General features: G+C 48.0%; 92 protein-coding genes, 3 tRNA genes and 1 pseudogene (1 of these 96 running past the window's edge). 54 read left to right on the top strand and 42 right to left on the bottom strand.

What is annotated here, in order from left to right; translation table 11 throughout:
• From JMX98_RS02200 to potA, 4 genes are all read right to left on the bottom strand, one after another.
• On the bottom strand, window positions 1-241 hold the 5' portion of the coding sequence (locus tag JMX98_RS02200; RefSeq protein ID WP_201584283.1) for a LysR family transcriptional regulator. 650 nt of this gene lie to the left of the window's left edge; the window shows 241 of its 891 coding nt (coding positions 1-241); the start codon lies at window positions 239-241; its stop codon lies off the left edge, out of view.
• Window positions 242-348: 107 nt separating this feature from the next.
• Entirely contained in the window at window positions 349-1149 is an 801-nt protein-coding gene (gene potC, locus JMX98_RS02195; RefSeq protein WP_201584280.1) for a spermidine/putrescine ABC transporter permease PotC, read from the bottom strand.
• Window positions 1149-2027, bottom strand: coding sequence for a spermidine/putrescine ABC transporter permease PotB (potB, locus tag JMX98_RS02190; RefSeq protein WP_201584277.1), 879 nt, complete (start codon window positions 2025-2027; stop codon window positions 1149-1151). The genes potC and potB overlap by 1 nt, the downstream gene beginning before the upstream one ends.
• Entirely contained in the window at window positions 2027-3334 is a 1308-nt protein-coding gene (gene potA, locus JMX98_RS02185; RefSeq protein WP_201584273.1) for a spermidine/putrescine ABC transporter ATP-binding protein PotA, read from the bottom strand. The genes potB and potA overlap by 1 nt, the downstream gene beginning before the upstream one ends.
• A 652-nt stretch (window positions 3335-3986) precedes the next feature.
• Here potA and JMX98_RS02180 point away from each other — a divergent pair.
• The 3 genes from JMX98_RS02180 to JMX98_RS02170 all read left to right on the top strand — a co-directional run bounded on the left by JMX98_RS02180 (window position 3987) and on the right by JMX98_RS02170 (window position 6428).
• Window positions 3987-4625 carry a carbonic anhydrase gene (locus JMX98_RS02180; RefSeq protein WP_201584269.1) on the top strand — a complete coding sequence of 213 codons (639 nt, stop codon included), beginning with the start codon at window positions 3987-3989 and terminating at the stop codon, window positions 4623-4625.
• Between the two features lie 190 nt (window positions 4626-4815).
• A complete protein-coding gene (gloA, locus tag JMX98_RS02175) occupies window positions 4816-5394 on the top strand; it encodes a lactoylglutathione lyase (RefSeq protein WP_201584266.1) in 579 nt (192 codons plus the stop codon).
• A 77-nt stretch (window positions 5395-5471) separates the two neighbouring features.
• Complete coding sequence (locus JMX98_RS02170) at window positions 5472-6428, top strand: mechanosensitive ion channel family protein (protein WP_201584263.1); 957 nt, start codon at window positions 5472-5474, stop codon at window positions 6426-6428.
• A gap of 118 nt (window positions 6429-6546) precedes the next feature.
• Here the strand turns inward: JMX98_RS02170 and JMX98_RS02165 are convergent, their stop codons facing one another.
• The 3 genes from JMX98_RS02165 to ribA all read right to left on the bottom strand — a co-directional run bounded on the left by JMX98_RS02165 (window position 6547) and on the right by ribA (window position 9138).
• Window positions 6547-7017, bottom strand: coding sequence for a c-type cytochrome (locus JMX98_RS02165; protein WP_201584260.1), 471 nt, complete (start codon window positions 7015-7017; stop codon window positions 6547-6549).
• 392 nt (window positions 7018-7409) lie between these two features.
• A complete protein-coding gene (gene hemF, locus JMX98_RS02160) occupies window positions 7410-8444 on the bottom strand; it encodes an oxygen-dependent coproporphyrinogen oxidase (RefSeq protein ID WP_201584257.1) in 1035 nt (344 codons plus the stop codon).
• 7 nt (window positions 8445-8451) lie between these two features.
• Window positions 8452-9138 carry a GTP cyclohydrolase II gene (gene ribA / locus JMX98_RS02155; RefSeq protein ID WP_201584254.1) on the bottom strand — a complete coding sequence of 229 codons (687 nt, stop codon included), beginning with the start codon at window positions 9136-9138 and terminating at the stop codon, window positions 8452-8454.
• Between the two features lie 465 nt (window positions 9139-9603).
• Here ribA and dxs point away from each other — a divergent pair, with 465 nt between their 5' ends.
• Window positions 9604-11637: a 1-deoxy-D-xylulose-5-phosphate synthase gene (gene dxs / locus JMX98_RS02150; protein WP_201584251.1), complete on the top strand. Its 2034-nt coding sequence runs from the start codon at window positions 9604-9606 to the stop codon at window positions 11635-11637.
• Window positions 11638-11906: 269 nt separating this feature from the next.
• A complete protein-coding gene (locus JMX98_RS02145; RefSeq protein WP_075101811.1) occupies window positions 11907-12734 on the top strand; it encodes an inositol monophosphatase family protein in 828 nt (275 codons plus the stop codon).
• Between the two features lie 37 nt (window positions 12735-12771).
• Here JMX98_RS02145 and JMX98_RS02140 read toward each other — a convergent pair whose 3' ends face one another.
• A complete protein-coding gene (locus JMX98_RS02140; RefSeq protein WP_105244704.1) occupies window positions 12772-14211 on the bottom strand; it encodes a WS/DGAT/MGAT family O-acyltransferase in 1440 nt (479 codons plus the stop codon).
• A 98-nt stretch (window positions 14212-14309) separates the two neighbouring features.
• Window positions 14310-15128, bottom strand: a complete 819-nt coding sequence (locus tag JMX98_RS02135) for a thiazole synthase (protein ID WP_105244705.1) — start codon at window positions 15126-15128, stop codon at window positions 14310-14312.
• A 429-nt stretch (window positions 15129-15557) separates the two neighbouring features.
• On the opposite strand from JMX98_RS02135, the gene gspE reads away from it, so the two are divergent.
• Complete coding sequence (gene gspE, locus JMX98_RS02130) at window positions 15558-17105, top strand: type II secretion system ATPase GspE (RefSeq protein WP_201584248.1); 1548 nt, start codon at window positions 15558-15560, stop codon at window positions 17103-17105.
• A gap of 143 nt (window positions 17106-17248) precedes the next feature.
• Here the strand turns inward: gspE and JMX98_RS02125 are convergent, their stop codons facing one another.
• Complete coding sequence (locus JMX98_RS02125) at window positions 17249-17743, bottom strand: RidA family protein (RefSeq protein WP_201584245.1); 495 nt, start codon at window positions 17741-17743, stop codon at window positions 17249-17251.
• Window positions 17744-17785: 42 nt separating this feature from the next.
• Window positions 17786-18568, bottom strand: a complete 783-nt coding sequence (locus JMX98_RS02120) for a DUF4442 domain-containing protein (RefSeq protein ID WP_201584243.1) — start codon at window positions 18566-18568, stop codon at window positions 17786-17788.
• Between the two features lie 280 nt (window positions 18569-18848).
• On the opposite strand from JMX98_RS02120, the gene JMX98_RS02115 reads away from it, so the two are divergent.
• The 23 genes and pseudogenes from JMX98_RS02115 (at window position 18849) to JMX98_RS02005 (ending at window position 43618) form a co-directional block, all read left to right on the top strand.
• Window positions 18849-20321 carry an McrB family protein gene (locus JMX98_RS02115; protein WP_201584240.1) on the top strand — a complete coding sequence of 491 codons (1473 nt, stop codon included), beginning with the start codon at window positions 18849-18851 and terminating at the stop codon, window positions 20319-20321.
• The gene (locus JMX98_RS02110) at window positions 20321-21856 is read left to right on the top strand and encodes an McrC family protein (RefSeq protein ID WP_201584238.1); all 1536 of its coding nucleotides are present in this window, start codon (window positions 20321-20323) and stop codon (window positions 21854-21856) included. Before JMX98_RS02115 ends, JMX98_RS02110 begins: the two co-directional genes overlap by 1 nt.
• A gap of 259 nt (window positions 21857-22115) precedes the next feature.
• A tRNA-Pro gene (locus JMX98_RS02105) sits at window positions 22116-22192 on the top strand.
• Window positions 22193-22296: 104 nt separating this feature from the next.
• A tRNA-Arg gene (locus tag JMX98_RS02100) sits at window positions 22297-22373 on the top strand.
• A 38-nt stretch (window positions 22374-22411) separates the two neighbouring features.
• A tRNA-His gene (locus JMX98_RS02095) sits at window positions 22412-22487 on the top strand.
• 403 nt (window positions 22488-22890) lie between these two features.
• Window positions 22891-23814, top strand: coding sequence for an AraC family transcriptional regulator (locus tag JMX98_RS02090; protein ID WP_201584236.1), 924 nt, complete (start codon window positions 22891-22893; stop codon window positions 23812-23814).
• 238 nt (window positions 23815-24052) lie between these two features.
• A complete protein-coding gene (locus tag JMX98_RS02085) occupies window positions 24053-25093 on the top strand; it encodes a hypothetical protein (protein ID WP_201584234.1) in 1041 nt (346 codons plus the stop codon).
• 78 nt (window positions 25094-25171) lie between these two features.
• Window positions 25172-26374 carry a type II secretion system inner membrane protein GspF gene (gene gspF, locus JMX98_RS02080; RefSeq protein WP_192994451.1) on the top strand — a complete coding sequence of 401 codons (1203 nt, stop codon included), beginning with the start codon at window positions 25172-25174 and terminating at the stop codon, window positions 26372-26374.
• Window positions 26375-26882: 508 nt separating this feature from the next.
• Window positions 26883-27344, top strand: coding sequence for a type II secretion system major pseudopilin GspG (gspG, locus tag JMX98_RS02075; protein ID WP_201584539.1), 462 nt, complete (start codon window positions 26883-26885; stop codon window positions 27342-27344).
• Between the two features lie 439 nt (window positions 27345-27783).
• On the top strand, window positions 27784-28323 hold the full coding sequence (locus tag JMX98_RS02070; protein WP_201584231.1) for a protein-disulfide reductase DsbD domain-containing protein: 540 nt from the start codon (window positions 27784-27786) through the stop codon (window positions 28321-28323).
• Window positions 28324-28374: 51 nt separating this feature from the next.
• Complete coding sequence (dsbD, locus tag JMX98_RS02065) at window positions 28375-30594, top strand: protein-disulfide reductase DsbD (protein ID WP_201584229.1); 2220 nt, start codon at window positions 28375-28377, stop codon at window positions 30592-30594.
• A 524-nt stretch (window positions 30595-31118) separates the two neighbouring features.
• Window positions 31119-32603, top strand: a complete 1485-nt coding sequence (locus JMX98_RS02060) for a phospholipase A (RefSeq protein ID WP_201584227.1) — start codon at window positions 31119-31121, stop codon at window positions 32601-32603.
• Between the two features lie 46 nt (window positions 32604-32649).
• The gene (locus tag JMX98_RS02055; protein ID WP_227679967.1) at window positions 32650-33474 is read left to right on the top strand and encodes a ComF family protein; all 825 of its coding nucleotides are present in this window, start codon (window positions 32650-32652) and stop codon (window positions 33472-33474) included.
• Between the two features lie 388 nt (window positions 33475-33862).
• Complete coding sequence (locus JMX98_RS02050) at window positions 33863-34327, top strand: GspH/FimT family pseudopilin (protein WP_201584535.1); 465 nt, start codon at window positions 33863-33865, stop codon at window positions 34325-34327.
• Window positions 34327-34920 (top strand): type IV pilus modification protein PilV, encoded by a 594-nt coding sequence (gene pilV, locus JMX98_RS02045; protein WP_201584225.1) that lies wholly within the window; start codon window positions 34327-34329, stop codon window positions 34918-34920. Before JMX98_RS02050 ends, pilV begins: the two co-directional genes overlap by 1 nt.
• A 1-nt stretch (window position 34921) precedes the next feature.
• Window positions 34922-36019 (top strand): PilW family protein, encoded by a 1098-nt coding sequence (locus JMX98_RS02040; protein ID WP_413786501.1) that lies wholly within the window; start codon window positions 34922-34924, stop codon window positions 36017-36019.
• On the top strand, window positions 36016-36804 hold the full coding sequence (locus JMX98_RS02035; protein WP_413786500.1) for a PilX N-terminal domain-containing pilus assembly protein: 789 nt from the start codon (window positions 36016-36018) through the stop codon (window positions 36802-36804). The genes JMX98_RS02040 and JMX98_RS02035 overlap by 4 nt, the downstream gene beginning before the upstream one ends.
• Window positions 36805-36948: 144 nt before the next feature.
• Complete coding sequence (locus JMX98_RS02030; protein WP_201584217.1) at window positions 36949-40629, top strand: hypothetical protein; 3681 nt, start codon at window positions 36949-36951, stop codon at window positions 40627-40629.
• Window position 40630: 1 nt separating this feature from the next.
• Window positions 40631-41137 (top strand): type IV pilin protein, encoded by a 507-nt coding sequence (locus JMX98_RS02025; protein ID WP_201584214.1) that lies wholly within the window; start codon window positions 40631-40633, stop codon window positions 41135-41137.
• Window positions 41131-41643: a type IV pilin protein gene (locus tag JMX98_RS02020; RefSeq protein ID WP_201584212.1), complete on the top strand. Its 513-nt coding sequence runs from the start codon at window positions 41131-41133 to the stop codon at window positions 41641-41643. The genes JMX98_RS02025 and JMX98_RS02020 overlap by 7 nt, the downstream gene beginning before the upstream one ends.
• Window positions 41644-41814: 171 nt before the next feature.
• Window positions 41815-42696 (top strand): IS982 family transposase, encoded by an 882-nt coding sequence (locus JMX98_RS02015; RefSeq protein ID WP_201584209.1) that lies wholly within the window; start codon window positions 41815-41817, stop codon window positions 42694-42696.
• A 43-nt stretch (window positions 42697-42739) separates the two neighbouring features.
• Window positions 42740-43255 (top strand): annotated as a pseudogene (locus JMX98_RS02010) (hypothetical protein); the annotation flags it as partial.
• Between the two features lie 3 nt (window positions 43256-43258).
• Window positions 43259-43618, top strand: coding sequence for a hypothetical protein (locus JMX98_RS02005; protein ID WP_201584207.1), 360 nt, complete (start codon window positions 43259-43261; stop codon window positions 43616-43618).
• Window positions 43619-43689: 71 nt separating this feature from the next.
• Here the strand turns inward: JMX98_RS02005 and tfpZ are convergent, their stop codons facing one another.
• The 4 genes from tfpZ to JMX98_RS14045 form a co-directional block, all read right to left on the bottom strand.
• On the bottom strand, window positions 43690-44421 hold the full coding sequence (gene tfpZ, locus JMX98_RS02000; RefSeq protein ID WP_201584205.1) for a TfpX/TfpZ family type IV pilin accessory protein: 732 nt from the start codon (window positions 44419-44421) through the stop codon (window positions 43690-43692).
• A 91-nt stretch (window positions 44422-44512) separates the two neighbouring features.
• A complete protein-coding gene (locus JMX98_RS01995; RefSeq protein WP_201584204.1) occupies window positions 44513-45070 on the bottom strand; it encodes a pilin in 558 nt (185 codons plus the stop codon).
• 403 nt (window positions 45071-45473) lie between these two features.
• Entirely contained in the window at window positions 45474-45689 is a 216-nt protein-coding gene (locus JMX98_RS01990) for a type II toxin-antitoxin system Phd/YefM family antitoxin (RefSeq protein WP_201584201.1), read from the bottom strand.
• A 33-nt stretch (window positions 45690-45722) separates the two neighbouring features.
• Window positions 45723-45812 carry a hypothetical protein gene (locus JMX98_RS14045; protein WP_265089347.1) on the bottom strand — a complete coding sequence of 30 codons (90 nt, stop codon included), beginning with the start codon at window positions 45810-45812 and terminating at the stop codon, window positions 45723-45725.
• Window positions 45813-46289: 477 nt separating this feature from the next.
• On the opposite strand from JMX98_RS14045, the gene JMX98_RS01980 reads away from it, so the two are divergent.
• Complete coding sequence (locus JMX98_RS01980) at window positions 46290-46544, top strand: pilin (RefSeq protein ID WP_201584199.1); 255 nt, start codon at window positions 46290-46292, stop codon at window positions 46542-46544.
• A gap of 90 nt (window positions 46545-46634) precedes the next feature.
• On the opposite strand, the gene fdxA is transcribed toward JMX98_RS01980, so the two are convergent.
• The gene (fdxA, locus tag JMX98_RS01975; RefSeq protein WP_011279554.1) at window positions 46635-46958 is read right to left on the bottom strand and encodes a ferredoxin FdxA; all 324 of its coding nucleotides are present in this window, start codon (window positions 46956-46958) and stop codon (window positions 46635-46637) included.
• A 204-nt stretch (window positions 46959-47162) separates the two neighbouring features.
• Window positions 47163-50360: a DNA mismatch repair protein MutS gene (gene mutS, locus JMX98_RS01970; RefSeq protein WP_201584196.1), complete on the bottom strand. Its 3198-nt coding sequence runs from the start codon at window positions 50358-50360 to the stop codon at window positions 47163-47165.
• A gap of 387 nt (window positions 50361-50747) precedes the next feature.
• Between mutS and secA the strand changes: the two genes are divergently transcribed.
• Both secA and JMX98_RS01960 read left to right on the top strand, forming a co-directional pair.
• Window positions 50748-53549 carry a preprotein translocase subunit SecA gene (secA, locus tag JMX98_RS01965; RefSeq protein ID WP_100748830.1) on the top strand — a complete coding sequence of 934 codons (2802 nt, stop codon included), beginning with the start codon at window positions 50748-50750 and terminating at the stop codon, window positions 53547-53549.
• Window positions 53550-53785: 236 nt separating this feature from the next.
• Window positions 53786-54337 carry a hypothetical protein gene (locus JMX98_RS01960; protein ID WP_105244729.1) on the top strand — a complete coding sequence of 184 codons (552 nt, stop codon included), beginning with the start codon at window positions 53786-53788 and terminating at the stop codon, window positions 54335-54337.
• Between the two features lie 281 nt (window positions 54338-54618).
• Here JMX98_RS01960 and JMX98_RS01955 read toward each other — a convergent pair whose 3' ends face one another.
• From JMX98_RS01955 to JMX98_RS01935, 5 genes are all read right to left on the bottom strand, one after another.
• Window positions 54619-55260 (bottom strand): YsnF/AvaK domain-containing protein, encoded by a 642-nt coding sequence (locus JMX98_RS01955; RefSeq protein WP_201584194.1) that lies wholly within the window; start codon window positions 55258-55260, stop codon window positions 54619-54621.
• Between the two features lie 238 nt (window positions 55261-55498).
• Window positions 55499-56347, bottom strand: coding sequence for a DUF2382 domain-containing protein (locus tag JMX98_RS01950; protein ID WP_201584192.1), 849 nt, complete (start codon window positions 56345-56347; stop codon window positions 55499-55501).
• A 404-nt stretch (window positions 56348-56751) separates the two neighbouring features.
• Window positions 56752-57933, bottom strand: coding sequence for a thiolase family protein (locus JMX98_RS01945; RefSeq protein ID WP_201584190.1), 1182 nt, complete (start codon window positions 57931-57933; stop codon window positions 56752-56754).
• 90 nt (window positions 57934-58023) lie between these two features.
• On the bottom strand, window positions 58024-59367 hold the full coding sequence (locus JMX98_RS01940; RefSeq protein WP_201584188.1) for a homoserine dehydrogenase: 1344 nt from the start codon (window positions 59365-59367) through the stop codon (window positions 58024-58026).
• Window positions 59368-59639: 272 nt separating this feature from the next.
• Window positions 59640-60491, bottom strand: a complete 852-nt coding sequence (locus JMX98_RS01935; protein WP_201584186.1) for a DsbC family protein — start codon at window positions 60489-60491, stop codon at window positions 59640-59642.
• Window positions 60492-60834: 343 nt separating this feature from the next.
• Between JMX98_RS01935 and JMX98_RS01930 the strand changes: the two genes are divergently transcribed.
• Complete coding sequence (locus JMX98_RS01930) at window positions 60835-61911, top strand: RNA-guided endonuclease InsQ/TnpB family protein (RefSeq protein WP_201584184.1); 1077 nt, start codon at window positions 60835-60837, stop codon at window positions 61909-61911.
• 76 nt (window positions 61912-61987) lie between these two features.
• The gene (locus JMX98_RS01925) at window positions 61988-62914 is read left to right on the top strand and encodes a DUF808 domain-containing protein (protein ID WP_201584182.1); all 927 of its coding nucleotides are present in this window, start codon (window positions 61988-61990) and stop codon (window positions 62912-62914) included.
• Between the two features lie 150 nt (window positions 62915-63064).
• Here JMX98_RS01925 and JMX98_RS01920 read toward each other — a convergent pair whose 3' ends face one another.
• Window positions 63065-67207, bottom strand: coding sequence for an Rne/Rng family ribonuclease (locus JMX98_RS01920; protein ID WP_201584179.1), 4143 nt, complete (start codon window positions 67205-67207; stop codon window positions 63065-63067).
• Between the two features lie 513 nt (window positions 67208-67720).
• Here JMX98_RS01920 and JMX98_RS01915 point away from each other — a divergent pair.
• The 3 genes from JMX98_RS01915 to JMX98_RS01905 all read left to right on the top strand — a co-directional run bounded on the left by JMX98_RS01915 (window position 67721) and on the right by JMX98_RS01905 (window position 70403).
• Window positions 67721-67981, top strand: a complete 261-nt coding sequence (locus JMX98_RS01915; protein ID WP_201584176.1) for a hypothetical protein — start codon at window positions 67721-67723, stop codon at window positions 67979-67981.
• Between the two features lie 377 nt (window positions 67982-68358).
• The gene (locus JMX98_RS01910; RefSeq protein WP_075101779.1) at window positions 68359-69384 is read left to right on the top strand and encodes an RluA family pseudouridine synthase; all 1026 of its coding nucleotides are present in this window, start codon (window positions 68359-68361) and stop codon (window positions 69382-69384) included.
• A 278-nt stretch (window positions 69385-69662) separates the two neighbouring features.
• The gene (locus JMX98_RS01905) at window positions 69663-70403 is read left to right on the top strand and encodes an HAD family hydrolase (RefSeq protein WP_201584173.1); all 741 of its coding nucleotides are present in this window, start codon (window positions 69663-69665) and stop codon (window positions 70401-70403) included.
• Window positions 70404-70726: 323 nt separating this feature from the next.
• Here the strand turns inward: JMX98_RS01905 and yihA are convergent, their stop codons facing one another.
• Complete coding sequence (yihA, locus tag JMX98_RS01900) at window positions 70727-71491, bottom strand: ribosome biogenesis GTP-binding protein YihA/YsxC (protein ID WP_227679963.1); 765 nt, start codon at window positions 71489-71491, stop codon at window positions 70727-70729.
• A gap of 386 nt (window positions 71492-71877) precedes the next feature.
• Between yihA and JMX98_RS01895 the strand changes: the two genes are divergently transcribed.
• The 4 genes from JMX98_RS01895 to JMX98_RS01880 all read left to right on the top strand — a co-directional run bounded on the left by JMX98_RS01895 (window position 71878) and on the right by JMX98_RS01880 (window position 75086).
• The gene (locus JMX98_RS01895) at window positions 71878-72210 is read left to right on the top strand and encodes a c-type cytochrome (RefSeq protein ID WP_105244740.1); all 333 of its coding nucleotides are present in this window, start codon (window positions 71878-71880) and stop codon (window positions 72208-72210) included.
• Window positions 72211-72527: 317 nt separating this feature from the next.
• The gene (locus tag JMX98_RS01890) at window positions 72528-73196 is read left to right on the top strand and encodes a c-type cytochrome (RefSeq protein WP_201584170.1); all 669 of its coding nucleotides are present in this window, start codon (window positions 72528-72530) and stop codon (window positions 73194-73196) included.
• A gap of 427 nt (window positions 73197-73623) precedes the next feature.
• Window positions 73624-74766 carry a hypothetical protein gene (locus tag JMX98_RS01885; protein WP_201584167.1) on the top strand — a complete coding sequence of 381 codons (1143 nt, stop codon included), beginning with the start codon at window positions 73624-73626 and terminating at the stop codon, window positions 74764-74766.
• On the top strand, window positions 74754-75086 hold the full coding sequence (locus JMX98_RS01880) for an RnfH family protein (protein ID WP_227679961.1): 333 nt from the start codon (window positions 74754-74756) through the stop codon (window positions 75084-75086). Before JMX98_RS01885 ends, JMX98_RS01880 begins: the two co-directional genes overlap by 13 nt.
• A gap of 19 nt (window positions 75087-75105) precedes the next feature.
• On the opposite strand, the gene JMX98_RS01875 is transcribed toward JMX98_RS01880, so the two are convergent.
• Complete coding sequence (locus tag JMX98_RS01875; RefSeq protein ID WP_201584164.1) at window positions 75106-75525, bottom strand: outer membrane protein assembly factor BamE; 420 nt, start codon at window positions 75523-75525, stop codon at window positions 75106-75108.
• 362 nt (window positions 75526-75887) lie between these two features.
• On the opposite strand from JMX98_RS01875, the gene fur reads away from it, so the two are divergent.
• Window positions 75888-76322, top strand: coding sequence for a ferric iron uptake transcriptional regulator (gene fur, locus JMX98_RS01870; RefSeq protein ID WP_105244744.1), 435 nt, complete (start codon window positions 75888-75890; stop codon window positions 76320-76322).
• Window positions 76323-76478: 156 nt separating this feature from the next.
• Here the strand turns inward: fur and JMX98_RS01865 are convergent, their stop codons facing one another.
• Complete coding sequence (locus JMX98_RS01865) at window positions 76479-77600, bottom strand: PilT/PilU family type 4a pilus ATPase (protein WP_201584162.1); 1122 nt, start codon at window positions 77598-77600, stop codon at window positions 76479-76481.
• Window positions 77601-77724: 124 nt separating this feature from the next.
• Window positions 77725-78780: a type IV pilus twitching motility protein PilT gene (locus tag JMX98_RS01860; RefSeq protein WP_192995874.1), complete on the bottom strand. Its 1056-nt coding sequence runs from the start codon at window positions 78778-78780 to the stop codon at window positions 77725-77727.
• A gap of 351 nt (window positions 78781-79131) precedes the next feature.
• On the opposite strand from JMX98_RS01860, the gene JMX98_RS01855 reads away from it, so the two are divergent.
• Complete coding sequence (locus tag JMX98_RS01855; RefSeq protein ID WP_201584159.1) at window positions 79132-79827, top strand: YggS family pyridoxal phosphate-dependent enzyme; 696 nt, start codon at window positions 79132-79134, stop codon at window positions 79825-79827.
• A gap of 34 nt (window positions 79828-79861) precedes the next feature.
• On the opposite strand, the gene JMX98_RS01850 is transcribed toward JMX98_RS01855, so the two are convergent.
• Window positions 79862-81136, bottom strand: coding sequence for a hemolysin family protein (locus tag JMX98_RS01850; RefSeq protein WP_192995872.1), 1275 nt, complete (start codon window positions 81134-81136; stop codon window positions 79862-79864).
• Window positions 81137-81355: 219 nt separating this feature from the next.
• A complete protein-coding gene (locus JMX98_RS01845; protein WP_227679958.1) occupies window positions 81356-83047 on the bottom strand; it encodes an NAD+ synthase in 1692 nt (563 codons plus the stop codon).
• Window positions 83048-83882: 835 nt separating this feature from the next.
• On the opposite strand from JMX98_RS01845, the gene JMX98_RS01840 reads away from it, so the two are divergent.
• Genes JMX98_RS01840 through epmA form a run of 3 tightly spaced genes read left to right on the top strand, consistent with a single transcriptional unit; the run spans window position 83883 to window position 87309 of the window.
• Window positions 83883-85010 (top strand): AI-2E family transporter, encoded by a 1128-nt coding sequence (locus JMX98_RS01840; RefSeq protein ID WP_105244748.1) that lies wholly within the window; start codon window positions 83883-83885, stop codon window positions 85008-85010.
• Window positions 85011-85049: 39 nt separating this feature from the next.
• The gene (locus JMX98_RS01835; protein ID WP_201584156.1) at window positions 85050-86207 is read left to right on the top strand and encodes a 4-phosphoerythronate dehydrogenase; all 1158 of its coding nucleotides are present in this window, start codon (window positions 85050-85052) and stop codon (window positions 86205-86207) included.
• Between the two features lie 43 nt (window positions 86208-86250).
• Window positions 86251-87309: an EF-P lysine aminoacylase EpmA gene (epmA, locus tag JMX98_RS01830; RefSeq protein WP_201584153.1), complete on the top strand. Its 1059-nt coding sequence runs from the start codon at window positions 86251-86253 to the stop codon at window positions 87307-87309.
• Between the two features lie 181 nt (window positions 87310-87490).
• Here the strand turns inward: epmA and JMX98_RS01825 are convergent, their stop codons facing one another.
• The 6 genes from JMX98_RS01825 to JMX98_RS01800 form a co-directional block, all read right to left on the bottom strand.
• Window positions 87491-88129, bottom strand: coding sequence for an NAD(P)H-binding protein (locus JMX98_RS01825; protein WP_201584150.1), 639 nt, complete (start codon window positions 88127-88129; stop codon window positions 87491-87493).
• 428 nt (window positions 88130-88557) lie between these two features.
• A complete protein-coding gene (locus JMX98_RS01820) occupies window positions 88558-89007 on the bottom strand; it encodes a YaiI/YqxD family protein (protein ID WP_201584148.1) in 450 nt (149 codons plus the stop codon).
• Window positions 89007-90374, bottom strand: a complete 1368-nt coding sequence (locus JMX98_RS01815; protein WP_201584146.1) for a 5-(carboxyamino)imidazole ribonucleotide synthase — start codon at window positions 90372-90374, stop codon at window positions 89007-89009. Before JMX98_RS01815 ends, JMX98_RS01820 begins: the two co-directional genes overlap by 1 nt.
• Before the next feature lie 212 nt (window positions 90375-90586).
• On the bottom strand, window positions 90587-91141 hold the full coding sequence (purE, locus tag JMX98_RS01810) for a 5-(carboxyamino)imidazole ribonucleotide mutase (RefSeq protein ID WP_201584144.1): 555 nt from the start codon (window positions 91139-91141) through the stop codon (window positions 90587-90589).
• 149 nt (window positions 91142-91290) lie between these two features.
• A complete protein-coding gene (locus JMX98_RS01805) occupies window positions 91291-92241 on the bottom strand; it encodes a metallophosphoesterase (RefSeq protein ID WP_201584142.1) in 951 nt (316 codons plus the stop codon).
• A 108-nt stretch (window positions 92242-92349) separates the two neighbouring features.
• The gene (locus tag JMX98_RS01800; protein ID WP_075101761.1) at window positions 92350-92958 is read right to left on the bottom strand and encodes a rhomboid family intramembrane serine protease; all 609 of its coding nucleotides are present in this window, start codon (window positions 92956-92958) and stop codon (window positions 92350-92352) included.
• A gap of 570 nt (window positions 92959-93528) precedes the next feature.
• On the opposite strand from JMX98_RS01800, the gene JMX98_RS01795 reads away from it, so the two are divergent.
• A complete protein-coding gene (locus JMX98_RS01795; RefSeq protein WP_201584140.1) occupies window positions 93529-95061 on the top strand; it encodes a hypothetical protein in 1533 nt (510 codons plus the stop codon).
• Window positions 95062-95381: 320 nt separating this feature from the next.
• Window positions 95382-96980 carry an OmpA family protein gene (locus JMX98_RS01790; protein WP_201584138.1) on the top strand — a complete coding sequence of 533 codons (1599 nt, stop codon included), beginning with the start codon at window positions 95382-95384 and terminating at the stop codon, window positions 96978-96980.
• A 136-nt stretch (window positions 96981-97116) separates the two neighbouring features.
• Here the strand turns inward: JMX98_RS01790 and nagZ are convergent, their stop codons facing one another.
• Window positions 97117-98199, bottom strand: coding sequence for a beta-N-acetylhexosaminidase (nagZ, locus tag JMX98_RS01785; RefSeq protein WP_201584136.1), 1083 nt, complete (start codon window positions 98197-98199; stop codon window positions 97117-97119).
• A gap of 620 nt (window positions 98200-98819) precedes the next feature.
• Here nagZ and JMX98_RS01780 point away from each other — a divergent pair.
• Entirely contained in the window at window positions 98820-101036 is a 2217-nt protein-coding gene (locus tag JMX98_RS01780) for a carboxy terminal-processing peptidase (protein ID WP_201584133.1), read from the top strand.
• Between the two features lie 541 nt (window positions 101037-101577).
• On the opposite strand, the gene JMX98_RS01775 is transcribed toward JMX98_RS01780, so the two are convergent.
• A complete protein-coding gene (locus JMX98_RS01775; RefSeq protein ID WP_075101756.1) occupies window positions 101578-102063 on the bottom strand; it encodes an FKBP-type peptidyl-prolyl cis-trans isomerase in 486 nt (161 codons plus the stop codon).
• 345 nt (window positions 102064-102408) lie between these two features.
• Here JMX98_RS01775 and JMX98_RS01770 point away from each other — a divergent pair, with 345 nt between their 5' ends.
• The gene (locus tag JMX98_RS01770) at window positions 102409-104421 is read left to right on the top strand and encodes a M61 family metallopeptidase (RefSeq protein WP_201584130.1); all 2013 of its coding nucleotides are present in this window, start codon (window positions 102409-102411) and stop codon (window positions 104419-104421) included.
• A gap of 114 nt (window positions 104422-104535) precedes the next feature.
• Here the strand turns inward: JMX98_RS01770 and JMX98_RS01765 are convergent, their stop codons facing one another.
• Together JMX98_RS01765 and JMX98_RS01760 are read right to left on the bottom strand one after the other, a co-directional pair.
• Window positions 104536-105405 carry a DUF305 domain-containing protein gene (locus tag JMX98_RS01765; protein WP_201584127.1) on the bottom strand — a complete coding sequence of 290 codons (870 nt, stop codon included), beginning with the start codon at window positions 105403-105405 and terminating at the stop codon, window positions 104536-104538.
• A gap of 110 nt (window positions 105406-105515) precedes the next feature.
• Window positions 105516-106148 (bottom strand): pseudouridine synthase, encoded by a 633-nt coding sequence (locus JMX98_RS01760; protein ID WP_201584124.1) that lies wholly within the window; start codon window positions 106146-106148, stop codon window positions 105516-105518.
• Between the two features lie 507 nt (window positions 106149-106655).
• On the opposite strand from JMX98_RS01760, the gene icd reads away from it, so the two are divergent.
• Window positions 106656-107915 carry an NADP-dependent isocitrate dehydrogenase gene (gene icd, locus JMX98_RS01755; RefSeq protein ID WP_201584122.1) on the top strand — a complete coding sequence of 420 codons (1260 nt, stop codon included), beginning with the start codon at window positions 106656-106658 and terminating at the stop codon, window positions 107913-107915.
• Window positions 107916-108096: 181 nt separating this feature from the next.
• Here the strand turns inward: icd and JMX98_RS01750 are convergent, their stop codons facing one another.
• The gene (locus JMX98_RS01750; protein WP_201584120.1) at window positions 108097-110316 is read right to left on the bottom strand and encodes an NADP-dependent isocitrate dehydrogenase; all 2220 of its coding nucleotides are present in this window, start codon (window positions 110314-110316) and stop codon (window positions 108097-108099) included.
• A 969-nt stretch (window positions 110317-111285) separates the two neighbouring features.
• Here JMX98_RS01750 and JMX98_RS01745 point away from each other — a divergent pair.
• The 3 genes from JMX98_RS01745 to glyA all read left to right on the top strand — a co-directional run bounded on the left by JMX98_RS01745 (window position 111286) and on the right by glyA (window position 114808).
• The gene (locus JMX98_RS01745) at window positions 111286-112665 is read left to right on the top strand and encodes a GNAT family N-acetyltransferase (RefSeq protein WP_201584531.1); all 1380 of its coding nucleotides are present in this window, start codon (window positions 111286-111288) and stop codon (window positions 112663-112665) included.
• A gap of 56 nt (window positions 112666-112721) precedes the next feature.
• On the top strand, window positions 112722-113243 hold the full coding sequence (locus JMX98_RS01740) for a chorismate--pyruvate lyase family protein (protein ID WP_201584118.1): 522 nt from the start codon (window positions 112722-112724) through the stop codon (window positions 113241-113243).
• 308 nt (window positions 113244-113551) lie between these two features.
• Complete coding sequence (glyA, locus tag JMX98_RS01735) at window positions 113552-114808, top strand: serine hydroxymethyltransferase (protein WP_075101749.1); 1257 nt, start codon at window positions 113552-113554, stop codon at window positions 114806-114808.
• A gap of 120 nt (window positions 114809-114928) precedes the next feature.
• On the opposite strand, the gene JMX98_RS01730 is transcribed toward glyA, so the two are convergent.
• A complete protein-coding gene (locus tag JMX98_RS01730; RefSeq protein WP_201584117.1) occupies window positions 114929-115111 on the bottom strand; it encodes a hypothetical protein in 183 nt (60 codons plus the stop codon).
• A gap of 4 nt (window positions 115112-115115) precedes the next feature.
• Window positions 115116-115343, bottom strand: a 228-nt coding sequence (locus JMX98_RS01725; protein WP_201584116.1) for a transposase, incomplete at its 5' end; no start/stop codon positions are given.

Raw genomic sequence — 115343 nt, 5'->3', positions numbered from 1 at the left:
ATTTGGTGCGGGTGACTTGCGGTAGGATGCTGTCGGCCAGTGCCAGCACTATCTTACCTGCTGGGGTAAAGCTCAGCGGGCGGGTGCGGCGATTAACGAGGCTGATATCGTAGTAGTTTTCTAGCTCTTTGAGTTGATGAGATACCGCAGAGGCGGTGACATGTAGCTCATCGGCGGCCGCAGCCAGCGAGCCATGCGCGCGCAGTGCCGTCAGTGTATTGAGATGACGAAGCTCTAACATAAGATAACCTAAGCACTTGGGTGAGAAAAATTCATTATAAACAATCTATCGGTGAATTCCACTCAAATATTTTTATCAAATGCCTGTCATTAGCTAGCCTTCAACGCCTAGCGTCGCCGCAATAATAACTGTGAGATGACGACCAGTACCAAAGAGGCCGCCAGTAGCAACGTGCCGATGGCGTTGACCTCAGGTTTGAGGCCGACGCGTACCATCGAATAAATCCGCAGCGGCAAAATCTCATAGCTAGGGCCAGTCACAAAGGTCGACACCACCACATCATCGAGTGATAAAGTAAAGGCAAGCAACCAACCTGCCATTACCGCTGGCATAATCACCGGAATCAGTACCGTACGTATCATCGTCGACTCAGATGCGCCCAAATCGCGCGCTGCCTCCATTAGCCGCTCATCTAAGCTGCTCAAACGCGCAAACACGGTGATAACCACAAAGGGCAGGCAAAAAGTGATATGCGCTATCAGTAAAGAGACAAAACCTAGCTGTAATCCTATCAATAAAAATAGTGCCAGTAGTGAGATAGCCAAGACAATCTCAGGCGACATCATTAGTACAAACAATAGGCCATTTAATAGCCCTTTACCGCGAAAATCATAGCGATGTAGCGCCATAGCGGTCAAAGTACCAATCAAAGTAGAGACAGTCGCTGCGATGAGTCCTAAGACGATAGAGTGCCAAAAAGCATCGAGCATCGCTTGGTTGTTGAATAGCGACTCATACCATTTGAGGCTAAAGCCGCCCCAGTTGTAGCCGATTTTTGATTTATTAAATGACATCACCACCAAGACGATGATGGGCAGATATAGCAAAGCATAAATCAGGCCAAGATAGCCTTTGGCCGCGATACTGCCGAGGCTTGGCGGTTTGATGTGGCGTTGGTTATCAGGCATTAGGCCACCTCATTAAAATCAGTCTTACCAATGCGGCGGCTACTGGCACGATAAGCCAGCAATAGCACGGCCATCGCCAGTGTCAATAGCACGCTTGCTGCCGCCCCAAAGGGCCAATCACGCGCGTCCAAAAACTGGTTTTTGATGATATTGCCAACGAGCAGGTTACGCGAGCCGCCCAGCACGTCTGCCACATAAAACATCCCCATCGCAGGCAGCAGCACCAGGAGCACGCCTGAGATAATCCCAGGCGTGGTCAGTGGCAGCACCACGTGCCAAAAAGTCTGGGTTTTAGACGCACCCAAATCTTGCGAGGCCAGCAGCATATCATGACGCAAATCGGTAAAGACCGCATATAGTGGCAGTACCATAAACGGGAATAGTAAATACGTCAGGCCTGCTATCACCGCGCCTTGCGTGTACAAAATATCGATAGGCGCGTCGATGATACCGATGGCAAGTAGTGCCTTATTAATAAGGCCATTCGTCGCTAGTAGCAACTTGAGCGCATAGACCCGCACTAAGGAGTTGGTCCAAAACGGTAATATCAGCAGCAGCATAAGCAAAGGCTGCCAGCGCAGATGAACACGAGAGACCAGCCAAGCAAACGGATAACCGAGTAATAAGCACAGCACAGTAGTAATACCCGCCATCCATAACGAATGGGCAAACACCTCAAAATACAGCGGGTCAAGCAAGCGTAGATAGCTGTCAATAGTGACAGGTAAGCTGATAAAATTGCTCGTATCGCGTGTCAAAAAACTGACCGCAATGACTAAGATATTGGGCAGTAGCGCAAATATCAGCAGCCAGCCCCATATCAGCCATAAGGTAACCGTGCGAAAAGCGCCTTTACTAGTCAAGCTACTACCCGCCATTAGTCCATATCCTTTTGCATAGCGTTAGAGCCTCTCATAGTATCGGCGGTCACCGCTTCAGCGGCTGCATGATTGAAAGCCGCGTCATCAGCCGTACCATCGCTAGTAGAGGTGTCATTTGGTAATAGCCACTCCCAACCATCGACCCAAGACACTTTTACCGCCTCATGCATTTTGTAATCAAAGCTTGGATCTTCTTCATCGAAGAACTCTGAGGCTTTAATGATATGACCGTTTTCAAGCTCAATGATCGAATCAAGCGTGCTACCTTTATAATTGCTTTCAATCACACGGCCTAGTAAGCCTGTATGCGTCTCATCTTTAGGATCATAAATCCGCAGATCCTCAGGTCGTAGTAGGAGGTTGACCCTATCACCGACTTGCACGGCATTGGCAAAATCAGGACGGCGCAGATTGCGTAGATGAGGGGCATCAGTTGTATGATCCTGCGCTTCACAGACCTCAACTTCGATACGGCCATTGGTGATCTGGCCATTGCGATCAGGCTGATCAGGATAGACGCCGTGTACTTTTGCTTCAAAGAGATTGGCCTCGCCGATGAACTTGGCGGTGAATAAATTGGCAGGGGTTTCATAGATCTCGATTGGCGTGCCGATTTGTTGGAATCTACCGTCTTTCATCACCGCGATACGATCCGACATAGACAGCGCCTCTTCTTGATCATGAGTCACAAACACAAAGGTGATGCCAAGCTCGCGCTGCAGGCGTTTGAGCTCTGATTGCATCTGCAAGCGCAGTTTGTGATCGAGGGCGGAGAGTGGTTCATCAAGTAATAATAGTTTAGGGCGATTGATAACGGCGCGGGCAATAGCGACGCGCTGTTGCTGGCCACCAGACAGATCTTGCGGACGGCGATTGGCTAGATGCTCCATCTGCACCATAGCTAACATCTCACGCACGCGGGTTTGTATCTCCGCCTTAGGCACTTTTTTAATCTTTAGGCCATAAGCGACGTTTTGCGCAACTGTCATATGCAGAAATAAAGCGTACTGCTGAAATACAGTATTGACCGGACGTTTATCAGCGGGCAAACCTGCCATTTGCATACCATCGAGTTGAATCTTACCAACGCTTGGTTGCTCAAACCCTGCAATCAGACGCAGCAAGGTAGTTTTGCCGCAACCAGACGGCCCAAGCAGGGTCAAAAACTCACCATGCTGGATATCAAGGTTGATGTCTTTTAAGACCTCAGTTTGATCGTAGGTTTTTTGTAGGCCAGTCAGTTGTAGCAGTACATTGTCTGGTGACGCAGGGTTGGTATGTGTGTTTGCTAAAGATTGGGTCATAAATCTGTTTCCTAAGCTTCTTACCTGTCCGTACCTTTTTTAATATCCGTACTTTTTTAGTATAAGACACGACAAGGGCTGGCATGAGCATGGTCTGGTTGCTGCGTATTATAACAAACCCTTACTATAAATCAGTGCAACTTCGTTATCAGTTACGCGAGTCATACCCGCAAGCCAAATCGGATGGCGCGAATGGCGCGGATGGCGATAGCGCTCGGTATATGGTTTTTGCGGTAGTATAATAGTAAGGCGTTTATGTGCTTGGGCATTTTTCTTTTGAGCAGATTGTATTATCCTAAGCGCGGCTTTTGTGTGGTTAATCTACTGAAACTAGGTGCCGTCCTGCTGGCATAAAGCATGTTGATATACAACGTGCCAGTTTTATGTCGAATGGGTTGTATTTCACCATGAGCATAAGGGCCTTTGGGATAGTGGTCGTGGCGTTTTTAGCGATATTAACGACATTAAAACAAAAGTTTTTAGCATTTTTTTGTCGGTGTTCCTATACAATCATGTCATGGCTGACACCGAAATGCGCGGCATGACCTCGTTGCCATTGGCCGTCTTTTGGTCTATATATCCAGCATCTTCTTTATCCGCGATATATGAGCAGCCATCTATCATTTAACATTCGAAAAAAAAAGGATTTCTCATGCCTAACGACATACGCCCCAAAACCGGTCAAGAAGCGCTTGAGCTTTTAAAAGAAGGTAACGCCCGTTACGTTGACAGCCTCACCAACCCAGATCCTGCGATGCAGAGGCGTCCAGAGCTTATCAGTGATCAAGACCCGTTGGCGATTATCTTGGGCTGCTCAGATGCGCGCGTACCGGTTGAGATTGTCTTTGACCAAGGGTTAGGGGATTTGTTTGTGATTCGGGTGGCAGGAAATGTCGTCGCACCGTCACAGATTGGCTCGATTGAGTTTGCTGCCGAAAAATTTGGTACCAAGCTGGTGGTGGTGCTCGGCCACTCACACTGCGGCGCGGTGACCGCTTGCGTAGAAGCGCTCATCAACCCTGAGCAAAACTACACGCCAAACCTACAGTCTATCGTCGATCGTATTCGTCCAAGTGTTTACAATTTGCACGAGCTGGCGACTGCCAATGGTCAAGACGTCGATGCCGATGAGCTGCTAGATCGCTCTATCAGTGCCAACGTGCGTATGTCTGTCAGTCAGCTCAAACATGGCTCCCGAGCCCTAGAGGACTTGACGACGAGTGGTAAGCTGCTCATCGTTGGGGCAGAGTACGACTTAGAAACCGGTAAGGTACGGTTTTTAGAAGACTGATCTGTGCTTGGGGTTTTGTACTCACTTGACGAAAGCGGCCCTCACACCAGAGCGGTGCGCTTTTTGTTTACAAAACCCTATCATAGATTGGTGCATTTTTGATTATCATAAAAGTAGCAAGCGCATCGCCATGCTGTGATTCGCTTGCTGATTCATTTGTTTTTTATATTAATTTTATATTAGGATTGTTATGTCTCATTCAGCGTCTAGCTCAACCTCTCTTGATGATGCAGCGACCATCGCACAGCCTGCGAGCAGTATCAGTGCAGATGGTGTGCAGTCAATCTCTACGCAAACGACAGGTTTTACGTTTAACCACACCATGCTACGCGTCAAAGATCCTGCCAAGTCATTGGCGTTTTATACTGGCGTGTTGGGTATGACGTTGTTGGCGGTCAAAAAATTCCCTGATATGGAATTTGATCTGTACTTCTTGGCGAAGCTAACTGAGAGTGAGCGCGACAACTTGCCAGCTGGTGATGACTTAGAAATTTTTGCTTTCCGTCAGCGCGGTATCTTAGAGCTGACCCATAATTATGGCACTGAGACAAAAGCTGACTTTAGCTATCATGATGGCAACCAAGACCCTCAAGGCTTTGGACACATTTGTTTTAGTGTGCCAAATTTGACAGACGCGGTTGCTTGGTTTGACAAAAACAATGTCGAATTTAAAAAACGTCCGGAAGATGGCAGTATGAAGAACATTGCCTTTATCAAAGATGTTGATGGCTACTGGATTGAAATCGTACAAGCTGATTTGATGTCATAACTGGCAAAACAGTAGTGAGATGTTCATTTATTTATTCATTTAAACACGCGCTAAGACAGCAATAGGAGCAACCCTTTATGCCCACCCCTGACGTGAGCCGCCTATCGAACACGCTAACCGATGGTGTGACCGTCTATCAACAAGTGGTCTATACCACGCAAGACTTAGCAAGTGGCTTTATTGAGCGCATTCCATATTTTGTGGCGGCGCTCATTGTGTTGGGGATTTTTTGGCTGTTGTCGATTATTTTCAAAAAAGTCGTGCATAAAACCTTAGGCGCGCGCGTGCGTCATCAAAACTTGGTGAAGGTGTTTCAGCGCATAGGTGGGGCGCTTATTCTGTTTATTGGCTTTATGATCGCTATGGTTGTTGCTATTCCAGGATTTACACCAGCCAAATTAATCGGCGCGCTGGGTATTGGTTCGGTGGCGATTGGTTTTGCCTTCAAAGACATCTTCCAAAACTTATTATCTGGTATTTTATTGCTGATCTCAGAACCGTTTCGTATCGGTGATCAAATCGTCTCAGGGGACTACGAAGGCACCGTTGAAGACATTAAGATTCGTGCAACGACGATTAGAACCTATGATGGCCGGCAAGTGGTCATTCCCAACTCAGACCTTTACACCTCGGCGTTGACGGTCAATACTGCCTATAAGCAGCGCCGCTTGCAGGTAGAGGTCGGTATCGGCTATAAGGATGATATTGAAGAAGCCAAAGCGGAGATTTTACGTGCGTTAGATAAGGCCGATAGCGTCTCGACGAAAGCGCAGCCTAGCGTGATTGCCACTGGATTTGGCGGCTCGTCTATCGATCTGACGGTACGCTGGTTTATCGAAGAGGGCACGCAGGCCAATAAAGTCGCTTCCATTCATCAAGTCATCGTCGAGATCAAGACAGCACTGGATGCGGCAGGGGTCAATATTCCGTTCCCAATACGTACCATAGATTTAAGCGACCCGTCTGTCAGTGCTATTGTGGATAAAATGCAGGTGCAGCAAGCCCCTGCTACCGATCAGCAAGCGGCAAAGTAAGCCGATTGCTACTTTTATATATAGCAACCAAAAAACCTATAGCAAACAAAAAAACCGCCAAATCAGCAGATAAGGCAGTTTTTTGTGTCAGGTGGTTTTGACGGATGTTGCTCTGGACTTAGTCGTTTTTGACTCTAAAGTCAGTGTGGCAAGATTTGCAGCTTTGGCCCACTTGACCAAACGCTGGCATGACATCATCTATGCTAGTAGCGGTTTGGGCGGCAGCATTTAGCTCAGATGTTGCTTGTTGGAATTTTTCTGCTTCTGCGCGAAAGCCGTCGGCATTTGACCATACCGCTTCAGTTGCGTTACCTGCGGCTTCTTGGTTTTCAAAATGGCTCCAAGGCGTGGCGGCATCTTCTGCCAAAAACGCAGCCTGCTCTTTAAAGATCTCTGCATCAAAGGTGTCAGGGGCTTCAGCCATATCGCCCATGATGCCCATCGCATCGCCCCAGCTTTTCATGCTGTCTTGACGTGCTTTGACATCAGGGTCCACAGAGGTGCTACAAGCAGTTAGGCCTAGAGCAGCAGACATCAAAGCGATGCCAAAGATAGATTTTATTGGGGTTTTGCGGTGAAGGGATAGCATATGCAAACTTCCTTATTTAATGGCTATTAAGTTAGGCGCATTATCTCATGCTTTGCCTAAATAGTGGCTGTTGTTAAAGGGTGATTCTCAACTAAAAAGTAGTACAAATTAAAAGTATGATAAAAGCACCCTTATTTTTTTATACTTATTGCCCTAAATATATAGGGTGCAGCGATGAGTTGTGTAGAGTATTTGTGTAATTGATCGGTGATAAAGGGTCTGTAACGATAAAGGTCAGCTATAAAAGCTGACCTAAAAGTGAGTCTTCACGTATAGCGGACGATATTGCTGATTACCATATCTACTGTCAATAGCATCGCGCTATAAACTGTACCATAAGTAGTGTATAAAACACTTGTCGGTAAAAGTAGCGTTCATTGTATCGTCAAAAGCTATAAAGTCAACCAATCACGCGGCTTCAAATAATAATCTGTCAGCTCAAACTCAGGCGAGCCAGGCTCTGGCTCAAAGCGGTAATGCCAGCTGGCAAGCGGCGGCATACTCACTAAGATAGACTCGATGCGGCCATTACTTTGTAGCCCAAAGAGAGTGCCGCGATCATAGACGAGGTTGTACTCGACATAGCGGCCGCGCCGATACAGCTGAAACTGACGCTGCTCGTCGGTATAAGGGGCGGCTTTACGCTGCTCAAAAATAGGCAAAATACCATCAAGATAGCCATTGCCTACTGCTTTCATAAAGTCAAAACACGTCTCAAAGTCCCAGCCGCGGCTCTCGGTATTGACATCGTCATAAAACAACCCGCCAATGCCGCGCTGCTCATTGCGATGACGCAGATGAAAATACTCATCGCACCACTGTTTGAAGTCAGGATAAACGCTGTCGCCAAACGGCGCGCACAAATCATGGCAGACCTGATGCCAGTGGACGCAGTCCGCTAGCACAGGATAAAACGGTGTCAAATCAAATCCGCCACCAAACCACCAAATCGGCGCTTCGCCTTCTGCTTCGGCGACGAATAAGCGCACGTTTGCATGGCTGGTAGGGACGTTTGGGTTTTTGGGATGAACGACGAGGGACACGCCCATGGCTTGTGCACGGCGACCAGCAATATTAGGATGGCGCGCGGTCGCTGAGGCTGGCAGGTTGTGCACGTGAATGTGGCTAAACATCACGCCTGCTTTTTCGATCACCTCACCGTCCGCTAAGACACAAGAGCGGCCGCCGCCGCCTTCTGGGCGCTGCCAATCATCGGGGACAAAGGTGGCATTACCGCCGCCGTCACGCTCTTGTACTTCGAGCGCTTGGCAAATACGTGCTTGCAAATCGACCAAAAACGCGCGGACGCGAGCGACGTCGTTATCGTTTGGTATGGCAGGGTTTACCGCATCTGCTTGTGCCTGAGCGCCGTTTTTGTCTATGACGTTTTGGTCTATATTGGTATTAGCTGTATCTGGAATACTCATAACATATCTATTTATTTAGGTGTATGGCAGTATTAAAGTCTTTGTCGAGCAAATGCCCCATGCGGTCGCGTTTGGTGGCGAGGTAATCCGCATTCATATCGTTGACACCCACCAGCAGAGGCACACGCTCCACCACATTGACACCGTGTTCGGTCAAATAGGCGACTTTATCTGGGTTGTTGGTGATGAGCCGTACCGCATCGACGCCGACATGGGCGAGCATGGGGCCACACATATCATAAATGCGCGCATCAGCAGGTAAGCCTAACATTAAATTGGCATCTAGCGTATCATGGCCCTGGTCTTGTAGGGCATAGGCGCGGATTTTGTTGGTCAGGCCAATACCGCGGCCCTCTTGGCGCAAGTACAAAATAGCGCCGCAGCCTGCCTCTTGGATGGCTTGCATGGCGGTATTGAGCTGCGGGCCACAGTCACATTTTAGTGAGCTAAAGGCATCGCCAGTAAGGCATTCAGAATGGATACGTACCAAGGGCACCGGCGGCTCTGAGGCTGCATGCGCTGTGCTCGGCACGTGGGTGTTGTCTGCCGTCTCATCAGCCGCTACTTGCTCACACGCAGCCAGACCAACGGTCAGCATCACATGCTCTTGGCCGTCGTCGTTTTCAAAAACATGAATATCAAACTCGCCATGACGAGTCGGTAGTTTGGCACTGGTAATAAATTGATATGACATTACTGTCCTGCATAAGCCGGTGGTGGTGGCAGTAGAGTCTGTAAAAACGCGATCACCTGCTCATGACGATAGCATGGTTTTGCGCTTTATGGTAAAAACACACAAAGTTCACAGACGGCGCACGATGATTAAAGCGACAATTAAAAAAAAATGCTATTATGCCATACTATTTTGACGGATACAGTGACAAGTCTTTACCCTTACATTACTATGTCGTCACGAACATTCGGTATTGATGTCTGATAATAAGGCATAATACTCATCCCAAGCCGCGCCGCGCTATATATTATGCTCGCGTGCTTGCTGTGAGACGCCGCATGATGAACTTTATGCCGGCGTTACATAAATAACTATATGGCTTGTTACATCAATAATGATGTAGATATTATTGACGTCGCTTGGCTATCTTTTTTTTTATACCCTAAAGCACGTTTTGTCAGCAGATTGGTAGGTATCGTACGGTTTATGCAGCAGTCACCTTATTCCCCACAGTCTCAGTCCGTATCTGCGTCAGCCACTACGTCTGCGGTTCAGCTGCCCAGTCTGCAGCAGACTTATACGGCGATCCCACGTGTGCGCCCGCAGACGCCGCTGCTCGATAGTATCGATACGCCTGCTGATTTAAATGCCTTTAGTAGCGCTCAGCTGATTGCGTTAGCCGATGAGCTGCGCCTTTTTTTGTTGTATTCGGCCGGTCAAAGTGGCGGACACTTTGGTGCCAACCTAGGCGTGGTCGAGCTGACCATTGTCCTGCATTACTTGCTAGATGCGCCGCACGATCAAATCGTTTGGGATGTGGGGCATCAAGCCTACGCTCATAAAGTGCTGACGGGTCGCCGCGATCAGCTGGGCAGTATCCGTGCAAAAGATGGGTTGACCGCGTTTCCTGAGCGCGCTGAGTCTGTGTACGATACCTTTGGTGTTGGTCATTCATCGACCTCCATCTCAGCGGGTCTCGGCATGAGTCTGGCGCTGCGGTATCAGGGGCTGCCGCAGACAGTCGCTTGTATCATCGGCGATGGGGCGATGACAGGCGGCATGGCGTTTGAAGCCATGAACGACGCGGTGCAGCAAGATGCCGACTTGTTGGTGATTTTAAATGACAATGACATGTCGATATCTTGCTCGATTGGCGGGTTTTCGCGGCATTTGGCCATGCTATGGGAGTCGGGGTATCAAGTAGATATTTCTGATACCGGCCAGCCTATCGTCTGTCAGCGCCCTGACATGCAGGGGTTTGATCGGCGCAAACGCCACAAAGAGATGCGCGATGTGCCGCAGCTCGAGGACAATTTATTCAAAGCCATTGGCTTTACCTACTTTGGCCCCTTTGATGGTCACAATATACCTGAGCTACTGCGCGTCTTGTCATTAGCAAAACAAGTCAAAGGCCCCGTGCTGGTACATGTCTATACCACGAAAGGCAAAGGCTTTGCGCCTGCAGAGCTAGACCCAGTTGGCTATCATGCCATTGGTAAGCTATTAGATGAGCAGCCGCATGATACGCCGCCTGCTGCTAAAAAATCGCAGCCTGCGCTAAAGTACTCGCAAGTATTTGGCCAGTTTTTGTGTGACAAAGCGCATGAAGATGACAAATTGCTCGCCATTACGCCAGCGATGGAAGAAGGCTCAGGCATGACCGACTTTGCCCGTCAGTTCCCAGAGCGGTTTTTTGATGTGGCGATTGCTGAGCAGCATGCCGTCACACTGGCTGCTGGTATGGCAACGCAAGGCGTCAAACCCATCGTGGCGATATACTCGACGTTTTTGCAGCGCGGCTACGATCAGTTGATTCATGATGTGGCTTTGCAAGATCTTGATGTCACGTTTGCCATCGATCGCGCAGGATTGGTGGGCGAGGACGGCGCGACCCATGCGGGGGTGTTTGATTTTGCTTTTTTACGCTGCGTACCCAACATGCTAATCGCTGCGCCAAAAGATGAAAACGAGTGCTACCATTTATTAAATACTTGCTATGAGTATCAAGGCTGTACGGCTGTTCGTTATCCGCGCGGCGTCGGTACAGGTGCTGCCATCGAGCGCCCCGCGCAGACCTATTACATCGGTAAGGCGATGATTGAGTCGGTAGTAGGACGAGATGACGCCCCCCTCAAGCTGGCGCTACTGGCGTTTGGTAGCATGGTCGCCGCCGCTGATTCGGCCGCCCAAGATATCGCTCAGCAGTTGCACTGTCAGGTACATGTGGTCAATATGCGCTGGGTGAAGCCACTAGATACCGTATTGTTAGAAGAGATACTGGCAAACGGCATCACCCATATCGCCACCCTAGAGGAGCACATGCTGATGGGCGGCGCGGGCAGTGCAGTCAATGAATACTTGCTCAATGAGTCGGCGACCTTTAAGCACCATCGCCCAGCCATTTGCAATATCGGTATTCCGGATCGTTTTATCGCGCACGGCGCACCCGCAGAGCAAATGGCCGACTGTGGTCTGGATGTTGCAGGTGTGGTCAGTCAGCTCAAGCAACTGCTAAAATAAAACCCTATCATTCATAAAAAATTGCTAAAATAGCAGAGTAAAAAATAAAGCTTATAGGTTTTTTGCTTAAACCTCGCCTACTTGCCGTAGGTGTGAATTATTTGACAACTTGGGCGGTGCAACGACTAGCAATCATTTATTTGGTTTGCTTGGCGGCTAGGGTTTTTGTTAGGTTGATAGGACTTAGTTTTAAGTCGGCTTTATTTTTTGTACATTTTATCAGTGTTATCTCTTAAGTAGTATTCATTCATCAAGCAAATAGGTTATCTATGGAACCCATGGTCGTCATCGCAGCACGTGCTGCTGAAAAAGTCGGTAAAGAGATTTTATACGCGCATCAAAACCGTCACAAAATCGAGCTAGATATCGAGTCAAAAGGGCTTGATGGACTGGTCACCCGTATTGATCGTTTTAGTGAAGAGCTGACGATTGAGACACTAAAAGCCAGCTACCCAAACCATTCGTTTTTGGGTGAAGAGTTTGGTATGCAAGAAGGCCGCGGCGAAGATGCCGACTGGTGCTGGATTATCGATCCACTGGACGGCACCAAAAACTTTGTCCATGGCGTGCCGCAGTTTTGTGTCTCTATTGCCGTGCAGTATAAAGGTGTGACCGAGCACGGCGTGATTTATGATCCTGTGCGTGACGAGATGTTTTCTGCCAGCCGCGGCAAAGGCGCGCGTCTCAACCAACGCCGTATCAATGTCAGTGAGCGTAAAGTCATCGACGGTGGGCTGTTTACCACCGGTCATCCGCTTGAGCGCAAACGCAATGGCGAAGTCATCTCTTATGCCAAGCAGCACTTTGAAAGCCTACAAAAAATCTCTGAAGCTGGCGGACAAGTTCGCCGTTTAGGTTCAGCTGCGCTGGATCTGTGCTATGTGGCGGCAGGTCGTTTTGATGGTTATTTTGAGATGTCTATCAAGCCGTGGGATATTGCTGCTGGTGAGCTGATTGTCACCGAAGCACGCGGCGTGGTCGTCGATCATACTGGCGCGCACAACTCGATGACATCAGGCTCTATCTTTGCTTGTAACGTCAAGCTGCTCAAGCCATTGATGCAAGTGGTGGTACCGACTTGGGGCGATGTGTTTTAAGCCGCCGTCAACGATCAAATCTTAAAAGCTGGTACCATTATGGTGCCAGCTTTTTTATGTGCTTAGGGTTTTGGTCATCACGCTTGTCCTTGACCGTGATGCCTTGAAACTCAAGCTCTTTGCTGGTAGCCTCTAGCAAATCCAGCTCTTCTTCGATCAGTATCAGCATATCTTGTATATGCGGTAGCGCCTTACTACAGGCAGTGATGCCAAACTCAATTCTATCGAGATAGCTGGCGAGCGTGATGTTCATCGCTTGACCATTAAAGACGATAGAGGCAGGGTATAGCGACTGTAGCTTTGCGCCATTCCAGTATAAGGGTTTGGTTGAGCCGGGCACATTGGAGATAATCAGGTTAAAGGCTTGTTTTTTGGGGAATAAGCCCGTTGCCAGATTGATGCCTTCCCACGCATACGCAATCACGCTGTAATTGATCACTTGGGCTTGATTCATACGGCGAAAGCGGCGTTTGCCGTTATTCATGCTGCGGTGAATAAGCTCGATGCGGCGTAGTGGGTCATCAAGATGCGTGCCGAGGTTTGCTAGGACAAACGATAGCTGATTACCTGAGACGCTATTATCAGTACGTAGCGACATCGGGACAAAAGCGATCAATGGCTTGCTGGGTAGGGCATCCATGGCGAGCAAATAACGACGAATGGCCCCTGAACAGACGGCAAGTACCACATCGTTTTTGCTGATTTTTAGGCGGGCGGCGATATCGTTAAAGCGTTCGATATCATAAGACTGCGCAGCGATACGACGAGAGGCGGAGATACGTTTGTTTAAGATGCTCATCGGTGCATCAAAGGTGCCGACATAGCCTTCGTCGCCATGGTTTTTGAGGTTGTCCAGCAGCTCAGTAAACACCGGCTTGATGGTAGAGATTTGCTCTTTGATAATGCGCCGCACGGAGCGCTCTTTGGGCAGTATGGCGTTGACTTGGTTGCGGTGGCGCGCCATCAGTGACCACACAGGTAGGGTGACAGGCTCGGTGGCGGACTGCGATAGGGATTTTTGTACCAAACGCATGGCTGCAATACCATCGACCAATGAGTGATGGATTTTAAAATACAGCGCAAATCGCTCAGCACCGCCCTCAGTTTCGGGCTGGATGCCTTCTATCACGTGGCATTCCCATAGCGGCATGGCGCGATCTAGCAGCCGTCCGTGCTCCCTTGACACATACATCAGCAACTCGCGAATCCGCGCAGGGTTTGGCAGCGCGACATGATGCAGATGATGCTCCACATCGAAGTTTTTGTCTTTTTTCCAGAAGATCAGATGCTCTAGCACTTGGTTAAAAGGAAAGCTTGGCGGCACGTCGGATTCTTGCATTTGTTTTACCAACTGATAGACAAAATCGCTATCCGCCGCTTTTGGTAATTCAAATAAAAATAAGCCGCCAACGTGCATGGGCTGTTTACGCGACTCAAGAAGTAAAAATAATTGATCGACTGCGGTGAGAAGTCGCATAATAAATCCTTTTATGATGTTGGAAAAAAGACCCATGATGGTGGCGTCGTATCTGGCGCCACACGATCAGGTGTCCGCTGAGCTACTAGCAAAAGCGCTTACTGAAAAAAGTAGCCTGTCTGCGGCGAGCTGGCGGCTGCCATTTTGCGCATCGGCATACGGCCCGCCAAAAACGCCTCACGCCCAGCCCAGATAGCGTGCTTCATGGCTTGTGCCATCAAGACTGGGTTTTGCGCATTGGCAATGGCAGAGTTCATCAAGACCCCATCGCAGCCAAGCTCCATGGCAATCGCTGCATCCGAAGCGGTGCCGACGCCTGCATCGACCAAGACGGGTACGTTGGCGTTTTCGATGATTAGGCTGAGGGTATGGCGATTGAGCAGGCCAAGTCCAGAGCCAATCAAGCTACCGAGCGGCATAATCGCCACGCAGCCCATACTCTCAAGCTCTTGGGCGACGATAGGATCATCAGATGTATATACCATCACCTCAAACCCATCGTCTATCAAGACTTTGGCCGCTTTTAACGTTTCCATGACGTTAGGGTAGAGGGTTTTTTCATCGCCCAACACCTCAAGCTTGACCAGATTGTGCCCGCCGAGCAGCTCGCGAGCAAGCTTACAGGTACGAACCGCCGTTTCGGCATCAAAACAACCAGCAGTATTTGGCAAAATAGTATATTTGTCTGGAGAGATGACGTCGAGCAAATTGGGCTCATCGTTATTTTGCCCAATATTGGTACGGCGAATGGCGACGGTGACAATCTCTGCCTCCGACGCGCCGATGGCCTCACCTGTCTGCGCCATGTCTTTATATTTCCCCGTCCCGACCAATAACCGAGAAGAAAAGGTACGACTACCGACGTTAAAGGTGTCTGATAGTAGCGGCGTGGGAGTGGGATGGGCGTTTTCTGACATAACTCAAATCCTAATAACGGGCGGAAAGATGGCCTAATAAATAGACATCAAATATGAAAGGGTGTGTCTTAGTGCAAACGTGCACCGCTTATCAGACAAGTCTCAAACTGATAATAGCGCACTATCGACAAAATAAAAATCCTCTGTGTACTTGGCGCGTTAGATGGCGCAATTGACACCAAGCGATAGGGGCGCGCGTCTTGCAGATAAACTAATACGCATCTGACACAAAATGCTATTATACCAAACTCATGCAGGTTTACAGTCAGTCTTTTTGGACTAAGGCGGTGCGGCGCTGAGCCGCGCTATCGCGCTATGCTATATAGTCAAGAGAGCTATGCCATTTTAGAGAGAGTCGATTTACCCATACCTCTGCTGTCATCATCTGCTGCTCATACCGCAGTTATTCTTAGTTATCAGGTCGTTTTTATGATGCAATTGCCTTATAGTTTTGCCAAACGCCATCAGGTTTTGGTCATCCTTGCGATAGACCCTGAGCTGCCGGCGACGCTGGTACTGACCAAGGCCACACCGCTATCGGCGATTAATGAAGCGGTGCGGTTTTTACACCAGCAAGGTGTACGCGGTGTGCCAACCTATGACAGTGTCAGCGCCGATGAGTTTGAAAAACGCCTAAACGCCGCTTATGCAGGCAATACGGGCGAGTCACAGCACATTGCTGCAGGACTTGAAGACCATCCGGATCTCGATAGCTTGGCAGATAGCGTGCCTGAGACAGAAGACCTGATGGATCAGCAAGACGATGCCCCCATCATCCGCCTGATTAACGCGCTACTGTCCGAGGCCATCCGTCTCAATGCGTCTGATATTCATATCGAAACCTTTGAAAAACGCTTGGTCGTGCGTTTTCGCGTCGATGGCGAGCTAAAAGAAATCATTAGCCCAAAACGTCAGTTAGCGCCGCTCTTGGTCTCGCGTATTAAGGTGATGGCCAAACTCGATATAGCCGAAAAACGCGTACCACAGGATGGCCGTATCAGCTTGCGTCTAGCAGGGCGTGAGGTCGATGTGCGGGTGTCGACGCTGCCCTCTAGTTTTGGCGAGCGGGTGGTGATGCGACTGCTCGATAAGCAAGCAGGCCGCTTAAACATGACCTATCTGGGTTTGTCTGACAGCGACTATAGTGAGCTTAAGCGCCTTATCCATCGCCCGCACGGTATCATCTTGGTGACTGGGCCGACAGGGTCTGGTAAGACCACTACTTTATACTCGGCATTGACTGACCTAAATGATCAGACTCGCAATATCTTGACCGCTGAGGACCCGATAGAATTTCAGCTCGATGGCATCGGCCAGACGCAGGTGAATAATAAAGTCGATATGACCTTTGCCAAGAGTCTGCGCGCGATGTTACGACAAGATCCAGACGTGGTGATGGTCGGTGAGATTCGCGATTTAGAAACCGCAGAAATTGCTGTACAGGCATCGCTTACCGGACATTTGGTATTATCGACGCTACATACCAACACCGCTATAGGGGCTGTCACCCGCTTACAAGACATGGGGGTTGAGCCATTTTTATTATCGTCATCACTGATAGGGGTCGTCGCCCAGCGTTTGGTGCGCACCTTGTGCCCGCACTGTCATGGCTGGCAAGCTGCAGATAGTGAGCAGGCCAAGCTATTTACCGAGATTGATCTGACATCGGGGCCATCAGGCGCACAAGCGACAGACACCTTTATCAAACTCCCCAAACCCGTCGGCTGCGACAAATGTAACCAGACAGGCTTTAAAGGTCGTACTGCCATATATGAGGTGGTGCCCATCGATGATACGCTGCGCCGTATGATTCATAGCAACACCGCTGAGTATGAGCTAGAAGCCTACGCTCGCCAAAAAACATCGTCGATTCGCGCTGATGGACTGCACAAAGTGATAGCAGGTCGGACGACGTTAGAGGAAGTGCTGCGCGTGACCAAAGAAAGCGCGCTAAATGATGAACCGCTTTTAAATTGATAGGCGGTTTATAAGGATGCCTAGCATATAAACGGCAAAAAAATAACTGACTATCAAAGCCAGTTATTTGGTCGTGCTCTATTGGTAATGACTGGTATGCAGTGGCACATTGATAGTGAATACCGCAATAGTGAACACCGCGATTATTTGACAGCGATACATTCAACCTCGACGCTTGCGCCCGCCGCCAGCTCTGAGACGCCAAAGGCTGAGCGCACCGGATAAGGCTTGGCCATCGTGGCTTTGTAGACGTCATTAAAGTCAGCAAAGTCATCCATGTCGGTCAGCATCGCCATGCATTTGACCACATCTGACTTTTGGTAGCCATACTTTAGGAGCGTGGCGTGAATGTTGTCTAGCGCTTGCTTGGTTTCGGCTTTGACGCCGCCTTTGACCAGCTTGCCGTCTTTAAAGCCGATCTGGCCTGACATATATAGTGTATCGCCGACCCGCACCGCTTCAGAAAAAGGATAGCTGCCACCTTCTCCCAAAAATACAGGGCTGGATTTGCTAAGTGTGGCATGTTGGCTGGCATTTGCTGGAGCGGCCGTGGCTGTCATGCTAAGCCCCAACGCGCAGGCGCTGGCTAGTAGTACCTTAGATAAAGGGGCTGTCAATGTATGGATAAGTTTGGACATCATTGTCTCCTTGTTGTTGGTTTTTTGATTTGATCACGCAATCTATGTGCTTTTGGCCATATCTGTAGTGGCGGCAGACAAGTCTTGTGCAGAGGGTGTATCGTTTAGTTGTGAAGCGGGTTGAGCGTCATTGGTCTGGTCGTCAAGCGCACCTGCCAATGCTGCGTCATCACCTGCTGCTGTTTGCGCATTCGCTTTGCCTTGACGTCTGGCTTCTAGCTCTGACTTGGGTATCCAAGCCCATCTCATCTCGACCACGATAGGGTCGCGCTCGCTATCAGACTCGCGATCATGAATGACGCAAGGGATGACCATCTCGCCTTTTGGGGTATTGAGGATGGTCAAGCGCTGCTCATCCGACAAGGTGGCGATAGCGGCGATCTGACCTTTTTTGATGGGGCGATAAAAATCTACCGAGTAAGATTTAATCAGCAGGATACGGTCAGAGGGCAGGTTCAGACCCAAAATAAACCCCGTGGCTGTTTCGGCCAGTAGGGTGATGGCAACGGCGTGGATAGAGCCGATATGGTTTTGCACGGCTTTGGTGTTGTTTAAGCTGACCGCCACTTGGTTTGGCTCAACCGTCTCATAGTAGACGCCCGTGGTGCCGACATAGGGCACTACTTTACCAAAAGCCTTGGATAAAATACTGGAGCGGGCGCTGGCCGGTAAGTATTTGGTCACTGACAATAGCTTGGTAAATTGGTTACTGACGGGCTTGAGCGTGCTGTTTGGTGGTTCGACTGGCGATCTTGTGCTGTCAGCTACTTTGGCTGGCAATTTATTGGTCAGCTTGGTAGGGAGTTTTTTTAATAATCCTGACATACAAAAATCCTTTATATAGTATATAGATAGGTTAAAGGTGACATTGCGTATGATGAAACCTCATCAATAACGACGAAGCGCCTATTAGCTGCCAAGTCGTCACCACTACTATGGTACATTAACCGCGTTCTGCCTACTATTATTAGCATGAACTGCTGCGCTTACAAAATGATAGTAAGGTAACGAGCAGACCGCCCTAACGTCGCCATTTTCCTTGTTATAATCAGCCCGCCTATTGCTTGTTTCATGTTTATACACTTTTGCTCTGCTGGATAATGTTATGTCTGATGTCTTGCTCACTCAACCAAGCCGCTCTCACCAACCAGTCAATATCATCTACACGGGCGTCGCTGGTACCGGTAAGACTTATCGATTGCTACAAATCGCCCAGCAATACACCGACGATCTGCCCACCGCAGATGATGAGGCGCTATTGGCCCAGCTGTTACAGAAATTGAGCTGGCGCGAGGTGCTGTGCTTGATATTTTTGCAGATGCGCAAGTCGCAGCAGGACTTACTAAAAGTACCAGAGATTGTCGCCCATCCTTTTTTTGTGGTAAAGGCGGCCAAAAATGCCCGCGACAAAAACTTAAGCAGCACCGCTTGGTTGGCGCTGCGTCGCCACAGTCCTGCTGACTCGCGGACGGTCAGCTGTGATAACCGCGCTAGTCAAGCGTATTTTGATAAGGATGAGAGCGGTGCGTGGTATTTGCTGCCTGATAGCATCGACTTGCTAGAGGGTTTATCACAGCAGCTAGCCGAATTTGAGCAAGCGCAGCACGACAATAGCGCGCGCCAGCAAGCCTTTAGCCAGCAGCGCTTTAGTATGGTGAGCTTTCACCAAGCCTACGGCTATGAAGAGTTTGTCGAAGGGATTCGCCCCGTTATGACATCTGCCAATACTGCCACCAATGCCGAAGGCCGACAGATGCAGTATGGCATTCAAGATGGCGCGTTTTTGTTGTTGTGTCAGCGCGCCGCTCGCGACCCCAAACAGCGCTATGCTATGCTGATCGATGAGATCAACCGTGCCAACGTATCACGGGTCTTTGGTGAGCTGCTAAGCTTAATTGAGCCAGATAAACGCACTGGCATGGCCAATGCGATGACGGTAAAGCTGGCGTATTCTGGCCGTACTTTTAGTATTCCGGCCAATGTCGATATTTATGCCACCATGAACACGCAAGATCATTCTTTAGCCCCGCTAGATATGGCGCTGCGTCGGCGCTTCCGATTTGTCGATTGTCCGCCACAGCCTGAGCTGCTACCAAGTATCGAGACAGGCCACAGCGCAGACCGCGCTGAGTCTGCTGCCACGATAGCGCTCGGCAAACTACTCAGCGGCCTCAATCAGCGCATCACGCAAACGCTTGGCAGCGAAGCGCAGTTGGGCCATGCGTTTTTATGGGCGATAGAGAGTCTGGAGCACTTACAACGCGCACTGGCCGAGCAAATCATTCCACAATTAGCGCAAGCTGCAGGTGGGCAAGTGGCGGTGCTACAATATATCTTTCAAGATGACGAGCAGCCGCTAGCGATGCAGTTTATACAAGACAGCCAAGCGCTGCTGGCAGGTAGCCGGCCTACACAGACGGCGACTCAAAACGACAGCGCTGCTGGCTATTTGGGCCATGATTCGTTTTTTGGTCAGCCGCACTCGGCTCTAGGGGCAGGGCGCTATAGGATAAATGCAGATCTTATAGCAGGTGCAGGCGCGTTTGCGCAGGCGGCTATCTATCAGCGGTTATACTGATGACTGTGCTCCATAACGATAGCAACCTTCATACCGCTGGTAATCCTGAGCTGCGGCGGCCAGCTGCTTCTCAGACAGGCATTATGACAGTGTTTGAGCATCAGCGGCTGACCGCGCGCGACTTTGCGTACGTGACTGATTTTGAGTGGCTACTGGCGCAAGAGTTTGCGGTATTTGGCATCAAGCGCAAGCGGGGCCAGTGGCAGCTTCAGGTTGGTCACTATATCGGTATTATGCACCTGCCAAGTAGCATGGTGCTTGAGATATTACCCAAACGGATGGCAGCGACAAATACACCGCCTCAGCGTCAGTCGCCATCAGAGCAGAAAAGCGCTATCAGCCGCACTCGGCTTTGGGTGCAGGGGATGCTGGCAGATTTGATCGCCAGCAACGACTCATCACCGCAGACACTGCCAAATAGCAAACACCTTGGGCAGTTTGGTCGCCACGCTGCACCCTTACCGATCAACGCTTTGCCATTGTCAGATTGGCTCATTCAGCAGTTTTTGCAAGGACTGACGCAGCACTCACCCACCAAGCACTATCAAACACAAATCGATAACCAAACCTCATTGCAAGGTCGCCTCGTGATAAAAGAGCAACTGCAGCGCAACCTGCTGCAGCCTCATAAGTTCGTGTGTGAGCGCAGTGTGCTCAGCCAAGAGATGCTAGCCAATCGGCTGATCAAAAGTGCTTTAGAGCAACTTGGCCCATTACTACAGACCTCCGTGCGTTTTCGTCGCATCGGCGCTCAGTTGTCGACGACATGGCAGCGGGTCTCGGCGCTACATGCTCATGAGCTGACGCAGTTGGCGACGGTCTATCAGCAAGCCAAACGCCAGCTTGCTATGCAACCACTGCGCGTGGCCGCCGTGCAAGGTGCGCAGCAGCTATTAGAGATGGCGTATTGGCTACTGCGCCAGTCGAGTGTCGCTGGGGCAAATGGTATCGCGCCACCTGTAACAACACAGCGGCCATCATCACTACGTTTGTGCCTGCTGCTAGATATGAACCAAGCCTTTGAGCAGTGGGCCAGCTTACGTATTGCCGCCCTGTTTCGGCGCGTCAGTACGAGATATCAGCCGCTGTTTCAGGCGCAGCGGGTTTGGTTAAATGACGAGGAGGGGCGAGCTTGTTTGTCTATCCGCCCTGATTTGTTGATCTATCAAACGCCGCCTGACAATGATAATGACAATGACAACTCAATTCATACGCATCACAAGGCAAAGACGGTCACTAACACGGCACGCTGCTATAGTCATGTAATCGATATCAAATGGAAAGCGCTAGCAAATGCTGCTGCTATCAGCCCCAGCGATGCTTATCAATTGGCCAGCTATGCGCAGGCTTATCAAGCGCCGCAGGCTTGGCTGGTGTATCCTGTACAAGATGACACGCGGCAACCGACGAGGCTTCGCCAGCTGCCTATCACAGAAGCGCTCGCCAGCAAGGTGCCAGATCATGCCACGCTATGGCTAATACCCTTTAACGTCAACACAGGCACGATAAATAAGGGCAGTGACTTGTTTCCTTGAGAAAATATAGTATAATGCCCCTGTCGATGAGTAGGTATTATCGATATTAACGGATATTAAGGCGTTGATTGTGGCCTTTTTTATAAAAACATGCGTTTTTGCGGTAATTTAATAATTCTTTTAAATTTATCAAAAATAGGTGTTGACACAATCGGCTTTACCCCTTAATATGTGCACCTCGATAGCGATGAACATTAACAAGTTAGCGGCCTTGCCAACGACAAGTTACTTGACAAAACTATCGTAAAAATAGAAATATCGGAGTGTGGCGCAGTTTGGTAGCGCATCTGGTTTGGGACCAGAGGGTCGTAGGTTCGAATCCTATCACTCCGACCATCTATTTATTTAAGAGCCTTACAGGCTTTTTTTTATGTATAATGATTGAGTTTATACTACAATAGTATTGTAATCTTAATCAGATATATAAAAAGCCCTTAAGAGCGCCTGTAGCTCAGTTGGATAGAGCACCTGCCTTCTAAGTAGGTGGTCGCAGGTTCGAATCCTGCCAGGCGCGCCATTTAGCCTGCACATCTTGCCTTCCTTGGCCATATTATGGCGGTTGTAGCTCAGTTGGTAGAGCCCCGGGTTGTGATCTCGGTTGTCGTGGGTTCGAGTCCCATCAGTCGCCCCAATTTTTCTTTTCCTCTCTTTATCTGTCAGCATCCGCTTTGGCTCTATTGCTGCACCTTTTTTCTGTTTCTTTATCAGACTTCCCTGTCGTCACTCTTTATATTTATCTTTTGATGCTCATAAATAATGACACTGGTTTTGGCCGGCGTTTTTTTGTGCCTGCGTGTTTATACCGCGATCTGATGCTTGGCGCTCACATTTGTCATTCTATCGTTTGATTTAGGTGCCATTTGCCAAACACATAAGTGCGGGCAGTACTGGCGCGCCTCGAGTTTGGTCTATGTGTCTAACGTATGTATATTTTTAACCAGAGTCCACGAGCGGATATTTGACTTGTGTCATCTCTATGAGATAGTTTATTTTGCTAGGTTTGGACACTGCTCATAATCACTGAGGAACGACAGATGGACGCTCTAAGCGTATTGCTACAAAATGTGCATTTGTTTGAAACCAAATACTATCGGCTAAATTGCGTCGGTAATTGGTCTTATTCATTGACGAGAAAAGACACTATTTTATTTTACTTGGTGATGTCTGGCAGTTTTTGTATCGATGTTGGCAATGATCGACGAGAGGTACATGCAGGCGATATTATCATGATTCCCAATACCCATCAGCACACAAGCTATGCGCTAGCGTATGATGGTGATGCCGCCCAGCCGCTAGATGAGATGCTCAATAGCTGCAAAGCGCAGACGCTAGATGTCAAAGGTGACGGCGAGTCTCATTCGTCTCTGATTTTGATTGAGTGTAAGTATGACAAAGAGATGATACGGCCTTTATTGTCTGTCCTGCCATCGATTTTGCCCGAAATCAATGAAGAGTCCGATGGCAGGTTTGAGGTCATTGATGTGGAGATTAAGCTGCTGACCTTGGAAGCTGAGCGCGAGCGTATGGGTAAGACTGCAGTCATCAATCACTGGGCGAGTATCATGATGATTGAGTGTTTGCGCGTCTATATCGAAAGCCTGCCTGAAGCCACTGAGAATTGGCTAAAGGCCATGAAAGATCCGTTTTTGACCAAAGCCTTGGCCGCCATGCATGAAGCTCCAAGCAAAAGCTGGACGATACATAAGCTGGCAGAGGTCGCGGGGATGTCGCGCTCAAGCTTTGCGCAGCGCTTTAAAGACATAGTCGGTATGCCGCCGCTAACGTATCTGATTGATTATCGCTTGCGTTTGGCAGCGCGCTACTTGCGGTTGCAACAAAACAGCATCAGCCGTATCAGTGAGCTGGTCGGCTATGCGTCGGATTCGACCTTTAGCCAAGCATTCAAGCGCGTTTACGGCGTCTCGCCCAAAGCCTATCGCCAGCAGTATCACGGTTAGCGCATGACGTGATTCCGCGTTTATCTGGCTAGGTATTTTGTTTAGTCTAGGTATTTTAAGCCGCGTGCGGCGGTGGGTATTTTGCTGATGGACGGCTGACAATACGTCGATGTTCAGGTACTATGGAACATTGAGTCATCTGGACGCCAGCGCTTGTGACAAGCGTGCTATATTTCCTTATAAAGCAGGCATATAGTCAGATCTAGGTGATGTTTCATTTTGCTGCAGATGGTATGTTATGACTGAACCAACCGCAAAGCCAAACGCCCAAGCCGGTAGCCAATCCGCTATCGAAGCCAATGGCAACAAACCAAGTAATGCGCCTCAAGGCACTGTCAGTGATGCGCAATATTCCATGACAGACACTCAGGAGGATGACAGCGCTGTGGTCTTTGATAAGGCGGCACTGTTGGCCTTGTTTACGGTTGATAGCGCTGTGGACACGGCGCATACAGTCACACCACAGGTGCAAACTGATGCTTCTACCGATAAGGACAGCGTTGCCGTCCAGCGTCTGGCCTTGTACCGTGCTCAGCATGAGCGTACACGGCTCTTGTATATGGCTCCTGCCAATACCCGTCCGACTTATTTGGTACAAACGCTCAAATCACAGTTTGTAGAATACCAGCAATATTTACTGGCGCAGCAGCTTGATAAACGCGGGCTGATGGATACCAATGGGCTTGAGCGCCTTTGGCAGCAGCTACATGTGGTCGACGACATCATCGCTGATATCGTCCGCCACATGCCCGCGCAGCAGCCAGCAGGGTGGCAGCTGACCACTCAAGATGGCCGTAATCCGTTGTGCTATGCCACGATCGGTAAGCTCAAAAACACCAAGCCTATCTTTGATCAAGGCAGCCTCAATAGCTATGTGCTTGGGCACTTTGGGGTGAGTAGTTTTACTTACGATAGAGGCTATTATATCGGCCATGTAGTCGGCTATTTATTTAGTTGTTATTTTTGCGCGCATCTGTCCATTAGCTATAGCGTCACGGCGCTTGCGCCCGAGGTGGTGGCGGATTATGAATACGCCAGTTTAGAGACACCGCATATGGTGCGGCTGCTACAAGGGCTAGACGGCTATTGCAAAAAACGCATTTATCAATTGGCCGTCATCTGTGCACGGCTGAGCGTGTTTGCCAGTGACAAACGCATCGAGAGAATGCTGATCGCTGAGGTCAATGACTTTGATAAAAAGCTTCAACAGCAGCATTTAGATGTCTTGCTCCTCCAAGGGCTGATGCCGGATAGCAACGACTCCACACCGCTGTTTTAGGCGACAAAGCCATACCCTAAGGTTTTGAGCGCTATTTTATCACTCACTCTATTTGATCTTCTTAGGATATCTGCTGCTATGCCAGCCTATCATTTTAAAGCGCTTGATGAGCGCGGCAGTATGCAAAAAGGCCTGCTCGAGGGCGATTCGGCGCGGCAGATACGCCAGCAGCTGCGTGATAAGCAGTGGACGCCCGTGGAAGTCAGTGCCGTTAATGACAGACAAGCTAAGCATAAAAACCGCTATAAAAAGCCCTCCGCTTATGAGCTGGCGCTCTTAACCCGTCAGCTGTCTGTCTTGCTGGCAGCAGGTATTCCATTAGAAGAAACCCTAGCCGCCGTCGCCAAACAATCACCAAAGACGCATATCAAATCTCTCATGCTTGCCGTGCGCTCGCATGTGTTAGAAGGCTTGAGTCTTGCGCGCGCACTACAGCAAGCAGCCAGCTTTCCGCCGCTATATATCGCCACCATTGCCGCAGGCGAGAAATCTGGTCATTTGGATTTGATCCTCAACCAATTGGCAGATTACACCGAAAACCGTTTTGCTTTACAAAAGAAAATCCAAGGAGCAATGGTCTATCCGATTGTGCTGATGGTGATGGCGGTCGGAGTAATCATGGGCTTGATGAGTTTTGTGGTGCCAAAAATCGTCAAGGTCTTTGAGCAATCAGAGCAAGCGCTACCGCTGATTACCCAAATCGTACTCACACTGTCCAATTTTATCACTCAGTGGTGGTGGCTGATGCTGTTGGTATTGGCTGCGCTGGCATTTTTGTGTTATCGCTTTGCCCAAACGCAAGCGGGCAAGCTGGCCATTGACAGTCTGGTACTCAAGCTACCGATATTGGCGCGCTTGTCTAAGGGACTCAATGCCGCGCGCTTTGCCAGTACTTTGGCGATATTGGTGCGCTCAGGGGTGCCGCTGATTGAAGCCCTACATATCGGTGCGGCGGTGACGACCAACTTACATATCAAACAAACCATTGTGAGTGCAGCCGATCGAGTCACAGAAGGCGCCAGCCTCTCTACGCAGTTAGAAAAATCCTCCTATTTTCCGCCGATGATGGTGCAGATGATCAAAAGCGGCGAAAACTCAGGCGAGCTGGAAAACATGCTCAGTCGAGCGGCCAATATGCAAGAGGCCGAAGCCACCAACTTTATCAGTACGTTACTGTCATTACTTGAGCCGTTGATGCTGGTATTGATGGGCGTGGTGGTGATGATTATCGTCATGGCAGTGATGCTACCGATTGTCAATATGAATGATTTGGCCGGTTAAACGCTATGTAATTTAAGGTGAATCGACGATATAGACTTGTTTTAAGCGGACTGTATGGGCGATTAGGTAACAGTGAGCCGTGGGTCTATCTTGCTTAAACGCCCGCCAGCTTGCTCAAGCTTTACTTACTGTTGTACATTATTGACTGCGAGTAAGATAAACTTCTGCCAACCCCCATAGTAAGCTATAGTAACCAGCGTCAGTTTCTCTACAGCCTGCCCGATGGTTTAGAAAACCAAAAAAGATACAAAGCCAAAAAAGATAAATTCATAAGACAAGTCATCTGGCGGCGCTGGATAAAAATAAAATCATGGTCTATAGTGACCATGGTGCCTATATCGATAGATAACGGCAAATAAATCAAATCAGGTAATCATGCGCCAAGGAGCGCCAAGTAGCGCCAAGCATTAAACGCCATTTAAGCACCCTGATAACTGACACAACTGCGATGATAAAAGTGATGATAATGACTGACAAAACCCAAGCCGCCCCCCGAGCACAGATGATGATGGACAATACAGGTAGCAGCCCGATAAATACCACTCATGCGAAGCGGAGTGGCCAGTCCGGCTTTACCTTGATCGAGATTATGGTGGTGATTGTCATTTTGGCCATCCTAGCAGGCCTTGTGGTACCCAAAGTGGTGGGGCAAAGCGATAGAGCCCGTATCAAAACCACTGAAACCGCGCTGGCCACTGTCTCAAACGCGCTTGATATGTATAAAGTAGACAACTCGCGTTATCCCACCACCGCGCAAGGATTAGAGGCACTGACCACACCGCCTGCTGATGCCAAAAACTATCCTGAAGGTGGCTATATCAAAGGCGGCTATCCGACAGATGGCTGGGAAAATGAGCTTCAATATGTGTCGCCAGGTAGTGAAGGTCGTCCTTATGACTTATTTTCACTAGGGGCGGATGGGCAGCAAGGCGGTGAAGGGCAAGATGCGGATATTTACGCGCAGCTATAGTCCATAATAGCAAGGCAAGCAATGTATCTCGGCGTAGAATAAGAATAAAGGCAGTCCAAAATGACGTCAATATGCCGATATTACCCATGCTACTGCTATAAATTTACCTGCGGACTGTTCTCCTAGAGGCTACGAAAAACTCATTCCAGTAGCACTGTACCAGTTCTAGAAAGAAGCAGGCTCAAGCTTTGCAGTTTTTTATAATGATCAGATATCAACCAATAACAGCTTATTGGTTGATATTTTTTATTAGTGACAGAAATTATGATTTTTGTTAACCACTCTTTGTTGAATGCGTTTTGCTATAGACTGTTTCGGTATATGTATTAATATTATAATTATTTTTAATGTATGTTGCGCGGCATAAGCGGCTTGCTGCCTTGAGCATGATTTAATCTGCATTATCAAGTTTGACATCAGTTATTAAGAGGTATCATTTATGGGTATATCGACATCTACGACAAAATACGAGTCAGCGTGTATGCGTACGGCGGCCATCATTCTTGCTAGTAGCTCACTGATAGCAGGGGGAACCATAAGCGCTCAGGCAGCCAGCCTTAGCGGTTTGTTTAACAGCAGCAATAACGGGTCGTCAAAGTTTTTATCAGTTGAGCAAGCGTTTAGCGTGGATAGCAGCAGCAAGGCCACCAAAAAAGGCACGCAGCTGTCGATTACGTTTGATATCACCCCTGAGCATTACGTTTATAAAAACCAGCTGAAACTGCGCTTCCCTAAAGGCATCAATGCCACGCCATTTACCTTTAACCAAAAGCCTGTGACCATTGATGATCCGACCTTTGGCAAGGTGCCTGTATTTACCCAAAAAAGTGTCACCGCTACCACTACCTTAACCACTGCCAATGGCAAGGGCGCAAAAAATGTTCCTGTGGTTATTCATTGGCAGGGCTGTGCTAAGGCAGGACTATGCTATCCACCAGAAAAGATGGCGACCAAAGTTGATATCGCAGTGCCACGCTAAGCCGTTGCTGACATTTTGATTAGATTCTGAGTAATAAATAGGTAGCCTTTCATGCCCGCACATATAGCAACACCGCCGCCGACCACGACTACCCGTGAAACCATCGCTCCTAAACAAGCCAAGCATGCGCCCTATTACAGTGTAAAAAACCGCCCCTATCTATCGGCACTTGTGCTAAGTGCCAGCGCTCTGCTAGCAGGGCTAAGCGCGCCGATGCCCGCGCACGCAGCAGGATTGGGCGATTTGTTTGGTGGTAGCAGTGACAGTCGTGCACAAAAAAAGTTTTTATCCGTTGATGAAGCTTTTGATGTCAGCAGTAGCAGCAGCCCTGCCAAAGCTGGCACGCGCTTGTCGATCCATTTTGATATCACCCCTGAGCACTATGTTTATCAAAATCAGCTCAAGCTGACACTGCCTGATGGGGTAAAGGCCGCGCCGTTTATCTTTAATCAGCAGCCCGTTTCTATCGACGATCCGACCTTTGGCCGCGTGCCAGTGTTTGATCAGGCCAATGTAGTGGCGAGCACCACGCTGAGTACGACAGATGGCAAGCCTCTAGACAATGCTGCGATTACGATTGGCTGGCAGGGCTGCGCCAAAGCAGGATTATGCTATCCACCAGAGAAGATAAAAACCACAGTCAGTATCGCCGCTGCACCCTCCCAGAGCCGCGCTAATAATGCATCAGCGACTGGCCAAGACGCGACAGCTAAAAGCACTGCGGCCAATGCTGATGCTCATACCGTAGATACTGACGCTGGAGATGAGGCGACCATCAGTGAGCCGCTAACCACATCATCGGCTGCTGCGTCGCCAGAGAGTGCCAGCGGCCTTGCTGGTGAGCGGATGGATGATGAAGTCGTCGACTATGATTTGATAGACGATGTGTCATTGGAAGGTGAGATTGCCGGTGCAGCTGTGCCCATAGCAGACACCCAGCAGTCTTCTGATCGAGCCTCAAGTAGTAGTGAGACTGCCGCTATCGGCGCGATGGATAGAGACCCTTTTGGCCTAGCGTCTCATCCATGGTTGGCATTGGCTTTGCTGTTTTTAGCAGGTTTGGGCTTGGCATTGACGCCTTGCGTCCTGCCCATGCTACCCATTGTGGCCAATATCGTCGCCCGTGAAGACAATCCCACGGTCAAACGTGGTGTGCTTTTGACAAGCAGCTACGCCATTGGGGTGGCCACCGCTTATGGGATTTTAGGTGCGGTTATTGCGGTGTTTGGTGAGTCTTTGGGCATCATCGGTTGGCTACAAAACCCGATTATCTTAATCAGCTTTGCCATTGTGTTTGTACTTTTGGCGTTATATATGCTGGGTGTTTTTAGTATTCGTTTGCCCAATGCCATCAGTAGTAAGATGCAGCGCTTGAGTCAAGCAGGAGATAGCAAGCTTGGTAGTGCGGGCGGCAGCCTAATCGCTGGTTTTTTATCTGCGCTGGTGGTGTCACCCTGTGTCTCAGCGCCGTTATTTGGCGCGCTGCTGGCGGTGTCTACCATTGGCAGTCCGCTGCTTGGGTTTGTCGCTTTATTTATGCTGGGTTTCGGTCTGTCCGCGCCGCTGATCCTAATCGGTGCTACTCAAGGCAAAATCATGCCAAAAGCTGGCGCGTGGATGAACTGGGTCAAGCAAGGTTTTGCGTTGCTGCTTTTTGCTGTGGCGCTGCTGCTGATTGAGCGCGTCTTTATCTCGCCTGTCATGCTGGTCGTATGGGCACTTTGGTTTATGGTGCTGGCGACATGGGCATGGAGCTGGCTTGGTAAAGGTCGTATCTTAACCCAAGCACTGGGCTTAATCGCTGGGATTTGGGCGGCTTGTCTGATGGTGGGTGCCGCTTTGGGTAACGATGACAGTCTGCATCCGCTGGCCTCTTTAAGCGCCGCGCCTATGATGATGACATCTGCAAACGGTGTATCAGGTGCGAGCAAGAGCGCCAATGACGCGCACATCACCACCCTTGCTGAGCTAGATGCTATTTTGGCTGACAATCCGAAAGTCATTGTCGATCTGACAGCAGAGTGGTGTGTTGAGTGCCGTATTATGGACAAAAACTTATTTCACAATCGTCCTGCTCAGATGCAAGACTGGCTGCTGGTCAGACTCGATATCACAGAGACGACAGAGAACTCAAAAGCCATCTTAGCGCGTTATCAACTATTTGGACCGCCAGCATTGCTCTATTATCAAGACGGGCAGTTGGTCAATCAGCAGGTAGGGGAAATCGGGCGTTCGGCATTTGAGCAGACTTTAGAGGCGCTCAATCGCTAATCACCTACATGGATGAATAATAGCTAAAAGGGTGAATGTCTCACCTTCAAACACCCGCCTGACATAACAGCTAATGCCGTATATTTTGCCAATCAAAAGCCAAGCGCCTACTATGTTAGGAGCTTGGCTTTTTTGGTAAGGTGTCTTGGGATTGGCAGGGTGACCGACTAACTATTTGCTTTTATAGGTATTAAATGTCTTTGTCTGTTTATCTCGTTTGTTTATACAGGCATGGTGCTTGATATAATGGTAACCTCTATTGTCTCTCGCTAGTCAAAGTAAGCTCATACGGAGATTTGTCTTTTTGTGTTTGTTATTATCTGTATTTGCAGCAAGGATAACGCTAGTATAGTGTCTATATTTTCATTACAATAAAGCAACAATGCTGAAGGGGCTAGGCGAATTGTCAGCACAGCCCTCGATGTCCATTAATGAATGGTTTTTATATTAGCGCTGATGCTAATGGTATATTCATTATCTAAAATACTCTACTGACCTTATTATTGGTCAGATAAAGGACACCTATGTTTGCCCATATCATTACTCAACGTCAATTACCGCCAGCCTGTGCCACAAGCCAGCCATCTGATGGCTTATCACTCAACTGTCGTCAAAATAGCCATCGCCATCTATGTGTTGCAATCGCGGCGGCTTTGAGCTTGACGGCCTTACAAGCTCACGCTGCGATGGACGAGCAAACTTATCGGGAGCTGCCAGCTCCAGACGCAGCGTTTGAGTATGAGGATTATGAGGTGCCGCACAGCGAGGCCGATACTGAGCAACCAGCGAGTGCAGAGGCAGGTAAGCAAAACCGTAAAGTGGTCAGTAAAGAGTTTATCGCCAAACAAGCAAAACTGTTTGCTGAATGTACCGAGGTACAGCTGGCGACCGCGCGTTTGGCTTGTTTTGATAAAGTGGCAGAGCAAGGCAAAACGCCGAGCTATACCACCACCAAACAGCCTGTGGACTTAGCCAAAACCTTTCAAAGCACACTGTCAGGCAACCCGCAAGTGGTGTTTGTAGAAGAAAGCTCTACCATCACAACCGATAGCAGCAGCGCCGTCGCTGCCGAGCTGCCCCAACAAGCTGCGTCCTCGCCTGAGACGCAGAGTCTAGACACGGTGGGGTTGACCCAACGAGAAGCCAAAGTGCTCGAAAGTGTCGGTGTCAAGCAAACGGACATCGAAAAGTACACCCCGCTGAGCCTATCTTATGATTTGGATAAAAACAGTGAGCGCGGTACTTGGACCGTCAGACCTTATCGTCCAACCTACTTACTGCCGCTGTTTTATACCTTTGACCCTAACTTGGGGCCAAGCAGCCCTTCACAAGACACCGAGCCTTTTACGTCCAATGACGTCCGTGAGACGGAGCTGAAGTTTCAGCTGTCGTTAAAGACCAAAGTGGCAGAGGACTTGTTTGATAGTAGCGCTGATTTATGGTTTGGCTATACCCAAGAGTCGCATTGGCAGGTATATAACGAGGACAACTCTCGGCCATTTCGCGCCACCGACTATCAGCCTGAGATATTTTTGACCCAGCCTGTGACCGCTGATTTACCCTTTGGCGGCCGTCTACGTATGCTAGGTGCAGGTGCCATTCACCACTCTAATGGCCAAGATGATCCGTTATCGCGTTCGTGGAACCGCGCGTATCTGATGGCAGGGGCTGAGTGGGGTAAGTTGTCGGTCGTACCGCGGCTCTGGGCGCGCGTCAATAACGAAAGCAGCAGCAGCGAAGACAACCCTGATATCGAAGACTACATGGGCTATGGTGATATCAAATTCCTATACGATCTGCCAGATCAGCAAAGCCTAAGCGGCACGTTGCGCTATAACCCCAGCACCAACAAAGGCGCGGCGCAGATCGATTACATTTATCCACTGACCGAAAACGTCAATGGCTATGTACAGCTGTTCCAAGGCTATGGCGAGTCTATCATCGACTATAACCACGAAAACACCTCTATCGGCTTTGGTATCGTCTTAAATGATTGGAAGGGGTTTTAAGGCCTTATCGACGTCGACGGTCTTTGACTGCTAAGGAGTACAAGCAATGCGCCGACTGGCTCCTTATCAAACTGGACTATGGCTGGCAGAGTATGTAGATATACGCTGCCAGCTATGCCGCGTATATCGCAGCACCGCACCATCCCAGCTACTGTCTTCTCATCTATCCCCAGCCGCTCCTCCGATTGCTGATTCAATGCTTACTGATATTTACCGTGGTAAGGTTGCTCGGTATATCCATCGTCACTTGAGTCGCGGTCTGCTCTGTGCTCATTGCCATCATGGTATTACATGGCTGCCCAAACCATTTAGAGTCGATATCGCAGCTGGCAGCGTCTTGGGCATTCAGGCGTCTACTTTTTATGACTATCCTATTCGGCAAGCCATTCGCGCTTTCAAGCATGACGAAGACATGAGCAAACTGCCACTGCTGCTCCATGCGATTCGTCAACTACCACGGCCACATGGCTGCCATCACGATAATGCTGTCATCGTCGCGATGCCAACCACCCCTCAACGTCTGGTAAAACGTGGCTTTGATCCGGTCAGTATCTTAGCCGCGCAGCTGTCTAAGCATTGGCAGATACCGCTATGGCAAGGTGTCCGGCGTATCGATCACACCGTCAGCCAGCAAGGCCTGACACGCGCTGAGCGCCTCAGTAATCTCAATAATGCTTTTATGCTGACCGAAACCCCGCCAGTTAAACGTTTACTGCTGTTCGATGATGTCGCAACCACAGGCGCGAGCCTACAAGCGCTGGGCCGCGCTTTGTATAAGCCTGCTACCAATACCGCCTCTGCGTCCTCATTGCCGACCAACCGCTACCACCTATCTGCCTATGCACTCGCTCATGGGAGTCAGTATCGTTAGTCATTTATAAAGTATTGACGGTACTTCTATAATGACTAATATGTTGCTAAGATGTTGCCTAACCGATATATTATTAAATCAATATATATAAATTTGTTAGCTGATATTAATCGAAAGCTAGAATTGGTTTTTAAGTACCTGATTTAAAATATATTTTTATGTAGCTGGCATGTGGTTTTATGGAACAAAAATTGCATGTCTTATAGTGAAGAATAAAAGAAAGTGACCTCTCCCTACTGATTGGTAGTTAAATGTTTTAGCAGGTAAGAGTTACGAGGTATTTTAGATTGACTACTGGCAAATGGATCGTTATGAGACAGACGGTAGACGTTATAAATAGGAATGTGATGTGAGAGCCTCTAAGAATAGCCTGTCGCCTACAATACAAATGAGAAGCTCAGGGTTTACCTTGATTGAACTGATGGTCACGATCGCTGTGCTCGCTATTATTGTCGGTATCGCGGCGCCTAGCATTAGTACGCAGTTGGCCAATCAGCGCGTAAAGGCAACGGCGAATACGTTGGCTAATGCGTTAAAGGAGGCGAAGGTTGAGAGCGTGATCCGAAGACAAGAGGTCGCGATGACATATCGCAGCAGCAGTACGCCAAACGCTATCATTGCACAAGATGCTGATGACGTGGTTTTATTTACTTATCCAGTTCACCAAAAAAGCTCTGTCACTATCAATCCGAGTACTGCAGGGACAGTCACTTTTCGGCCAAATAAGATAATTACCAGTGACAAAGATGTTGTATATACAGTTTGTGATAGTGGATCGAGCAATGAAACTCCAAAACAAGTACGTATCAACAAAGTGGCCAATATTAGTATTATAAACTCTGGAAGCTGCTGATGAATATTGCATCCAAACAAACAGGCGTGGGACTGATCGAAGTTATGGTAGCGTTATTGCTACTGAGCATAGCAATACTTGGCTATAGTGCTTTGCAAGCGCAAGCTATCAAGGCTACTGATGAATCGATGGAACGCTCTCAATCATTAGTAATGATGCGAAATGTAGCAGAAAAAATTCATGCGAATCCCTCTGCCATAGTGACTTATGCAACTGGGTTAAATTCACCATATGCTTCATCTAATGCGCCTAACAAGAAATGCGGCTTAGACGGAACGTCAGTTAATCAGCTTTGTAGTCCAACAGAGTTAGCCGAGGCAGAGAGCTACACGCTCAAGGCAGAATTACAAAACTATGAGTTTCAAATACAAATGCACCCTTGCCCTAATACTGGTGGTACAGGTGCTGATGCTGCCGATAATATTATGTATTCATATTGTCTAATATCTGCATGGGGAGAAACTACGCCTACTATCGGTACAGATGACGAAACTGACTGTTTGACTGAAAGAGTAATCGGAGATGACGATAAGTTAGAAGTCGCAGGTGGTAGTTATCATTCTAAAGCTACTTGTATGATGATGGAGATATGATATGAATTTAAATCATCACGGATCACTCTCATCAAAAATTATGAAGAGCAGGCTACTCTACAGTCATATACAAGTACTCCAAAAAGAAAGCGGTTTTACTTTGGTCGAACTAATGATCGCTTTAGTACTTGGACTTTTGGTCTCAGCAGCTGCATTACAGATATTTTATACCAGTTCGATCAATAGTCGACGACAAGAAGCGAGCTCACAACTTCAAGACAACGCTATTTTTGGTTTTTCTCAAATTCAACAGCATCTAAGGCGTACCAACTATGGTGCAAAACCGTCCAATGCTCATGATGAGTTCTTTATGAATCATTTGACACCGCAAGGAGGCGTAGTGTTGACAGCGCCGGATGGTAGCTTGTCTGCCCCAGGAAAATGGTTAAGTGGCAATTTATCGGGTTTGGTGTTGTATGGTGATCCCATATCAACAGACTTACTATCTAAAAGTGCATGGACGGGAAGTAGCAGTAACCTAAGCGTGGGTAATAGCGATCAATTAACTATTCAGTATCAAGCAGGTAGAGATGATTTGTTTGATTGTCAAGGTAACGCTATTCCAGAAGGGTTCTATGTGATCGAGCGTTACTTTGTGCGTCTAGATGAGACGGTTACCCCAAACACATTAGGATTAGCATGCGCTTCGGCCATTTATAATTACGATGAAGATATTGCTGGAAGTAGTACTGGTCTTGATATTGCAAGCTACGTCGACTCTGACGGTGATACTAAAGATAACAATCTATCTGGTAACGGCACAATAATCATACCCAATGTCGACTACTTTAGAGTGCTATTAGGCATATCAGACAGTATAGGATTTGCCACCTATCCTGACGAAGCAAATATCGCTTATATGCCAATTCCAGCGCCTAGCAGTTTGGATTCAGATCAGCGTATTGTAAGCTTACAGATAGGCATATTATCACGATCGGATAATCCAACAGCGACTCAGCAGTCTAATAGCGAATTGAGCTTTGATATACTCGATATAGCAGATGCAACCCTCAACACAGACACTATCGCAGGCCCTACTTATCTACGTAGTGTCTATGAGAGTACGATACTATTACGCAATGCCAGAGGTGGATTATGAGAAAGCGACCTTCTATAAGCTATCCTAGCTCATCTTTAGGTGCTCATAATCAGTCAGGCGCAGTACTTATTGTAGTGTTGTTTGTACTTATATTAATTATGATAGTGGGCACGATTGCAGTGAGACAAAGCACTACAGATCTAAAAGTAGCGACTGCAGATCAAGTAAACAAAATATTGTTTCAGGCAAACGATGCCGCTTTAATGAAAGTAGAGAAAGAGGATAGAATCTTAAGTGAGCGTCGGGGTAATGTTGATACGCTCAAGGGTTACATGTCAGCGACACAAAGAGAGGGACATGAAGTAAGCTTTTGCGTACGACCTCGTAGTACTAGGCTATTTAGTATTTTAGAGATTAGTGAGCTCAATAAAAACGGTGGATTATTGAACAGCAGAAACAACGGTTACTGTGATCCTACCAACGATGACGATTATGTTAGTGAAGGCAGAGTAATGACGCAGATGACCTTTGTCAGACCTGTTATTACCGATGACGAAGGCATCCTTGATAGAGAAGTTGTGGGAACCTATTCTAATAATTTTGACAAACCAGAAAATGGCAGTAATACGACGATAGAGTGTACGACCTTTGTCGGTTATGTCACCTCAGTCATACCAGCACTGTCTCAAGAACCGATGTCTGCTATCGCAAGTTGTCTTAAGAAACCGCGTACAGGTACTGATACAGTAGATAGCTGCTTGACCGCACTTGGTGTGCCGTTTCAGACGCAGCAGCAAATCTATCTAAATCAGCCTGTCGGTGTCGAGTGTATTTCTGGCAGCTAACGAAAATAGTGATTCGTTTCTCACAACCTCAAACACACATGGGTAACTATTATGAAAGTCTTACAAAGAATTAAAAATGATAAAGCACATGCTACTGTTAGAGGCTGGTCTGTAAAACTATTATCGACTGTCATAATGAGCTGTATGGCAACGAGCGCAGGTCATACCTCTGATCGTGAGATTTACCAAGCATCAAGTAATGGTAATGCTTCTATTCTGATGATGTTAGATAACTCGATTAGTATGGGTCATAGTAGCGGCTTTGATAGTATCAAAGATGATTACAATATAGACCCAATACGGATAAAAGATTGCTTATTCTGTTTTCCAAGGTATATTACCTACGATAGAATGGAGCCACAGCGATTATATAATGACGAAGGGGTCGATGTTGGTCAGGTTAGCTACCGAGTTTATTATCGTACTAAAGATGGCCTGCCATACTATGATCGCATGTCGCGGTTAAAAAGGGCGCTCATTCCTTTACTTGCCAATCCCAAAAGTGATCAAGGGTTCGGTGCAGATGTTGACCTAACCAAATACAAGATTGGCGTAGGGAGCTTTTTGGGCAATGGCGGCAAGATAGATGCCCAAATCACTGATTTGACACTAGCGAATAGAAGAGTATTGATTAATAAAATAATTGCCTTAGAACCGACAACGACGACGCCCATAGCCAATGCTTACGCTGAAGCTGGCGCCTATATGCTAGGGACAAGAACCAACGCCAGCAATCCTTCCTATACTTCTTCGCCTATGCCTAATAGACCAGCCCAGTGTGATGGCTATGGGGTTTACTTTTTGACCGATGGTGAGCCTAACGGCGTTTTCTCAGAATCAAATACTCGAAGTCTAATGAATACCAGTTTAGTAGGCGGTTCTCGTTCAATCGGGAGTTCTTGTCAGTCGGGACTTGACTCTACCGGAACAGTATATCAAGATTCAGGGCAAGGTTCTCCGGGGTGGGAATGTATTGGTGAGTATGCCAAAGCACTATATAGCAAGGACAATGCCAAAAAAGATAATATCGCAACCGCAACCGTGGGCTTTGGTAACGTCTATAAGAAGCTCAAAGAAAAAGGGACAGTCCGCAAGGTTATCAATAGACCGGGTAAGCCTCCTGAAACGGTAGATGTCTATCAATGTGATGCATCAGGTATCAGCCAAGATGCCAAAAATTTATGCAAGCTTGGCGAAAAGGGTCAAGAACATGGTGAAGGCGGATTTTATTATACTGAAGAGTCTCAAGAAATAGCTGCCAGTGTCAAATCCTTTATCGCAGAAGTGGGAAGTACAGAGATTGAATCCATCTCCACAGGCACGATGTCTGTACCGCTTGATAGTCTAGGCGGTCTGAAGTCGCGTAAATTTGCTTATTTGCCGATTCTTGAACCGGTACCTGGCTCCCCGAAGCTATGGAACGGTAATCTCAAAAAGTACAATGTCGTGAATGGCACGTTAACAGGTGATGATGGTGATTTTGTCTTCGAAGATAATACGGGTTTGTTTGCCAAAAATACTCATGATATCTGGAATACGATTGGTATCGATCGTCCTGATACCACAAAACCTGATGGCGGTCTGCCACAAGTTGGGGGGGCATACCAACAGGTATTCGAAAATGCTAATGCACCGTTAGTGGGCGATAGGAATTTATTCGTCAATACAGGCAATAGTCTGACCAATCTCAAAGTTACCAATCAAAAGCCTATTAACTTTGAACCTTTGGCAGGCTATACCAATCCTCAAAAGCTGACGCTGCTTAATTTTATGGGGTATAGTGAACCATCAGATAAAACGATAAACAACAGCACGACGCTGACGTCATCCAAAAATAAGTTGTCAAAAAATATCGGTGGCGTCCTACATTCTACACCTCAGCTGATCACCCAATCGATAAAGGTTGATGCCTCTGGACAGTTCGACACTAGCACTCGTAAAGACTATATCATCTACGGCTCTATGGACGGCGCGCTGCATATGCTAGATGACAGTACGGGTAAAGAGACCTTTACTTTTGTTCCCAAACAAATCCTTGATTTGCAGCCAGATGCACTAGCGAGTAATGGTAATGGCACTGCGGTAGACGATAGCTATCCTTATGGCGTCGATGCCCCTTGGCTGACTTATGTATCGTACACGACCAAATCAAAGACTGAAGGTGAGGGTGAAGAGGCAAAGACGACCAATACTTATGAAGCGGCGCAAAGCTTCGCACTTGGCGGCTTACGTATGGGCGGTTCGATGTATTACGCTTTAGATGTCACCGATGTCGATGAGCCTAAAATGATCTATAGCGTTGGCTCCAACTATGCCAATCGCCAAAAAGGGCTCAGTACAGATGTAAAAGGCAACAGAAATGGTTCTATCGCTAGCATGGATGGGGCGACGCTTGAACAAAAAGCCTATGCGCGGATGGGACAGACATGGGGCAAACCGACCCTTGGCTATGTCAAAAGCGGTGGCGAGCGTGTCATGGTGAGTTTCTTACCAGGTGGCTATGATGACTGTTATGAAGATCCACAATTTAAGCTAGGAGATAACGCAGGAGCTGATTGCATTAAAACGGCGGCACAGGGTAATGCCATGTATATGGTGCAGATGGGAAAAGTTCAGATAGATGAAGATACTAATGAAGAGACGATAAAAACCTCTACTGATAGTGGTAAATTACTATGGTGGGCCAGTAATGAAGGTAATTCAGCAAACAGTACTTCTCGCAGTACCTCATTGCAATACTCTAGGGATGATGATTTAAAACACAGCATCGTCACCCAAGTGCGAGCGATAGACCGTAACTACGATGGTCTAACTGATCATATTTACTTCGCTGATCTAGGCGGGCAAGTATGGCGCGCTGATATCAACAATAATAAAGATACTGATAACTTCAAAGTAGACCGTGTGGTAAAAGTGCTAGACGTTAGCGATCAAGCGACTGGCACCACCGACACCGACACCGACGCGCCGCCCCGTATCTACGAGCGCCCACTGATTACGTTCTACAATGGAAAATATGACTATGAAGATGCGGCTGGCAACAAGGGTACATATTCAGGTGTACAGACAATGATAACGGTAGGGACGGGCGATCGTAGTAGCCCAGTATCGGCTAAGAGAAATACCCCTGATGCGCTATATACCGTTATCGACAAAGACGTCAGCCGCAGAGATCTGTTTGATTATGATAGTGATGCAGCCTCTACGATAAGCTTACGTACACCTGATGATGGCATAACAAGTAACGAGCTCAAACAGCTGACCTTTACTGAATCAGATATCGGTACAGACGGAATTAGACAAAACATGATTAACAATACAGTACAAGGCTGGTATATGCCCTTTACGTACTGGGATGATGGCGAAGTATCTGATACGGATCCATACAAGCTGAAGATGTTTAATGAGCCGGATGCTATCGCTGGCGTACTGATATCCTCGACATACAACCCTGATGAAGGGCAAGATATCCAAGCTTGTAGTGCAGGTGTCAAAGGCTCAACCCAGAGAGAGCGTACCTGCCTGCCCTATGGCAGTTGTTCGGAAGAACAGCCAACACCGCGTTCAACTTTCATTGCAGGTTCAGGTATCGTGGATAACATTATCAGCCAATACAACGATACAGCTGTGTTTTCAAGTCTAGTAAATCGCTGTGAGGGCGATGAGTGTGAGCCTGATCTCATTTGCCCAAGTGGCGATTGTAATGACAATAAGGATAAAGATGGGAATGATATATTCAAGGAATGTGTTGGCCTAAGTTGTGGCGTAGATGGAGGTATTAATACAGATAAACGTATCAATCCACTTAGTTGGATGGAACATTGATATGTTGTCTAAGAGTAGCCACTCGACCAGACAGATAGGCTTCACGCTGATAGAGATGATGGTTGTAGTTGCCATCATCTCTATATTGGCTGCCGTTGCCATACCAAGCTATCGCGCTTATATCATTCGCAATGCTGAAGCAGACGTACAGCGAAAAATGCTATCCTTGTCCGTTGAGCTTGAGCAATGGCGAGCAAAAGCACTGACCTATAAAGGTTTTAAGCCTCAGTCAGATAATATCGCCGACGCTACAGGCGCGATCAATCAGCCAGCGACCAATCCGCGCTACACTATCACGTTAGGTCATCTAGTAGGCAACCCGCCCTCAGCGACCTTTAGCACTTTGCATCAAGGTAGCGGCCGCGCTAACAACTGGATTATGGTAGCAACCCCTGTCGATCTAGTAGGCGCTGATAGTTTCTTATTATCAAGTCAAGGATTACGCTGCGCCAGTAATGATGCGTTTGATATTACAAAGGCGGATTGTATAGGAGCGACGACATGGTAGTGTCAGTATCATCAACAAACATATCGATCAAATATACCCGCCAAACTGGCTTTACTCTGATAGAGCTGATGATCGTCGTCGCCATCATCGGTGTACTCGCAGCGATTGCTTATCCTAGTTATCAGTCTTACGTCATAAAGACCAAGCGCGTCGATATGATGACGGAAATGCAGCAGATAGCATCAAGAATAGAAGCCAATAAAATCACATATAGACGCTATGATCGTATCCCGCTCAGTGAGATATTTAGCAATACGCTAACCGGAGCTAGTACCACTTTTCCAAACTCAGGAACGCCATTGTATAACGTGACTATCGCGCCGGTAAGTGGAACTAATTTAGGAGGCGAGCAATGGACGCTCACCGCCACCCCTATCAGTGGCACTAAAATGGCAACTGACAATGCCATGAAACTTAATGAAACTATGACTTTGGATAGTAGTGGAGAGAAATGTAGGGGTAGCGGTGCTAATAAGAATTGCGGCACAGGGGATGAATGGCGATAACTGACAAATTTAAGTCAGTCTAAGCAATAGCTGACAAAAAACGTCAAACAAAGTTACGCTTTGTTATATTAACCCCAGTTCGGGATAAGCGCTCAAAAAAAAGATAAAAAAGAAGTCCAAAGTTGCTAAAGTAAGTTTACCAAGACCACTTAAGCAAAAAGGACTTCTTACATGGACAACCTAACCGAACTATACTGCCATATTGACGACTTTTATCAGCAATTCAAACCTGAGTTTGACGCTCATTTAATCGCAACGGGACACCAAAGGTTAAGAGCATGCCAGATAAGTGTATCAGAGATGATGACCATCTTGATACTGTTTCATCAACTGCGGTATCGACAGTTTAAGTCTTTTTACTACCACCATATGCATGGCATGATGAAACGGGAGTTTCCAAACCTGCCGAGCTACTCGCGATTTATAGAGCTTGTGCCGCGCAGTATCATACCACTGTGCAGCTACTTGCAAAGCATGATGGGCGACTGTACGGGTATCAGCTATATTGATTCAACCAAGATAGCAGTTTGTCATAACAAGCGTATCTACCGTCATAAAGTCTTTAAGGGACTTGCAACCCGAGGCAAAAGCAGCATGGGCTGGTTCTATGGCTTTAAGCTGCACGCCATTATCAATCATAAGGGCGAGCTTGTATCTGTTAAAGTCACTGCGGGTAATACGGATGACAGAGTGCCTGTTAAGGATATGGCAACGCCTGTGTTTGGCAAGGTGTTTGGGGATAGAGGCTATATCAGTAAAGCCCTAAACGAGTGGCTCACAAAACACAGTGATACCACGTTGATAACCAAACTTCGGCGTAATATGAAACCCCAATTACTTGAGCCTATGGATGAGGCACTACTCAATCATCGCTCTTTGGTTGAAACGGTGTTTGGAGAGCTTAAAAACTTGTGCCAAATCGAACACTCACGCCATCGTAGTGTCACGGGGTTTATCACAAACTTGCTGTCAGGTTTAATTGCTTATTGCTGGTTTCCCTATAAACCCACCATCAAAAATATGCCTCAGCAGGGACAGGTAGCAATATTGTAAATAGTATCAATGAGTTACAATGTGGCTTATCCCGAACTGGGGTTACCGTAATAATGCGGTATTTGCACCAAATATTTTAGTGAGTGACAGTCAAAAAGAGTTTATTCAAGAACTAGAATATCAGCGCTTGGTACATTCTTATGCTCAGTTTGAAGATGGTGTAATTAATAGTACTAGCCGTTTACTTGGTGGGGCAGGAACCTATTTGCAGCTACAAAAAGACCGCGAGCAATTACTCACTGTATTTCCAAACCGTGATGAAGCGATTAAGCGCATGAAAAAAGGGGAAATTGCTTACAAACCGAGTCTTTTGGGTGCTTGTACTAATCCTGATTCTTGCGAAAAAATTTCATTTACTGCGATTACCAGTTGTTTGAGTTGTGCCCATGCTGTGTTTGATGCAACAAGTGCTGAAAAAATGCAAAAAGCGGTTCAGCGACTACAACGGCAGCGAGATATGCAAGTACAGAACAGTCTGATATACGGGCAAATGGACAGTGATATTCTGGCGCTGCATAAAATGATCCAAAAAATTCAAATTTTGAATATTGAGGTGTAAAATATGAGTGCACTTAATGATTATTACGCTGCTTTAGAGCGATTAAAAGCCAACAAACCAGAGGTTCTACCGAAAGGCTCTGCCATTAATAACGATACGGTTGCAATGGAGGCTGGACGAAAACGAGGCTCGATTAAGAAGAGCCGTCATGCTGCATTAATTGAGGCAATTGAGCAAGCTGCACAGGCAGCAGGGCAAAATGTTCTTTCGCCTGCCCAGCAAATTGAGCAAGCGAAAACTAAGACCAAAGCGGTGAAAAGTGATTATGAGCAGCTGAAAGAAGATTATGAAAAACTTTTGGAAAAGTGTAATTCTTTATTGCTAGAAAATTTTGAGCTGAGACAAAGTACTCGGACTATTTGATTGATATAGCCACTCAGTTTATGAACTTAGTGGCTTTTTAATAAACGGAGTTAAAAAATATGCCGTTAAACTTATTTCCACGGTCTTAAGTCTACTATTTTGATGATGCTTGCAGATTCTTTATTGACTAAAACCACCATATCTATAGATAATGCTTTCATTGGTAACCAATGATTTGCTTGAGGATACTTAGCAAGTACTGTATTCACCTGCTGTTTGTCGTTATATTGATATAAACCACTCAAAGGTAAAGCTCTTTTCCGTAAAGTTGCTTTTTCTTCATCAATATCAATATAACGTTCAGGACGCTGTGCGATCGAAAGCCCACCTAAAGCTTCTGCAAATAAGTCTTCATTTTTTTGTTGTACATCGTTGGTGACTTTTACTGCTGCCCATTGTGGACCCACCCAGCTTACTTGTGCAAATTCATCTTGAGGTGCTTTTTCGGATAGGACAAGATCATTATTACGGATGAGTTCAAAACGGTCTGTATTAAATACTACCCATGCAGGTCGTGCTTGCGCAATGTTATACACACCAAAAACAAGTGCCGCGATTTGAATTAAAATAATCACGCTAAGATCAAACTTGAGCGTTTTCTTTGCCTCTTTATAGACGACAAAACCAAGAATAGGACCTAAAATCACATCAATTGCAAGCAGCATTAAAAAAATATGTGTCACACCCACTGCTTTTGCCAAAGGAACCGGGTACCATATACCATATACCAAACCTAATATTACAAGTGCAATACAAAATGATATGGTTAAATGCCCCATAAAAAAACGTAAACGCTTTGACATTATTATGGTCTTCTATCTAAAAATAAAATCTCGGGGTTTAATGGTTCAATAAAAAAGCTGACCGAAGTCAGCTTTTTTACATCATGCATAATTAAGGGAATGATTGTTCTGTACGGCAAGTTGCAGGTAAGTATTTTGTTGGTGTCCCATTGGTACCACTTTGAGGACCACAAGACCACTCTGAAATACCAGCAGAAGCCACAGAATCAAATGTAAATTTACCATCTTCATTTGGAACTGGTGTACCTTTAAGAGGAGTCGTCGAATCGATCATTGGTGTCATAACGATAGCAGTATTAGACGCTTGCTTTAATTCAGGTAATGTTGATAATAAAATAGTGATCTGACCTGGAAGATTGGTAGAATTTACATCTACTTTTGCTACCATTTTAGAAGCACGTTCAGCAGGATCAGTTCCCGCAGCATCTTTACCTTGTTCACAACCCCAGTTACCTGCGCTTGGAACTACTCCATTTTGAATTGCTTCAGTCACGGCTGTACGACATGCAGAACCTGCAAGGATTGCTTCAGATACTTTCGCACGGACTGTATAGTCTTGGTAAGCAGGAAGTGCAACCGCCGCCAAAATACCAATAATAGCGACCACAATCATAAGTTCGATCAATGTAAAGCCTTTCTGTGCATTCATAACATTCTCCACAAATGTTTGTTAATTTAATTATAAGCTTTGTAAGCTATTTTAATAGTAGCACTAAACGTGCCAACTTTTATTATAGACAATTTACACAGAAAAACAGCATCTTATACATAAAAAAATTTAGACTATAAACTGCATTGTATATTTTTGTTAAAAAGTGACAAATTTTGTCAGGTTAAATCTTATACTTTGGACAAATATTGTCATTGTGTGATGCGTATCACATATATTCGGTTGTTCTTTTTTAGGTGTTGTGATGTCGTTCTTTATGTTGAAGTCTATCGCTTGAAATTTTCTGGATATAGTCGGGCGCTATTTCTGCCATTGCCATTGCCATTGCCAGTGCATCTCAATCTCACTCTTTACTGAGTTTATGACACGTTATTTCAGTTGTTTAAATTTGCGCGATTGAATCGCGTAACCGTTTTGCATTGGCAGGACTTTTGAGTAGGTACGCTGTTTCTTTAAAGGTATTACAATCATCTAGACTTATTATCACCACGGCTTGTTTATCTTCTCTATTAATAAGTACAGGTGCATGATCGTCTATAACGTAATCGAGTATATCCGCTAAATCGTCTTGCAGCTCAGCACATGTAATGACTTTCATTTCTGCTCCTTAAAAATTTTCTTTATCTAAAAGCTAGGTAGTCTGTTTTAATCGGGTAGGGACCTTATTTTGAGTTTGACATACTTCAACAAATTGCTTGAACTGAGCATGACTTAATTGAATGTGAGAGTGTTCTTGTAAAACTTGTGGTGCGTGATTTTGAATTAAATAAAAAAAACTCGGTGAGTGTAGCGTAGCCTAGAGTAGCGGCAGTTCGTTCTGCCAATTGCTTTGTTTCAGCATCTAGATGTATTTCTATACATTCATTGTTGGTCATCATTCATCTGTTTTTGAGCATAAAATTTTAAGGTCGGTAAGATACAAAAGTTTCTTTTGGTGATTAGACCTCTTGCAAAAGTACCGTTTTATTAGCCTTCGTTAACGGAGTATCAAGGGCTAGCAATGACTTATGCAAGAGATCTATTGCTCATTTTTAATTAGGCGGACTAAAACACGTTTTTAACACTTTACGCATTTTTTGAGGATATGGACAAACGTGAAAAATTTGTCGTTATAAAAGCATGTCTATATGGACAAAATATAAAATGGAGTAAATGAATAGAATTCAACAGTTTGGAGCGTGTCCATATAAAGTGACTTATGGAATGTGGCGCAGGGGTGACAGATTTTAGTCCTCGTGGGCTAAATATGCCAGCCCAGACCAAATATTGTCAGTTTAGTGTCACAGCTCCGCAGGCTGGCAGTACGACAGCAAATGCTATTATTTGCCGTATTCAAAACCTGCCTTATTTGCAAGCGCAGACGCTCAGCCTTGATTATTTAGCGGATGGGACGTGGCAATGTCAGGCAAGTGCGGGTATCAAAGACGCATATCTACCACAAGCTTGTCAGTAGTTATGATAAAAAACCACCGAACAGCAGTTGCCACTCGGTGGTTTTTATTGACGGGATTTCTATCCCCGCATCAAAGTGCGATCAGGCTGCCTACTTCTCTAAATACTGAATCTTACCCTCGACGCCGTCCCATTTGGCGGCTTCTGGCATCTGCTCTTTCATCTCTGTGATGTTTGGCCATTTTTGCGCCAGCTCTTCATTTAGCTGAGTGAACATCTCTTGCCCCTTCGGCACCTCGTCTTCTGAGAAGATGGCATTGGCCGGACATTCAGGCTCACATAGCGCGCAGTCGATGCATTCATCAGGGTCGATGACCAAAAAGTTTGGTCCTTCATAAAAGCAGTCCACAGGACAGACTTCCACACAGTCGGTGTATTTGCAAAGAATGCAGTTATCTGTAACGACAAAGGTCATAGTGATGTCTACCTGTTATTGATTTGGCTGATATGGTGCCTGTATCGTCAGCGCCTACCGCGGCGAGTATGACGGCGATCGCGATACTCACTCGTCGCGGCAGTCTGCTTAATGATGCACCATAGGGGCTAGAGTAACTAAAAAACTAGATTGACTAAAAACAAGCCACATTTTAGCGCCTTTATACTGATTTGACAATTCCCTTTAGTGACTAATGATATCCTTAAGATGATAGAGCAGGTCATGCGCTTGTTTGGGTGTTAGGTTGTCAGGGTTGATGGCCGCCAGCTCGTCTTGTAAGCTAAATAGCTGATTTTGCTGTGGAATATCTGCCGCTGCTTGCTCATGGCTTAGAGGGTTGGACTCTATGGTGGTCAGCGGTCTTTGATCGTCAAGCTGGCAATTATCCGTTCGCGACTTAGTTAAGTCGCTTTTGTCATCAACGGCTTGAGCGTCATCAACGCTTTGAGTATTCGCCACCATCGTTGGATGATCGCGCAAGTAGCGTTTGGCGTCACCAATCACCGATGGCGGAATGCCAGCCATCTTGGCGACATGTAGGCCAAAGCTAGAGCTGGCCGCGCCATCACGGATTTGGTGCAGCAGTAGTAATTGCCCATCGATTTCACTGGCGGCGACATGGACGTTACGAATACCTTTATTTTGCGCGGCCAATTGTGTCAGCTCAAAGTAGTGGGTGGCAAACAGGGTCAGGCAGCCGATCTCAAGCAGCCTATTGACACAAGCGTGGGCGATGGCCAGCCCGTCGGTGGTGGCGGTACCGCGGCCGACTTCATCCATGAGCACCAGTGATTTATCTGTCGCTTGGTTTAAGATATTGGCCGTCTCGATCATCTCGACCATAAAGGTAGATTTGCCGCCTGCCAGATCATCAGCCGAGCCAATACGGGTAAAGATGCGGTCGATATCACCGATGCGCGCGCTGGCTGCTGGTACAAAGCTGCCACAGTGCGCGAGCAAGACAATAAGAGCGGTCTGGCGCATATAGGTTGATTTGCCGCCCATATTGGGGCCTGTGATCATCAGCAGGCGCTCAGGATGTCCTTCTTTAGTATTGGCACTGCCCAGCGCGCAGTCGTTGGCGACAAAGGCATGGGCGCGCGCAGGCTTGCTAGTGTGTTGGCTGAGGTTTTGGCTAAAAGTCTGTGTTGCGCCTTGCGCGGCTGGGCTGCTGGTATTATCGGGGGTTAATGCCGCCTCGACCACCACATGGCGGCCTTGCTGGATGTCGATACTGCTCTGGTCGATACGGGTCTGGCTGCTGTTTTTTAACAAGTTGCCATCGTTTGAATCGTTAGTCATAACGGGACGTTGCCAATTATAAAGGGTCGCAAGCTGCGCCCAGTTGCTGAGCACATCTATTTGAGCGATGGCGGCGCTTAGCTGCTGCAATGCAGCCAAATGACTACTGAGTATCGTCAACAGCTCATGATATAGCTGTTTTTCGCGAGCCAGTGCTAAGCGTTGTGCGCTTAGGTATTCGGTCTCGACTTCTTTTAGCTCATCGGTGATAAAACGTTCACTACTCTTGAGCGTCTGCCGCCTGATAAAGTGCGCGGGTGCGTTTTTGGCTTGCATTTTTGGCAGTTCAAAATAAAATCCGCTGACTTTATTAAATCCGACTTTTAGACTGGGTAGCTGGTTGTCCTGACGGGCGCGCGCGACCATCTCATCTAGTGTCACTTGGATGTTGTCATGTAGGTGTGTGAGGCGATCAAACTCGGCGTCATAGCCTGCTGCCAGCATACCGCCATCCCGGATATGAGCAGGCGGCTCTGGGATAATGGCACGCTCGATCAGCTCGGCGACGGATTGTACCGCAGGTAGCTGTGCGGGCAATTGCTGCATGAGCATGGCCAGCAGTCCTGCCTGCTCGTGATGGATACCTGCTTGCTCTAATAAGGTGCTCAGCTGCGCGCTGCTGTTGATACCATCCACCAGTTTGCGCAAGTCTCGCGGTTTGGCGCTCATCAGGCCGATACGGCTGGTGATGCGCTCGATATCACCGATGGCGCTTAGCGTGTCGCGTATATAGCTGACCAGTGAGGGACGCTGTAGCTGCGGACTATGCGGACGACTGTGCTTGCTGCTGTCAGCTGGGTTGTCTGCTTGCAAAAGTTTGTCTATGGCGTCTAGGCGCATATTGATACGCGCATGCTGGCGCAAGGGGCGTTTCATTTGTTGCACCAGCAGGCGGCGTCCCATCGGCGTTTGGCAGTGACCCACGACCGAGACCAGCGATGTACCGCTGCTACTGACTGGAGCAAACAGCTCAAGGTTTTGCTGGCTACCGGCATCGATGATCAAGTAATCATCGCTAAACTCGACGATAAGCTGATTGACCTGCGGCACATGACGCTGCTGGGTTTGCTGCGCATAATGAATCAAGGCGGCACAGCTAGACTGGCTAAGCGGCGCGTCATGGATACCAAGCCCATCGAGACGCTGCACCCCAAACTGCTGACAAAGGGTGTCTGCGGCATGGGCGCGGTGAAAGTCATTGGCAGCGACTTCGATGATCGGGCAGTCTAGGTGTTGTCGCAGCCATAGCGGCCAGTCGGTATCAGCACTGCCAGTAGCATCGCTCAGTGCTTCGCTGATGATACATTCGCTAGGGGCGAAGCGGGCAAGCACCGTCAGCATCTGTGTTTGTAGGTCATCGTAGTCATCATGATTGGCGCTCAGACTCTGAGTGGTCAGGGTGCCAGCGGCTAAGTCGAGCTGACTGACGGCGGCCTGTAGGGGCTGCTTGCTGTTTGCTCGCGGCTGGGCGATATCGATTGCCACCACGGTCGGTGTGTGGTTGGGCGCGATCAGTGCGTCATCCGTGATGGTGCCTGCGGTCAGCGTTTTGACCACCTCACGGCGCATGATACCAGTGGCCTTGCTACTCTTTTTTTGTTTATCGCCCATCGCCGATGGGGCGGATGAGGGGCTGGCTGCATCGGTTGATGCGTCGTCCACTTGCTCACAGACGACCACTGTCTGACCTGCCGCGATGAGCCGCGCCATGTAGCTGTCGGCGGCATGAAACGGCACACCCGCCATGGCAATGGTATTGCCTGCTTTGTCGGTGCCGCGGCGCGTGAGCGTGATGTCTAGTATTTGTGCGGCACGCTTGGCATCATCAAAAAACAGCTCATAAAAATCACCCATCCGGTACAGCAGCAGCGCTTGTGGATAGTTGGCTTTCATGGTTAGATATTGCACCATCATCGGCGTGTGATCGGCCAAATGATAAACAGTATCGCCGATAAGTAGCTGATCGGCGTCTGCAGATTTGGCAGCGCTTGCCTTGGATAAAGGCTGTTTGGCCGCGGTATCTGTTGTGGGCGCAGGATGGCTAATACGAGCGTGCGGGGCAGAGGTGTTGACGGTCATGCAGAGTCTCTTATGGTACTTAAATGGGTTTGCTTAGAAAGAATGCGTATTTTTTAGAAAAAATCGAGGATGCAGGTTGGCAGTTATTTGCGTTTATTGATATCACCAAACAGCTATTAAATTAAGGGTATAGGCGCTATTTTAACACGTTCAGCGCTGTTTTTACGTCGGCAAATATCTGCTCACAGCCCTTGTATCCATCAGCGTCATAACCATATATAATGACGGCACACTTAATTGGGCGATACTTAGTTGGGCGCAGTATCATAAAATAGCGCGCAGTATTAGATAAACTGCGCCGAGTGACGACAAGCACCACGTAGGGTGCGACGCTAGGCATTGGCTAATGCGCACTAATTATCGAATATTTCCATAGGTCAAAAAATTATGTTATCAAAGATTATAGGCAGTGTGGTTGGCACCAAAAATGACCGCGAACTAAAACGCATGCGCCGCGTGGTCAGTAAGATCAACGCACAAGAGGCTGAGATACAAGCCCTGTCTGATGAGCAATTACAACAAAAAACTGCCGAGTTTAAAGCGCGGCACCAAAACGGCGAGAGCTTGGATGCGCTATTGCCAGAAGCGTTTGCTGTCTGCCGTGAGGCGTCATGGCGCGTCAATGGTATGCGCCACTATGATGTGCAGCTGATCGGTGGTATCACCTTGCACGAAGGCAAAATCGCCGAGATGAAAACAGGTGAAGGTAAAACCCTCATGGGTACCTTGGCCATGTATCTAAACGCCATCAGCGGCAAAGGCGTGCATCTGGTCACGGTCAACGACTATCTTGCGGCGCGTGATGCGGAGCTCAACCGCCCACTCTTTAACTTTTTGGGCATGACCGTCGGCGTGATTTACTCACAGCAGCCGCCACAAGAAAAAATCGACGCCTATCAAGCCGATATCACGTACGGTACCAACAACGAGTACGGTTTTGATTATTTGCGTGACAACATGGTGTTTAGCCTCGCTGAGAAAAAACAGCGTCCGCTGAATTTTTGTATCATCGATGAGATTGACTCAATCTTGATTGATGAGGCACGTACGCCGCTGATTATCTCAGGGCAAGCCGAAGACTCTTCACGCATGTATGCGCTGATTAACACCATCATTCCGCGGCTTAAGCGCTCAAAAGACGAAGAAGCCAATAAAAATAACGAAGATGAAGATTTTTGGATTGATGAAAAAAACCGTCAGATTGAGATTAGCGAAAAAGGCTATGAAAAAATCGAGCGTTTTTTAACAGAAGTCGGTGAGCTGGGCGAAAACGAGAGCTTGTATAGCCCAAGTCGCTTGCCGCTGCTCGCGCACGTCCAAGCCGCCATTCGCGCTCACCATGTGTTTGTCAAAAACGTCCACTATATCGTTGACGACGGTGAAATCATCATCGTCGATGAAAACACGGGCCGTACCATGCCCGGTCGCCGCTGGTCAGAGGGCCTGCACCAAGCGGTAGAAGCCAAAGAAAACGTCGAGATTCAGGCAGAAAACCAAACGCTTGCGACCACGACTTTCCAGAACTATTTCCGTCTTTATGACAAACTCTCTGGTATGACGGGCACGGCCGATACCGAAGCGGCGGAGTTTAAATCCACGTATGATTTAGACGTCGTCGTGATTCCAACGCACGAGCCGATCGCCCGTATCGATATGGACGATCAGATTTTCTTGACCAAGCTTGGCAAATACAAAGGCATCATCCGCGAGATCAAAGAGATTCAGGCCAAAGGTGCGCCGGTATTGGTCGGTACAGCGACGATTGAGGCCAGCGAAGAGTTGTCTTATCTGCTCGATCAAGAAGGCATCAAACACAACGTCCTAAACGCCAAGCAGCACGAGCGTGAGGCAGAGATTATCGCGCAGGCAGGTAGCCCAAAAGCGGTGACCATCGCCACCAACATGGCAGGCCGTGGTACCGATATCATCTTGGGCGGTAACTGGCAGTCGTTTATCGAAGACATCGATGCGGTCAGCCCAGAAGAGATGGCACGCCTAAAAGCAGAGTGGCAAGTCAAACATGACCAAGTCGTGGCCGCTGGTGGTCTGCACATCATCGGCTCTGAGCGTCATGAGTCACGCCGTATCGATAATCAGCTACGTGGCCGTGCCGGTCGTCAAGGTGACCCTGGCATGTCACGCTTCTTTTTATCATTAGAAGACGACTTGATGCGTATCTTCGCAGGCGACCGCGTGGTCAATATGATGCGCGCCATGGGATTAAAAGAAGACGAAGCCATCGAGCATAAGATGGTCTCAAAATCGATCGAAAACGCGCAAAGTAAAGTCGAAAGCCGCGACTTTGATGCCCGTAAAAACCTACTCAAATACGATGACGTCGCTAATGAGCAGCGTAAAGTCATCTATAGTCAGCGCGATGATTTGCTCGCAGAGATGGACTTAAAAGAGGCCATCGATGTCATGCATCATGAAGTCTATAATGCCATGATCGATCAGTTTATTCCGCCAGGCTCTATCGATGATCAGTGGAATATCGACGGTCTAGAGGATGAGCTAGAGGATGAGTTTAAAATCTCGATGCCGATTAATGATTGGCTGGATGAGGACCGCCGCTTAGATGAAGAAGGCTTACGTGCCAAAATCATCCAAACGGCATTGGATCGTTATCATACTCGCCGCGAGCAAATGGGCGAAAAAGACGCCGCCCAGCTTGAGCGCCACTTTATGCTGCAAAGTCTGGACAAGCACTGGAAAGAGCACTTAACCCAGATGGATCAGCTACGTAAAGGTATCCATCTGCGCGGTTATGCACAAAAAAACCCAGAGCAAGAGTACAAGCGCGAGTCTTTTGAGCTGTTTCAGATGATGCTTGGTGCTATCAAGTCTGAGACCGTACAAGACTTATCACGCGTACACATTCCGACCAAAGAAGAGTTAGAAGCACTAGAGGCGCAGCAGCGTGAAAACGCCGCGCAAATGCAGATGCAGTTTGAGCACAATGATGTCGATAACTTAGACAGCAACGCCGGTGCCGCGCAACCACCAGCGCAAAACCGTAACCAAGCAGCAGGCGCGGCCGCCGCTGGTATGACAGCCGGTGCTGCAGGTACGAATGCCAGTGCGAGCGCTGCTGGGGAAAACCCATACGCAGGTATGAATATCAGCCGTAACGCGCCTTGTCCTTGCGGCTCAGGCCTGAAGTACAAGCAGTGCCACGGCAAGATCTAGGCATATCAAGCAGTTCAAATGAGATGTTTATAGGCCCTTGTCTTGCTCAGATAGGGGCTTTTTTATGAGAAGGGTTAGGACACCAAGAGAGACGTTAAGTGTCTTTTTTGGCTTGCAGACAGCCTCTAGAAACAGGTAAATGCTCACTGTTTTTGTATGGATTGTTTACAAATTGTACATAGGCGTGCATTTAGGGACACGCTATAGTATTTAACATATTTGTTTTGGAGAGTGTGATGAACGTAGAATTATTAAAACAATTTCGAACCTCTGTCGTTTTAACGGGCTTATTGGCTGGCATCATGACTGTCAGCGCTTGCCAAAAACAGCAAGAAACTGAGCCCAGCCTAGAAGAAAGCATCAGCGAAGAGCAATCTGTACCGATGTCTGCTGAGCCTGCCGAGCCAAATGATATGGTAATGGACGCACCAGCTGATGAGGTGGCAGATGATACGGTCGCGATGGTCAATAGTGGTGTCACTCAGATGACCTACTCATGCTCGCCAGCACTAGAGGTAAAGGCAACTTATAAAGACGCTGATAATCAAGTGGTCATCGAAACTGCCAATGGCACTGCGACTTTGACCAAAACCAATGATGCGAGCAACCCAGAAGTTTTCAATCTCGATACCGCTATCGATGGTGGCGTAGGGTTTGTACAGTGGCGTGTGGCGCATACAGAGCGTGAGACAGGTATAATGCGTACCGCTGGTGCCGATGCCGATAATGTCAGCACTTATGAATGTAAAAAATCAGCCGAGCCTAGCGCCGATGAGTCAGCTGCCTAACCATGCCGTCGTGATTTTATCATTAGACAGCTAACCAACTAAACAGCTAACCAGCAGTAAGAGTGAGTCTACAGCTAGACAACAGCTGATACCCTTATATGGTTATATTTAGATTTTACGACTAAGCATTGATTCGATACTGTACGCAAAAAGCAACGCTAACACAGCGTTGCTTTTTTTTGCCGTATTGCCTTGTATTGTCTTTACGTCGTCAGCTTGCTTATCGTGGGCTTCTGATAAAGCTGCTATAGTTAATGCACATTAAGATGCGCATATCGGTTTTATTTTGAATTGGCTTTATCATCAGTGGCATCATGCTCATGAGCCAAAAACCCTTCTTCGGTGACATCAAGCTCTTCATGCTTCAAGGTTACCTGAATACTATCGGTATGGGTATGTGTGGTTTTGTTGACATCAATTTCTTGTATGGCAAATGTCTCCTTGGTAATGGTGGCAACTTGACGAGACAAAACGATCTCAAGCGGTGCTTCATCGATCTCAATCTGCTGGCCATTGACCGTCACTACCGCTTTGCTATCTAGCGCAGGCTCGACGTGACGCAAAATATCTTTATCATCGTACTGACCTGATAGTAAGTCTTGGCTTTCGACATCATGGTATTCAGTACGAATGGTAAGATACTCTTCTACCAGCTCTATCGGCACATCAATGGTCTTGGTGCGACGGTGTTTGGTCACTATGACTTTGCCGACATCAAGACGCTCTTTGTTGACCACAGGGCGCTCTTCTAGCAGCTCTAAATGACCAACCTCTTGTGATGAGGTATGCCGGTCAGCTGCTGGATCTGTATCTTCGGCCATCGGCGTGGTGTTTTTATGAAGAGGAGTGGCTGATGTAGAGATGCCATTATCTTTTGATGGGTCGCGGTTGGAGTCGGTGACGGCATTAGGGTCAGTGGTCATTTTGATATCCTTATATGGTGAAATACTATCAATGTCATGGCGCAAGCAAGATCGATATGCGACTTGTGAAAGCCAGAAAAAAGGCCAGAGACATGCTCTGGCCTTTTTTTTTGCTAAGTGGCGCTGCTTCCTATGTCATAGTGCAGCCGTACTTAGCTGTAAATGGCAACTATAACTGGTGTACTTATCATATTATTATAACCAATCAGGGAGTAGGCCAGTATAAGGCTGTTGTGGATTACATACCGCGAGCACGGCGTACATCTTCGGCAGTGATGTCATCACGATTGACGATGTTGCCTTCACGGTCTACCACATTACCGTCACGGTCAATATCTAGCTCTTCGCGCTGAATGGTTTCGACGATCGTCTCCGTATGGCGCTCAGTTGTCTTACCAACGTTGACTTCTTCTGCCACATAAGTGTCTTTGCCCACACGTGCACGCTCTGCTTCTAACTCAACTTCGATAGTTTCATTACCATCAACATCTCCGATGCGGCGATCTGTTGGGCGATCGACATTAGTACGCTGAATATTGGCGTGCTCTTCTTCTAGCTCGACATCGACGTTGCGCTCTTCTGTGACCACATGTTTACCGACTTTGACCAGACCTGCTACGATGCGATCTTTATTGACGGTTAGACGCTCTTCTAGTAGCTCTAGAGTATTTGGCGCCTCATAAGCATGATCAGCAATTTCCATACGCTCATCTGCTGGTACGCTATCTGCGACAAAGGCTTGGCGGTCTTTTTCGTACTGCTCTTTGTAGCTGTACTGATAGTCATGGTCGTATACTTCCATCGCTTCGACTTGCGCTTCTGTTAAGCTGTCGAAGAATACATCGTCACCGACGATACGTGCCAGACCTGCTGGGACAAGGACTTCTTTTGAGCTAAACCAGCCGCCTACATCTACAATCAAATAACGAATACGGCCTGTGGTGTCCTCTACCAGTGCACCTTCGATTTTACCGATTTTTTCTTCATTGACGCCATAGGCAGTCTTGCCCGTTGGGTCGTAGTAGTCATCACCGATTAGGTCGCGGTGTGTGGCTTGGATGTCTTTTAAACGGATTAGCTGGCTCATTATTGTCTTCCTTTTTTGTGAGTTTATTATTGATTATTAAAATGACAGCGTTTGGTTAAGTCATTGAATGTTACCTTGGTAGTTGCTGCCTCAACTTGTAATTATCGTAACACCCTGATTTTAGATGAGATATATAAGCAAGGTAGCAAAGTGTGCGCTTGAAGTAATGGCGTGTAATAGGCTGTAAGTGGCATAACAGAGTAAGGGGTACAAGTTAACGCGTTTTTACACGGTGCAATAATTTGGCCATTTTGGGAAATGACAGGCATAAAAAAACCGCAGAGCATATCGCCGTGCGGCTTTGATACATTTAAGAGCTTGATGTATTAAAGAATAAGCAGCCTGACTGCTATTAAGGCTTATATTAATCTAAATAGGTTCCTTATTAATCAGGCAGTTGCTGATTAAGCAAGCTCGATGGCTACCGCCACGGCTTCGCCGCCACCGATACATAAGGTCGCCACGCCTTTTTTGCCGCCTGTACGCTTAAGTGAGTTGATTAAAGTGACCAAAATACGCGCGCCAGAGCATCCAACTGGATGACCAAGAGCACAAGCGCCGCCTTCGACGTTGACTTTGGCATGGTCGATATTAAGCTCGTCCATCGCCGCCATCGTGACCATAGCAAAGGCTTCGTTGATCTCCCAAAGATCGACATCAGCGATTGACCAGCCAGCATTAGCAAGGACTTTTTCGATGGCGCCAATCGGTGCAATGGTAAACTCGCTTGGATGACGAGAGTTAGATGCGGTGGCGATGATACGTGCTTGATAGTCACGACCTTCTTCTTTGGCTTGTGATTCTTTCATCAACACGACTGCTGCTGCACCGTCTGAGATTGAGCTGGCGTTTGCGGCGGTAATGGTACCGTCTTTGGCAAATGCTGGGCGCAGGGCAGGGATGCGCTCGGCGTTGGCCAGACCTGGCTGCTCATCGGTATCGACCGTTTGCTCGCCTTTGCGGGTTTTAAAAGTAACGGCTTCGATCTCATCTTTAAAGTGATCGTCTTTGATTGCTGTCAGCGCACGATTGAGCGATTCGATGGCAAACTCGTCCATTTGCTCACGTGTATAGCCTTTTTCGTCAGCCATTTCTTGGGCAAACATGCCCATCAGCTTGCCCGTTTCTGCGTCTTCTAAACCATCTAAAAACATATGGTCTTTGACTTCTTTGTGCCCCATACGGTAGCCTGCGCGCGAGCCTGGCATGATATAAGGAGCGTTGGTCATCGACTCCATACCACCTGCGACTGCGACCTTAAAGCTGCCCGCTTTGATGCCATCGTGAGCCTGCATGACCGCTTTTAGGCCTGAGCCGCACAGTTTATTGATAGTGACTGCGCCCGTCGCATCAGACAAGCCGGCGTTGCGCATCGCTTGGCGGGCAGGACCCTGACCTAAGCCTGCTGTTAAAATACAGCCCATAATGACTTCATCAATACTGTCGACATCGACACCTGAGCGCTCGACAGCGGCTTTGATCGCCGCCCCGCCAAGCTCGGTTGCGCTCACATCTTTTAGCGAGCCTTGAAAACCGCCCATAGGAGTACGGGCACCGTTTAAAATCACAATTGCATCATTTGACATCGTTATTATTCCTTTTTACGTATTTAAATGAACGTGTGGCACTTTTTGGCCAAACGCTGACAGGCTAGCAGCTATCCATCTTGCTACTGTTTACGCTAGCTCATCTAGGCGAATGCGTACTACTTTATCAGTAATTGTGTCTAGTTTTTCGATTTTTTCGATGGCCAGATTCATGCGGCGCTCAACCACAGGCAGCGTCAAGATAATGACAGGCACCTGACCAACCTTGTGCGCCGGTTTCTGCAAAATCGCATCGATATTGATACCTGCATCGCTGAGGATACGCGTGATATCGGCCAGCACTCCTGGGCTATCATAAGCATGGACGCGCAAGTAGTAACCCGTAGTCATCTGCTCGGCGCGTAGGATCGGTGTGTCGGATAATTGCTCAGGGATAAACGCTAGGTGCGGCACATGGTGACCGTTGTTGCTTGTATCGTCGGCATCCTTGCTACCTAACACACGTACCAAGTCCATGACATCTGCCATCACCGCCGACGCGGTCGCGCCTGCACCGGCACCATCACCGCAGTATAAGGTCTGCCCGAGTGGGTGTGAATTGACCAAGACTGCGTTTTTTACGCCATTGACATTGGCCAAAAGAGCGTCTTGCGGGATGAGGGTCGGATGGACACGCAGCTCGATACCAGTCGCAGCATCGTCGCCTGTGCCATCACGGCGCACCGCAAAACCTAAATGCTTGATACGATAGCCCAGCTCTTCGGCATAGTTGACGTCTTGTAAGGTGATACCTGTGATGCCTTCGCAATATACCTTATCAAACTGTAGCGGGATACCAAAGGCGATAGAGGCCAATAAGGCCAGCTTATGCGCCGCATCGATACCCTCGACATCGAACGTTGGGTCGGCTTCAGCATATCCTAATGCTTGGGCTTCGCTCAGTACATCAGCAAACGGGCGACCCTTATCACGCATTTCTGTCATGATAAAGTTGCCCGTGCCGTTGATGATGCCGGCCAGCCACTCTACTTTATTGGCCGCCAAGGCTTCACGCATCACTTTGATGATTGGAATACCACCTGCGACTGCTGCCTCGTATGCCACATGGACATGGTGCTCTTCTGCAAAAGCAAAGATCTCATTGCCGTGTTCGGCGAGTAAGGCTTTGTTTGCGGTAACCACATGCTTACCGTTTTTGATGGCATGCATGATGACTTCGCGGGCGAGTGTGGTGCCGCCGATCACCTCGATCACGATGTCGACATTGTCGCTTGCCGCAATTGCCATCAAGTCACTGCTTTGCATGATATTGGGATCAATATCATCACGATGACGGCGCGTACCCACTTCGGTAATGGTAATGTCTTGGCCGCTGCGGCGTTTTAGCTCATCTAAATTGTCATTGATTAGATTGATCACGCCCGTTCCGACGGTGCCTAGACCAAGTATCGCTAGTTTGATGGAATGACTCACAGTATCCTCAAGAGGTTAAATATAAGACGCCCAGCATAACACTGCTATCAGATAAATGCGCTGGTCGTATCGAGCATACGGTGGGCGCAAATGTCGTTTGTGATAGGGTTATCAAGGCGTCATTATCGTTGAATAAAAAAGACTCACATTGATGTTTACACTACGGTTGTGTTGCTGATGTTTTATGACGCTTCATCGTATCATACCGACATGCAGTTGTGACGTCTACCCAAACTGACTGTCGCCAAAGTCAACGATATGACAGCAGCGTGTTAGCTGGCGTCAATCGCTGTTTGTGCCAACTGCTCAGCCGGTAGATAGCCACCGATTTGCTGGCCAGACTCCGTAAAGATAGCTGGCGTACCGCGCACGCCCAATCTTGCGCCTAGTGCCATATGCGCTGCGACTGGGTTTTCGCAACTAGGCGCTTGCACGTTGGCACCCATTTTTGCTTGATTCATAGCAGCATGGCGATCTTGGCTGCACCATATTGCCTCCATTTTGGGTACCGATGCTTGGCTACGAGGCCACGCCAAATAACGCACTTCGATACCGCGCGCATTGATATCAGCCATCTCTTCATGCAGCTTGGTGCAATAAGGGCAGTCGGCATCGGTAAACGAGTAGACCACCGCTTTGGTCTCACCCTTGGCTGGGTAAATAATCAGCTCGTCTTTATCGACCGCTTGCAATGCTTTTTGGGCGGTATTGGCCACCAATGCGGCGCTGATATCGACCGGCGCGCCGTCACCGACCGCGATGATCTGACCTTGAATGATGTGCTTGCCCGACTTATCCGTAAAAAAAGATGGCAGCCCTTCAGCGGTCGCCCAATAGATACCGTCCATATCTGTCGGTACGGCTGAGAGGATAGTCTCCTCAATCCCTGAGGTTTTTAGGTTTTCTTGTAACGCGCTGACCACCGCTGCATCGCTCTCTGCCGATACCGTCTTGGTATTTGCCTGAGTGCTATTGACCACACCGGTGTTGCTGGTGGCATCGGCGGCATTGTTTGAGCAGCCAGCAGCAATGGCGACCAATAACGCCCCCACCATAAAGCGTGATAGGCGGGTTTTGCGAAATCCAATGACAGCGTGGGCTTTTTGGGTGATAGAGGATGACATATTAGTTTCCTGTAGGCATTGCGCCTAATCATAAATGCGTCGGCATAAAACAAATAAACGCTATTGCGTGCAGTATGGGGCAACGTGAGAAAACTGCCGCCATCATGCCAGACTGTGATCGTGGATATAGCGCTTATCAATGAAAGTTAAAAGTTTCAATATAAAGGGGTTTTTCTCTCAAGTAAGAAACGTCCCCACTTGATAATGCCGCTTATCTTAACATATTTATCAACCAGTGCCTGATATCCACATCCTTCTAGGGCGTGGATATCAGGCGTCAGTCATTGTCGTCCAGTATGGCGAACCCCTTGATACCCAGCTGTATTGAGATCATAATTACTCCATGAAAACGCTCAAGCTACGCATCAAAGACAAACACGCCACTCAGCTCAATATCTTGGCTGGGTCGGTCAACTTTGTCTGGAATTATGTTAATGAGCTAAGTTTTAAACATTTACGGCGCACAGGTCAATTCTTTTCAGCTTATGATTTGGCCGCTTATACCAAAGGCAGTGGCGAGTATTTAAACTTGCACAGCCAAACTCTACAAGCCATCTCTGAAACCCATGCCAAAAGCCGAAAACAGTTTAAAAAAGCCAAACTCAACTGGCGCACCAACAACCCAAATGCCAAGAGAAGAAGTTTGGGCTGGATTCCTTTTAAAAAGACAGCCATAAAATACCTATCAACTCGTCAGTCTGGCAAGAAAAGCCTTAAATCTACTATTCAGCTAAGCCTTGCTAAAGGCAAAAAACTTACTATAGATCTATGGGACAGCTATAACCTAGCCCTGTATAGCATCAACACCTGTGAGCTGGTACAAGATGCACGAGGCAGATGGTATGCCTGTATCACCGTCAAAGAATTTCCAAAGATTAAGTGTGGTACTGGCCAAGCCGGTATTGATCTAGGCTGCAAAGATTCAGCAGTCAGTAGTGATGGTGATCAGTTACAAATCAAAGTCACCCATCAATACGCCGAAAAACTGGCCATTGCCCAACGTGCTAAAAACAAAAAGCGAGTTAAGGCGATACACGCCAAGATCAAAAATACCCGTCAAGATCTGATCCATAAATTCACATCAAAGCTTGTTAAAGCCAACAGCCTAATTGTTGTTGGTCAAATCAAATCAACATCATTCACTTCATCCAAACTGGCCAAATCCGTCTATGATGCTGGTTGGTTTGAAATTAAGCGGCAACTGGATTATAAATGCGCGAACGCAGGTTGCCACTATATCGAAGTCAATGAAGCGTACAGCACCCAAACCTGCTCGTGTTGCGGCTCCCGCCAAGACAGTCCGAAAGGTAGAGAAGGTCTTGGTATAAGAGAGTGGTTTTGTCGTTCTTGTAAAACGACCCATCAACGTGACGTTAATGGAGCAAAAAACATTCTCGCGGTCGGGCTTGGCCGTCTTTAGTAGGAATCCCCTCACTTTAGGGAGGGGAGGAAGTCAATTCAATCACTCACTTCAATGATTGCGCTAAGGAGCCCATATGGCAGGTGCCAGTTTATTAACCCTACTCGATGATATCAGTGTGATATTGGATGACGTCTCCGTCATGACCAAAGTCGCGGCCAAAAAAACCGCGGGGGTGCTGGGCGATGATTTGGCGCTAAACGCAGAGCAAGTCACGGGGGTCAAGGCCAACCGCGAGCTACCAGTGGTGTGGGCGGTCGCCAAAGGCTCCTTTGTCAATAAGCTAATATTAGTCCCAGCGGCACTTATTATTAGTGCTATTTACCCGCCTTTAGTGACATTTTTATTGATGTGTGGCGGGTTGTTTTTGGTTTATGAAGGTGCAGAAAAAGTCATTCATCGATTTTGGCCGCATGCTTTGCCGCATGATGAAGAGCAAAACGCTCGCCGGCAGGCCAATGCCGATGAAACCGTAGACTTAGTCGCCTTTGAAAAAGACAAAATCAAAGGGGCGATACGGACCGATTTTATTTTATCGGCTGAGATTATCGTCATTGTCCTAGGGTCGACAGCGAGCGCCACGTTATTGGAGCGTAGTCTGGTATTGTCCATTTTGGCAATTGGTATCACCATCGGTATTTATGGTTTGGTGGCAGGTATTGTCAAAATAGATGATGCAGGCCTACATCTGATGGAGCAAGAAAGTACGTTTAAACAAAAACTTGGAAAAGTGATGTTTGCCGCCGCGCCAAAACTGATGAAGTTTCTCTCTATCGCCGGTACTTTAGCGATGTTTTTGGTCGGTGGTGGTATTTTGGTGCACGGCATTGGCTTTTTGCATCACGGTGTCGAGGATATCGCCCATTTGACGGGTATCTTTGAGAGCGTGACCACCGCTATTTTAAATGGAGTCATTGGTTTTATTATCGGTGCTATTATCGTTGGGATTTTTACTATCGTTGGCAAAATGCGTGACGACGATACAAAGTCAGCGACGCACTGAGCTTGCATGAAAAGCGTTAAACAGATAACGCATTACTCAGCAAAGTGAAGAAAAATAAAAGCCCCGATAGTGAACTATCGGGGCTTTTGAGTATCTATGCTTGTACTGTGTCTAATAATACAAGCGGTCTAATAGTACAAGCGACGGTGATTAACTGTCTGCTTGCTTATCGGCATCCTCAGCGTCTGTCTTTTCAGCTTGTGTCGGCTTTTTGTGCTCAGTCTTTGGCTTACGACTGCGCGCCTTAGGAACCTTTGGCGTGGTCAAGTTAAACATGCCAGTCTGTGGCAATAACTGCTCGGCCACATTTTCAATCATGTTTTTATAACTGGCGATCGTGGTTTTGGACTTGGCCGCTTGGCTGTCTTCCTTTTCTGCGCCTTTGTCTGCGTCTTTAGACGGCGCCTCTGACTCAGATGTATCGCTTTGCTGGGCGACTTCGCTGTCAGACTCAGCCGTCTTTGTGCGAGTATCGGCATTGTCAACATGGTCAGCTGATGGACTAGTAGCAGGCACCACGTTTTTATCGGCTTTTAGCAGCTGCTCACTTTCAGTGCTGACATCGTCTGCCTGTGCTTGATTGGCTAGAGCAGTCGCATCGATATCATGAGCGTCCACCTCGTCTGCCTGATAATCAGGATGCTGACCACGGGGGTCATTGCTAGCGCGTTTGCCGATCGCTCGCGGCGCGACTGCTGTTTTGCCTTGGGTGGTAGCAAATTGACTAACGGCCTGAGTCATCGCCTCAAAGCGCGCCAGATAGTCTGCCGCCAATGGCTCGTAGCCATAGTTGCTAAAGTCAAAGTCTCGAGCCTGAGCGTCAGCAACTGGCAGATGTGCTTGCGCGCTGTCAGCAGATTTTGCTTGCTCTGAGTGCGCTTCGATAGCGGCGATAAAGCAGCGGATCACACCGTCATTTTTTAGACGGCTTTCGGCATCGGTGAGTGCTTGACGCACAAAGTCACCAACGCTACCGCGCACCGTTGGTACAGGTGTTGCCGATTCTACCGCTGGCTGCTCAGTGGACTGGGACTGTGCCTGCTGACGACGTACGACACGAGGGTCGTTACTGGCCTGTCCAAACTTCTGAGCGGTGACGTAACGGTTGGCAAATAAGGCATCATGCGTGAGCAAGGGTGCTGCGCTAACGTCCGCATCGGCTTTATCTGCAGTAGGGCTGCTTTCGGCACTCATGCTCTGTGTGCCTTTGGCAGTGGCGTGCGTCTTTTTTGCAGCGCTGCTATTTGCATTGCCGGTATTACGGTCACCTGTGTTTGCCGCGGTGTCTTGCGACTTGGTGGCAGTAGCGCGATCAGCCGGCGCTGGGGCTGATGAAGCTGAGCGCGTAGCAGGGCTATTCGCAGCTGACGGCTCGTCGGCGGTCGGCTGTTTAGCAGTTGCCTGCTCGTTAGCGGTTACCGCTTTGCTATGCGCCGCTTTATCACCGCTGGTATCTGCCTGCGCCGTAGTGCCGTTTTTACCAGATTTCTCGACGCTTTGGCTATTTGCTGACTGCTTATCGGCAGGCGCTTTTTGTGCATTACCTTTGGCCGTAGTTGCTTGACCAGCGTCTTTTTTGCTCGCAGTGTCGTTTGCTGTACTGTCATTTGCTGAATGGCGCTTGTCAGCAGATGAGCGTTTGGCAGAGGCCGGCTTGCTATCATCTAAGGATAGGTGCACCACTTCTGGCGATTTTAGCACCGCTGGGGCTTCGTTAACCTGCAGCATGACTTCGTTTGGGTCTTGGTTACGGCACGTGTTCGCGGCTTGTTTGCTGGTGTGTGCTTCGCCATTTTTGCCAGAGGACTGCTTGACGCTATCAGAGGTAAGCGTCTCACCGCGTTCTAGCTTGCCGCGTGAGCCGCGTTGGCTGTGCGATTTGCGTTTATTGAGCGGCTGCTCGTCTGCTGCCTTATGCTCACTGGTGCTGCTATCCGTATCATGGCGCTCACTGGTATCGCGGCCGTTATCTTGGCGGTTGTTGCGACTGCGCTCACTGCTACGTTTATTGTCTTGCTGACGTTTATTTGGCTGCTCGTTTGCGCTTTCGGCGGCCTTTGAGCTGCTTTGGGTCTCAGCGCTTACGTTTTGATTACTCTCGCTATTTTGCTCTTTGCGTTGACGCGGCTTAGCAGAGCGAGACTTACGTGATTTGCGTCTTCTTCTGTCGTCGTTGCTCTCTTCGTTTTTATTGTCTGAGCTGCGACGCGCTTGCTGGCGATTGGCGCTGTCTGATTTGCCATCGGTGTGCTGCTCAGGGGCTTGCGAGTTTTGCTCGGTGCTCGCGGTACGGCTTTCGACACTAAGCGCGCTGTTATCGATTTGACCAAAAGCGCCTAAGCTTTGTGCGCCAGTGTTGACCAAGGCTTCGATTGCCTCGGCAGCATCACGGCTGCTCACGGCAGGCGTGGTTGATGCTTGCGGTGCCTGAGCAAACAGGTTGGATAGCCAAGCAACGGCTTGCGGCTGGGCGGCGGTCACACTCGCTGATGGCGTGGCTGCTGGTTGAGGCTTATCCGCTTGCGGTGCGCGTGTCGCGGCCGCGGTGTTGGTGCTGTTGTTTTGACGACGATCGTTTTGATGACGGTCTTTTTGATGGCGTTCGGTTTGTTGCGCGCTATTGTTTTGTGTTTGCGCAGGAGCGTTTGACGGTGTCTGGGCGCGGCCGTTGTTTTTCTGTGCTGCGCTTTTGTCGCTGCTTTGGCGCGGCTGACGCGTTGGCTGCTGTTCTGGGCGCTCATTTTCGGCCGTTTGCCAATCGACATCGTAGCCCAAATCGCTATGCTCTTGCTGCTGGGTATCAGTGATACGCTCGTAGCTTGACGGCGCAAAGCCATCGCGATTGAAGTGCAATTTGAAGTTCGGCGATTCTAAATGCGCATGCGGCAAAATAGTAATACGCGTACCGCTGTCTTGCTCAAGATAGACTAAGCTGTCGCGCTTTTCATTTAATAAAAAGGCGGCGATATCAGTTGGCACTTCGGCTTGCACTTCACCTTGACGCTCTTTTAGCGCAATCTGCTCGATTTGACGCATAATCGATAGCGATAATGAGCGCAAATCACGAATCATGCCGTTACCATGACAGCGCGGACAGATGTAACCGGTTGATTCTTCAAGTGAGGGACGCAAGCGCTGACGACTCATCTCCATCAAGCCAAACTTAGAGATATCACCGAATTGCACGCGCGCACGGTCGTATTTGGTAGCATCAATCAGCCGTTTTTCGACTTCTTTTTGATGCTTGTTATCATTCATATCGATAAAATCGATGACAATCAGTCCGCCCATATCGCGCAGACGCAGTTGACGAGCGATTTCATCAGCGGCTTCTAAATTGGTGTGATAGGCGGTTTCGGCGACATCTGAGCCTTTGGTTGACTTGGCGGAGTTGATATCGATAGAGACCAGCGCTTCGGTTTGGTCAATGACGATAGAGCCACCTGAGGGCAAGCGCACTTCGCGCTGATAGGCCGTCTCGATTTGCTTTTCGATATTAAAGCGCGAAAACATCGGCTCATAATCGGTGTATTTGCGCAGTTTTTCAGCTTGTTTTGGCATGACAGCATCGATGAAGCTGGCCGCCTCAACGTACGCGTTTTCGTTATCGATCCAAATCTCAGCGATATCGTCACGCAGATAGTCACGCACGGCACGGGTGACGACGCCAGCTTCTTGATGCACTAAGCGCGGTGAGGGGTATTTTTTATTCTGTTCTTGGATGGCTTGCCAGATGTTGAGCAAGTGATTGAGATCGTGCTGCAAGTCTTCTTGAGTTTTACCGATACCAGCGGTGCGGATGATGACACTCATGCCTTTTGGCAAGTCAAGATTGCCTAGCATGCGCTTCATGTCTTCACGCAGTTTGCCTGATATTTGGCGTGAGATACCGCCGCCACGAGGGTTGTTGGGCATCAATACCAAATAACGGCCAGCGAGTGATACATAAGTCGATAGGGCGGCGCCTTTGTTACCGCGCTCTTCTTTTTCGACCTGAACGATTAGCTCGTCGCCTTCTTTGATGAGCTTTTTGATGTTTTCATCACGTGGGTTGCCGCTTAGATACTCAGCAGAGATTTCACGAATCGGTAAAAAGCCTTGACGCTGTGAGCCGTATTCGACAAACACCGCTTCAAGCGATGGCTCGACACGGGTCACGTGGCCTTTATAAATATTGGATTTTTTTTGTTCGCGGGTGCGGTTTTCTAGATCAAAATCGTATAGATGGTTGCCTTTACAAAGGGCGACGCGAATCTCTTCGTTTTGAGTGGCGTTGATCAAAATGCGTTTCATATTTTATCCTATGAGTACGCATAACGACGACTAAGCTTGGACTTTAGGAGGTGCCGGCAAGTGCTGCAAATGGCGACATCGGCGGCAGATATGGTGACCGGAGAACATAAGCAATCAGCCTCAAGGGCTGCTTTACGGTGATCTAAAGAGGCCAGCAGGGTCAGACAAGCTATATCAAACAAGCTATGTCAAACCATGCAAACGCAGATTGTTCTAAACATCTATGCATCAGCGTCTTAGGTAAGTTTTTGGTCAGTGGTTTTTAGGGTCATTATGACCGCGCACTGTGTCAGAGTGGGCAAGCCTTAGCGACGGCTCTAAAAATACTGCTCCTAAAAAAGGCGCTGTGTTGTTGCTATGCATCCTCAAAGTCTAGCAATAATCGCTATCATCAATACTATTATAAAAAATAGCGCGATGCAGCATCTGTTAGATCAGGTAAAACAATGGGTCTTGCTTTATTTTTCGTTCTTTTGCGATTACGTCAATCATATCTTGGGCGTTTTGTTAACTATGGCCGCATCAGTCATCGGCGGGGCGTACTTGGCAAACAGAGTAAATGACCGGCTTATCGGCACGGTTTATGTCTATGTCTTTATTGTCATCTGTTTGACCACCGATACTAAGGCGGCTATCGATATCTGTCTCGATGCTAAGGTAAAACGTCCCATACTTGCTCGGCTGCCTCACATAAAAGACGTTGATAATGTGTTATCAAAAACAGTCGTGATTATGCGGGTAGTAAATCAGTGTTATGGGGTAAATGGTCAATAAATAGGCGTTTTGCCAGTATTATTCACGCAATGGTATTTTGTGTCACTATCAGTTTTATCATACAAATAGCCATACGGTAAAGAAACTTGCTTTTATCAAAAAAGAAGCATTCATGCCGCGTTTACAATTTATGGGGCGGTCTGAGAAGCGACGTCTATAAAAACAGCTTTACTCAGTTTATGCACCCTAAAATCAGATGAGACGGCCCATCTTGGCAGAGGCATCGCTAACCGCGCTTGGGCAATCACTCATAAAGCCGTGATTGGCAAAATAGCGTTAGGCAATCTTTTGCAATAATGATTATTGCGCAGCTTCTGCTTAATTGGCGCTCAACATGCTAAACTATAGCAAATCTTTGTGTAAATACCTAACGAAAAATGACAAACTCAAAAACGACCGATGACGCGCCGATCCACGAAGCGCCTGCTATTTTCAATAGCAAAACACGCCCGCAAAGCGCTGACGATGAAATCAGCAACTTTGCCAGAGTCAATTATCTAGAGGTAACGCGCCATCAGCATGACCAGCGTTTGGATAATTTTTTGCTCAATCGCCTAAAGGGTCTGCCAAAATCGCACATCTACAAGATGATTCGCTCGGATGAAGTACGTGTCAATAATAAACGCTGTAAAGCGCATGATAGAGTCCAGCGTGAAGACGTCGTGCGTATCGCGCCCATTCAGCTGGCGACGCGCGAAAAGCCCATCATCAGCACCGAGTTTGCCAATAGCTTGCTGGCACGAGTGGTGTATGAAGATGAGGGCATGTTGGTGCTAAACAAGCCTTCGGGCATTGCGGTGCATGGTGGTAGCGGGTTAGATTTTGGTGTCATCGAGGCCATGCGTGAAGTCACTGGCAAAAAATATCTGGAGCTGGTGCACCGTATTGACAAAGATACCTCAGGCTTGCTGATGATCTCTAAAAAACGCTCAACGCTAAAAGCCTTGCAGCAGCATCTGGTGGATAAAACCATCCAAAAGCACTATCTGTGTATCGCCAAAGGCCAGCCTGTGATGGGTGAGCAACGTATCGATGCGCCATTGTTACGCTATACGCTTGCTAATGGTGAGCGCCGTGTCAAGGTAGATAGCCAAGACCCGCAAGCCAAAGACAGCCAGACGGACATTATCATTCATGAGCGTTTTATGCTGGCCGATCAGCCTGTGAGCTTGATTGAAGCCAAGCCGCTCACTGGGCGTACCCATCAGATTCGTGTACACTTAGCGCATATCGGTCACGCCATCTTGGGCGATGATAAATATAACGTGCACGACAAATCAGGCGTCCATCGTCTGTGCTTGCATGCGTGGCGTTTGGATATCCCAGGTTATAAGAGTATCACCGCGCCGTTGCCAGAAGACATGGCCGACTGGCTGCCAGAGCAGAGCACACTGCCTGACTAGTATTGTCTCATTAATGTTGTCCCACTCTCGCGTATGATGACAGTGTGTCTATCTTACTTGTGAATGTTCAACACGCGCTAAGGACGGACGATAAAGTCGAATACGTGCGCTAAACGTCACGCTCGCTTATTTTTGATAAGTCGCCGTGACGTTTTTGTATTGACACTTGCCATTCATTGTCGTTATTCATAGTCTTTATTCATAAAAGCCATCAAGTCACACGTCAGCTTATCAAGTATTAAAGGTCGTCAAGTCTTAACAGTTATCAAGGTTTATTTATGAGTCCACAATCTGCTGCCAGTATTGCTATTGCCGAAGCCAGCTCTCACGTATCCAACCCGCACAATCTGGCCGATAAGACGCTGATTATTTTTGATTGGGACGGCACCTTGATGGATTCGGTGGGTTTAATCGTGGAGGCCATGCATGTGGCAGGGGAGGCGCACGGGTTTCAAACGACAGATAAGGCTGTGCAAGATATCATCGGTCTTAGCCTGATGAATGGCATTGATATTTTATATCCGCAGGCCAGCGATTTACAAAAGCAGGGCATTCAGCAAAGCTATGCTGAGTACTATATCGCCAATAGCCACCGCACGCCGCTGTTTGCTCCGATAGAAAGCATGCTACAAACGCTACAGCGTCAAGGCAAACAGCTGGCCGTGGCCACAGGCAAAAAACGAAAAGGTCTAGATCGGGTGCTTGCAGCCTCGAGCAGTCATCAGTATTTTGTGATGACCCGCTGTGCTGATGAAGCAGGCTCAAAACCTGATCCGCAGATGCTCATTGATATATTACAGGCTACTCAGCAGGGTATCGCCGACGCTGTTTTTGTCGGTGATAGCGTCTATGATATCGAGATGGCGACGCAACTGGGTATGAGTAGTATTGCAGTCAATTATGGTACAGCATCAGTGGCAGAGCTTGCCGCACAGCAGCCTACCTATCAGGTTGAGACGCCGCAAGCATTAATGGCGCTATTATGTGGCGAGGGCGTGTCTTCAAGTCACTCGCTATAGTCAGTTGAAAATAAAACTGGTATATAAATTTAAACGCGCTACTGGTATAAATTTTACTTGCGTGCTGCGTTCCCAGAGGCTGCGCAACCTACGTTTAAAAATAGCATCCCAGTAGCGCTATGCGCTTTTTAGAGTGCATCGACTATAGTTATTTAACATGGGCTAAAAGTGGCCAAATTTTGCCAACCATCGTCAAATAGCTGGTCTATATCCCGATATTAACGGCGCTATTTTCCTTGTTTGACCGCCATTTATCTTATTTTTATCACCATTTTTGAAACAAAGACATGCCCTAGGACGCCAATCTATCCGCGTGGCGCAGCTTATTTAGCACCGTCTTTTGCATCACTCTCTTCTACAGATGTCGTCGTCTCGCCAACTTGAGTGTCGGCAGACTCACTCAGGCTGGTTTCAATGATTTTATCGCCATCGAGCTGATATTCATACCATTTGCCCATCACGCCAGCCAGCTCTTCTAACCCTTCTTTGCGCAAGGCAGAAAACAGCTGAATGCTACAGTTTAACCCCAGTTTTTTTAGTCTTTTTCGGGTATTGAGCAGGGCGTTTTTGGCGGCGCCGTATTTTAGCTTGTCCGCTTTGGTAAGCAAAATGTGTACGGGCAAATCTCCATCTTTGGCCCAATGCAGCATTTGCTCATCAAAAAACTTAAGCGGATGACGGATATCTGTCATCAACACTAGCCCTGCAAGGCTTGAGCGCGATACCAAATATTCTTCTAGCTCAACCTGCCACTCTTTTTTCATCTCTAAAGGCACAGCGGCGTAACCATACCCTGGTAAGTCGACCAGTCGTCTGTCGCTATCACCGACGCTAAAAAAGTTGATCATTTGCGTACGACCAGGGGTTTTGGACGAGCGTGCCAGTTGGCGCTGGTTGGTCAGCGCATTGATGGCAGAGGATTTGCCCGCGTTTGAACGGCCTGCAAAGGCGACCTCTAAGCCCATATCGGCAGGACAAAGGCGAAAAGTCGGCGCTGACATCATAAAGGCGGTTTGTTGAATTTTTTGACGAGACTTGGTGTTAAATAAGGCTTGGTCGGTGGCGACATCGGTAAACGGGGTGCTCATAAATGACTCATTAATCTTAAAAAATTGGATACAGTGGTAAGGCGTTGCGTCGTTTAGACCAGCGAGAGGCGACAGTAGGGCATAAGCGCCACATAACGTTTATAGCAGTCGGCATGGCAGACGACTTGATAATTGCTTATTCTATACTATTCGTCCGCTTACTTATTGAAATAACGGCAATTAATATCATATAAATATCACAGGCACTCATATATCGCAGGCTATCATGGTAGTAACACCAGTCATCATTAGGTTACCAAAGCCAAACTATATTTATCTGTATTTATATGACATACATTGTTACAATATTTGCTAAGAGATAGTTAGCGACACACGTTTACTCAAAAAATAGACTAAACGAATGTCATATCCAAAGGAGGTGTTCAATGTTTTCAATCACCACACTTTTTGACCGTGCTCAGCGTGTGCTTATAAGCGGCGCGGCGGCACTCATCTTAAGCAGCACGATGATAACGGGCGCTGCTGCGGATATCGCAGCGACCTATAATAACTCATGTGCAGCCTGTCACGATAGTGGCGCACTCAATGCCATCAAAAAAGGCGACAGCGCCAAATGGCAGCAGCTCATCAAACAAAAGAGCATGCCGACCTTAATAAACTCAGTAAAAAGTGGCATGACGCAGATGCCAGCGGGTGGACTCTGTGACAGCTGCAGTGATGATGATTACCGTCAGCTGATCGAGTATATGAGCAAATAATCAGTAGAAAATCAATAAGTCATGCCATCTAAAGCGCTGGGTTTTATTGCCCGAAAGCGCTTTTATTTTTTTGCAAGCAGTATGATAAGCTGACTAGAAAAACTGGTGGATGTGACGATTAAGTAGGCAAATGCTACAAAGTCTTGCTATAATAATCGAAAATAAACCCTGATGTTAGTAAGTACTTTCAGATTGCTTGTGGCCAAGACCTTAAATTATATACTTGCCTCGCTGATTATAGGGCGGTCGGTATCAGGTATCTTATCAGTACAATCACTCTAAATAATGCTTACACCGAGTTAGTAGGATTTGTATCAATGAAAAAGTTAATCGCTGCTGCCAGCTTATGCGTTGCAAGTTTCAGCGTACAAGCTGCTATTATTGTTCCTGAGCATGATGTCGATGCAGGCAAGAAAATTGCAGAGACCGTCTGCGCTGCTTGTCACGGTGTTAATGGTGTTAGCGTTGTCCCTGCGCAGCCTAACTTGGGTGGCCAAAACGTAAAATACCTCTATAAGCAGTTGGTCGAGTTTAAAACAGGCTATCGTAAGAATGGTATCATGCAGTCGCAAGTCGCCAACTTATCTCAGCAAGACCTAGCCAACGTGGCAGGTTATTATGCCAGCCAAGCGCCTTGGGGTGTCGGTTTTGGTAATCCTGCGACCAACCAAGAAGCCACCAAACTCTATTTGGGTGGTGATAAGTCGCGCGGCGTGATCGGCTGTGCAGGCTGTCATGGTCCAGATGCCGCTGGTAACGAGTGGGCAGCATTTCCGCGCTTAGGTGGCCAGCATGCCGAGTATATCTCAACTCAGCTAAAACTGTTCCGCGCCGCAGGCCGCGCCGATGATATCGATAGCGATGATCAAAAACGTATCAACGACGCTGCTAAAGAAGGCGAGATGGGTATGATGCAGACGGTAGCATCGAAGCTATCAGATCGTGATATTCGTATCCTATCAGACTATATCAGTGCCGTTCACTAATTTGTAGCAATCACGGCACAGGCCACAGAGCGCGGTTGTCCGTTGATTTGATAATGAGTGCCTGATAGCCAGTTGTTATTATGTGATAATGAGGCATTGTTTATTGATTAAACCCCGATTTCGGGGTTTTTTTATAACTGCTACTCCCTTATATTATCACTATCATGACTTTATAAGATAAAACCCCTCATAGGGGCTTATCTTTATAAGGTCGTGATGTGGTATCGTGATAAATTACTGTTCCTCACTTAAGCGCGTGTCGTCAATGAGCCTGTTGCGATCGATTGTAGGCTTACTATCATGGAAGTTTGCCTGTTAAAAGCTTCGTTGTTTTAAGGTTTGTTGTTGCAAGCTCAGTGTTTTGCACCTTAGCTATATAGTCAATGACATAAACGATGACACGCCCTAGCTCATTTGGATTTAGATTATGATGATCCGTTATGCTTCTTACTTCATTGCTGCCTTGCTGCCGTTACTGTTGTTTCGCTGGTTTGCCCCTGCTTCAGTCGGTGAGATAGATTTTTGGCTATTGTGGCTGCTGGCGATGGTATTGGTATCGCTACCTGTGGTGTATGCAGAGATAGCGCTGGCGTATCGGAGCGTCGATGCGCCACTGGCTGGTATGCAAAAGCTGACCCGCGAGGCGGATGCCAGTCCGATATGGCGCAGTTTTGGTTGGCTTGCGGCGCTGGTGTCGATTGTCATCGCTGCGCTGGTCATCTCGGGCGCTAGTACAGGTATCTTGGCGGCTTTGACGGCGCTTGATAGCGCGCCTGCGCTACCGAGTTTTGCAATGGCGGCAGGTCTGATGGTTATCGCTATATTGCTGAGCCTAGTGGGTGTCGCGCCGTTACCGATTGGTCTGGGGCTGATGGTTGCGGGGCTACTGCTGGGTGCGGTCAATGGACTGCCAAATATTGACTTTGCCATGACAGAGGTGAGCTTAGGCGAGTGGGCGCGTGCGGTTGCCTTGGCGCTGGTCAGTGTGGGGGCGGGTACGGGGCTGTATTGGTTTGGTCAAAGCTTGGTCAGCAAGCAGTCAGTGACAGCTGTCGGTGTGGACAATCACAGCGCCCAAAAACCTGCTCGTAGCCGTCTGGCCGCCGAGCCACGTGCGACCAAGCTGGTGCTACCGATTTGGATACTGCAACTGCTAGTCGGGATGATGGCTTTGTTTGTCAGTGGCATGGCATTGCCGCCTATCGCTCAGCTATTGTATTGGGTAGGGGTGCTATTCGTTGCCAGTTATTTGCTGTACTATAGTACCCAGCAGCTGGCGCATAAGTTTGGGCTGGTGGTGAGCTTGGTGATCACTTTGGTGGTGGCATTGGCGCTGGTCGTTGTGATTCCTGTCACTTGGTTGGTCGGTATCTTGGTCATTATCAGTAGTATCGCGGTGCTGCTCCTATCGATATTTGCTGGCTGGCAAATGAAAATCAGTCATTTGCGCAAGTCGCTTAATTTCGGTAGTGAAGGGTTTTATAACTTGTGGCGCGTGGCGATACGGTTGGTGGTACCACTGGCTCTGATATTGGCATTACTGGGTTGGGTGCTACAGTGGCTGAGCTAAATAACGACGCTATCACCGTATATCTGGCCTATGCCGAGGATGCCACGCGTCAGCACTACAAGTCACTACAGGTGCGCCCTGATACCACGCTGTATGAAGCGCTATCGCAAGCAGGGTGGCTGACGCAGTTTGCCGCTTTGGCCGCGTGGTGCGAGGAGATGGCGGAGGTGGCAACCCCAATGGCAAAGCGCTGGCATGTGGGTGTCTATGCAAAAAAACAGCCGCTTAGCTATCGCTTGCAGCCTTTTGATCGTATCGAAGTCTATCGTAGTTTGAGCGCTGATCCGATGTCTCAGCGCAAAAACAAATCACGAAGCTAGCGGCTTGTCAGCCCTCACGTTACGACGCAGGCAAGCTCTCTATACCCTCGATGCGGCTGACCAAACCATTATCATCAAAGTAGACAATCAGGTGCTGGCTGGCATTTTTGACATCAGCAATGCCTTGGCGTTGGCCTTCAGTGCCCGCTTGATAGTCGTAGATATAGTCCCAGCGCTTTGGCTCTAGGGTATCTTTAATCGCAGGACTGCCGAGGATGTATAGCACTTGGTTTTGGTTCATACCCACTTGCAGCTTTTGTGCTTGGGCTTGGGTGATGGCAGTGCCTTGTGGTAAATCAATCTTATAAACACTCAGTAAAGAGCAGCCGGACATCGCGACGGTAGCGCTGAGCATACTGGTTAGAATAATGTTACGTAATGCGCGTGCAGGGCTGAACGGACGAAAAATTAATGTCTTTATCATGGTAAGATGACTCATAAGAAATGGGTTAGGTGCGGCCACCATCAATGCTAAGGTATCTGGCCGACTATCTTGAACAAATGATACGTCATTTACTTGCAATTGCCTACCACTTACGACATTATTTACCAAACGCTACCAAGGTGATTTGGTTATTTGTTTTTTAAATTCATGGACTTGCATTGATATTTTCGGCGAAATGATAGACCATATAGGCGTTAAAGATAAGCAAGGGTCATACGCGAGATATCAATGAATTGCAAAAGGCATGTTTGGCATGTCTTAGATAAAACACGCTTTATAAAATAATTTATTAGCTTATCTACCTCCTATTTTTTGGTTCTTTATTTGCTAAGACTGTCACAGTCACAAGGGATATTATGGCTTCTTTTACCAATCAAGATTTACGCAAAGCAGGGTTGAAGGTCACCTTACCACGTATTAAAATTTTAGAGCTGCTAGAAAATGCAGAGCTGCATCATATGAGTGCCGAAGAAGTGTACAAGGCGCTGATCGACCAAGGCGAGGATGTGGGGCTGGCCACGGTGTATCGAGTATTGACCCAGTTTGAACAAGCGGGCATCGTCGAGCGTCATAACTTTGAAAACAATCTATCGGTGTTTGAGATCACCCAAGAAGAGCATCATGACCACTTGGTCTGTGACAACTGCGGCAAAATTATCGAGTTTCATAATGAAGCTATCGAAGAGGAGCAGCTCAAAGTTGCAGAGTCGCATGGTTTTAAATTATCGGGTCACTCACTGGTGCTATACGGTATTTGTGATGATCAAGAATGCAAGGACAGTGTCAAATAACAGCGGTTAAGTTATCAAAGTCTGATAAGGTTTTATCACCTTTAACCGTTTTGTTGAGTGTTTAATGTTTAAACACTCAAATACTAGCACGCAGCAAAAAGCCCTCACGATTTTTTTATGAGGGCTTTTTTTATGGCCTTGATTGAAGTGCTAAGCTTATGTGATATCTAGCGACAAACCATCTGCGCCTTCGTCTAAAAGGTGGGCGCTGTTTTTGCTACTGAGCTTGATTTTTAGGCGCAAATCGTTTGGTGAGTCAGCATGCAAGATCGCTTCTTTATAGGTAATCTCGCCGTTCTCATATAAATCAAACAGTGCCTGATCAAAGGTCTGCATGCCGCTCTCTCGTGAGCGCTTCATCACATCTTTAATCTCATGAATCTCGCCTTTACGGATATAGTCGCTGATGAGCTGGGAGTTTAATAAAATCTCAATCGCTGCGCGTCGCCCTTTGCCATCCGGTGTTGGGATGAGCTGCTGGGCGATGATCGCTTGCAGGTTGAGCGACAAATCCATAAACAGCTGGTTGTGACGGCTGGTCTCAAAAAAATGAATGATACGATCAATGGCTTGGTTGGCGTTGTTGGCGTGCAGCGTGGCAAATACCAAATGCCCCGTCTCAGCATACTGAATCGCGTAGCTCATGACCTCGCGGTTACGAATCTCACCAATCAAGATGACATCAGGGGCTTGGCGCAGGGTGTTTTTTAAACCTGCTTCAAAAGATTGGGTGTCGATACCGACCTCGCGCTGGGTGATGATACAGCCGCGATGCTTGTGGACAAACTCGATCGGGTCTTCGATGGTAATGATATGGCCTTGCGAGTTCTGGTTGCGATGGCCGATCATGGCAGCAAGCGTCGTCGATTTACCAGTACCTGTCGCACCGACCAGTAGGATGATGCCGCGCTTTTTCATCGCCAGCTCTTTGAGAACAGGTGGCAGGCGCAGCTCTTCGACGGTTGGGATTTTGTTTTCGATTTTACGCAAAATCATCCCAGCCATGTCGCGCTGTACAAACGCGCTGACCCGAAACCGTGCCTGCTTGGCTTCATCAGTGATGGCAAACTGACACTCGTTGGTCTCTTCAAACTCTTGCTGCTGACTGGCCGTCATGACACTTTGGACCAGTTTTAGGGTTTGGGCAGGGGTCAGCGGGGTCTTACCCACAGGTAATATCTTGCCATTCACCTTCATCGAAGGTGCCACTTCAGCAGTAATAAAAAGGTCAGAGCCGTTTTTATTGATCATTAACTGCAATAGTTTATCAATGTCCATGTTGTACCCGCTTTCGATGTCAATCGCCTAAAAAAATATCTAAAATTATGTGATCCGTGATGCCCGCAGTGATGCTGATACTACAGAGCACTGCGTCAGTGCTGTCTTAATGGCAAGTCACCGCCTATAAAAAAGTCTCAGGCTGCTTGGCATAAGGGCGCGCCACGTCTTTGCTGATGGTGCCTTTGGCCACGAGGTTTTTTAAAGTCTGGTCAAGGGTGATCATACCGTCGCCTGCGCCTGTTTGAATCGCCGAATACATCTGGGCGATTTTGTTTTCGCGAATGAGGTTACGGATGGCCGGAGTACCTAGCATGATCTCGTGGGCGGCGATACGGCCACCTGCTTGACGGCGCAGCAAGGTCTGTGAGATGACTGCCTGTAGCGACTCTGAGAGCATGGCGCGAATCATGTCTTTTTCGGCGGCAGGGAACACATCAATCACACGGTCAATGGTTTTGGCCGCTGAGCTGGTGTGCAGGGTGCCAAAGACTAAGTGGCCGGTCTCAGCTGCCGTTAGTGCCAAGCGAATGGTCTCAAGGTCACGTAGCTCACCCACCAAGATAACGTCGGGATCCTCACGCAGTGCCGAGCGTAGGGCTGGCTCAAACCCCAAGGTATCGCGGTGTACTTCGCGCTGGTTGATGAGGCTTTTTTTCGATTCGTGGACAAATTCGATCGGGTCTTCGATGGTCAAAATATGCTCTTTGCGGCTCTCATTGATATAATCAATCATGGCTGCCAGCGTCGTGGATTTACCGGAGCCGGTCGGGCCAGTCACCAGCACCACGCCGCGTTTGAAGTCTGACACGCGTTTGAACACATCGCCCATGCCCAAATCTTCCATCGTTAGGACCTTGGAGGGAATGGTACGAAACACAGCACCTGCGCCGCGGTTTTGATTAAAGGCGTTTACCCGAAAGCGGGCAAGATTGGGAATCTCAAAAGAAAAGTCCGTCTCAAAAAACTCCTCAAAATCGGCGCGCTGCTTGTCATTCATGATGTCATAAATCAGCTGATGCACCGTTTGATGCGTCATCGCTGGCATATTGATGCGCGTCATCTCGCCATCGACACGAATCATCGCGGGCATACCGGCTGAAATATGTAAATCAGATGCTTTATGTTTAACCGTAAAACGCAACAAGTCTTCGATGCTTAAGGTGTTTTTTTCAGCCATAATCGGATAGTCCTATCAGTCAAAAAAGGTCAAACAAAAGATGGTAAAGGCCAATGATGGTGTGATGCTAATATCTGGCGCAGCAGGACGCAGCCTTGGGTAAAGCGATCTGCCAACCTACCTTGTCTTTACCATGACGCTTATATTCAGTAGCATATGTTAGACCATGTAACAATATCATAACAAGACTGCCGGCATTTAACCATCTACTGCCCAAAGAAAATGTAAAATTTGTCTAGCGTTGTAGGTCGCAGATGGGGAGCGAGACAGTTAATGTTAGACCCAATTGCTAGACCCAACCGCAACGGGCGAAGCTTATAAACAAACCTATATAACAACAGCGAAAATACTATGGATAAGCAATACTTAATCGACAATTGGCAACGTGTTCATGCACAGGTGGTCGCAGCTTGTGAGCAAGCGGACTCTCAAGCCGAGCAGGTAACAATACTGGCCGTCTCCAAAACCAAACCTGCACAGATGATCGCGACTCTGGCGCAGCAAGGTCAGCGCCATTTTGGCGAAAACTACTTACAAGAGGCGCTCGAAAAAATCAATGAGCTACAAAGTCAACCTGACGCTGAGCATATCGTTTGGCATTACATCGGCAGTATCCAGCGCAACAAAACCCGTGACATCGCTGAGCATTTTGATTGGGTGCAAACCGTCGAGCGCAGCATTATCGCCCGGCGCTTAAATGATCAGCGGCCAGAGGATTTACCGCCATTGAACGTATTGGTGCAGGTCAATATTGATGATGAAGACAGTAAGTCAGGCTGTCTGCCAGCCGAGTTGCCTGAGCTGATAAGTGCCATGAAGCGCTATGAGCGTCTGATACTGCGCGGACTGATGATTATCCCTGCCAAGACAGATACCAATGCCTTTGCCCGTACCCAGCAGTTATTTGAAGACATTAAAGATAAGCATCCAGACTTGGCGCATTGGGATACGCTGAGCATGGGCATGAGTGGGGACATGGCGGACGCCATCGCTCATGGCTCGACGATGGTGCGCGTGGGTACCGCCATATTTGGGTCGCGAGAGTAGATGCCGTCCTATCTTTTTTCTAACTATTCTCCAGTTACCCTGTCTCATCAAGTCTGGTAACCAGCATTTGGGTGATTTTGAGGTTGTCGGTGGCGATGATCTCAAAACGATAGTTGGCATATTCGATAGAGTCGGTCTTTTTGGGGATTTTGCGCAGCATATACATCATAAAGCCGCTGATGGTTTCATAATTTTGATTGCGTGGCAGATTGACGATATCGAGCGCGCGCACCACATCTTCGATAGGCGTCATACCATCGATCAGCCATGAGTTGTCAGTGCGCTGAACGATAGGCTGCTCCTCTAATGTCACAAGCTCGCCCATGACGATGCTCATGACATCCCTTAAGGTAATGACGCCCACCACCAAGCCATATTCATTGACGATGACAGCAAAGTCAGCACCTGTGGATTTAAACATCTCCAGCACTTCAAACAATGACAAGGTATCTGGCACAAACAGTGCTGGTTTTATCAGGGACTTGTCCGTGAGACTGACTTCTTGCTTATTGAGTACCAACGCCAAAAAACTACGAGATTCGACATAGCCGATGATATGCTCTAAATCATCGTCATGACAGACCAAAAACTTATTGTGCGGCTGTTCAATCATCGTCTCGACGATTTGTTCGGTACTCATTTTTGTATCGAAGTACACGATATGCTCGCGAGGGTTCATCACTGAGGTGACGGTACGCTCCTGCATCTCAAAGATGTTTTCTATCAAATGATGCTCTTGTTTTTTGAGCACGCCTGCCTCGGCACCAGCATCCATCACCGCATAGATGTCTTCTGGCGTGATGTCATCTTGACGACTGGTGGAGATACCGAAAAACTTAAACAACATATTGGCCGCGCCGTCAAACACCCAAATAACAGGCTTAAAGATAAACGTCAGCGCCATCATTGGCCGCACCAAACGCACGGCAAAAGCCTCGGCATTGGACATCGCCAAGCGTCTGGGCATCAAGTCCGCGAGCAAAGAAAACAGGCTGGTGATGAGGACAAAGGAGATGACTGACGAGACGGCTTCGTTTTTGACCACCAATTGAAAATAAGGGCTGATAGCAGACTCACCGATAGCACCTGCGGAGATGGCAACGGCGTTCAACACCACCTGCACCACAGTGATAAAGCCACCAGGATTGTCTTGCATATGTAGCACATCAAGGGCGCGTACCTCTCCTTCTTTTGCTATGATTTGTAGCTTGATCTTGCGAGCAGCAGCAATGGCAATCTCAGCGCCAGAGACAAAGGCACTCAAGGCAAGTAATAAAAGCAAAAACACACTAGCGGTTAGCAAACTCATGACATACTCGGTAAAAGATAAGATTCATTAAAAATAATGCAGGATTAGCATAAAAAGAAAAACAGCATGGGTATAGAATCCTCATGTATAAAAACCAAAAAAGCTGGGCAAGCACCCAGCTAATCATAAGGCAGTAAAATAGTATGAAGCGCTGCTCTTGCATCTAAGTTGGTATAAGTTGGTAAAGACTTAGATGCTAAAGGCGCAAGCGCTGAGCGTTTAGCCTTTGATTGACCACTTATTGACCAGTGGATAGCGGCGTTCACGGCCAAAGGCTTTGTGGCTGATTTTGGTGCCGATTGGCGCTTGTAGACGCTTGTACTCGCTGTTATCCACCATCTTGATGACCTTGGCCACCATAGCTGCCTCAAACCCTTTATCGACGATTTCTTGATAGCCCATGTCTTCATCGATATACGACATCAAGATGCTGTCCAATACATCATAATCAGGCAGGCTGTCTTGGTCTTTTTGGTCAGGACGCAGCTCAGCGGACGGCGGCCGTGTGATGACGCGCTCTGGAATCACAGGTGTGTCCTCTAGGCGGTTACGGTAGCTTGCCAGCTTATATACTTGTGATTTATAGACGTCTTTTAGTACATCAAAACCGCCTGCCATGTCGCCATATAATGTTGAGTAACCAACTGCCAGCTCTGACTTGTTGCCAGTGGTGATGACCAGATGACCAAACTTGTTGGACAGTGCCATCAGCACCACACCGCGCGCGCGCGCTTGGATGTTTTCTTCGGTGGTATCAGCAGGCGATTTATTAAACAGTGGCGCTAGCGTATGACGGATACCTTCCACCGCATCAAAGATTGGACAGACAGTATAAGAAACGTTTAAGCGGCGCGCTTGTGCTTGCGCGTCCTCTAAGCTGATCTGTGAGGTATATTCGTACGGCATCATCACTGCATAGACTTTATCTGCGCCCAGCGCGTCGACCGCGATACAAAGCGTCAAGGCAGAATCGATACCGCCTGACAGGCCGACGATGACACCTGAAAATCCAGAAAGATTGACATAATCACGTAGCCCCACTACCAATGCTTGATACATCTCCGACTCGCGGCTCAAGCTCAGTGGCGCTTTGGTTTGGCTGTCGAACTTGGCTGTTTTGACATCTAAAGTGGCCAGCAGTAATTGGCTCATAAAACGCGGCGCTTCGTGGGCGACGCTGCCATCTGCTTGTATCGCCATCGAGCCGCCATCAAACACCAAGTCATCTTGTCCGCCCACGGCATTGATATAGATAATAGGTAAGTCGTTTTCGCGGCTGCGTTTGGCCAGCATGGTCTTGCGGTTTTCTTGTTTTTCAATCTCAAACGGTGAGGCGTTTAGGCTGACGATCATATCAGCGCCTTGTTTTTTTAGCTCAGCGACTGGGCCTTTTTCCCACAAATCTTCGCAGATGAGCAGACCGATGGTGATACCTTTATAGTCAAACAGTACTTGATTGCGGCCTTTATCAAAGTAGCGGCGTTCATCAAACACGCCATAGTTTGGCAAAATTTGCTTATGATAAAAGCCTTTTTGATGACCATTATGTAAGATGGCCGCTGAGTTGAAGGTACCGTGGTGATCGACGTGCGGATAGCCGACAATCATAACGATGTCGTCGATATCGCTTAGGGTAGATAGCGCGCTTTTGACGCGGCCTGACAAGCTTGGACGCAGTAATAGGTCTTGTGGTGGGTAGCCCAATAAGGCCAGCTCTGGAAAGACGATAACGTCAGCGCCTTGCTCACGTGCTTGCAGCGCTAAGGTACGCATTTTTTCGGCGTTGGCGGTGATATCACCGACCAAAAAGTGTGACTGCGCCAGTGCAAAAGTAACGGTCTCTGGCGGCTTGCTGGTATGACTGTCCTCGCTCGAGGGGTTTAGATTGGGATTATCAGTGTCTTTTGACATTGTTATTTTTCCTATCGATATAGTATTTAAAATGTGGTCAGGCAGTGTGGGTCTAAAAATCAAACATTCATTCAAACAACATTTATGCAAAATAATGCGGTTATACAGCACTGGTATAGACCGCTTGATTATTAAATCATACAGCGCCTAGATAAAACTTTCGCTTTGAGAGAAGGCGTAAAGCGGCACCTGATACGTGCGCCAATATCCTGCTAATCTCTCAAATTAGCGTCATCGATAACACGACGCTAACCTCTTGATTTGATATCAAAATGGCGATGTCCATGTGATAGCGGCTTTGTAACGGTCTTTATTTTATGGTGGATTGCCATTGATGCGCCCAAAAAGCGTAAAATAATCGCTTTAGTATAACATCAATTACCGTGACAAATAGAACGCGCCGGTGAATTACCTGATGAGATATCTGCTGCAAATGGGCAGAAGCGCGCTGCTGTCGGTGATGGTTTTTATCGACCAAAACCCTATGATGCAGTGTGGTTATTGTGCTCATAGCTCGGTAAGATTGTATAGAGAAAGTTGTAAGTAAAGATTACAACATAGCGTTATTTATTTGGGATATTTTATTGCATAATGAGGGGTGATAATCGCTTTGATTTTGGTGTGTTTTTATAAAAAGAATGGCCGCTAAATGTGTTACGGTATCATAGGACTTGCTACTGCTATCGTGATGGTGTTATCGCTATGAATGTTGGACAAACCCTCGCTTGTGAATACGACTTATGGACATGATCTATAGACGGATATTCATCACCCATTTATAAACTTGTCAGCACAGCCGTGATGGTCTTTGCTGTCAGCCCTTGGTTTATACGCTATGATTGAAAACTGGACAAAAGAATTTATTATTCAGCGCCTGCTGGCCATTACCTTATTGGTTGCGTTATTTGTACTGTGCTTTCAGGTGGTACAGTTTTTTATTGTGCCGGCTTTGTGGGCGGCGATTTTGGCGTATGTGACGTTTCCTATTTATAGTTTTTTTCATGAAAAAGTAAAGCTCAGTCCAGACTTTAGCGCGGCGATTATGACCGTGAGTATCTCACTTATCATCGGTATACCGCTGGTCATTGGGGTTTTTATTTTACAACAAGAGGCGTTGAGCCTTATCAGCAACTTGATCTATCGTATCAAGGTGGGCTATCTGGATGTGCCAGAGTCCATCAAGGACCTGCCAGTTATCGGTCAGCAGGTCAAAGATATCTTGTGGCGCATCAATAAAAACCCAGAGGGCACGCTAGAAGCGTTTCGGATGTGGGTGCAGTCACATTTATATTATGGCAAAGTCGCCTTTGATGTGGTGTTTAGTGGGCTTGCCAAGCTGGGTATGGCATTGATGACGCTGTTCTTTTTTTACCGAGATGGCACCAGTTTGGTACGGCAAATACGCCAAGCCCTACGCAATATCATTGGCAATCGCATTGACGGCTATATTGATTCGGTCGGCACGACGACGCGAGCGGTAGTCTATGGCATCGGGCTGACCGCGCTGGCGCAGGCTTTGCTTGCTGGTATTGGCTATTATTTCTCAGGCGCGCCCAGTCCTATTTTGTTGACCATTGTTACCTTTATTATTGCCTTGATTCCGTTTGGGACGCCGTTTGTGTGGGGCGGAGTGTCGGTCTGGCTGCTAAGCCAAGGCCATACAGTTGAGGGCATCGGTCTGGCACTGTGGGGGATATTTGTCATTAGCTGGGTGGACAATTTGATCCGGCCTATCGTCATCAGCGGTGCCACCAAGATTCCTTTTATCATTATATTTATCGGGGTGTTGGGCGGGCTGACAGCGTTTGGCTTTGTCGGTTTGTTTATCGGGCCTGTGGTGCTAGCCATCGGGCTGGCCGTGTGGCGTGAATGGATATCTCAGCATAAAAATGAGATATTTGCTCAGCAAGACGTGGTACTGTCTGAGACTCAGACGTTGCCAACTGTGACTAAATCAGAATAGAGGTACACGACCATGTTAAATAAGAGCGCGGATGTGGCAATGGAAAATAAACCAAATGCAGCAACAGACCTCACCATCGTGGCCGATAGCAATATTGCTAGCTTGTCTGAGTTTTTTAATAATGACACGCTCAGTGGGACGACAGGACGGCGCGTGCGTATGATCAAAGTGGCAGGGCGCGATATCGATGCGCAGCTATTGGCGGATACGCAGCCCAATGTCTTACTGATACGTTCAGTGACCCACGTCAACGCAGATTTATTGAAAGACAATGACAGTGTGAGGTTTGTCGGTTCGGCGACGATTGGTACCGATCATGTCGATCAAGATTACTTAGCGGCGCGTCGTATTCACTTTGCCAATGCGGCAGGCTGTAGCAAGCACTCTGTGGCGCAGTATGTGCTGAGCGCTATTTTGACCTTGCGGCCTGAGTACTGGCAGCGGTCATCGACGCCGCCCACAGTGGGCATTATTGGACTGGGCAATATCGGTAGTACATTGGCGCAATATGCTAGTAGTTTGGGCTGGCAAGTGCTCGGCTATGATCCGCTGCTACCAGACTCAAGCCTCAATAATGCCAGCTTTGCGCAAGTCATCGAAAAAAGCGATGTGGTCAGCCTGCATGTGCCTTTGACTGACAAATCGAGTGCGACCGGTGTGGCGGACAGTGCCCATCATAGTAGTCATGCCCATGAGTATCCAACGCGGCATTTAATCGACAAAAACGCTCTGGATGCGATGCCAGCCAGTACCTTATTGATCAACAGTGCTCGCGGGCCCGTCATCGATGCTGCTGCCTTGCAGGCGGATATTGAGCGTACCGGTCGGCAAGTGGTGCTCGATGTCTTTGAGCATGAGCCGCAAATTGAGGAGGCACTGCTAAGCAAACTGGCGATTGCCACCCCGCATATCGCTGGCTACACCTTGGAAGGTAAGCTGCGCGGCACTCAAATGATCTATGATGCGCTCTGTGAAAAACTCTCAATCAGCCCTGCGCAGTCGATGCATCAGCTGCTACCGCTCAATATGTTTTTGTGGTCTGAGCTACAGGCACACCCTGATAGGCTGGTTAAGTTTTATGACATCATGCAAGATGATAAAGCGCTGCGAGCCACGCTCGCTGAGGGTCAGGTAAAGGCCGCGGCTTTTGATCAGCTTCGCCGTGACTATCATTTGCGCCGCGAGTGGCAGTTTTAGGCGTATTTTCCATAGGTTTTTATAAAAGTTGTAGTACATCATCATGAGTTCCAAAGCATCAGTCACATCAAACCCAAACGCTTGCTCCCAGCCCAGTTATGCGCCGACCATGACGCTTGCCATGGCACAGCAGCGCGCGCATTTTATGCGTAAGGTGCGGCAGTTTTTTGCAGCGCGGCACGTATTAGAGGTACAGACGCCGCTACTGTCGCAAGCGGGCAATACCGATACTTTTTTGCAGTCGGTCGCCGCGGCGGTCACCTATCAAGACAAACCGCGCACCTACTATCTACATACCTCGCCTGAGTTTGCTATGAAGCGTTTACTCGCCAGCTGGCAAGTGCCGATTTATCAGATCTGTCCTGTGTTTCGAGACAATGAGATAGGAGCGCGGCATAATATCGAATTCACCATGCTGGAGTGGTATCAGCCCCATTATAGTCTTGAGGATATGGCTGCCGAGCTGGGAGCGCTATTAGAAGCGCTATATGGTCATGCAGTGGTGCTAAGTCATTATCGCTATGTCGATGCTTTTATGGATTTTGTCGGGATTCATCCGCTGACCGCTAGCCTTGCGACGCTACAAGCAGTTGCAGAGGATAAAGGGCTGATGGGGTTTGATTTTAATGCGGGCATCAATAAGGCCGAAAAAGACGACGCCGGTCAGAGCGAGGAGAGCATCCGCCAAAGCTGGCTTGACTTGCTGTTTAGCCACGTCGTCGAGCCAAACTTAGGTCATGATCTGCCGACGCTGATTATTGAATATCCACCAGCGACGGCAGCATTGGCAAAGACCGCGGTGGATAAAGAGGGTAATACCGTTGCCAAGCGTTTTGAGCTGTATATCAATGGCATTGAGATTGCCAATGCGTATGATGAGCTGGCAGATGGGCCAGCGTTACGCCAGCGTTTTGAGCAGGACAATGAGCGGCGTCAGCAGCATGACCTGCCAGCCATGCCAATCGATGAGCATCTATTGGCAGCCTCTGATGCATTGATGCCTTGTAGTGGCATCGCGGTTGGTATCGATCGGTTATTGATGGTGACAACAGGGGCGCGCAGCTTGGAGGAAGTGATTGCCTTTCCTAGTGGTTTGGCGTAACTGGGCTGTAAATGCATTGTAAGTGCAAGCGTTCTGATATTATGTCTTCTAATAGACCATCATAAAAAGCGAGTCAAGCAAAAAGGCTGACTCGCTTTTGTCTTTTTTAACTATAACGGTCGTTAATCTGATTCAGCACCGTATTTATAAGTTGTAGATTGTATATTTTACCTATTAACTACTACAACGTAGCGATGGCTTCGTTGATGGCGGTCTCACCATTGTGCAGACTAAAGACTTTTTTGATGGTATTGTTTGCGCCCAATACCGCAGTCAAGGTCGCCGCCACATCTGCAATCGCATTTTCGCCTGCATTGTCATCGTTGATGGTGATTTTGCCAGTCCCTGCACGCTCCTTTAAGGCCCCTGCTTGTACGATGGTATAGTCAAGCGTGCTGTCGTTGACCAGCCACTGATCGGCGTAATGCTTACAGATATAATATTCTTTTAGATCAGCAATGCCAGGAGTGTCCCACTTGTTGGTGTCTAACGAAAACACCGTGCTTAGCATGATATAGCGTTTGATGCCTTTGTCTTCTACCGCTTGCATGGTCTTTACAGCGCCATGTAAGTCCACTTCTAAAACGTCTTTGCCGCCTGAGCCTGCAACAAAATAGACCGCATCGATATCTTGCTCTATTTGCTTGGCGATGGCGTCTTTTTCGGCGGTGATATCTAAGTCTAGCTGACGGTAATTGTCGTTATCAAACAGTTTTTTATCCTGACGCGTGGTACCGATGACCTGATGGTCGTCTGCCAATAGTTGTTCGACCAAATCTGTACCCACACGGCCACTTGCTCCAATCACTAAAATTTTCATATGCATTCCTATTGTTATATATTAACTACGATGACGTCTGCGCTTTTATCATAGCGCTTTGACAACACAGTATTTTGACTGATTTAAATGATACAGGGCTTTAAACAATATAGTAAATTCACTCTAAAAATGACATAGCGCTGCTGGGATGAATTTTGCGCAGCCTCTGTGATAACAGCACGCAAGTAAAATTTATACCAGTAGCGCGTTTAGATTTATAACAATTCTAATTTGAACTGACTATATTGCGTTTTGCCGTTTTGCCAATGTCATCGCCCTATCAAAGCGTGTCTGAAAAAGCACATCTTAAAGACTGTATATAGACTAACAACAATAAACGGCACACTTCGTTATGAAGCGTGCCGTTTGCATAGTGTTTGGTTGTAGAGTGTATAGGGTTTGCAAGATCTGCAAAAATACGCGGAAGATCAGCGTACCAGCTTGTTTAGACCATCGGCAAAGGCTTTTTTGTCACGCTCGCCATAAGGTTTTTGTCCGCTCATCTCTTGTGGCTCTAAGATGCCAGTGCCGCGCATGGTATCCATAAAGTCACGCATGTTCAGCTTTTGCTTGATATTTTCTTTATTATAAATGATGCCGCGCGTGGTAAGCACCAACGCGCCTTTGTCCAAAATATCATTGGCCAAAGGAATGTCGCTGGTGATGGCCAGATCGCCTGCCTGTATTTGCTCAACGATATAATCATCGGCTTTATCAAACCCCGATGGTACCACCGTCATGGTAAGCAGGGGTGAGCGGCGCAGTTTAATCGGCTGATTGGCGACGAATATCGCCGCCGTTCGTGTGCGCTCAGCAGTCTTGATAATCAAGTCTTTGGCAATGGATGGTACCGAATCTGCATCTACCCAAATCTGCATTATTTTTTGGCCTGTGTGGGTTGTGCCTTCGCCTCACTGTCCACTTGGTGGTCTACCGATTGGGGCGCAGCGTAGTTCGCGGCCTTGCTATCGAACGGCTTGGCGTCTTGGGCGGTGCTGTTCGTTTGTGGACTGGCAGGCTCTTGAGGCTTTTGGACGGCAGCGTACTCTTTATCCAAACCAACTTTGTTGGGTAAGCTGGCGACCAGCTTGGCCATCGAAGGCTCTAAGTCAGTGACGTCATTGGGCATCAAGGTGATATGAGCGATTTTACGATCGTCGCGTTCAGCCTTGTGGTAGCTGTGATAATGGGCACCATCGATAGCCAGTACGTCGCTGATGTTAGGGTATTGACCCAGCACATTGACCATAATCGCTGGATGGACGTTATCAGTATCGCCTAATGGCAAATCGACCACCGCGCGGATATGGTTTTCAAATTGACTGGTAATCGCCCCTTCGATGCTCCAATGCCCAGAGTTGTGTACCCGCGGCGCGATCTCATTGGCCAGTAGATAGTCATGACCGCGCGCATCCTTGGTGACAAACAGCTCAAGCGCCATCACGCCTACATAACCTAAGTGGTTCATGATCGTGGTGATGGCTTCTTTGGCTTGGCTAAAGATATGGCTGGTGCCGACAGCAGGCGCTTGGGTCTTGGCCAAAATGCCATGATGATGGTGGTTTTCGACCAAATCATAACAGCGCACACTACCATCTTGGGCGCGAGCCGCAATGATAGATACCTCGCGGCTAAAGTTGATAAAACCTTCGGCAATCAGCGGCGCTGGGGTAGGCGTTAGGCTGCCTTTACCGCTGACCGCGTCTTTGAGGTCGTGCCAAGCTTTGGTGATGTCGCTGTCTTGTTTGATGACATACTGGCCTTTGCCGTCATAACCGCCGCGGCTGGTCTTTAGAACGATAGGTAGCCCTAATTCATCGCAGGCCTGCTTTAACTGAGCCTCAGAGCTGACTTCTTGAAAAGGCACCGTGGCGATTGCTAAGTCATTAAACATCCGCTTTTCTTTTAAGCGATCTTGGGCAATATCTAAGGCCACTGGCGGCGGAAACATGCCTTGCTTGTTGCCTGATGTTGAGAGGCTGGCCAGTTTTTCGACCGTGGCAGTTGGCGTGTTTTCGAACTCTAAGGTAAAGACATCGGCCGCTGCGATAAAGTCATCGAGCTGCGCGCTTGAAAATACCGTACCATAAAGGCTGGCTGGGCAGTCCGCATTGTCCTCTAAAAATACGCATTGATAGCCGAGCGGTAGCGCAGCTTGGGCGAGCATCATGCCCAGCTGACCACCACCTAAGATACCGATGGTACGGATAGTTTGAGTAACAGGATAAGCATTGGCTGTGGTCATGATAGTAACTCTTTGAATAAATAATGGATGAAAACGAGCGTATTAAAATAGGAAAAGGCGCAATGTCTGCACCTTATTCTTGGGTGAACCCGCATGCTAAACGCGCATTTTAAAACAATCGCTAGACGCGCTAAGATGAGTGATCGCTTGGCTTTGCATGTTTTTGCATGGTTGTTTCGTATGATAACCATCAGCCCAGATACCATAAATAGCTAGGCAGATTGATTAATGATACCTGGAGTTGGGCTGGCAAGGATGGTATCGGTTTGCGTTTGACGCAGCGTATCGAGCTTGCTGGCCACCGCCTCGTCATGTAATGCCAACACTTGAATCGCCAGCAAAGCGGCGTTATATGCCCCTGCCGTCCCAATAGCGAGAGTGCCGACCGCCACGCCTTTTGGCATCTGTACGATAGAGAGTAGGCTGTCCCAGCCGCTGAGCATAGAGGACTTGACCGGTACACCAAAGACAGGGAGCGGCGTTTGGCTGGCACACATACCAGGCAGATGTGCCGCCCCGCCAGCACCCGCGATAATCACTTGTAGGCCATTGTCTTTTGCACGCTTGGCGTAGTCAAACAATCTATCAGGCGTACGGTGCGCTGAGACCACTTCGCAATCAAAGGCAATATCAAAGTCGGCCAGTAGCTGGGCGGCGGCGCTCATGGTGGCCCAATCAGATTGTGAGCCCATAATGATGCCGACTTTTGGCTGGCCAGCAGGAGAGGCGATAGGATTAGGTTGAGTCGTAGCTGATTGGGTGCTCATGATGCGATATCCTCAAAAAGACCATCATACAAAAGTTTTGCCGCATTCGTAAAGCCAAGATTGAGGTTTCGCCATATTATCGCATTTTTATTCCCTCAGGCATCACAGAACACAGAAGCGTCAGCAGGTAGCGCGCATCATACGCAGTCTTAGCGCTGATCGTGACGATACTGTACAAAGCTATCTGCTGTGAGTGGTAATGGTTTGGTCGTATCAAGCTGATAGCACGTCAGATAGCCGCTGTCTACGGCGGCAGAATAATCTGTGCAAGCGACTTGCGCGCTGAGCGGCTCAGGCGTACCTGTCAGCCAATAATGCCCGACAAACACAGGTTTGTGGGTTTTTAAGGCAAAATCGATATTATCAGCCAAGACGTCTTGAGGAATCTGCGCCAATGCCGAGGCGGGCGCGCGAGCAACTTCATACAGCGTGCGCTGGTTCAACGCATCCAGCCACCAGCGTACCCGTACCCGCTTGCGCTCCGTGCCTTCTTTATCGACCATCACTAAGCCGTCTGGCAAAGGTGTCTCCACACCTTTTAGCACCCGCTCTAGCGCATCAAAGGCCGGACTAAACTCACGCGAGGTCACCTCAAGCGCATGCGGCGTCAGACAATTATCTGCGGTGAGCAACGGCTTTAGCACAGCCATGCTATCTACATCCCAGCAAGCATGGACAAAACAGGCATAGTCAGTCTCGAGCCACAACGGAATCTCATAAAAACGCTTAAGCCAATACTGATGCGCCGCCGAGCCAAAAGGCACCTCTGCCAAAAACGCCTCGTGTTGACGGGTATGCACCGCATCGTGCGAGCGCAGATACTCGCCAGGCACGTCTGGGTCGGGTGTGGCAAAAGCCAGCGCGTTATACTCATGATTGCCCATCACCGCGTCGGCGACATCAGCGTCTAGCATGGCAAACACAATCTCCAACGTCGCCACTTGCTGGGGCCCACGATCCATCAAATCGCCAATAAACAGCGCTCGATGGCCCTCTGGCGGCACAAAGTATTGACCATTATGGACATAACCCAACTGTTTAAGCAAACCGACAAGCTTGTCCGCGTAGCCGTGAATATCACCGATAACATCTATAATCATAATAAAACAACATAAAGGAGAGGTTGTGCGCTTATAAAAACGCAATACATAAAAAGTCAAACCATCAATGAGATGATTGTCTATCGGTCATTATCAGCCATAGCGGCTCTAAAAACCTGGCGACAGCAGCGCGTTGATAAAGTGCGGCAAGACACGCGGCTCTAAAACAATCGTGGCCACCACTCCAAACGCGCCGCCCCACATATGCGCCATATGATTGATGTTTGAGCCGCCGCGCCTATCTGCATAAATACTATAAGCCACATATGCTACTGCAAACAAAATCGCCGGAATCGGAACAATGGCAAATAAGTAAAGGCTTTCCCACGGTGCCAGCAAGATAAAAGCAAACAGCACCGCTGAAACCCCGCCTGACGCGCCAAGACTTAGATAGCTGGCATTGTTTTTGTTTTTTAGATAGCTTGGCACCATAGCGATAACAATGGCAAGCACATAAAACACCACAAACCCATACCCAAACAAAAACGGCTGGTACAGCCCTTCGATGGCGCGACCAAAAAAATACAGCGTAAACATGTTAAACAATAGATGCATGCTGTCGGCATGGATAAAACCATGCGTCACAAAACGATCCCACTGTCCGTTGTTTACCGCTGGCGGATAAAAAATAAAACGGTTAAACAAGCGTTTGTTTTGCCATGCCAACAAGCTGATGATAACCGTAATAATAATGATAAGAGTGGTATGGTTTAACAAAGAAAAATCCTTAGGCCGCGCCTGATGTATGACAATGCGAGAAATGACAATGTTCAAAGCCTAAGCGTTACGGCTGCATAAAAACTGACGATCGTTACTAGGACGTGTTCTGTCTGCTGAAGCTATCTCACTTTATCTTTATGTAACTTAAGCCTAGGTAATCTCAGCATAAGCCATATTTATCCCAGCCATGCGCTAGTGGTGTTATGTTTTATAGGGAACCAAATTATCGCTGATCGAGCACCGAGGTAAGCCATAATATTAACAGTAGTTGAGCCAATGCCAAAACCTATTATGTGACAAAACGCTGCGTTTTTATGCTTTTCTGGTGAATAATGTAGCCATGCAATGATTGATAGCCGTCAAACCTGAATTAGGTAGCGTTTGAGCTGGCATGATAGGTCATCAATGTCGACGTGGTTTTGCGACACTGGCGCTGTTATTGAAAGCATACAGCCAGTACTTTTTCTGTACCGATACTGCTTTTCAATAGCGTCAACCCTAGTCATAATAAAATATAAGCTTGTCATTTTGTAAATTTCCATCAATGGCCGATAGAGGCAGTCATCTATGAGTATCATCGATCAACTAGAGCAAATCGTGACCCCAGCTGTCTTAGGTGAGCAGGCAAGTCACCAAAACGTGGCTTATATCAGTTTGCTTGAGCAGTTTTATGCGGTTTTGGCTACCCGTTTGGCGCAGCCAGATATATACTCTGAGCTATTGCGTAGCGATGAGACAATTAGTACAGAGGCGGCTGTAGAGCGTCCGTTTTTTGTGCAGCTATGGCCAGACTCTGCCGTACAGCAATTGATGATACAAGCGCTGGCGGCCGATCATCATATTGATGAAACTGAGACCAAACAGCTACTGATCAATGCCGCGCCGCTGGTCTATCGCGAGCTTATGATCTTGGCAAATGGTCAGTTTTTGCCCGCATTTCTACAGCAGCAGACGTCAGCGCTGCGCCAATATTTACCGATATGGTCAGCACCTATCATCACCGCAGCAGCCAGCGGCGGCTTAACGAATTTTGAGACGGCTACCAATGCGCCTATTAACCCAAACGATACCGATGACTCTGATGCACGTGCCTATGATACACATGGTTCTGAAGGGCATTTTGATAAAACAGGTAGCGCTATCCATGCCAGTCCAGCGGCGCATCATCTGGCTAAAAACACCAGTCTAAAGCAAGAAAGAGTACGCAGCCGTAACCTGCGCCGTGACTTGTTGGTGCGGGTGTTTTTGTTGTTGTTGGCGGTGGCTGCGCTTGGCCTTGCTTTATGGGCGTTTGTCCTAAAACCCAATAGCGCGCCGCCAGCCGAGCCAGTTGCCACTGAGTCTGTGACTGTGCCGCCTGCGCCTGAACCAGTCGCCGCGCCGACGCCTGTTGAGCTTATCGTAGGGGTGGACGATAGTGGCAGTCTATACACTTGTAGCGCGATTGTCGGTGATACAGCACTACAAAACACCCTACAGCAAGCGCTCAGATCAAGCTTTGGCGAGCAGGCAGCGATTTGTCAGTTTACTGTACAACAAGGGGTTGCCAACAGTATTGCCAACCTACCAGCAGAGCTATTGCCCAATGTGTTGACGATGCTGAGGTCCACGCCCTTTGCCCGCTTGCATCTACAAAACGATCGACTTACGCTAGAAGCGCCAGATGCCATGCTGCTACAGCGCTTGCTCAGTGAGATGCGGGCTTTGGTGCCAGCCATGGTCATCGATAGTACCGCGCCCATCCCTTTACCTGATAACCCGAATGCGGCAACCAGTGAATTGGGTGATGCTGATAGTCTGAGTAATGATGTATACCCCAATGACCAATACCCCAATAATGCTACTGGTGCTGGCGAATATCAGGCGGCAGACGATGAAGACGATGAAACAGGCGATAGCGTCATGCCTGCGCCCAACAATAATGCCAGTATATCTGCCGATATGCCCAACACCGCCCCTAATAACTTGCACAGTAATATACCGACTAACAATATACCGTCTAATAACAACCAAACTAGGCCGTCAGGCCCTATTTCGCTATCAGAGGTAGATGAGATGGCAAGTAGTGTGATCGTCGCCGAGCCAGTACAAGTCAGGTAGCAATGTGAGGCTACAGATGGATCGTTTTACTAAAAAATTATCTCTGTATTTTCCTTTAAGTCTTTCTCTAAGCTTTTGTCGGACAGTCGCATTTGGGCGGGCTTTAGGGTGAGATAGTTACGTGTCTCAACTGAAACATTACTTAACGTAGCATTTGCACAACAACCTGTTGATTGTGAACGGATACTTAATACTTTTATAATAACAAAAGTTGAATGTATGAGTTGAACCTATAAAGCGGTGAACCTATAAAGTGTTGTTAAAAAAAGCATTGTGAAGAGTGTAATTATATAAATACGTATTAACGGAGGAATTATCCAATGGATATTATCAGTCATCTAACACGGACCGTCAGCCCTGCAGTACTAGGAGATGATCACAGCCCAGCCAAAGAAAGCTTGCTTGAGCAGTTTTATGCTATCTTTGCCGCGCGTCTTGCTGATCATGATACTTATGGACGCTTTGCAAATGAAAACATCGCCCGTGACGATCAAGGGTTTTATGACCGCGTCTGGACAGAAGGCGCTCACCGCGATCAAATCTCGCGTGAGCTGGCGGGCAAGCACAATGTCGATGCTACCGCCGCTCGCGGCTTGATTGCGATGGCAGCGCCGCTCGCATTTCATGAAATTAAAAGCTTAGCAGGTACCACGCCTGTGCCGCAGTTCTTAAGTGATAATTTGGCCAGTTACCAGCATCATATTCCGGCATGGGCAAGTACGGTCTTGCCAGCTGGTGTGTTGGCGGCTACTCCAGCGGCGGGTACTCGTATCTCTGATACCACCAGCACCGCGCCATTACAACATACCGAAGAAGAAAAAGGCAGCTTTATGAAAGCGCTGCTACCGATTATTGGTTTGATCATTTTGGGGGCGCTGGCATGGGCGCTCCTCAGAGGCTGTCAAGAAAACCCTGAACCTGTTGCCACACCAGTTGCTAGTGAGCAACAAGCAGCAAGCGATGAGCAAGTGGCAGTTGCCGCAGATGTAGAGCCTGCTTCACTGCGTATCGCGACAGGCGAAAACAATGAGCTGTATGCCTGCCGTATGAATGCCGGTGACGAAACCCTACAAAGCAAAGTGATGAATGCACTGACAGCCGCATTTGGCGATGAAGCCAATAAATGCCGCGCAGACGTCGATGATAACTTTGCCACCGATATGCCAGCCGCCGCTCAGCTTGCTTCTATTTTGCCCATCGTCAAAAACGTGCCAAACGCCAGCATGATCATCAAAGGTGATACCATCACCGTCAATGCCCCAGACGAAGCGGCGTTACAACAGCTAGTGACCGATTTACAAGCGGCTGCGCCTGCCATAACTGTCCAAGCGGAAGGCCCACTGGACTTACAAGGCGAGATTGACGACAGTCTAACGGCCGCTGATGCCGCTATGACCAACTTGGGTGACAATCCAGACCCTCGTGATGTGGCGCGCGCCTTGAGTATACAAGTGATTAATTTTGAATTAGACAAAGCGATCATCCCTGATGCCAACAAAGCGCTACTGGACCGCGCGGCCACAATCATCAATGAAGTACCAGATATGGAGCTGCTGATTATCGGCCATACAGATAGCCAAGCGTCTGACGACTACAATATCGAGTTGTCACAAGAGCGCGCCGATGCTGTCAAAGAGTATTTAGTCGCCCAAGGGGTCGATGCCAGCAAACTGTCCACCAAAGGTATGGGTGAGTCAGAGCCAATTGCTGATAACTCAACTGAACAAGGCCGTTTCCGCAATCGCCGCATCGAGTTTGTGGTGAACGATGAGTTCAACGTGGCAAGTGCAGATGCAGGCACGACAATCAGTAACGATGCGCTTGATCCAGACTTAAACCCGCTAGATAGCAACAACGATGACTTATTGCCAGATGGTGATGACGTCACCCAAGGTAGCGCTATCGATCCAGCAAACTAATATCAGCTGTGCTCAAAAAAAACCGCTTCTTATTAAGAAGCGGTTTTTATTTGTCAAAAATACAATGATCACAAGACAAAGTATTGAATCTAGGGCGTGCCCTCATTTTAAAAATGGCGATAAAAACGAGCTGCGATTATTTATAAGCGGTGGGGTCTATTGAGTCACTAGCAGAATGATTAGCAGGTGTTTCGGCCACTGCAAAAAACGCCTGCATCACGTTTTGCTTGGCTTGCTGCCAGTAGTCAAACTGCTGACAAGTTGACTCAAGATCGCCTTGCCATGCTGGTATCTTGCCGGACATAGATTTGACACGGTTTTGGTTAGGATAGGGCAGATCTTGCGCTGCTTGGGCGGCTTCATGAGCCGCGATACGGTCATTACAGACCAAAGCAATATCGCAGCCTGCGTTGATGGCCGCTGTTACTCGTGCACTGACATCGCCTGCCGCCTGCGCACCGGCCATCGACAAGTCATCTGAAAACAGTACGCCATCAAATTTTAACTGCTCACGGATGATGTCTTGTAGCCAAATCTTTGAAAACCCTGCAGGCTTATTATCCACTTGCGAAAAAATCACATGGGCGGGCATCAGCGCATCGAGCCATGGCAGGGTTTGGGCAAAAGGCTGCATGTCACTATTGATGATCTCATCCAAGCTGCGATTATCAATCGCTTCTGCCACGTGTGAGTCAGGTGCGATGGCACCGTGCCCAGGGAAATGTTTGCCTGTGGTCGCCATGCCAGCCGCTTTCATGCCGCGCATAAACTGAGAGGCCAAGGCAATGATGGCTTGCGGCTCTTGATGAAAACTGCGATCGCCGATGACTTGGCTGATACCGCCTCTATCAAGCACAGGCGCAAAGCTCAAATCAATCCCCACGGCCAGCACCTCTGCCGCCATCAGATAACCGCAGTCATAAGCGAGGCTCAGCGCCTGCGCCGGATCTTGCTCAAACCGCTCACCCAGCTTGCCCATCGCTGGCAAAGGGCTAAAGCCGTTGCGTAGTCGTGCCACGCGCCCACCTTCTTGATCGACGCCGATCAAGATATCAGGATTGTGGTAGCGTATGTCATCACACAGCTGGCGCACTTGCGCGGCGTCAGCGACGTTGCGGGCAAACAAAATAACACCGCCGACTTGTGCTTGTTTGATTAAGCTGACATCTTCAGCGGTCAGAGCAGTACTATCGATATCAATCATTAAAACGCCATACATTGCGTTATCCTTTTTGGTTATTACTTGATAAGTGGTTATCTTAAAATGCGACTGTTACTGTTATTTAATAAAATTGACAATAAGGAGTACTAAGGTGGGTGACGGTGTTTGTGAAGACTGTACCGTTTAAGTCCCATCGTTTAAGCTCCTTAGGCTCGCGACAGACACGCCTTAGTATATTGTGTAGATGGCCTTATTATGACAGTTATTAGGCACGGCGTATAATGCGCCAGATAAATGGCTTTAAATTGATGGGCTTATGGGGTTTAATGAATGATCTCATCGATGTACAAAAAGCGCTAGTAGCGCAAAGATGGACTGCGATAAATATGACAGAAAGTTTGGTACAGAGCGGCGTAGCGTGTAAGATTGTTTATACAGTTTAAGACAGTTTTATCTAGATGCTCGTGATAATATTGATTGATTTTTCACGATATTTTAATGCTATCTGGTCACTTCTGTATAGAATGCCGTATAGGTAGTCAACTATTATAATCACTACAATTTACGATACCAATGATTGTAATAACAGAGAGGGTATCAAGATAGCAGCAGAGCAAAGCCTTCTGGATTTTTACAATAACGATATTATTACTCACTTAAAAAACTAGGTATATATGATGAAAAAACAACCAGCACAGTGGTTACTCAGTGCAGTGTCAGTGGGCATCGCCGGTATTATTTTAACCCAAAGCTATAGCACTGCTGTGGCAGAGACCAGCACCGAAGGCTTTGTACCGACGCCTGAACAAAAAGTCACCACGCGCCAAGTCGCCGCCTTGCTAGATCGGAGTCATTATCTCAATCAGCCACTCGATAGCAAAATGGGTAGCGAGATTTTATCGATGTATATCGATAGCCTAGACCCCAATCACACCTTATTTTTGCAATCTGATGTCGATGAGTTTAAGAAAAAATACGCCGACGAGTTTGGCGCACGCCTCAAGCGTGGAGATTTGTCGGCGGGGGTAGAGATATTTGAGCGTTATCGCCAGCGCTCAAGTGAGTACTTCGCCATGGCAAGTAAAATGCTCAAGACCGATATTGATTTGACAGGTGATGAGACCATCGTTTTAGACCGTGAAAAGCTTGGGCATTTTAAGACCAAAAAAGAGCAACGTGACTATTGGACGCGCCAGCTAAAATTTCAGCTGATCAGCATCACCTTGGGGCAAGAAGACGAAAAAGCCAAAGAGCAGGTGTTTTTAAACAACCCCGATATCACGCGTGGTCAAGACCTCGTCCGTGATGACAAACGCACACCAAGTGAGATATTACTCAAACGTCTCACACGTCAGCAAGAGCAGTTTAAACGTCTCAAAGACGATGAAATCATGGAGACGATCTTAAATACAGCGATGCTGACCTATGACCCACACAGCAACTATTATGCGCCTATTCAAGCGACTGAGCTGCAAATTCAGTCAAGCTTGCAACTAGAAGGCATCGGTGTATCGATTCGCCCAGATCGCAAAAACCCAGACTATACGCGCATTGTCACGCTAGTCGATGGTGGCCCTGCAGCCAAAACTGGTCAGATAAAACCCAATGATTTGATCGTCGGTATCGCCAAAGACGGCAAAAACATGACCGATGTGGTCGGCTGGTCGACGCGAGAGATTGTCAGTTTGATTCGCGGTAAGCGCGGTACCTCAGTGACTCTCAAACTACGCCAGCCCAATACGCCAGACTCAAGTGCTCGCACCGTGACGGTGGTGCGCGATATCATTCAACAAGAAGAGTCGGGCGTCAAGCAGCGCGTCGTCGAAGTACAGCGTCCTAATATTGACAAAACGCCCAAACGTATCGGTGTGCTTGAGATACCAAGTTTTTATCTCAATTATCGCGCACGGCGCAATGGCGAAGACTATCGCAGCGTCAGCATCGATACCGAAAAGGCGCTAAAAGCCCTTGATAAAGAAAATATCGATGGACTTGTGGTGGATTTACGCAACAACCCTGGCGGCTCTTTGGATGAAGTGGCCAAGATGCTGGGCTTTTTTATCAAGAGCGGGCCGCTCGTGCAGATTCGTGACAACCGTGGCAACATCCAAGTCTACCGCGACAACGATGGCGGCGAGCAGCTGTATGATGGCAAAATGGTGGTACTGACCAACTTAGCATCTGCCTCGGCCAGCGAAATCTTTGCTGCCGCTATCCAAGACTACGGACGCGGACTGGTCGTTGGTAGTACGACCACCGGTAAAGGCTCTGCTCAAATCCAGCTTGATAGCCTAGCGCTTGGGACAGCGACCTTGACCCAGCGTAAGTTTTATCGTGTGACGGGCGGCAGTACGCAAAACAAAGGCGTCGTCCCAGATATCGAGCTGGTCAATATCTATGATGATGCGACCTTTGGTGAGCGCGCACAGAAAAAAGCCTTGCCTTGGGACACCATCAAAACAGCGCCGTACAAGCCTGAGGGCAAGTTTAGCAGCGATACCTTGGCGACACTCAATCAACAATCCAAGATTCGCCAACAGCAAAACCCGCAGTTCGTCTATCTCTCAACGCTCAATGATATCCGTGATATGGAAGATGAGAAAAAACCCATTCGCTTAGATATCAATAGCCGCCGCGCCAAGATGCAGCTGATCGAAAAACGCTCGCTTGAGGCAGAAAACAAGCGTCTGATTGCAACGGGCGAAAAGCCTTATAGTGATTGGAATACCTATCAAGCGGCGATGGATGCAAAGTTTGAAGAGCGCAGTCAGATGAAAGCCAATGAGCGCCCAGAGCTGCCAGAGGATGAAGTCTTTATCAATGAAGCTGCCTATATCATGCTAAGCGCAGAACCAAAGCAGCTGCTGAGTCATAAAGAGGTGCTAGAGAAATGACGAGTGCTATCGAAACAACAATAGTATGTAAGCATATGCTTACACCGATTGACGTTTCGACCTCTTACTAACGATAGGGCAATCTGCGATTATAACTGTACGGCACGATTGAACGGAACGGTTCATGGATACTAGGGATTGGTATCTTAAAGGTCGCATCAGGGATAGGTGGTTTGCTGATTAGGGATGATAAGGCTGGATGCCTGTCAGTTATGAGATACCCCGGGATTAGGTATTTGATAACATTAACATGGATGGTTAGTGATAAAAGCCGCATAATGCTTGTCGTTATGCGGCTTTGTTACGTCTAAAGGATGGCGATTTAGTGGTAAACCATTGCGCCGCTCTCAATGACACTTGTGCTAGCATGGTTCGGTCAGCTGCCCACAACGCTGCTCGCACAAAAGCATCGTATAAACGAGCAGGCACAAAGCAGCAGGAATAAAAAAAGCCGACTCAATTGAGTCGACTCTGTTGGCCAGTTGGCTGATTTATCTCATAGCCACCAAACCTTTTACTACTTACCAAATGCAAGTAGCGATTAGTGCTGAACGCCACCAGCGCCATGTACATGGCCGTGGTTTAGCTCGTCTTCAGTAGCAGCGCGCACTTCTTGAATTTCAACATCAAACGTCAAACGCTTACCAGCCAATGGATGGTTGGCATCGACAGTGATTTCTTTGTCGTTTACTGCCGTGACGGTCACTAGCATCACTTGGCCGCCCGCTTCTGACTGGAACTGCATACCAGGCTGGATATCGTCGACACCTTGGAAATTTTCACGTGGCACATGCTGTACCGCTTGCTCTTGGTACTCACCGTAGCCGTCAGCAGGCTCTACGACAGCGTTTACTTTTTCGCCAGCAGATTTGCCTTCTAGTTGTTTTTCTAGACCTGGGATGATATTGCTGTGACCATGTAGATAGGCAAGTGGTTGACCTTCTGGTGACTGGTCAAGGATGTTGCCTTCGTCGTCTTTTAGCGTGTAATTGAATGTGACGGCGGTGTCTTTTGCGATAGTAGTCATAAAATATCCTAAATATATCGATGTAAAAAATTAAATACGGTTGCAATAAACCTAAAAAAGCCAATCAGCCAGCCAAATAGCCACGTCATTAGTCAATTATCATCAGTTTATTTCGGTTTATAAAAGTAACTTTAGCAGTTAGCATCTTTAATTGAGATGGCTTTGATAACTTTCAAGGCAAAAAACAGAAAAAATGCCAATTAATCACGTTAAATAGCTATTTTTTTGAAATATAAACGGATGGACTCGTCAGATGCCTGAACGCTCCAGCATAAAACGTTTGCCAGTTGCGTTTTGTCTGTCGGGCTTCTACCATAATGATAACCATAAAAATGAGACAAGAAAATGACACAGATTACCTTAAAGACCAATGAGCAGCCAGCCAACTATGATGCCAACGTACAGAGTACAGCAGACATCGATATTCGTTATCGTTTTGATTTTTCCCGTTTTGCTGAGCATTTGGTGGATGTGACGCTGAGCTTTACCGCCAGCACTGATGCGCCGCAGCTTTGGCTACCTGCGTGGATACCAGGCAGCTACTTGATGCGCGAGTTTGCTCGCAATATTACCGCTGTCCATTATCAGGTGCTAGATGAGCAGGATACAGCTCGTGATACGTCGTCACAGCCTTATCGTGGCCAAAAAATAGACAAGCACACATGGCAGCTCCCGCAGATAAAGGCAGGGCAGAGCGTCAGCGTTCATTATGAGGTCTACTGTTATGATCTGTCGGTGCGTACCGCCTACGTCGATCAGCAGCGACTGTATGGCAACTTTACCTCGCTTGCATTGGCTGTTGAAGGGCAAGAGCAGCAAAAGCTGCAAGTGAGTCTTATCGTTCCTGCAACGTTTTTGGCAGATAAGGATGAGGCGCGTGTTTGTCTGGCGATAGGCCTGGACTACACAGAGCTGCAGCTAGAGGGGCAGCTGTGCTTTGCGCTACAAATGCCCAGCTATCATGACTTGATTGACTATCCGTTTGAGATTGCCGAGCAAGATAGGTTTGATTTTATTATTCAAGACAGCGCGCATCAGACGCTACGTCACCGCTTTTATCTGTCAGGCAAGCACAGCAGCAATATGGGCAGGTTGCAGCAGGACATCACCCAGATCTGTCAGAGCTATGTAGACTGGCTAGGCGATGCACCTTTTGCAGATTATACCTTTATGACCTTTGCCAGTGGGCAGGACTATGGCGGGCTTGAGCATATCAATTCTACCAGCCTGATCACCCCGCGCCGCGACCTGCCAAGTGCCGATGAGCCAAAAATACCCAGCAGTGATTATCAGCGCTTTTTGGGCTTGTGTAGCCATGAGTACTTTCATGCATGGTGGGTCAAGACGGTGCGCCCTGATGTGATGCTCAATGTTGATTTACGAAAGGAGGCCTTTACGCCTTTGCTATGGGTGTTTGAGGGCTTTACCTCCTATGTGGACGACTTTATGCTGCAAGCATCAGGCGTCATCGATAAAGCCAGCTATCTGAAGCTGCTGGCTGAGCAAATCAATCGCTACTACCAGACGCCAGGGCGCGCATATCAGAGCGTGGCTGAGTCGAGCTTTGATGCTTGGATTAAGCTGTATCGCAATGATGAAAACACAGGTAACGCAGGTATCAGCTATTATAATAAAGGCGCCTTGGTAGCGCTTTGTTTGGATCTGACTTTGCTAGAGAAAACCAAGGGACGCTATCGCTTGTTTGATGTGATACAGGCATTTTATCGACAGGCCAAGCAAAATGACAAAAAGCGCATCGGTATCAGCAGTGCCGATATGGGCGCGGTCATCAGTCAGTTCATGCCGCTTGATGTCTGGCAGGACTTTGAGCGCCGCTACGTCAATGGCGTTGAGGCGTTGCCGATACAGACATTGCTGAGTGCCAATGGTGTCAAGTTACATGTCAATAGTAAGGAGACGGCGGACAAGTACATGCCTTGGGGTATGCGCTGTAGCGACACCCCAGCAGGCCTCAAAGTCAATCGAGTCCTGCGCGGTAGTGCAGCGGCGCGTGCGGGTATCTCCGCCCATGATGTGATCGTCGCCATCGATGGTATCAAAGCTGATGCCAAACAGCTATCGTCTCTGAGTACGTCTGCGCGCAAGATTGACTGTCATTTGTTTCGCCGAGATGAGCTGATGTCGGTCACCGTATTACCCAAAACGGCCGCTGAGAAGAAAAATGCAGCGGCAGATATTGATCAAGATGGCCTTTATCAAGACAGCCTCCATCAAGATTGCCCTTATAAAGTCACTTTGCATCTTGCAACACCCACGAGCGCATCGCCCAGTGATGAGGCGGCATCGCCGACCCAAGCAGGCTGGCATACATGGTTAAATGTGTGGGTAGATAGGTAGGCTAAAGTCGCCCTTTTGTTGTCTGAGAGTAGATTAGAGGCTAAAGGCGGTTCGCTGTGTCGCCAGAGAGAGGCTTGGTGACACAGCTGGCTTACTATGTATGTTTGTGTGTATTTACGACTCACCATCTTTGGCAGGTGCTGTAGCCGGCTCCTTAGACGACTGAGATTGAGACGGTTGAGCATGATCGTCTGACGCGTCAGTCGTAGAGTCCGCATCTGCATTGGTATTTGTCTCAGCGGCGTCCGCGCTATGGCTTGCAATCCATTTTTGCATCAGCTCAATCTCAGCTTGCTGGGTGTCGATGATACTTTGTGCCAACTGGCGCATCTCTTCATCAGTGCCGTACTTGAGCTGTACGTTGGCCATATCTACCGCGCCGATATGATGCGGCAGCATACCGCGAGCAAACGCCATGTCTGGCTGCGGGTCGGCGATACCAAGCACCATATCACCGTGTAAGACATCCATGCTTCTGGCATAGGCCTGCTGCATGGCTTCTGTGTGCGGGTTGGTTTTGACGGTGTCGGGATGGCTGGCAAGCCATTTATTTAACGTATCAATCTCTGGCTGCTGGGCATCAATGACGTTTTGCGCCAGTTGCCGCATGCTATCATCTGTCCCGTATTTTAGCTGGGTCTTTGCCATCTCGATCGCTCCGCGATGATGACCAAGCATGGCTTTGGCAAACGCGGTATCAGGATCGTTATAACCCATACCGATCATCATCTCATCGTGCATACGCGTCATCGCCCTCGTATAGTCTCTGAGCATATCGGTCATTTGTGTCTCGTTTGCTGCATCTTCTTTAGCCAGCACATCGTCCGTTTGCGCATCAGATGGATTGATCTCTAGGTCGGTCACGGGCGGCGTTGCGGTATCGCTAGACGTCGCCTCATCCTCAGTCGCCGGCTGACAGGCACTTAATATCAGCGCAGCAGCAATACTGGTGGCAAGCAAAGAAAAGCGACGAGAAGCAATCATGACATATTCCTATTATAAAGCGGCAATGATAAAAACAGACGAGTGATGAGATAATATCCGTAATGTGCTGAATCTTAACAGATAAACCTTACCAGTTCGAGATATGATGTTTAGAGCGTGTGCCCAATCCCTAATTGTCGACAGCGCTCGTCATTTAGATGAATACGGACAAACTCACCGACCCCCAAACGGCCTAACTCAAACCCTGCAACCGACCAGCGTATCAAACGCAGACAAGGCAGACCTACATGAGCGGTCATACGCCTGACTTGGCGGTTTTTGCCTTCGTAGATGGTCAGCATTAGCCAAGACGTTGGGACGTTTTTGCGCTCACGTATCGGTGGGTTGCGGGGCCATAAGGCTATTGGCAAATCCGCCTCTGTGACCATCTGGGCGAGCGCAGGTAAAGTTTTACCGTCCTTTAAGTGCACGCCTTTGCTCAGAGCCTGTAGCTGTGCAGGCGTTGCGATCCCCTCGACTTGCACCAAATAGGTCTTGCCTTGCTTATGCTTGTCTTTTTCAAAGCTCGCCGCCGATGGTGGCTGGGTAATGGCTTTGTTGACGCGGCCATCACTAGTTAAGATCAGTAGCCCCTCTGAGGTTGCATCAAGCCGCCCCGCCACTCGCAGCGACTTATCGGTAAAGTATAGCGATAGGGTGGCGTGGTCATTATTACTGTCGTCACGGAACTGACTTTGCACCCCATAAGGCTTATTGAACAAAATGAGACTAGAGCTCGGCATGGTGTAAGCATTCCTAAAATAAACTGACAAAGCGGTCAAAGGGCACTATTAAGTATAAAACAAGTATAAAGATTGCCGCTTGTAACCGTTGATGTGGTATCGGTTTTGAATGCTGCGACTATAACACCGTCCCATTAGCGAATAAATACCATGTTATTATTATGGTTTTATATTTTTGATGTCCCGATAGGCGCCATAGCCAATCCGGTATAAAAATAATCTGATAGCCACGTATCCGATTTTAAACGATAAATGGCGAAGCAGCATACAGTAACGTCTCATCAAAACCCTAGCATATAACGCCTTTTGATTTGTTAATACTGTATAAACTATCTTTATAATTATGCTCGTTATGGGCCAATTGTGTTTTTGTCCTCTATGGTTTGGGTAAGTTTTGCAGTATGGTAAATGGCATAAGGCGTTACTCATCAGATTGGCAAAATTACGATAAATGACCAAGATATATAATTAAATAACTCATAATTAAATCATTAAGGAGTGTTACCCATGTCCTACAATAAAGTGATCGTCCCAAGAGACGGCGAAAAAGTCACGGTAAATGCTGACTTGTCTTTAAATGTGCCCAATCATCCGATTATCCCTTTTGTCGAGGGTGATGGTATCGGAGTCGATATCACGCCTGTGATGATAAAGGTCGTCAATGCAGCAGTAGACAAGGCTTATCATGGCAAAAAATCCATCATTTGGATGGAAACCTATCTCGGCGAAAAAGCGGCAAAAGTATACGATGGGGATTATTTGCCCAATGAGACGCTGGAGATTTTAAAAGACTATGTCATCAGTATCAAAGGGCCATTGACGACCCCAGTGGGCGGTGGTTTTCGCTCGCTCAACGTCGCGGTACGCCAAGAGCTCGACTTGTATGTGTGCCAGCGCCCCGTGCGCTGGTTTGAAGGGGTGCCAAGCCCAGTGCAGCATCCCGAGCTGACAGACATGGTGATCTTCCGCGAAAACTCAGAAGATATCTATGCTGGCATCGAATGGAAGGCGGGCAGTGATGAGGCTAAAAAGGTCATTAAGTTTTTAAAAGAAGAGATGGGCGTCACCAAGATTCGCTTCGATGATGACTGCGGTATCGGCATCAAACCTGTCTCAAAAGAAGGCTCGCAGCGCTTAGTGCGTAAGGCCATCCAGTATGCCATCGACAATGATTTGCCTAATGTCACCTTGGTGCACAAGGGCAATATCATGAAATTTACCGAAGGCGCGTTTAAGGATTGGGGCTATGAGCTTGCCGCCGAGCGCTTCGGTGCCGAGCTATTGGATGGCGGGCCTTGGATGACGATGAAAAACCCAAAAACAGGCAATGACATCGTCATAAAAGACGTCATCGCTGATGCCTTTTTGCAGCAAATCCTCATGCGCCCTGCTGATTATTCGGTGGTGGCAACGCTCAACCTAAACGGCGATTATATATCCGACGCCCTCGCAGCAGAAGTGGGCGGTATCGGTATCGCACCAGGTGCCAATAAAGGCGGCGCAATCGCGGTTTATGAAGCGACGCATGGTACTGCACCCAAATACGCCGGACAAAACAAAGTCAACCCAGGGTCGCTCATCTTATCAGCTGAGATGATGCTACGTGACATGGGCTGGACGGAAGCGGCTGATTTGATCATCAGCGGCATTCAAGGCGCTATCGCTAATAAGACAGTGACCTATGATTTTGAGCGGTTGATGCCAGATGCCATTTTGCTGAGTACTTCTGAGTTTGGTAAAGCCATTATCAAGCACATGCACGCTTAAGCGTCGGGGCATGTCTGCAACTCAATCAATGCTCTTTACATAAGGACGCACCCTAAAAATAAACAAAAAAACACCCCTGAGATTTCAGATCTAAGGGGTGTTTTTTTATGCTAAAAGTGGGCGTAAAGGCTTAAATACCTCCTTTACGCCCAGCGCTCAGGCATATCAGCGGCGCATCAGATTATAATGAGGCGATCGCTTCGTTGAACAACGTGCTTGGACGCATCACTTGCTCAGCCAGTTTTTCATCAGCTAAGTAGTAACCTTTGATATCTACCGACTTGCCTTGGGCATCATTCAACTCTTTGATGATGGCCGCTTCGTCACGCTGTAGTTGTTCTGCCAGCGGTGTAAACTGCGCTTTTAGCTCGCTATCGTTGTCTTGAGCCGCCAGCTCTTCTGCCCAGTACATCGCTAGGTAGAAGTGACTGCCACGGTTGTCAATCTCGCCTGTCTTACGCGAAGGTGACTTGTTGTTTATTAGCAGTTTTTCTGTGGCTTTATCGAGGGCGTCTGCCAATACTTGCGCTTTGGCATTGTTGTCGTTTTTGGCCAAATGCTCCAAAGATTCGGTCAAGGCTAAGAACTCGCCTAGTGAGTCCCAGCGCAAGTGGTTTTCTTCTACCAACTGCTCGACATGCTTTGGTGCTGAACCGCCTGCACCTGTCTCAAACAAACCGCCGCCTTTCATGAGTGGTACGACCGATAGCATCTTGGCACTGGTACCGAGCTCTAAGATAGGGAACAAATCTGTTAAGTAGTCACGCAAGATGTTACCAGTAGCAGAGATGGTGTCTAGACCGCGAGCGACGCGCTCTAAGGTATAACGCATGGCGCGAACCTGAGACATGATCTCGATATGTAGGCCATCGGTGTCATGGTCTTTTAGGTACATTTTGACTTTTTTGATCAGCTCGTTTTCGTGCGGACGGTATGGATCTAGCCAGAAGACGACTGGCGTGTCTGACTCGCGAGCACGGCGTACGGCCAGTTTGACCCAGTCTTGGATCGGGGCATCTTTGGTCTGACACATGCGCCAGATATCGCCTTTTTCGACGGCTTGCTCCATGAGAACTTCGCCAGTATCCACATCTACGATACGCGCGATACCAGCGTCGCTTGACTCAAAGGTCTTGTCGTGTGAGCCGTATTCTTCAGCTTTTTGAGCCATGAGGCCGACGTTTGGTACTGTACCCATGGTGGTTGGGTCAAAGTTGCCATGCCATTTGCAGAAGTTGATCATTTCTTGATAAATACGCGCAAAGGTAGACTCTGGCATGACCGCTTTACAGTCATACATTTTGCCATCTGCGCCCCACATCTTACCGCCTGAGCGAATCATCGCAGGCATTGAGGCATCGACGATCACATCGCTTGGTGAGTGGAAGTTGGTGATGCCTTTTGATGAGTCAACCATCGCCAGACGTGGACGATGCACTTGACAAGCATGCAAGTCGCGCTCGATCTCTTCTTGTAGAGAGGTTGGCAGCTCTTTGATTTTTTCGTAAAGTGATGCCATACCGTTATTGACGTTGATGCCTAACTCATCAAAGAGCGCACCATGTTTTTGAAAAGCGTCTTTATAATACGTTCTGACCGCATGACCGAAGACGATTGGATGCGAGACCTTCATCATCGTGGCTTTTACGTGCAATGAAAATAAGATACCTGCTTCGCGGCAGTCTTCCATTTCGCGCTCATAAAACTCAAGTAGCGCTTTTTTGCTCATAAACATCAGATCGATGACTTCTTTGTCCAACAAAGCAATCTCTGGCTTTAGGACTTTGGTGGTGCCATCTTCGAGCAACAGCTCCATACGTACGGTACGAGCCTTGTCGAGGGTCATCGATTGCTCGCCGTCATAAAAGTCGCCGCTGTGCATGTGTGAGACGTGAGTGCTTGACCACTGTTTCCACTCACCCATTGAGTGCGGATGCTTACGTGCGTAGTTTTTGACCGCTTTTGGCGCGCGGCGATCAGAGTTACCTTCACGCAGTACGGGGTTGACCGAGCTACCTAGTGCTTTGCCGTAGCGCTTACGGATGTTTTCTTCTTCCTCAGTTTTTGGCTCATCAGGGAAGTCAGGTAGGGCATAGCCTTTGCTTTGTAATTCCTTGATAGCGGCTTTTAGCTGCTGTACTGAGGCACTGATGTTCGGCAGTTTGATGATGTTGGCATTTGGGTCTTGGGTTAGGCGACCTAGCTCTGCGAGGTTGTCAGGTACGCGCTGCTCTTCAGTGAGGTACTCAGGGAATTCGGCCAACACACGCGCGGCCACAGAGATATCGCTGATATCGACAGAGACGCCTGCTGTATTGGTAAAGGCTTTGACAATCGGCAAGAATGATAAGGTCGCCAGCGCTGGGGCTTCGTCAGTTTTTGTATAAATAATTTTTGACATATTAGTAGAATATTCCTATAGGCTGTAGTGAATAATAAAGCTCAAATATAATGCTACAAATCGTTAAACGACATATCGTTAAATAATACTATGCAATAGCAAACGTTATGGTTCGATCCCGTACATTATATGTAGTCTCTTGCAATGGTTGAGGCTACTTAAGTTTCTTGTTGCTGTTGGCTAGCCTTTATAACCGTAGTGGCTAGCTTTGATTGGTTGTTATTCAAAAGGCGCTTGCAATGATGATATCATCATCTAAAAAAAGCGACCTAAAAGCAAATGGCTAAGAGTATATTATAAAGGATCCACTATAAATTCGATACGGTGTCAATCCTATATCATGAACTAAGTATACTATTTTCGCTTATGTCCTATGCACCAAAATTATATTAAGCTAAGAACAGCGTTATTCTACCAGTCATCCGCTTTTATATCATCCCTTCCCAGCGATTACTGTCATTTCATGGGTGCTTACCCGTTATCAATTAAGTAAATCCAAACCCTGTGTCATTCTAGGGCGTGTCCTCAATTCAATCGATAGCCATCTAAATGGGCTAAAAATGGCCAAATCTGGCCAAACGGTGTCAAATAGCTGACTAATATCTCGATATTATCTGCGCTATTTTCCTTGTTTGACTGCGATTTATCTCATTTTTATCACCATTTTTAAAATGAGGACACGCCCTAAAACCGCGCCTTTACTGTCAGTGGTTTTTATAAAGTGGTGAGTGTGCTTTGCAAATTGTGACAGCAAACCGGCAAAAATTTGCTAGGCTATTTTAGGTTAAAGTATATCTTTGTGTCACATACAGCGATAAGCTTTAGGTAACGCAGCGATGGCTGATATTTGCTGTCGTTTTGACGCGAGCAGGCATCTCACCATGTTTGGCTGTCTTTTATAAGTGATTGACTGATATACGCCTTAAATAAAACATTGACACACATAGAGCGGCTAGAGTGACCATGAGCATACGTTTAAAATACGCACTGATGAGTGATACCAGCTGGCAGCAGATGGCAGAGTGGCAAACGCCAGACACGCCGTTTATGTCCTTTGCTTTTTGGCAAGCGCTGGCAGACACGGGCGCCATCGGTGAGCAGGCAGGCTGGCTGCCGATATATGTCTTGATCCATCAGGTCGATGAGGGATACCAACCGCCGCCAAGCGCCGCTGACATCAAAAACAGCAAGGCACACTCTGACGGTGACAATACGGCATTAGCTGCAGGCGACAAGGTATCCGTCACGCATCCTATAGCGGTGCTACCAGTCTTTATTAAGGGTCATCACCGCGGTGAGTTTGTGTTTGATCATGCTTGGGCAGAGGCCTACGCGCGCTATGGTGTCGACTACTATCCGCGGCTGGTCAGTAGCGTACCTTATACGCCGATTACCGGTCAGCGGTTTTGGCTGGCTGATGGCGAGCGCCTGCGTGCCGATATCATAAAGACCGCCCTAGCAGGCGTAGATGATATTGCTCAGCAAGTGGGGGCATCAAGCTGGCATGGACTGTTTGTCACGCCTGAGTTGGCCGATATTGTAGCTGCCGCCATGCCGACAGATAGCGATGTCATGAGTGCACTGACGGCGCAAGAGCAGGGCGGCGCAGCGGTGGCCATCGACATACCGATACTAGAGCGTCAGGGCTGTCAGTTTTTGTGGCAAAACCAAGACTTATTAAAAAATGCGCAGCCATTTGCAGATTTTGAGGCGTTTTTGGCAACATTAAGAGCCAAAAAGCGCAAGACCATCCGCGCTGAGCGCCGCAAGGTCACCGAGCAAGGCATCCGTTGTCAGCGTAAATGCGGGGATACGATTTGTGAGGAGGACTGGCACGCTTTTTATCATTGCTATGTGATGACCTATGCGGTGCGCGGCCAGCAGCCTTATTTAACGTTAGATTTTTTTATGGCGTTGGCCGCGAGTATGCCTGAGCACCTGATGCTGGCTCAAGCGCGTGATGTGCATGGTGATATCATTGCCAGTAGTTTGTTTTTGTACGATAAGCCCGATAGCAAAGACGCGACTTTATACGGTCGCTATTGGGGCGCACTGGCGGACTATGACAGCTTGCATTTTGAGCTGTGCTATTATCAAGGCATCGAGTTTGCTATCGAGCAGGGTTTGAGCTATTTTGATCCAGGGACGCAAGGCGAGCATAAGCTGGTTCGCGGTTTTATACCGACGACGACTCATTCGTTGCACCGCGTTTATGATGGGCGGTTTGTGCCAGCCATTGCGGACTTTTGCCGTAGAGATAGAGAGCATATGGCTGAGTATCGCCGACGAGCATTTGACGCCTTACCGTTTAATGCTGATAATATGCCCCCCGCTGATGCCAGTCGCTAGTGCTGCTCTCATCTATTTTTTATCCGTCTTTTATCCGTCATCATTAGCCGCTTATTATGCCTAGTAACCACCTGTTTTGCCCTGTACCGCCGCCCGCCGAGCTACACGCTTGGCTCAATGTCGAAGGCTCTTTGACTGCTGTACTAGAGGTAAAAGCTCGGCAGCCCTTGCGCGTTGAGCGCAGTTTTGAGGGCTATCGCGCGCTGACACTGGCACAAAAGCGCCAGCTGGGTGTACGAGGCGCGCAGCTAAATCGGCCGATGCTGGCGTGGGTACGCGAGGTGTACCTATATGGCAATGATGAGCTGCCGTGGGTCGAGGCACAGAGCATCTTTCCGTTGCCCAGTCTCAAAGGCCGCGCCCGCCGTTTGCAGCAGCTCAAGAGTACGCCCATCGGTTATGTGTTATTTAAGCACAGTCGCACGTTGCCCAATCAGCGTTTTATCTCACAGACGGCCAAAGGCTGGCAACGGCAAACGCGTTATGACTGGTATGGGCGGACGCTGCTGATCAGCGAGACGTTTTTGCCCGCGTTCAGCCAAAATAGACAATCACAGATAGGCTGCAACAGAGAATAGAAAAATTTATATCCAAGCATATAAATATACCGTGATAAATACTTTATTTTATTGGCTATTTATTTGCGTTATAAGGCCATTTAATTTGTTCAGCTTAGCGTGAGTTTTTTTTGCGCTCACCATACAAATTTTCATGTTACACTTAAACTTTAGCGATGATATCGGCGCCTGCGTGTCGATTTGATTGTCGATATAGACACGTCAATGACAGGCCAATTGCCTGTGCTTGCCTGTTTTACCTCCTTTTGCTACTCGCTTCTTTTCGATAAACACTACCATTAACGATAGCCACTACCTAGGACATTATTATGTTTAAAGATATTTCTATCAAAGAGTTTGATCCAGTACTTGCAGAAGCCATGGCCGCCGAAAGCGTGCGTCAAGAAAACCACATCGAGCTTATTGCCTCAGAAAACTACTGCTCACAAGCGGTTATGGAAGCACAAGGCACCGACCTAACCAACAAATACGCGGAAGGCTATCCAGGCAAGCGTTACTACGGTGGCTGTGAGCACGTCGATGTAATCGAGCAATTGGCCATCGACCGCGCAAAAGAGCTGTTTGGTGCAGAATACGTCAACGTCCAGCCGCACTCTGGTAGCCAAGCGAACTCTGCTGTATTTTTGGCTTTGCTAGAGGCCAATGACACCGTACTTGGCATGAGCCTAGACGCTGGTGGTCACTTGACTCACGGCGCGCACATCAACTTCTCAGGCCTGAACTACAACGCCGTACAGTATGGCCTCGTCGAAGGCACTGGTCTGATCGATTATGACCAAGTTGATGCTCTGGCTCGTGAGCACAAGCCAAAGATGATCATCGCAGGCTTCTCAGCGTATTCACAAGTCGTTGATTGGCAGCGTTTCCGTGATATCGCCGACGAAGTGGGCGCGTACTTGCTGGTTGATATGGCACACGTGGCGGGTCTGGTTGCAGGCGGCGTTTACCCAAGCCCAGTACCCTTTGCAGATGTGGTCACCACCACCACGCACAAGACCCTACGTGGCCCGCGCTCAGGTATGATCTTGGCGCGTGATGAGAAGCTGGCGAAAAAACTAAACTCTGCTGTCTTCCCAGGCAACCAAGGCGGCCCGCTCATGCACGTCATCGCGGCAAAAGCGGTTTGCTTTAAAGAAGCATTAGAAGACAATTTTAAAACCTATCAGCAGCAAGTGGTCAAAAACGCCCAAGCGATGGCAAAAGTCATCCAAGAGCGCGGCTATGAAATCATCTCTGGCGGTACTGAAAACCACTTGATGCTCATCAGCCTCGTCAAGCAAGAAATGACGGGTAAAGAAGCGGACAAATGGCTTGGTGATGCCCACATTACTGTGAACAAAAACGCCGTACCAAATGATCCAAAATCGCCATTTGTTACCTCTGGTATCCGTATCGGTACGCCAGCGATTACCACGCGCGGCTTTAACGAAGCACAAGCAGGCGAGTTGGCAGGCTGGATCTGTGACGTACTAGACAGCCGCGGTGACGAAAAAGTCGCTGCTGAAGTACGCGGCAAAGTAGAAGCTATCTGTAAAGAGTTACCAGTTTACGAAAAAAACCAGTAATTTTCGATTGCTTGATTTTTACAGTTAGGTTGAAAAAAACCGCTTAGCTTAATGGCTAGGCGGTTTTTTATTGCGCGGGCGTTTATTTTTTAAGTGGTCAGTTTATGCGAATTAAACCGTCTATACGTATAAAGCTGCGGTAATCCAAACCCCGCTGTCAGTCACCGCCGGCTGCACCAGCGCGCCGCCAGCGACCGCCAATAAGTTCCCCTCAAGCCAGCTTGGCAAGCGGCCATAAAGCCCCCATAGTGCTCCGATAATCAGAGCACCGGATACCACAACAATCACTGCAAATATCAACATATAGTTAAATCTTTATAAAATCGATACAGCCCATATCATGAAACAGTTTAGGTAAATTATTCTCCATCCACCCTTGGCGCAGAAACTTAGCCTGTGCCCACTTCATCTCGATAGGGTTCAAATCAGGGCTGTACGGTGGTAGCCAAAGAATACGATGGCCATGTCTGTTGAGTAGCTTTTGAATACGTTTGCTTTTATGAAACCGAGCGTTATCCATGACAATCACGCATTT

The sequence above is a fragment of the Psychrobacter sp. HII-4 genome, from assembly GCF_904846595.1.
Classification (GTDB): Bacteria; Pseudomonadota; Gammaproteobacteria; order Pseudomonadales; family Moraxellaceae; genus Psychrobacter; species Psychrobacter celer.
The sequence above is the reverse complement of the archived record's forward strand: the minus strand, read 5'-3'. Positions and strand labels throughout refer to the sequence as shown.

Coding starts and splice junctions, on each gene's coding strand:
- potC (WP_201584280.1), bottom strand. CDS start 1,149: ATGCCTGATAACCAACGCCACATCAAACCGCCAAGCCTCGGCAGTATC.
- potB (WP_201584277.1), bottom strand. CDS start 2,027: ATGGCGGGTAGTAGCTTGACTAGTAAAGGCGCTTTTCGCACGGTTACC.
- potA (WP_201584273.1), bottom strand. CDS start 3,334: ATGACCCAATCTTTAGCAAACACACATACCAACCCTGCGTCACCAGAC.
- JMX98_RS02180 (WP_201584269.1), top strand. CDS start 3,987: ATGCCTAACGACATACGCCCCAAAACCGGTCAAGAAGCGCTTGAGCTT.
- gloA (WP_201584266.1), top strand. CDS start 4,816: ATGTCTCATTCAGCGTCTAGCTCAACCTCTCTTGATGATGCAGCGACC.
- JMX98_RS02170 (WP_201584263.1), top strand. CDS start 5,472: ATGCCCACCCCTGACGTGAGCCGCCTATCGAACACGCTAACCGATGGT.
- JMX98_RS02165 (WP_201584260.1), bottom strand. CDS start 7,017: ATGCTATCCCTTCACCGCAAAACCCCAATAAAATCTATCTTTGGCATC.
- hemF (WP_201584257.1), bottom strand. CDS start 8,444: ATGAGTATTCCAGATACAGCTAATACCAATATAGACCAAAACGTCATA.
- ribA (WP_201584254.1), bottom strand. CDS start 9,138: ATGTCATATCAATTTATTACCAGTGCCAAACTACCGACTCGTCATGGC.
- dxs (WP_201584251.1), top strand. CDS start 9,604: ATGCAGCAGTCACCTTATTCCCCACAGTCTCAGTCCGTATCTGCGTCA.
- JMX98_RS02145 (WP_075101811.1), top strand. CDS start 11,907: ATGGAACCCATGGTCGTCATCGCAGCACGTGCTGCTGAAAAAGTCGGT.
- JMX98_RS02140 (WP_105244704.1), bottom strand. CDS start 14,211: ATGCGACTTCTCACCGCAGTCGATCAATTATTTTTACTTCTTGAGTCG.
- JMX98_RS02135 (WP_105244705.1), bottom strand. CDS start 15,128: ATGTCAGAAAACGCCCATCCCACTCCCACGCCGCTACTATCAGACACC.
- gspE (WP_201584248.1), top strand. CDS start 15,558: ATGATGCAATTGCCTTATAGTTTTGCCAAACGCCATCAGGTTTTGGTC.
- JMX98_RS02125 (WP_201584245.1), bottom strand. CDS start 17,743: ATGTCCAAACTTATCCATACATTGACAGCCCCTTTATCTAAGGTACTA.
- JMX98_RS02120 (WP_201584243.1), bottom strand. CDS start 18,568: ATGTCAGGATTATTAAAAAAACTCCCTACCAAGCTGACCAATAAATTG.
- JMX98_RS02115 (WP_201584240.1), top strand. CDS start 18,849: ATGTCTGATGTCTTGCTCACTCAACCAAGCCGCTCTCACCAACCAGTC.
- JMX98_RS02110 (WP_201584238.1), top strand. CDS start 20,321: ATGACTGTGCTCCATAACGATAGCAACCTTCATACCGCTGGTAATCCT.
- JMX98_RS02090 (WP_201584236.1), top strand. CDS start 22,891: ATGGACGCTCTAAGCGTATTGCTACAAAATGTGCATTTGTTTGAAACC.
- JMX98_RS02085 (WP_201584234.1), top strand. CDS start 24,053: ATGACTGAACCAACCGCAAAGCCAAACGCCCAAGCCGGTAGCCAATCC.
- gspF (WP_192994451.1), top strand. CDS start 25,172: ATGCCAGCCTATCATTTTAAAGCGCTTGATGAGCGCGGCAGTATGCAA.
- gspG (WP_201584539.1), top strand. CDS start 26,883: ATGGACAATACAGGTAGCAGCCCGATAAATACCACTCATGCGAAGCGG.
- JMX98_RS02070 (WP_201584231.1), top strand. CDS start 27,784: ATGGGTATATCGACATCTACGACAAAATACGAGTCAGCGTGTATGCGT.
- dsbD (WP_201584229.1), top strand. CDS start 28,375: ATGCCCGCACATATAGCAACACCGCCGCCGACCACGACTACCCGTGAA.
- JMX98_RS02060 (WP_201584227.1), top strand. CDS start 31,119: ATGTTTGCCCATATCATTACTCAACGTCAATTACCGCCAGCCTGTGCC.
- JMX98_RS02055 (WP_227679967.1), top strand. CDS start 32,650: ATGCGCCGACTGGCTCCTTATCAAACTGGACTATGGCTGGCAGAGTAT.
- JMX98_RS02050 (WP_201584535.1), top strand. CDS start 33,863: ATGAGAAGCTCAGGGTTTACCTTGATTGAACTGATGGTCACGATCGCT.
- pilV (WP_201584225.1), top strand. CDS start 34,327: ATGAATATTGCATCCAAACAAACAGGCGTGGGACTGATCGAAGTTATG.
- JMX98_RS02040 (WP_413786501.1), top strand. CDS start 34,922: ATGAATTTAAATCATCACGGATCACTCTCATCAAAAATTATGAAGAGC.
- JMX98_RS02035 (WP_413786500.1), top strand. CDS start 36,016: ATGAGAAAGCGACCTTCTATAAGCTATCCTAGCTCATCTTTAGGTGCT.
- JMX98_RS02030 (WP_201584217.1), top strand. CDS start 36,949: ATGGCAACGAGCGCAGGTCATACCTCTGATCGTGAGATTTACCAAGCA.
- JMX98_RS02025 (WP_201584214.1), top strand. CDS start 40,631: ATGTTGTCTAAGAGTAGCCACTCGACCAGACAGATAGGCTTCACGCTG.
- JMX98_RS02020 (WP_201584212.1), top strand. CDS start 41,131: ATGGTAGTGTCAGTATCATCAACAAACATATCGATCAAATATACCCGC.
- JMX98_RS02015 (WP_201584209.1), top strand. CDS start 41,815: ATGGACAACCTAACCGAACTATACTGCCATATTGACGACTTTTATCAG.
- JMX98_RS02005 (WP_201584207.1), top strand. CDS start 43,259: ATGAGTGCACTTAATGATTATTACGCTGCTTTAGAGCGATTAAAAGCC.
- tfpZ (WP_201584205.1), bottom strand. CDS start 44,421: ATGTCAAAGCGTTTACGTTTTTTTATGGGGCATTTAACCATATCATTT.
- JMX98_RS01995 (WP_201584204.1), bottom strand. CDS start 45,070: ATGAATGCACAGAAAGGCTTTACATTGATCGAACTTATGATTGTGGTC.
- JMX98_RS01990 (WP_201584201.1), bottom strand. CDS start 45,689: ATGAAAGTCATTACATGTGCTGAGCTGCAAGACGATTTAGCGGATATA.
- JMX98_RS01980 (WP_201584199.1), top strand. CDS start 46,290: ATGGAATGTGGCGCAGGGGTGACAGATTTTAGTCCTCGTGGGCTAAAT.
- fdxA (WP_011279554.1), bottom strand. CDS start 46,958: ATGACCTTTGTCGTTACAGATAACTGCATTCTTTGCAAATACACCGAC.
- mutS (WP_201584196.1), bottom strand. CDS start 50,360: ATGACCGTCAACACCTCTGCCCCGCACGCTCGTATTAGCCATCCTGCG.
- secA (WP_100748830.1), top strand. CDS start 50,748: ATGTTATCAAAGATTATAGGCAGTGTGGTTGGCACCAAAAATGACCGC.
- JMX98_RS01960 (WP_105244729.1), top strand. CDS start 53,786: ATGAACGTAGAATTATTAAAACAATTTCGAACCTCTGTCGTTTTAACG.
- JMX98_RS01955 (WP_201584194.1), bottom strand. CDS start 55,260: ATGACCACTGACCCTAATGCCGTCACCGACTCCAACCGCGACCCATCA.
- JMX98_RS01950 (WP_201584192.1), bottom strand. CDS start 56,347: ATGAGCCAGCTAATCCGTTTAAAAGACATCCAAGCCACACACCGCGAC.
- JMX98_RS01945 (WP_201584190.1), bottom strand. CDS start 57,933: ATGTCAAATGATGCAATTGTGATTTTAAACGGTGCCCGTACTCCTATG.
- JMX98_RS01935 (WP_201584186.1), bottom strand. CDS start 60,491: ATGTCATCCTCTATCACCCAAAAAGCCCACGCTGTCATTGGATTTCGC.
- JMX98_RS01930 (WP_201584184.1), top strand. CDS start 60,835: ATGAAAACGCTCAAGCTACGCATCAAAGACAAACACGCCACTCAGCTC.
- JMX98_RS01925 (WP_201584182.1), top strand. CDS start 61,988: ATGGCAGGTGCCAGTTTATTAACCCTACTCGATGATATCAGTGTGATA.
- JMX98_RS01920 (WP_201584179.1), bottom strand. CDS start 67,207: ATGAAACGCATTTTGATCAACGCCACTCAAAACGAAGAGATTCGCGTC.
- JMX98_RS01915 (WP_201584176.1), top strand. CDS start 67,721: ATGGCCGCATCAGTCATCGGCGGGGCGTACTTGGCAAACAGAGTAAAT.
- JMX98_RS01910 (WP_075101779.1), top strand. CDS start 68,359: ATGACAAACTCAAAAACGACCGATGACGCGCCGATCCACGAAGCGCCT.
- JMX98_RS01905 (WP_201584173.1), top strand. CDS start 69,663: ATGAGTCCACAATCTGCTGCCAGTATTGCTATTGCCGAAGCCAGCTCT.
- yihA (WP_227679963.1), bottom strand. CDS start 71,491: ATGAGCACCCCGTTTACCGATGTCGCCACCGACCAAGCCTTATTTAAC.
- JMX98_RS01895 (WP_105244740.1), top strand. CDS start 71,878: ATGTTTTCAATCACCACACTTTTTGACCGTGCTCAGCGTGTGCTTATA.
- JMX98_RS01890 (WP_201584170.1), top strand. CDS start 72,528: ATGAAAAAGTTAATCGCTGCTGCCAGCTTATGCGTTGCAAGTTTCAGC.
- JMX98_RS01885 (WP_201584167.1), top strand. CDS start 73,624: ATGATGATCCGTTATGCTTCTTACTTCATTGCTGCCTTGCTGCCGTTA.
- JMX98_RS01875 (WP_201584164.1), bottom strand. CDS start 75,525: ATGAGTCATCTTACCATGATAAAGACATTAATTTTTCGTCCGTTCAGC.
- fur (WP_105244744.1), top strand. CDS start 75,888: ATGGCTTCTTTTACCAATCAAGATTTACGCAAAGCAGGGTTGAAGGTC.
- JMX98_RS01865 (WP_201584162.1), bottom strand. CDS start 77,600: ATGGACATTGATAAACTATTGCAGTTAATGATCAATAAAAACGGCTCT.
- JMX98_RS01860 (WP_192995874.1), bottom strand. CDS start 78,780: ATGGCTGAAAAAAACACCTTAAGCATCGAAGACTTGTTGCGTTTTACG.
- JMX98_RS01855 (WP_201584159.1), top strand. CDS start 79,132: ATGGATAAGCAATACTTAATCGACAATTGGCAACGTGTTCATGCACAG.
- JMX98_RS01850 (WP_192995872.1), bottom strand. CDS start 81,136: ATGAGTTTGCTAACCGCTAGTGTGTTTTTGCTTTTATTACTTGCCTTG.
- JMX98_RS01845 (WP_227679958.1), bottom strand. CDS start 83,047: ATGTCAAAAGACACTGATAATCCCAATCTAAACCCCTCGAGCGAGGAC.
- JMX98_RS01840 (WP_105244748.1), top strand. CDS start 83,883: ATGATTGAAAACTGGACAAAAGAATTTATTATTCAGCGCCTGCTGGCC.
- JMX98_RS01835 (WP_201584156.1), top strand. CDS start 85,050: ATGGAAAATAAACCAAATGCAGCAACAGACCTCACCATCGTGGCCGAT.
- epmA (WP_201584153.1), top strand. CDS start 86,251: ATGAGTTCCAAAGCATCAGTCACATCAAACCCAAACGCTTGCTCCCAG.
- JMX98_RS01825 (WP_201584150.1), bottom strand. CDS start 88,129: ATGAAAATTTTAGTGATTGGAGCAAGTGGCCGTGTGGGTACAGATTTG.
- JMX98_RS01820 (WP_201584148.1), bottom strand. CDS start 89,007: ATGCAGATTTGGGTAGATGCAGATTCGGTACCATCCATTGCCAAAGAC.
- JMX98_RS01815 (WP_201584146.1), bottom strand. CDS start 90,374: ATGACCACAGCCAATGCTTATCCTGTTACTCAAACTATCCGTACCATC.
- purE (WP_201584144.1), bottom strand. CDS start 91,141: ATGAGCACCCAATCAGCTACGACTCAACCTAATCCTATCGCCTCTCCT.
- JMX98_RS01805 (WP_201584142.1), bottom strand. CDS start 92,241: ATGATTATAGATGTTATCGGTGATATTCACGGCTACGCGGACAAGCTT.
- JMX98_RS01795 (WP_201584140.1), top strand. CDS start 93,529: ATGAGTATCATCGATCAACTAGAGCAAATCGTGACCCCAGCTGTCTTA.
- JMX98_RS01790 (WP_201584138.1), top strand. CDS start 95,382: ATGGATATTATCAGTCATCTAACACGGACCGTCAGCCCTGCAGTACTA.
- nagZ (WP_201584136.1), bottom strand. CDS start 98,199: ATGTATGGCGTTTTAATGATTGATATCGATAGTACTGCTCTGACCGCT.
- JMX98_RS01780 (WP_201584133.1), top strand. CDS start 98,820: ATGAAAAAACAACCAGCACAGTGGTTACTCAGTGCAGTGTCAGTGGGC.
- JMX98_RS01775 (WP_075101756.1), bottom strand. CDS start 102,063: ATGACTACTATCGCAAAAGACACCGCCGTCACATTCAATTACACGCTA.
- JMX98_RS01770 (WP_201584130.1), top strand. CDS start 102,409: ATGACACAGATTACCTTAAAGACCAATGAGCAGCCAGCCAACTATGAT.
- JMX98_RS01765 (WP_201584127.1), bottom strand. CDS start 105,405: ATGATTGCTTCTCGTCGCTTTTCTTTGCTTGCCACCAGTATTGCTGCT.
- JMX98_RS01760 (WP_201584124.1), bottom strand. CDS start 106,148: ATGCCGAGCTCTAGTCTCATTTTGTTCAATAAGCCTTATGGGGTGCAA.
- icd (WP_201584122.1), top strand. CDS start 106,656: ATGTCCTACAATAAAGTGATCGTCCCAAGAGACGGCGAAAAAGTCACG.
- JMX98_RS01750 (WP_201584120.1), bottom strand. CDS start 110,316: ATGTCAAAAATTATTTATACAAAAACTGACGAAGCCCCAGCGCTGGCG.
- JMX98_RS01740 (WP_201584118.1), top strand. CDS start 112,722: ATGCCTAGTAACCACCTGTTTTGCCCTGTACCGCCGCCCGCCGAGCTA.
- glyA (WP_075101749.1), top strand. CDS start 113,552: ATGTTTAAAGATATTTCTATCAAAGAGTTTGATCCAGTACTTGCAGAA.
- JMX98_RS01730 (WP_201584117.1), bottom strand. CDS start 115,111: ATGTTGATATTTGCAGTGATTGTTGTGGTATCCGGTGCTCTGATTATC.